At 37.6% G+C, this 115,343-nt stretch carries 89 protein-coding genes, 1 tRNA gene and 2 riboswitches (2 of these 92 cut by a window edge); of the genes, 31 read left to right on the plus strand and 59 right to left on the minus strand.

Features of this window, described 5'->3' with window-relative positions; all coding sequences use genetic code 11:
- Window positions 1-305: the 3' portion of a pantetheine-phosphate adenylyltransferase gene (gene coaD / locus Q0947_RS10725; RefSeq protein ID WP_299397021.1), read on the plus strand. 157 nt of this gene lie to the left of the window's left edge; the window shows 305 of its 462 coding nt (coding positions 158-462); its start codon lies off the left edge, out of view; its stop codon occupies window positions 303-305.
- Window positions 306-505: 200 nt separating this feature from the next.
- On the opposite strand, the gene Q0947_RS10730 is transcribed toward coaD, so the two are convergent.
- Window positions 506-1,462 carry a GSCFA domain-containing protein gene (locus Q0947_RS10730; RefSeq protein WP_299397024.1) on the minus strand — a complete coding sequence of 319 codons (957 nt, stop codon included), beginning with the start codon at window positions 1,460-1,462 and terminating at the stop codon, window positions 506-508.
- Window positions 1,463-1,781: 319 nt separating this feature from the next.
- The gene (alaS, locus tag Q0947_RS10735) at window positions 1,782-4,394 is read right to left on the minus strand and encodes an alanine--tRNA ligase (protein ID WP_299397026.1); all 2,613 of its coding nucleotides are present in this window, start codon (window positions 4,392-4,394) and stop codon (window positions 1,782-1,784) included.
- A 217-nt stretch (window positions 4,395-4,611) separates the two neighbouring features.
- Here alaS and Q0947_RS10740 point away from each other — a divergent pair, with 217 nt between their 5' ends.
- The 5 genes from Q0947_RS10740 (at window position 4,612) to Q0947_RS10760 (ending at window position 8,019) form a co-directional block, all read left to right on the plus strand.
- A complete protein-coding gene (locus Q0947_RS10740; RefSeq protein WP_299397029.1) occupies window positions 4,612-5,583 on the plus strand; it encodes a M23 family metallopeptidase in 972 nt (323 codons plus the stop codon).
- Between the two features lies 1 nt (window position 5,584).
- Window positions 5,585-5,914 carry a MerR family transcriptional regulator gene (locus Q0947_RS10745; RefSeq protein ID WP_299397032.1) on the plus strand — a complete coding sequence of 110 codons (330 nt, stop codon included), beginning with the start codon at window positions 5,585-5,587 and terminating at the stop codon, window positions 5,912-5,914.
- A gap of 12 nt (window positions 5,915-5,926) precedes the next feature.
- Window positions 5,927-6,526: a LemA family protein gene (locus Q0947_RS10750; RefSeq protein ID WP_299397034.1), complete on the plus strand. Its 600-nt coding sequence runs from the start codon at window positions 5,927-5,929 to the stop codon at window positions 6,524-6,526.
- Window positions 6,527-6,594: 68 nt separating this feature from the next.
- Entirely contained in the window at window positions 6,595-7,032 is a 438-nt protein-coding gene (locus Q0947_RS10755; RefSeq protein ID WP_299397037.1) for a TPM domain-containing protein, read from the plus strand.
- A gap of 165 nt (window positions 7,033-7,197) precedes the next feature.
- Window positions 7,198-8,019, plus strand: coding sequence for a YgcG family protein (locus Q0947_RS10760; RefSeq protein ID WP_299397649.1), 822 nt, complete (start codon window positions 7,198-7,200; stop codon window positions 8,017-8,019).
- Window positions 8,020-8,287: 268 nt separating this feature from the next.
- Here Q0947_RS10760 and Q0947_RS10765 read toward each other — a convergent pair whose 3' ends face one another.
- The 10 genes from Q0947_RS10765 to bshC all read right to left on the minus strand — a co-directional run bounded on the left by Q0947_RS10765 (window position 8,288) and on the right by bshC (window position 22,161).
- Window positions 8,288-11,062, minus strand: coding sequence for an outer membrane beta-barrel protein (locus Q0947_RS10765; protein WP_299397039.1), 2,775 nt, complete (start codon window positions 11,060-11,062; stop codon window positions 8,288-8,290).
- A 98-nt stretch (window positions 11,063-11,160) separates the two neighbouring features.
- Window positions 11,161-12,465 (minus strand): ribosome biogenesis GTPase Der, encoded by a 1,305-nt coding sequence (gene der, locus Q0947_RS10770; protein ID WP_299397041.1) that lies wholly within the window; start codon window positions 12,463-12,465, stop codon window positions 11,161-11,163.
- Window positions 12,466-12,774: 309 nt separating this feature from the next.
- Window positions 12,775-13,656 (minus strand): GTPase Era, encoded by an 882-nt coding sequence (era, locus tag Q0947_RS10775; protein ID WP_299397044.1) that lies wholly within the window; start codon window positions 13,654-13,656, stop codon window positions 12,775-12,777.
- A 45-nt stretch (window positions 13,657-13,701) separates the two neighbouring features.
- Window positions 13,702-14,634, minus strand: a complete 933-nt coding sequence (locus Q0947_RS10780) for a YihY/virulence factor BrkB family protein (RefSeq protein ID WP_299397047.1) — start codon at window positions 14,632-14,634, stop codon at window positions 13,702-13,704.
- Between the two features lie 32 nt (window positions 14,635-14,666).
- A complete protein-coding gene (locus Q0947_RS10785) occupies window positions 14,667-14,897 on the minus strand; it encodes a DUF3820 family protein (protein WP_299397050.1) in 231 nt (76 codons plus the stop codon).
- A gap of 135 nt (window positions 14,898-15,032) precedes the next feature.
- Window positions 15,033-15,434, minus strand: coding sequence for an OsmC family protein (locus Q0947_RS10790; protein WP_299397052.1), 402 nt, complete (start codon window positions 15,432-15,434; stop codon window positions 15,033-15,035).
- Window positions 15,431-17,338, minus strand: coding sequence for a LysM peptidoglycan-binding domain-containing protein (locus tag Q0947_RS10795; protein WP_299397055.1), 1,908 nt, complete (start codon window positions 17,336-17,338; stop codon window positions 15,431-15,433). The genes Q0947_RS10790 and Q0947_RS10795 overlap by 4 nt, the downstream gene beginning before the upstream one ends.
- A gap of 61 nt (window positions 17,339-17,399) precedes the next feature.
- The gene (gene guaA, locus Q0947_RS10800; RefSeq protein WP_299397058.1) at window positions 17,400-18,935 is read right to left on the minus strand and encodes a glutamine-hydrolyzing GMP synthase; all 1,536 of its coding nucleotides are present in this window, start codon (window positions 18,933-18,935) and stop codon (window positions 17,400-17,402) included.
- A 220-nt stretch (window positions 18,936-19,155) separates the two neighbouring features.
- Window positions 19,156-20,526, minus strand: coding sequence for an aminotransferase class V-fold PLP-dependent enzyme (locus Q0947_RS10805; RefSeq protein WP_299397061.1), 1,371 nt, complete (start codon window positions 20,524-20,526; stop codon window positions 19,156-19,158).
- Window positions 20,527-20,559: 33 nt separating this feature from the next.
- A complete protein-coding gene (bshC, locus tag Q0947_RS10810; protein WP_299397064.1) occupies window positions 20,560-22,161 on the minus strand; it encodes a bacillithiol biosynthesis cysteine-adding enzyme BshC in 1,602 nt (533 codons plus the stop codon).
- Between the two features lie 120 nt (window positions 22,162-22,281).
- On the opposite strand from bshC, the gene Q0947_RS10815 reads away from it, so the two are divergent.
- From Q0947_RS10815 to mgtE, 3 genes are all read left to right on the plus strand, one after another.
- A complete protein-coding gene (locus tag Q0947_RS10815; protein ID WP_299397067.1) occupies window positions 22,282-24,771 on the plus strand; it encodes a M14 family metallopeptidase in 2,490 nt (829 codons plus the stop codon).
- 75 nt (window positions 24,772-24,846) lie between these two features.
- Complete coding sequence (locus Q0947_RS10820; RefSeq protein WP_299397070.1) at window positions 24,847-26,157, plus strand: carboxypeptidase-like regulatory domain-containing protein; 1,311 nt, start codon at window positions 24,847-24,849, stop codon at window positions 26,155-26,157.
- A gap of 202 nt (window positions 26,158-26,359) precedes the next feature.
- Window positions 26,360-27,700, plus strand: coding sequence for a magnesium transporter (gene mgtE / locus Q0947_RS10825; protein ID WP_299397071.1), 1,341 nt, complete (start codon window positions 26,360-26,362; stop codon window positions 27,698-27,700).
- Between the two features lie 83 nt (window positions 27,701-27,783).
- Here the strand turns inward: mgtE and rimO are convergent, their stop codons facing one another.
- From rimO to recR, 12 genes are all read right to left on the minus strand, one after another.
- Window positions 27,784-29,091 (minus strand): 30S ribosomal protein S12 methylthiotransferase RimO, encoded by a 1,308-nt coding sequence (rimO, locus tag Q0947_RS10830; RefSeq protein WP_299397074.1) that lies wholly within the window; start codon window positions 29,089-29,091, stop codon window positions 27,784-27,786.
- Between the two features lie 257 nt (window positions 29,092-29,348).
- The gene (gene ftsY / locus Q0947_RS10835) at window positions 29,349-30,302 is read right to left on the minus strand and encodes a signal recognition particle-docking protein FtsY (RefSeq protein WP_299397078.1); all 954 of its coding nucleotides are present in this window, start codon (window positions 30,300-30,302) and stop codon (window positions 29,349-29,351) included.
- A gap of 215 nt (window positions 30,303-30,517) precedes the next feature.
- Entirely contained in the window at window positions 30,518-30,670 is a 153-nt protein-coding gene (locus Q0947_RS10840; protein WP_299397081.1) for a DUF4295 domain-containing protein, read from the minus strand.
- A gap of 7 nt (window positions 30,671-30,677) precedes the next feature.
- Window positions 30,678-30,860, minus strand: coding sequence for a 50S ribosomal protein L33 (rpmG, locus tag Q0947_RS10845; protein WP_007648529.1), 183 nt, complete (start codon window positions 30,858-30,860; stop codon window positions 30,678-30,680).
- A 26-nt stretch (window positions 30,861-30,886) separates the two neighbouring features.
- Window positions 30,887-31,123, minus strand: coding sequence for a 50S ribosomal protein L28 (rpmB, locus tag Q0947_RS10850; protein ID WP_146888311.1), 237 nt, complete (start codon window positions 31,121-31,123; stop codon window positions 30,887-30,889).
- A 78-nt stretch (window positions 31,124-31,201) separates the two neighbouring features.
- Window positions 31,202-32,449, minus strand: coding sequence for a CinA family nicotinamide mononucleotide deamidase-related protein (locus tag Q0947_RS10855; protein ID WP_299397086.1), 1,248 nt, complete (start codon window positions 32,447-32,449; stop codon window positions 31,202-31,204).
- Complete coding sequence (locus tag Q0947_RS10860) at window positions 32,449-32,790, minus strand: Hpt domain-containing protein (protein ID WP_299397089.1); 342 nt, start codon at window positions 32,788-32,790, stop codon at window positions 32,449-32,451. Before Q0947_RS10860 ends, Q0947_RS10855 begins: the two co-directional genes overlap by 1 nt.
- A 2-nt stretch (window positions 32,791-32,792) precedes the next feature.
- A complete protein-coding gene (locus tag Q0947_RS10865; protein WP_299397092.1) occupies window positions 32,793-33,404 on the minus strand; it encodes a fumarylacetoacetate hydrolase family protein in 612 nt (203 codons plus the stop codon).
- 109 nt (window positions 33,405-33,513) lie between these two features.
- A complete protein-coding gene (locus Q0947_RS10870; protein ID WP_299397095.1) occupies window positions 33,514-34,290 on the minus strand; it encodes a 3'-5' exonuclease in 777 nt (258 codons plus the stop codon).
- A gap of 152 nt (window positions 34,291-34,442) precedes the next feature.
- Complete coding sequence (locus tag Q0947_RS10875; protein ID WP_299397097.1) at window positions 34,443-35,816, minus strand: dihydrolipoamide acetyltransferase family protein; 1,374 nt, start codon at window positions 35,814-35,816, stop codon at window positions 34,443-34,445.
- A 116-nt stretch (window positions 35,817-35,932) separates the two neighbouring features.
- On the minus strand, window positions 35,933-37,027 hold the full coding sequence (locus tag Q0947_RS10880) for a glycosyltransferase family 2 protein (protein ID WP_299397100.1): 1,095 nt from the start codon (window positions 37,025-37,027) through the stop codon (window positions 35,933-35,935).
- 7 nt (window positions 37,028-37,034) lie between these two features.
- Window positions 37,035-37,652, minus strand: coding sequence for a recombination mediator RecR (recR, locus tag Q0947_RS10885; RefSeq protein ID WP_299397103.1), 618 nt, complete (start codon window positions 37,650-37,652; stop codon window positions 37,035-37,037).
- A gap of 121 nt (window positions 37,653-37,773) precedes the next feature.
- Between recR and Q0947_RS10890 the strand changes: the two genes are divergently transcribed.
- Window positions 37,774-39,216 (plus strand): sodium:solute symporter, encoded by a 1,443-nt coding sequence (locus Q0947_RS10890; RefSeq protein ID WP_299397106.1) that lies wholly within the window; start codon window positions 37,774-37,776, stop codon window positions 39,214-39,216.
- Here the strand turns inward: Q0947_RS10890 and Q0947_RS10895 are convergent.
- The gene (locus Q0947_RS10895) at window positions 39,187-39,555 is read right to left on the minus strand and encodes a CoA-binding protein (RefSeq protein WP_299397108.1); all 369 of its coding nucleotides are present in this window, start codon (window positions 39,553-39,555) and stop codon (window positions 39,187-39,189) included. The two genes, Q0947_RS10890 and Q0947_RS10895, sit on opposite strands and share 30 nt — an antisense overlap.
- A 114-nt stretch (window positions 39,556-39,669) precedes the next feature.
- On the opposite strand from Q0947_RS10895, the gene Q0947_RS10900 reads away from it, so the two are divergent.
- The gene (locus Q0947_RS10900) at window positions 39,670-42,129 is read left to right on the plus strand and encodes an outer membrane beta-barrel family protein (protein ID WP_299397110.1); all 2,460 of its coding nucleotides are present in this window, start codon (window positions 39,670-39,672) and stop codon (window positions 42,127-42,129) included.
- A gap of 345 nt (window positions 42,130-42,474) precedes the next feature.
- Here Q0947_RS10900 and Q0947_RS10905 read toward each other — a convergent pair whose 3' ends face one another.
- Entirely contained in the window at window positions 42,475-43,485 is a 1,011-nt protein-coding gene (locus tag Q0947_RS10905) for a beta-ketoacyl-ACP synthase III (protein ID WP_299397112.1), read from the minus strand.
- Between the two features lie 174 nt (window positions 43,486-43,659).
- On the opposite strand from Q0947_RS10905, the gene Q0947_RS10910 reads away from it, so the two are divergent.
- The 6 genes from Q0947_RS10910 (at window position 43,660) to Q0947_RS10935 (ending at window position 55,695) form a co-directional block, all read left to right on the plus strand.
- On the plus strand, window positions 43,660-46,110 hold the full coding sequence (locus Q0947_RS10910) for a prolyl oligopeptidase family serine peptidase (RefSeq protein ID WP_299397115.1): 2,451 nt from the start codon (window positions 43,660-43,662) through the stop codon (window positions 46,108-46,110).
- A 170-nt stretch (window positions 46,111-46,280) separates the two neighbouring features.
- Window positions 46,281-48,191: a molecular chaperone HtpG gene (gene htpG, locus Q0947_RS10915; protein ID WP_299397118.1), complete on the plus strand. Its 1,911-nt coding sequence runs from the start codon at window positions 46,281-46,283 to the stop codon at window positions 48,189-48,191.
- A gap of 180 nt (window positions 48,192-48,371) precedes the next feature.
- The gene (locus Q0947_RS10920) at window positions 48,372-48,995 is read left to right on the plus strand and encodes a protein-tyrosine-phosphatase (RefSeq protein WP_299397121.1); all 624 of its coding nucleotides are present in this window, start codon (window positions 48,372-48,374) and stop codon (window positions 48,993-48,995) included.
- A gap of 208 nt (window positions 48,996-49,203) precedes the next feature.
- Window positions 49,204-52,656 carry a pyruvate carboxylase gene (locus Q0947_RS10925; protein ID WP_299397123.1) on the plus strand — a complete coding sequence of 1,151 codons (3,453 nt, stop codon included), beginning with the start codon at window positions 49,204-49,206 and terminating at the stop codon, window positions 52,654-52,656.
- 61 nt (window positions 52,657-52,717) lie between these two features.
- The gene (locus Q0947_RS10930; RefSeq protein ID WP_299397125.1) at window positions 52,718-53,284 is read left to right on the plus strand and encodes a hypothetical protein; all 567 of its coding nucleotides are present in this window, start codon (window positions 52,718-52,720) and stop codon (window positions 53,282-53,284) included.
- A gap of 170 nt (window positions 53,285-53,454) precedes the next feature.
- Window positions 53,455-55,695 carry an FUSC family membrane protein gene (locus Q0947_RS10935; protein WP_299397127.1) on the plus strand — a complete coding sequence of 747 codons (2,241 nt, stop codon included), beginning with the start codon at window positions 53,455-53,457 and terminating at the stop codon, window positions 55,693-55,695.
- 76 nt (window positions 55,696-55,771) lie between these two features.
- On the opposite strand, the gene Q0947_RS10940 is transcribed toward Q0947_RS10935, so the two are convergent.
- From Q0947_RS10940 to Q0947_RS10985, 10 genes are all read right to left on the minus strand, one after another.
- Window positions 55,772-57,796, minus strand: coding sequence for a cytochrome c biogenesis protein CcdA (locus Q0947_RS10940; protein WP_299397130.1), 2,025 nt, complete (start codon window positions 57,794-57,796; stop codon window positions 55,772-55,774).
- A gap of 248 nt (window positions 57,797-58,044) precedes the next feature.
- Window positions 58,045-59,364, minus strand: a complete 1,320-nt coding sequence (locus tag Q0947_RS10945) for a TolC family protein (RefSeq protein WP_299397133.1) — start codon at window positions 59,362-59,364, stop codon at window positions 58,045-58,047.
- Window positions 59,351-62,440: an efflux RND transporter permease subunit gene (locus Q0947_RS10950; protein ID WP_299397135.1), complete on the minus strand. Its 3,090-nt coding sequence runs from the start codon at window positions 62,438-62,440 to the stop codon at window positions 59,351-59,353. The genes Q0947_RS10945 and Q0947_RS10950 overlap by 14 nt, the downstream gene beginning before the upstream one ends.
- 8 nt (window positions 62,441-62,448) lie before the next feature.
- Window positions 62,449-63,507, minus strand: coding sequence for an efflux RND transporter periplasmic adaptor subunit (locus Q0947_RS10955; protein WP_299397138.1), 1,059 nt, complete (start codon window positions 63,505-63,507; stop codon window positions 62,449-62,451).
- A 357-nt stretch (window positions 63,508-63,864) separates the two neighbouring features.
- The gene (locus Q0947_RS10960) at window positions 63,865-64,221 is read right to left on the minus strand and encodes a plastocyanin/azurin family copper-binding protein (protein WP_299397140.1); all 357 of its coding nucleotides are present in this window, start codon (window positions 64,219-64,221) and stop codon (window positions 63,865-63,867) included.
- Window positions 64,221-64,427, minus strand: coding sequence for a DUF4142 domain-containing protein (locus Q0947_RS10965; RefSeq protein ID WP_299397143.1), 207 nt, complete (start codon window positions 64,425-64,427; stop codon window positions 64,221-64,223). The genes Q0947_RS10960 and Q0947_RS10965 overlap by 1 nt, the downstream gene beginning before the upstream one ends.
- 13 nt (window positions 64,428-64,440) lie before the next feature.
- Window positions 64,441-64,752: a DUF4142 domain-containing protein gene (locus Q0947_RS10970; RefSeq protein ID WP_299397145.1), complete on the minus strand. Its 312-nt coding sequence runs from the start codon at window positions 64,750-64,752 to the stop codon at window positions 64,441-64,443.
- Between the two features lie 280 nt (window positions 64,753-65,032).
- Window positions 65,033-68,167 carry a glycoside hydrolase family 2 TIM barrel-domain containing protein gene (locus tag Q0947_RS10975; RefSeq protein WP_299397147.1) on the minus strand — a complete coding sequence of 1,045 codons (3,135 nt, stop codon included), beginning with the start codon at window positions 68,165-68,167 and terminating at the stop codon, window positions 65,033-65,035.
- 68 nt (window positions 68,168-68,235) lie between these two features.
- Window positions 68,236-71,262 carry an aminotransferase class III-fold pyridoxal phosphate-dependent enzyme gene (locus tag Q0947_RS10980; protein ID WP_299397149.1) on the minus strand — a complete coding sequence of 1,009 codons (3,027 nt, stop codon included), beginning with the start codon at window positions 71,260-71,262 and terminating at the stop codon, window positions 68,236-68,238.
- The gene (locus Q0947_RS10985; RefSeq protein WP_299397151.1) at window positions 71,263-73,293 is read right to left on the minus strand and encodes a trehalase family glycosidase; all 2,031 of its coding nucleotides are present in this window, start codon (window positions 73,291-73,293) and stop codon (window positions 71,263-71,265) included. It lies immediately after the preceding gene.
- Between the two features lie 197 nt (window positions 73,294-73,490).
- Between Q0947_RS10985 and Q0947_RS10990 the strand changes: the two genes are divergently transcribed.
- From Q0947_RS10990 to Q0947_RS11000, 3 genes are all read left to right on the plus strand, one after another.
- Window positions 73,491-75,185 (plus strand): transcriptional regulator, encoded by a 1,695-nt coding sequence (locus tag Q0947_RS10990; protein WP_299397153.1) that lies wholly within the window; start codon window positions 73,491-73,493, stop codon window positions 75,183-75,185.
- 264 nt (window positions 75,186-75,449) lie between these two features.
- Complete coding sequence (locus Q0947_RS10995; protein WP_299397156.1) at window positions 75,450-78,545, plus strand: TonB-dependent receptor; 3,096 nt, start codon at window positions 75,450-75,452, stop codon at window positions 78,543-78,545.
- A gap of 20 nt (window positions 78,546-78,565) precedes the next feature.
- On the plus strand, window positions 78,566-80,110 hold the full coding sequence (locus Q0947_RS11000) for a RagB/SusD family nutrient uptake outer membrane protein (RefSeq protein ID WP_299397158.1): 1,545 nt from the start codon (window positions 78,566-78,568) through the stop codon (window positions 80,108-80,110).
- Between the two features lie 148 nt (window positions 80,111-80,258).
- On the opposite strand, the gene Q0947_RS11005 is transcribed toward Q0947_RS11000, so the two are convergent.
- From Q0947_RS11005 to Q0947_RS11065, 13 genes are all read right to left on the minus strand, one after another.
- Window positions 80,259-80,870, minus strand: coding sequence for a hypothetical protein (locus tag Q0947_RS11005; protein ID WP_299397161.1), 612 nt, complete (start codon window positions 80,868-80,870; stop codon window positions 80,259-80,261).
- 508 nt (window positions 80,871-81,378) lie between these two features.
- Window positions 81,379-81,810 carry a hypothetical protein gene (locus Q0947_RS11010; RefSeq protein ID WP_299397164.1) on the minus strand — a complete coding sequence of 144 codons (432 nt, stop codon included), beginning with the start codon at window positions 81,808-81,810 and terminating at the stop codon, window positions 81,379-81,381.
- A 56-nt stretch (window positions 81,811-81,866) separates the two neighbouring features.
- A riboswitch (SAM-I-IV-variant riboswitch) is annotated at window positions 81,867-81,964 on the minus strand.
- A gap of 360 nt (window positions 81,965-82,324) precedes the next feature.
- A complete protein-coding gene (locus Q0947_RS11015; RefSeq protein WP_299397166.1) occupies window positions 82,325-83,389 on the minus strand; it encodes a HesA/MoeB/ThiF family protein in 1,065 nt (354 codons plus the stop codon).
- A gap of 12 nt (window positions 83,390-83,401) precedes the next feature.
- Window positions 83,402-84,514 (minus strand): 2-iminoacetate synthase ThiH, encoded by a 1,113-nt coding sequence (gene thiH, locus Q0947_RS11020; protein ID WP_299397169.1) that lies wholly within the window; start codon window positions 84,512-84,514, stop codon window positions 83,402-83,404.
- Window positions 84,507-85,280, minus strand: coding sequence for a thiazole synthase (locus Q0947_RS11025; protein WP_299397172.1), 774 nt, complete (start codon window positions 85,278-85,280; stop codon window positions 84,507-84,509). Before Q0947_RS11025 ends, thiH begins: the two co-directional genes overlap by 8 nt.
- Window positions 85,277-85,933: a thiamine phosphate synthase gene (thiE, locus tag Q0947_RS11030; RefSeq protein ID WP_299397174.1), complete on the minus strand. Its 657-nt coding sequence runs from the start codon at window positions 85,931-85,933 to the stop codon at window positions 85,277-85,279. The genes Q0947_RS11025 and thiE overlap by 4 nt, the downstream gene beginning before the upstream one ends.
- The gene (locus tag Q0947_RS11035; RefSeq protein WP_299397177.1) at window positions 85,930-86,694 is read right to left on the minus strand and encodes a hydroxymethylpyrimidine/phosphomethylpyrimidine kinase; all 765 of its coding nucleotides are present in this window, start codon (window positions 86,692-86,694) and stop codon (window positions 85,930-85,932) included. The genes thiE and Q0947_RS11035 overlap by 4 nt, the downstream gene beginning before the upstream one ends.
- Window positions 86,681-87,274: a thiamine phosphate synthase gene (locus Q0947_RS11040; RefSeq protein WP_299397179.1), complete on the minus strand. Its 594-nt coding sequence runs from the start codon at window positions 87,272-87,274 to the stop codon at window positions 86,681-86,683. The genes Q0947_RS11035 and Q0947_RS11040 overlap by 14 nt, the downstream gene beginning before the upstream one ends.
- Before the next feature lie 3 nt (window positions 87,275-87,277).
- Window positions 87,278-89,137 (minus strand): phosphomethylpyrimidine synthase ThiC, encoded by a 1,860-nt coding sequence (thiC, locus tag Q0947_RS11045; protein ID WP_299397182.1) that lies wholly within the window; start codon window positions 89,135-89,137, stop codon window positions 87,278-87,280.
- Window positions 89,138-89,184: 47 nt separating this feature from the next.
- Window positions 89,185-89,391: a sulfur carrier protein ThiS gene (gene thiS, locus Q0947_RS11050; protein ID WP_299397184.1), complete on the minus strand. Its 207-nt coding sequence runs from the start codon at window positions 89,389-89,391 to the stop codon at window positions 89,185-89,187.
- 111 nt (window positions 89,392-89,502) lie between these two features.
- A riboswitch (TPP riboswitch) is annotated at window positions 89,503-89,599 on the minus strand.
- 154 nt (window positions 89,600-89,753) lie between these two features.
- On the minus strand, window positions 89,754-90,212 hold the full coding sequence (locus tag Q0947_RS11055) for a hypothetical protein (RefSeq protein WP_366915502.1): 459 nt from the start codon (window positions 90,210-90,212) through the stop codon (window positions 89,754-89,756).
- 97 nt (window positions 90,213-90,309) lie between these two features.
- Window positions 90,310-90,747, minus strand: coding sequence for a protein-disulfide reductase DsbD domain-containing protein (locus Q0947_RS11060; protein WP_299397187.1), 438 nt, complete (start codon window positions 90,745-90,747; stop codon window positions 90,310-90,312).
- Window positions 90,748-90,857: 110 nt separating this feature from the next.
- Window positions 90,858-91,907 (minus strand): TlpA disulfide reductase family protein, encoded by a 1,050-nt coding sequence (locus Q0947_RS11065; RefSeq protein WP_299397189.1) that lies wholly within the window; start codon window positions 91,905-91,907, stop codon window positions 90,858-90,860.
- A gap of 404 nt (window positions 91,908-92,311) precedes the next feature.
- Between Q0947_RS11065 and Q0947_RS11070 the strand changes: the two genes are divergently transcribed.
- Entirely contained in the window at window positions 92,312-92,497 is a 186-nt protein-coding gene (locus tag Q0947_RS11070; RefSeq protein WP_299397192.1) for a hypothetical protein, read from the plus strand.
- Window positions 92,498-92,625: 128 nt separating this feature from the next.
- Here the strand turns inward: Q0947_RS11070 and Q0947_RS11075 are convergent.
- A tRNA-Arg gene (locus Q0947_RS11075) sits at window positions 92,626-92,699 on the minus strand.
- Between the two features lie 84 nt (window positions 92,700-92,783).
- On the opposite strand from Q0947_RS11075, the gene Q0947_RS11080 reads away from it, so the two are divergent.
- The 5 genes from Q0947_RS11080 (at window position 92,784) to Q0947_RS11100 (ending at window position 96,886) form a co-directional block, all read left to right on the plus strand.
- On the plus strand, window positions 92,784-93,419 hold the full coding sequence (locus tag Q0947_RS11080) for a Crp/Fnr family transcriptional regulator (RefSeq protein ID WP_299397194.1): 636 nt from the start codon (window positions 92,784-92,786) through the stop codon (window positions 93,417-93,419).
- Window positions 93,420-93,479: 60 nt separating this feature from the next.
- A complete protein-coding gene (locus Q0947_RS11085; RefSeq protein ID WP_299397197.1) occupies window positions 93,480-94,040 on the plus strand; it encodes a YeeE/YedE thiosulfate transporter family protein in 561 nt (186 codons plus the stop codon).
- Window positions 94,041-94,126: 86 nt separating this feature from the next.
- Window positions 94,127-94,540 carry a DUF6691 family protein gene (locus Q0947_RS11090; protein WP_299397200.1) on the plus strand — a complete coding sequence of 138 codons (414 nt, stop codon included), beginning with the start codon at window positions 94,127-94,129 and terminating at the stop codon, window positions 94,538-94,540.
- A 2-nt stretch (window positions 94,541-94,542) separates the two neighbouring features.
- Complete coding sequence (locus Q0947_RS11095) at window positions 94,543-95,334, plus strand: sulfite exporter TauE/SafE family protein (RefSeq protein WP_299397202.1); 792 nt, start codon at window positions 94,543-94,545, stop codon at window positions 95,332-95,334.
- A gap of 145 nt (window positions 95,335-95,479) precedes the next feature.
- Window positions 95,480-96,886, plus strand: a complete 1,407-nt coding sequence (locus tag Q0947_RS11100) for an MBL fold metallo-hydrolase (RefSeq protein WP_299397205.1) — start codon at window positions 95,480-95,482, stop codon at window positions 96,884-96,886.
- A 96-nt stretch (window positions 96,887-96,982) separates the two neighbouring features.
- Here Q0947_RS11100 and Q0947_RS11105 read toward each other — a convergent pair whose 3' ends face one another.
- The 5 genes from Q0947_RS11105 to Q0947_RS11125 form a co-directional block, all read right to left on the minus strand.
- Window positions 96,983-97,258 carry an ATP-dependent Clp protease adaptor ClpS gene (locus Q0947_RS11105; RefSeq protein WP_299397208.1) on the minus strand — a complete coding sequence of 92 codons (276 nt, stop codon included), beginning with the start codon at window positions 97,256-97,258 and terminating at the stop codon, window positions 96,983-96,985.
- 58 nt (window positions 97,259-97,316) lie between these two features.
- Entirely contained in the window at window positions 97,317-98,153 is an 837-nt protein-coding gene (prmA, locus tag Q0947_RS11110) for a 50S ribosomal protein L11 methyltransferase (RefSeq protein ID WP_299397210.1), read from the minus strand.
- A gap of 73 nt (window positions 98,154-98,226) precedes the next feature.
- Window positions 98,227-98,976, minus strand: coding sequence for a triose-phosphate isomerase (gene tpiA / locus Q0947_RS11115; protein ID WP_299397213.1), 750 nt, complete (start codon window positions 98,974-98,976; stop codon window positions 98,227-98,229).
- Window positions 98,977-99,027: 51 nt separating this feature from the next.
- On the minus strand, window positions 99,028-100,122 hold the full coding sequence (locus Q0947_RS11120; RefSeq protein ID WP_299397215.1) for a BT_3928 family protein: 1,095 nt from the start codon (window positions 100,120-100,122) through the stop codon (window positions 99,028-99,030).
- A gap of 50 nt (window positions 100,123-100,172) precedes the next feature.
- Window positions 100,173-100,715, minus strand: a complete 543-nt coding sequence (locus tag Q0947_RS11125) for a DUF1599 domain-containing protein (RefSeq protein ID WP_299397218.1) — start codon at window positions 100,713-100,715, stop codon at window positions 100,173-100,175.
- Window positions 100,716-100,878: 163 nt separating this feature from the next.
- Here Q0947_RS11125 and folP point away from each other — a divergent pair, with 163 nt between their 5' ends.
- The 3 genes from folP to Q0947_RS11140 are packed head-to-tail and all read left to right on the plus strand — an operon-like array spanning window position 100,879 to window position 103,205.
- Window positions 100,879-101,703, plus strand: coding sequence for a dihydropteroate synthase (gene folP, locus Q0947_RS11130; RefSeq protein WP_299397220.1), 825 nt, complete (start codon window positions 100,879-100,881; stop codon window positions 101,701-101,703).
- 3 nt (window positions 101,704-101,706) lie between these two features.
- Window positions 101,707-102,387, plus strand: a complete 681-nt coding sequence (locus Q0947_RS11135; RefSeq protein WP_299397221.1) for a hypothetical protein — start codon at window positions 101,707-101,709, stop codon at window positions 102,385-102,387.
- A gap of 35 nt (window positions 102,388-102,422) precedes the next feature.
- A complete protein-coding gene (locus tag Q0947_RS11140; RefSeq protein ID WP_299397224.1) occupies window positions 102,423-103,205 on the plus strand; it encodes a diadenylate cyclase in 783 nt (260 codons plus the stop codon).
- 75 nt (window positions 103,206-103,280) lie between these two features.
- On the opposite strand, the gene Q0947_RS11145 is transcribed toward Q0947_RS11140, so the two are convergent.
- Window positions 103,281-105,050 carry an ABC transporter ATP-binding protein gene (locus Q0947_RS11145; protein ID WP_299397226.1) on the minus strand — a complete coding sequence of 590 codons (1,770 nt, stop codon included), beginning with the start codon at window positions 105,048-105,050 and terminating at the stop codon, window positions 103,281-103,283.
- A 1-nt stretch (window position 105,051) separates the two neighbouring features.
- Entirely contained in the window at window positions 105,052-105,801 is a 750-nt protein-coding gene (gene truA, locus Q0947_RS11150; protein WP_299397229.1) for a tRNA pseudouridine(38-40) synthase TruA, read from the minus strand.
- Between the two features lie 224 nt (window positions 105,802-106,025).
- Here truA and Q0947_RS11155 point away from each other — a divergent pair, with 224 nt between their 5' ends.
- Window positions 106,026-106,517, plus strand: a complete 492-nt coding sequence (locus Q0947_RS11155; RefSeq protein WP_299397232.1) for a metallophosphoesterase family protein — start codon at window positions 106,026-106,028, stop codon at window positions 106,515-106,517.
- 452 nt (window positions 106,518-106,969) lie between these two features.
- Here Q0947_RS11155 and Q0947_RS11160 read toward each other — a convergent pair whose 3' ends face one another.
- Window positions 106,970-107,380: a DUF4293 domain-containing protein gene (locus Q0947_RS11160; protein WP_299397235.1), complete on the minus strand. Its 411-nt coding sequence runs from the start codon at window positions 107,378-107,380 to the stop codon at window positions 106,970-106,972.
- Between the two features lie 219 nt (window positions 107,381-107,599).
- Here Q0947_RS11160 and rho point away from each other — a divergent pair, with 219 nt between their 5' ends.
- The gene (gene rho, locus Q0947_RS11165) at window positions 107,600-109,339 is read left to right on the plus strand and encodes a transcription termination factor Rho (protein ID WP_299397238.1); all 1,740 of its coding nucleotides are present in this window, start codon (window positions 107,600-107,602) and stop codon (window positions 109,337-109,339) included.
- A 163-nt stretch (window positions 109,340-109,502) separates the two neighbouring features.
- Here rho and Q0947_RS11170 read toward each other — a convergent pair whose 3' ends face one another.
- Window positions 109,503-115,343, minus strand: the 3' end of a protein-coding gene (locus tag Q0947_RS11170) for a putative Ig domain-containing protein (protein WP_299397240.1). It continues 6,384 nt past the right edge of the window; 5,841 of the gene's 12,225 nt are visible here — the last part of the coding sequence; its start codon lies off the right edge, out of view; the stop codon is at window positions 109,503-109,505.

Here is a 115,343-nt window from a genome sequence, read left to right on the forward strand (position 1 = left end):
TTATTAAGGAAGCGTTTAAAGATGAACCGAAAGTAAAGGTTGCGACCTATAAAGGCTTGACAATTGATTTTTGTAAAGAAATTGATGCGCAATTTATTTTAAGAGGCTTACGAAATCCTGCAGACTTCGAATTCGAAAAAGCCATTGCGCATACGAACAGAAAACTTTCCCGCATTGAAACTGTGTTTTTGTTGACAGCAGCCAGTACGTCCTACATCTCCTCGTCTATCGTAAGGGATGTGATTAGAAATAATGGTGATTATACTGTTTTGGTACCGGATAGTGTTAGAGTGACATCAGAATAAAACGTCCATTTATTAGTTGACTTCATCCAACAAAAAAGCATCAGACATTTAGAAAACTTTTAGGTTTTGCAGATAACTGATGCTTTTTCCAATGATTAATAGCTGAACTAATATAACCACAAACATATAAACATCAATATTTTATCGTTTAAAAACCATAAAAAAAGTTAAAGTGCTTAGGAAATTCCTGTGACTAATTCTTAGAATGACATGTGCTCAAATTTCGCTTTGAGTTTGTCTTTTTTGAGCTCGAGTTGCTGTAAAAATTTAAGATGACTCTCAGAATTTGGGTTAAAAGGACGATGGGACAATCCCTTTTGAATGCTGTCAACTTCTGACATCGTTTCTAAAGTATCATCAGACATCCAAACCTGCTGAAATTTCTCCCAAATATAATTGATGGCGGTCGCATTTGGATGCAACATATCCTCCGCATAAAACCGATAATCCCGAAGCTCATCCATCATTATCTCATACGATGGAAAATAATGGCACCCTGAACAATCTTCATTAGATACCAAGGCATGAACTGCCGCAATTAAATGCGATTTACTCCTTGTATTTTCAACAAAACCATCTTTAATGTGGCGTATGGGCGATACTGTTAAAACAACTTTAGCTGTCGGATTTATGGATTTTATTGCGTGAATGATAGTCTGCAGTGACTCTGTAATTTCGGCGACGGATAATAATTCCTTTTTAAAATTCAGTTGCGGCACTTTATGACAGTTTGCAACGGTCTCATCAGTGGACTTCTGCTTGTAAACCCACGCTGTCCCCAAAGTAATAACAACATGACTTGCTTTCAGAAGCCACTGTTTTGTAGCTTCAAGTTGTGTGTTTAAATTAGTAAGAATTTCATTTTTAGAACTGTTGCTCATTTGAGAATGGACCTCATAACAATGCCATTGTTCGTTATGAAAAAAGACACTTGATTCCTCATAACTCTTCTCTTGAACAGCCCTCGTAATAAGTGTTTCTATCGCTTTTGGATGAAACAAAACACCAAACGGATTCTGAAGGCTTTGGAATTTAAAATAGGCTAATTTTTCTCCTATATTTTCCACAAAACAAGAGCCCAACAATACCACTTTAGACTGATAATCCATCAGATTTTCAGTACGCTTTTGAAGTGGTATTTGCGTTTGTAGTTTCATTTTTTTATGGTAAAAGCGCGAAGCTGCTATGAGTTACATTTAACTACTGTGTGCTGTTAGAGACAAGGATTATGGGATTCCGGTGTTTTTAATGAACACAATGTTATGTGATTCCTCGTGCCTCGGAATGACAACTATACCTCCTGTCTCGGAATGATAACTATTAGTAATTCGCTTTAAAGGTTGTTTGGTAATCTTAAAATTCTGATTTCCTTTTGAAGTAGATTATTATGTGATTCCTCGTGCCTCGGAATGACAATTAGATTTCGTGTTTCGGAATGACAATTGGTGCTGTCATTCCGAAACACAGAAAATATATCTATTTCAAATACTCCTGAGCTGCCGCCAATGCTTGGTCGATTCCTCCAGGGTTTTTACCTCCAGCAGTTGCAAAAAACGGTTGTCCGCCTCCACCACCTTGGATAAACTTTCCTAATTCGCGCACAATAGTTCCGGCATTCAAACCTTTACTTGCGACCAATTCTTTAGAGATATAACACGAAAGAAGTGCTTTCCCGTCGTTTTCAGCAGCAAACAACAAGAATAAATTATCGTGTTGTTGGCCAAGTTCAAAAGATAAATCCTTTATTCCAGAAGCATCTAAATCGACCTTTTTAGCCAAAAACTGAACACCGTTAATATCTGTCAATTCATTTTTAAGATCCCCCTTTAAATTTTGCGCTTTGTCTTTCAGGAAGCCTTCAATTTGCTTCTTAAGCTCAGCATTTTCAGATAATAAATTTTGAATCGCTTTTATCGGCTCTTGAGCATTGTTCAATAATCCTTTTATCTCAAAATACGCTTGGTTATGATCTTGATAATAATCTTTAACGGCATCATTGGTAATAGCTTCTATACGGCGGATACCAGATGCTACTGCGCCTTCTGAAATAATTTTAAAATACCAGATATCCGCTGTGTTTTTCACATGCGTTCCGCCACACAACTCATAAGATTTACCATAACGAACAGTACGTACTGTATCGCCATATTTTTCACCAAAAAGCGCTATTGCACCTTCGTCAATGGCCATTTGCATTGGAATGTTGCGTTGTTCTTCAAGTGGTAACTTACCATCGATTCTCGCGTTCACGAAATCTTCAACATCACTTAATTCTTCCGCAGTCATTTTTGAAAAATGCGAGAAGTCAAAGCGTAAATATTTAGAGTGCACCGCACTTCCTTTTTGCTCTACATGTTCTCCCAGCACCTCGCGCAAGGCTTGATGTAGCAAATGTGTTGCGGAATGATTTGCTTCCGTTCTTCTACGTTGTTTCTCATCTACGGACGCTTTAAAAGTAGCAGTAAGATCTTTTGGCAAGTTTTTAGTGAAGTGAATACTTACGTTGTTCTCTTTTTTGGTATCTAAAATATAGATCACATCACCATGGCTATCCTCCAAATACCCCTTGTCTCCTACTTGTCCACCACCTTCAGCATAAAAAGGCGTCAGGTTGAAAACCAATTGGTACATCTCACCATCCTTTTTAGAAACTACTTTTCTATAACGGGTGATTTTTACGTTGGTTTCTAAAATATCATATCCAATAAATTCCTGATCTGCATCTTCCACTAAAATTGTCCAATCTTCAGTAGACATTTCACCAGCGGCACGAGAACGGTCTTTTTGTTTTTTCATTTCGGCTTTAAAACCGGTTTCATCCAATTCTAATCCTTTTTCGCGCAAAATTAATGCTGTTAAATCGATTGGAAATCCGAAAGTGTCATAAAGTTCAAACGCCTTCTCACCTGAAATCACTTTAGAAGTCGATTCTTCAACAATTCTGTTCAACAAAACCAAACCTTGATCTAACGTTCTTAAGAAGGATTGTTCTTCTTCCTTAATCACGTTTTCAATCAATTGTTTTTGAGATTTCAATTCTGGGAAAGCATCGCCCATTTTCTTGCTCAACACATCAATCAATCGGAAAATGAAAGGCTCTTTCTGATCTAAAAAGGTAAAACTGTAACGGATGGCTCTTCTTAAAATTCGGCGGATGACATAACCAGCGCCTGTATTACTTGGCAGCTGTCCATCAGCGATAGAAAATGCTACGGCACGAACGTGATCAGAAATCACACGAATAGCAACATCTACTTCTTCATCCTTTCCATAAGTTTTATTGGCGATGGTTTCGATTTCACGGATAATTGGCGTGAACACATCAGTATCATAATTAGACTGCACCCCTTGTAAAACCATACATAAACGCTCAAAGCCCATACCTGTATCGATATGTTTTTGAGGTAGATTTTCTAAGGAACCATTCGCTTTTCTGTTGTATTGCATGAATACAAGATTCCAGATTTCCACAACTTGCGGATGGTCCATATTCACCAAGGTTTTACCGTCAACCTTTGCTTTTTCTTCTGCAGATCGAATATCAACATGGATTTCACTACATGGACCACACGGACCTTGATCGCCCATTTCCCAGAAGTTATCCTTTTTATTGCCCATCAAAATGCGGTCTTCAGAAATAAATGATTTCCACAAATCATAAGCTTCCTGATCCATTGGCAAGTTATCTTCTTCACTACCTTCAAATACGGTCACATAAAGAATGTCCTTATCAATGCCATATTCTTCAGTCAACAATTCCCAAGCCCAAGCAATCGCTTCTTTCTTAAAATAATCGCCAAAACTCCAGTTCCCCAACATCTCGAATAAAGTATGGTGATAGGTGTCATACCCTACTTCTTCCAAGTCATTATGCTTTCCGGAAACACGCAAACATTTTTGGCTATCGGCAATTCTCGAATTTTTAGGCTGTGCATTTCCTAAAAAATATTCCTTAAACGGGGCCATTCCTGAATTGACAAACATCAAGGTAGGATCGTCCTTCAAAACCATAGGTGCTGACGGCACAATATCATGCTGTTTATTCTTAAAAAAAGTTAAATATTTGGAACGAATGTCTTGAGATTTCATGGTTTTAGTGTTGTCTTATTAGTCTCTAAAATGGCCAAAGGGCTTATTTTATCACAAATTTATTTTAAAGTTTGCATATCGCACGGTTACATTCCTCAATTATCGTTTTAGATTTACTAAATTTACAATTGAAATATTTTGTAATTTTGTCCGTTTGGTTAATGTTTATTGACTTTTTATGTCATTTTAACTGTGCAAAAATAGTATAAATTAGGTAATGAGTAAGGTAAAATATTATTACGATTCTGAAACCCTCTCTTATAAGAAAATAGAGCGAAAAAAAAGGAACACCCTCAAGTATGCGTCAATTTTCATTTTGGCTTCAGCACTTTTTGCTTTCCTGTTTGTGTCTATAGCAAGCCAATTCGTAAAATCACCAAGAGAACGTGCTTTAGTTAGAGAGCTTCAGCATATGGAGTTACAATATCGACTACTTAATAAAAAGATGGATGAGGCTCAAGCTGTCCTATCTAATGTAGAAGAACGTGATAACGCGATTTACAGACTTTATTTTGAAGCGAATCCTATCCCTGAAGAACAGCGTAAAGCGGGTTTTGGAGGTATTAATCGTTATAAAAGTTTAGAGGGTTTTGACAATTCAAAAATCATTATTGAAACCAATAAACGTATGGACATTTTGCAAAAGCAGATTGTTGTACAGTCAAAATCTTTAGATGAAATTGCTGTATTGGCGGCTGATAAAGAGAAATTCTTAGCCTCTATTCCTGCAATTCAACCCGTAAATAATGAAGATTTAACCAGAATGGCTTCTGGCTATGGGTATAGAACAGATCCATTTACGAAAGTTAGAAAATTCCATTATGGCATGGATTTTACCGCACCTCGTGGCAGTCCTATTTATGCCTCCGGAGATGGTGTTGTAACACGCGCTGACAATACGGCAACAGGTTACGGTAACCACATCAGAATTGACCATGGGTATGGTTATGAATCTTTATATGCCCATCTTTATAAATATAATGTTCGCGCTAACCAAAAAGTAAAGCGTGGCGATTTGATAGGTTTTGTAGGAAGTACAGGCCGTTCAGAAGCACCACATTTGCATTATGAAGTATGGAAGGACAATGAACGCATCAACCCGATCAATTTCTATTATGGCAATTTATCTGCTGAAGAATATAGTAATTTATTGGAACGCGCAGCTTTAGAAAATCAATCTCTAGATTAATATGCACATCGACCTACCTGAAAAAAGATATTATGGCATTGGCGAAGTGGCTAAAGCGTTTAATGTAAACACCTCATTAATTCGTTTTTGGGAGAAGGAGTTTGATATTCTCAAACCTAAAAAGAATGCTAAGGGCAATAGAAAATTCACACCTGAAGACATCCAAAATCTTAAGTTCATTTATCATTTGGTAAAAGAACGAGGTTTTACATTAGAAGGCGCGAAAACGCATCTTAAAGAAGGACGTCAAGAAGCACTCAATAATTTTGAAATCATCAGCAAACTGAATGCTGTAAAAGCTCAACTTATAAAAATTAAAAATCAACTTTAAAACCAACTTATTATGAAAAAATGGCTTATTCCTGTAATAATCATCGGCTTAATTGCTATAGCACTTTACTCTTGGGGAAAAAACTTTAACAATACTGCGGTAGAACTTAGAGAAACAGCAACCAGAAGTTGGGGTAACGTAGAAAGTAGCTACCAACGTCGTAATGACCTTATCGGTAATCTTGTAAAAACAGTGCAAGGTGCAGCCGATTTTGAACGTGGTACTTTAACTGACGTTATTGAAGCGAGAGCAAAAGCAACTTCTACTACAATTGATGCCAGCAATCTTAATGAAGCAAACATGGCACAATTTCAAGAAGCTCAAAATGGGTTAAGTGGTGCGTTATCTAGATTATTGGTATCTGTGGAGCGTTATCCTGAATTGAAAGCCAATCAAAACTTCTTAGAATTACAATCTCAATTGGAAGGCACTGAAAACAGAATTAATGTGGCTAGAGATCGTTTTAATGAATCTGTTGAACCTTACAACAAACACATTAAAACCTTCCCAAACAGCATATTGGCTGGTCTTTTCAATTTTGATGACCTTAGCTACTACAAAGCGGATGCAGGTGCAGAAAAAGCTCCAGACGTAGATTTCGATTTTAAATAATAAATAAAATTACTTCTCTCGTTAGAATTGTTTTTAACGAGAGAAGTTTATAATAAAGAATACAAGGCATGTCTAAAACAGAAGATTTTCTAACGGCAGATGAAGAGCAACAAGTAATTGCTGCCATCAGAACTGCAGAAAAGAATACCTCGGGAGAAATTCGTGTACATCTTGAAAAATCCTCTAAAATTGACGTTTACGAGCGTGCTTTGGAGGTCTTTCATATGCTGAAAATGGACAACACAAAACTTCAAAATGGAGTTTTGATCTATGTTGCCGTTGAGGATAAAACCTTCGTTATCTTTGGTGATGAAGGCATTAATAATGTGGTACCAGATGATTTTTGGGAAAGCACCAAAAACATTATGCAGGGCCATTTTAAACGAGGTCATTTTAAACAAGGTCTGGTTGATGGTATTTTAAAAGCCGGCAAACAATTAGAAGAACACTTCCCGTGGGAAACGGATGATGTGAATGAACTTCCTGATGAGATTTCTCGAGGATAGCTCCACGATTCTTCCAGTGTATTTGTTCAAACGCACTAATTTGGAAGAAATTTCTTCCTATATTTCATCTCCCCTTACGGGATACTAACACCAATTAAAAAGAAGCAATCAAGTATGCAATCAGTAATCAGCAGACAACTTTTATTAAATATTAAGAAAGGCGTTATGCAACGCGTTCTTTTTAGTGTACTGATGATTTTATGTGGCATACAAGCTGGGTTTTCTCAATTCACTATTCCTGAAAAACCTACAAGCATTACGAAACAAACGAGTGTTTATCAATTTACACCTCTTTTATCTGAAAGCGAAAAAAATAGCTTAGAGCAAAAACTAATCAAATATTCCGATACCACGTCCTCGCAAATTGTAGTGGCTATTATCAGTTCCACAAATGGCGAAAACATCAATTATTTAGGTGCGCAATGGGGTCAAAAATGGGGAATTGGTCAAGCTAAAGAAGACAACGGAATTTTGATATTATTAGCCAAGGACGATCGAAAGATTGCCATTAACACTGGCTATGGTGTTGAGCATCTCTTAACGGATGCCATGTCTAAGCGAATTATTGAGCAGGATATCATCCCTTACTTTAAACAGAATGATTATAATGGCGGTCTTAACCGAGGTGTTGACGCTATTTTTGAGGTCATGATGGGCGAATATCAAGGCACTCGACAAGTTAATACTACTTCTGAAGGCATTCCTGCCGGATTTGTATTTATGCTCTTTATCGTGTTCTTCATTATCATGATGTCCATTTCCAAAAACAAAAGAGGCGGTGGCGGCAACGGCCCAGGCAACAATCGTGGGAACGATTTTAGCATTTGGGATGCCATTATTTTAAGCAGTCTCGGACGCGGTGGTCTTGGCGGTGGCGGTGGATCTTCTGGAGGAGGATTTGGTGGCGGCTTCGGCGGAGGCGGTGGTTTCGGCGGCGGCTTTGGTGGTGGTGGCTTTGGAGGCGGAGGCGCTTCTGGAGGATGGTAAAGGGGTTTTGTCAGTAGGCAGTCTTCAGTAGGCAGTCTTCAGTATGCAGTTTTCAGTCTTCAGATGGAACTACTCTTGTTTAAAGTTTCCTATACAAAACAATTAATAAACCTGTCATGCGTTTCTCTGTGGAACTTTGTGCTCCTCTGTGAAACTCTGTGTAATAACTTTTTCAGTTGGCAGTCTTCAGTGAGCAGTTGGCAGTAAGCGATCTGCAGTTAAGACTCGAATTCAATACTAAGCTTATTAAAAAGTAAGATGCGCTTTATTACATCATAAAATGCATATCACCGCCTCTGCTCTCACCTTTAGGTCCTAAACTATTGAATTTCCAACTAAAACTCAGCATAAAATACTGTTCTAAAACCGTACTTTGAGAATCCTGAATAAAGTTGTCGGTAGTAGTACGTTGCGCATTCGTATTTTGATTGAGTAAATCATACACCTTTAATGTGATGGTACCATTATCCTTCAAGACCGAATATGCTACAGTAGCATTCCAAAACCATGCACTTTTTTGAAAACCAGGGGCAACATTAGGATTGTACCTGAAATTAATATCATTGCGCCATTCCAACTTCTCCGGGAAAAACGTTGCAGTTCTAATCCCTAAATTATGACTCACAAAATTACGATCGTCAAAAGAGTCTAAATCGTAGCGTGTGTTAGTAAAAGATATTCTGTAATTTGGTTGAATTTCAAAAAGCTTCTTCCAAGTGTATGTCAAACCTAAACTAGGATTCAAACGTGTGCTTGTTGCAGCATATTCAACGCCGTTATTAAAATTAACCTGCTTGTCCAAATTGGTCGACAAGCCCAAACGTACTTTAATCGTTTGTAAAGAGTCCATTTTGAAATCTTTACTATAACTAGATCCCAAATAAGCTCTATAATTACCATTCACGTTGGTATAAGTCGTATTTCTAACAAAATTCTCATCCACTGTAGTTTTTGATACTACTTTGTCCTTTTCAAAACTGGCATCACCATAGAAATAGAAGCCTGTTCTCTTTTGAAAATCAAAATTGTTATAGCCAAAGCCCAATCGGTGTTGCTTTGATGGCCTTAAATCTGGATTTCCTGTAACAGTATTTAAAGGATCAGAAACATCCTGAAAAGGCTGTAATTGATAAACAGATGGCGCATCATTATCAAAATCATAATTAAAACTAAGAGATGACTTTGGACTGAAACGGTAATTCATATTCGCATCCAAATCCAAGAAATCAAAAGACTTCTCCAAGCTCAATTCTGGCCTTAGTCTGTCAGAATTCTCTATAGTTCTGTTAGAATAACCAGACCCTACTCTAAACGACAATTTATCATCGTTATAAGCCAATCTGATATTTGGACTATGACGTAAGTTTTTATTCGTAAAATCGGAGCTCAATTCAAAGTTAAAATCCTCGTAGGCTTGTGAATTATCATCAAAATCGAAGGTGCTTCTAACATTTTTTCGAGTGTTTGATCTAAAGTTATACTTGAAATCCAAGAACCACTTTTTAGCTACTAACGGTAATCGATATGTAATGCCCGCATTGAGGTTGTTTGATTTGGTATCGCCGTCAGTGAATTGTTTCCGACTTGAATCCTTTGGATTATCACCATAGATTTGAGTCTCAGAGTTTAAAAAATCATCTGAACTCGCATCGTTAATATCCACATTTGCATGCATTCTTACAAAAGCGCCTTTAGTTCCAAAACGTTTAGTAAGGTTAAGATTATTACCAAAGTTCTTGCCAATAGTTTCAACAAAAGAAGCCGTTTCCGACTGATTGGTCAACACATCATCTTCGTCTCGGGAAGATTCATGCCTGTCGTACGTAGTGCTAGCAGTAGACAAACGGAAAGAAGGCCTAACATTAATCATTAATGTTGAATCTATTTTAATATCAAAAGCCATATTCGCACTATGGCTATCTGTAGTGTTTCGTGAATTAGATTCCGAATTTGTAAAATAGCGTGAGGTTGGTAAAATATTTTCACGCTGTACTTTTGTAGCATTAGTAGATTCGCTGCCTGAATAGAAATAATCGCCTGAAAAATCATTGCCCTTTCCTAATTCATCGGCATAATTTGCACCTGCAGTTCTTGACGTTGTAATCCCTTGTCCGCCGCCAAAGGAACGGCCATCAATAGTAAATCCGCCGTTACTCATCGACATATTTCTTGCACCACCAAACATTTTGCGAATTTCGCCAAAACTAAATCCAGAAGAATTGATGTTATTACCGCCAGCCAGCACACTAATACGCTGTTCATTATCAAAAATATTGACCAATCCGGCGTACTCATAGCGCTTATCAGTTCCTGCACCTGCAGAAACGCGACCAAATACACCTTTATTATTTTCCTCTTTGATGGTAAGGTTTATGGTTTTCGTATCCCCATCCCCTCGTTCGCCACTAAATGCCTCAGCCTTCGATTTGGTGTCCGTTATCTGAACCTTCTCAATCAATTCTTTGGTTAGATTTCTAGTCGTAATAGTAGGATCATTTCCAAAAAAGGGTTTGCCATTAACGAAGATTTGATTTACAGATTTCCCATTCACCTTAATGCTACCATCCTCCTCAACTTCAACGCCAGGAAGTTCTTTCAATAAATCTTCCACATTGGCGTCCTTCTTGGTTTTAAAAGAAGCAACATTAAATTCTAAAGTATCCTTTTTTACGGTGATTGGAGCCCGTGACCTGATGATCACTTCCTCCAACAAGTTGGCAGATTTAAGCACTATATTTTTAAGCTGGATAGGCTCTTTGCTCAATTTAATTACTTGCGAATGAGATTCAAATCCAATGTAAGAAATAGTCAGATTCAACGACTCTTCATAGGTAGAATTCTCTAAAACGAAATTACCGTTCTTATCTGAAATGGTATAGGTAACCAGTGTAGAATCCTTAAGGGTTTCTAGGTATATGGTTGCAGATTCTAAAGGAGATTGATCTTCTTCGGCGATAAGTTTTCCTGAAATCTTAAACGGATTACCTTGAGAAAACGTCATTGTAGTGCATATACACGCAAGAATGCATAGAAATTTCTTCATGCTGTTATTTAAAAATTAAATGACCGCCAAAGAAACAGAAAAATTGCAGGAAATCCTCACATTTCCAATACAAAAACTATACAATTATGGGTATTCCCCTACTTTTTACGCATGTAGATGCTAATAGGCACACCATGGAAATTAAATTCCTCACGTAACTTATTCTCTAAGAAACGTTTGTATGGTTCTTTAACGTATTGTGGTAAATTACAGAAAAATGCAAACTGTGGTTGCGGCGTTGGCAACTGCATGATATACTTAATCTTAACGAACTTCCCTTTAAGTGCCGGTGGAGGATAATTCTCAATTATTGGCAACATGATTTCGTTAAGCTTGCTCGTTTTTATTTTCTTGGTTCGGTTATTATACACCTCAACGGCGGTTTCGATAGCCTTAAAAATACGTTGTTTATTAAGAACTGAAATGAAGACAATTGGAACATCAGTAAAAGGTTCCATTTCCTTACGGATTTGTTTTTCATAGTCTCTGGCTGAATTGGTTTCTTTATCAACCAAATCCCACTTATTAACTAAAACAACAATCCCTTTTCTGTTGCGTTCAGCTAACCAGAAAATATTTTGTACTTGTCCATCAAAACCACGTGTAGCATCATGTATCAAAATACATACGTCACAATGTTCAATGGCTCTAACACTACGCATAACCGAGTAAAACTCCAGATCTTCCTTCACTTTTGATTTACGACGGATTCCCGCAGTATCAACCAAATTAAATTCAAATCCGAATTGGTTATATTTCGTATCAATAGCATCTCTAGTAGTTCCCGCAATATCAGTTACGATATAACGATCTTTCCCAATAAGAGCATTTATAAATGATGATTTTCCTGCATTAGGTCTTCCTACGACAGCAAATCTCGGCAAATCACTTTCTTCAACTTCAACATGTTCTGGCAATGCATTCACCACAGCATCCAACAAATCTCCTGTTCCACTACCATTAATACTAGCAATGGTAAAATATTCGCCTAAACCTAAAGCATAAAACTCAACAGCATCTTGTGCACGTTTGTTGTTATCTACTTTGTTTACGGCCAAAAACACAGGTTTGTTGACTCTTCTTAGTAATTCAGCAACATCTTCGTCCATCGCAGTAACACCTGTTTCCACGTCAACCAAGAACACGATCACATCAGCTTCATCAATAGCAAGTTCTACTTGTTTATCAATTTCCGCTTCAAAAATATCATCACTTCCAATGACATAACCTCCTGTATCAATTACAGAAAATTCACGACCGTTCCATTCTGATTTCCCATAATGTCTATCTCTGGTTACACCGCTTACGGCATCAACAATGGCTTCCCTGCGTTGAATTAAACGATTAAATAAGGTTGATTTCCCTACATTAGGACGACCTACTATGGCTACTATATTACTCATGTCTATTAAATTGTTTGCAAAGGTAGTGTTTCCTTTCTAAAAAAAAAGAGTATTTTACTGCGCATTAAATTAAAACTACGCCGATTACGAACGAAACCGATAGTTTTATACGCTTTTGAAGATTGAAAAGGCGAGAATAAAGGGTTAATTGATGCTATGCTATAACACAGAGATTCACTGAGCAACGCGGAGTTACACAGAGCGAATTAAAAAAGGTATGGTGTAATAGTTCAATCTAGCAAAACATCAATAACCAACAACTGCCTACTGAATACTGCGTACTGCCAACTAAAAACAGCCAACTAAACCCTACTTCTGATTATACCCAAAACGTTTCAATTGTCGTTGGTCGCTTCTCCAGTTTTTATTCACTTTCACATAAAGTTCCAAATGGACTTGCTTGCCAAAAAATAGCTCCAAATCCTTTCTAGCCTCTACACCTACTCTTTTTAGAGCTGCGCCTTTATGGCCAATAATAATACCTTTTTGAGTTTCACGCTCTACCATAATAACGGCGCGCATTCTGATGATGGTTTCTTCTTCAAAAAACTCTTCTGTATCGATTTCAACTGCGTATGGAATCTCTTTTTTGTAGTGAATTAAGATTTTCTCGCGAATGGTTTCGTTAACGAAGAAACGTTCCGGTTTGTCCGTTAATTGATCTTTAGGATAAAATGCAGGCGATTCTGGTAATAATTCAATAATTCTATTGAAAATCTCTCTAACATTAAAACCTTCTAAAGCTGATACTGGATAGATTTCAGCATTTGGTACTTTTTCTGACCATAACTGAACTTGCTCTTCCAATTGTTGTTGATCAGATTTATCAATCTTATTCAATAATAACAACACTGGAATTTTTGAATTGGTAATTTTTCTAAAAAATGCTTCATCCTTTAGTTCCTGTTCACCAATTTCAACCATATAAAGCAAGACATCAGCATCATCAAATGCCGACTTTACGAAATCCATCATAGATTCCTGAAGTTCATAAGCAGGTTTGATAATTCCTGGAGTATCCGATAAAATCATCTGAAAATCTTCCCCATTGACAATTCCAAGGATACGGTGCCTTGTTGTTTGTGCTTTTGAAGTAATGATCGATAATTTTTCGCCCACAAAGGCATTCATTAATGTCGATTTACCAACATTTGGATTTCCAATGATATTTACAAAACCAGCTTTATGCATATTCTAATAATTTCTACAAAGATAAGTTTAAAAATTTTAAACGGATTAATTATTCGGTAGCCCTTTTTCTTGACGGATGTCTGCCAACACATCAGATAAATCATGAGAATCATGACCATATCTCAAGGAGAAGACTCTCGTAAATTCCGCACCGAAAAAGAAAATGAGACACGAATAGGAAACCCACAGCAAAATCAATACAATAGTTCCTGCAGCTCCGTAGGTCGATCCCGGATTAGCAGTTCCAAAATACAACCCCAACAAATACTTGCCAAGCGTAAAAAGAATAGCCGTTACAAACGCACCAATCCATACGGTTTTCCATCTGATTTTGGTGTCTGGCATATACTTGAACATTAAGGCGAATAAGGTGGTGACCACACTGAGAGACACAATAAAATCTAGAAAATACGCTACGTAGAGGACTATATCAGGGAACACTTGTTTGATATACCCATTAAACGCACCAAGCGCTGCCGTAACAATAAAACTGATAAGGAGTAAAAACCCGATAACCAAAATAAATGCGAAGCTGCGGGCACGATCCGTCAGCAATCTTAGAAAACTAAATTTCCCGGAATCTTCAATCTTCCAAATTTTATTCAGTGATATTTGTAATTGGTAGAACACACCCGTCGCACCAAAAATAATACTGGCAATACCAATCAGGGTCGAAATGATATTTTTTTCAGTATCCAGCGTTTCCTTTATCATCACTTGAACTGTTTCGGCAGCTTCCTTACCTAACACTAAAGTGATCTCATTGGTTAAGTGTCCTTGAACAATTTCTGTCCCCCAAATACTTCCTACAACATTGATTAAAATAACGATAAGTCCCGGAAGTGATAGCACAGCATAATAGGCCACCACTGCACTTAGTCGCCATGGATCGTCAGCATTCCATGCCTTAAATGCACTTACGAATAAAGAAGGAAGATGTTTGAGCTTGAATTTTTTTTCGAGATGCTGTTCTGCCATGAAGTAATCAATTTAATTTTAAATTTATAAAATTACTTTGGATACCTCACTTTTATATTCCTGATTAGTTCTTCCAAACCGTTTAACTTTAACTCATAAACTGTTTCCAACATGAGTCCCAATTGACCTTTAGGAAAGCCTTTGTTGTGATACCACACCACGTAATATTCTGGCAAATCTATAAGAAACTTACCTTCGTATTTGCCAAATGGCATTTTCGTATGTGCAAGTTTGATGAGGAAATTTTTATCTGGTTGAAGCACAGTTTATGGTAATGTTTTTATGAAGATACTATTATTAATGTGCTATCAATTGAAGTTCAACCGAATTAATATTTGAAAAGCTGATGCTATGTCTCAAAAATAAACTGAACTACAAACAGAAGCTGTCCCGATAATTTAAGCCCAGTTAAAAGTGATTACCTTTTCAATATCTGGATGGAGACTGCTATGAACAGGACACGTATTAGCAGTGTTTTCCAGGATTTTCTTTGTTTTATCGTCTGCTTCAAATGGCAGATTCAATACAACTTCAATTTTAGAAATTCTTCTAGGATTGCTTGCCATTGTTTTAGTAACCTCAGCTGTCGTGCCTGTCATATCTACATCCATATCTCTGGCTTTGATGCCCATAACGGTTATCATACAACTCGCCAAACCTGTAGCAACCGTATCTGTTGGCGAAAATGCCAAACCTTTACCGTTATTGTCGAGTGGTGCATCAGTAATAAAGGCGTTACCCGATTGCTGATGGGTGCATTCCGTTCTTAAATCGCCAAGGTAAACTACTTTTGAGGTCATAATTTTGCTTCTTGTATAGAAAGATCACTTGCATATTTCACAATATAGACAGCTTCATTATAGTAACCACCTGAGATCTTCTTTAAATATCTAAACTTATTTTCAGTGTATTGTGTTTCAACACCATTCGTAGACGCCTTATATAAATCTTCATCAGATGCCAATCTTAAAAGAACATCTAAAGTCAAATCAAAACCTCTCACTGCAAATTTATTAGGTTCAATCCCATATTTCTGTTTGTAAGCTCTTACAAAGCTATCAGGTTGATCTGGATTTAAACTTCTATTAATTGAAGGATAATGGAATTTCAAATTCGCTAAATGAAAATTAGAAACATTAGGGCCTTCAAAAGCATCCGTTAATTTAGTAGTCACGATAATAATTTCCTGATTTCTATTGGTCATTCCATTAAGCATACTTGTTACAGTAGACACTAAAGCCTCATTTGCTGTTTCCAAGAACACATAATTTCTACCACTTACAAAAGCACCACTTAAATCTGATGCCATGATATAGTAAGCATCGTTACCACTTTTATTCTTTCTTGAAAACACTTGTCTTGCATCAACAAATTCAGACTTTAAACGATTGCTGAGCGCTGTATGTGAGTGATCAGCAATGATGATAACGTTTCGTTTTAATGAATCTGATTTTATAAATTTGATGAGCGCATTTTCCAAAGTTTCAGAATCTGCAACAGTTTGGAACACATTTTCAAACAGATGGTCCGGTTTGGTAATTGGAGAAATAACTGGCACGCCATCCTTTTGTACAGCTTTCGCTACACGGTCTAAATTGGAAGTCATTAACGGCCCAATAATAGCATCGTATTTAGAAAAATCATTTGAATCTAATATCTTAGAAATTTCAGACGCCTGATCTGGCGTATCAAATACTTTAAGTTTTGTAGAAATTCCTAAGCGTTTAGCAGAATCTACGGCCATTAAAACACCAGAATGGAAATCTAATGAAACTGACAAACGTCTGTCGGTTCTAATAAGATGTTTCGCTTCTTGAACTGAATCCGTATCGACTCTATTCAAGCGGAACGGCAACATCACCGCAATCTGCTTTGTTTTTAAATTCTTTAATTTATTAGTAAGATTAGTTTTATCCACAGTTCCTACAACTTCCCCAACACTTGTAGATTGAGGCACTTTTAATACCATGCCTTCTTTCAAGCCATCAACTTTCAATTCAGGATTAAGTTTCTCCAATTGTTCTTGCGTCAATCCTAATTTTACTTTTAAGCGGTAGAAACCTTCACTTTTTTGAACCGTATAATAACTAAAATTATCATCAACAACCTTTTCGTCAGAACCACTTGGAACGTTGACAACCTCTCCGGGCTGTAAAACCTCACTCATTCCAGGGTTTAGCGCTTCCAATTCAGCAACCGTAATTCCAAATTTATAAGCCACACGCCACTTGCCCTCTTTAGGCTGAACAGTATACGTTTTAACATTATTGGACGGTGTTACTTTTGAAGTGACCTTTTTATAACGGGGAATCCTGATTTGGTCGCCTTTTTTCAAGTTTTCGGCATAGAGTCTCTTATTGTGTTTTTTAATATCTTCAATCTCGACATTATATTCCTTTGAAAGGCTATAAAGTGTTTCCTTACGTTTCACTTTATGCTCTTCGTATCCAATAAGTTCTTTAGTAACTTCTGCAGTACCAGATTGAACGCTTGGAGTTGATGGAATAATCAAAACCGCATCAGGGTTCAATTTTCTTTTAGCATCCGGATTTAAAGCATAAATATCTGAAACAGAAACCTGATATTTTTTTGCAATGGATTCAATTGTTTCCCCTTGCTTAACGGTATGCGTCTTGAACTTTTGAGCATGCGAAAACACACTGAAAGACAAGGTAATGATGCAAATTAATATAAGTTTTTTCATGTTTTATTTTAGATGTAATTGATCGTTGACTGATGACAGATAACTGAAAACTGCCTACTTTCTATTCCCATTCAATAGTTGCAGGCGGTTTTGAACTAATGTCATATACTACTCTATTAACGCCTTTTACTTTATTTATTATTTCATTTGAGGTCTTTTGCAAAAATTCATATGGCAAATTCACCCAATCAGCGGTCATACCGTCTGTACTTTCTACAGCTCTTAATGCCACACATTTTTCATACGTACGCTCATCACCCATCACTCCAACACTATTCACCGGCAAAAGAATTGCTCCTGCTTGCCACACTTTATCATAGAGGTTCCATGATTTTAAGTTGTCGATAAATACGGCATCAACTTCTTGTAAGATACGTACTTTTTCAGCAGTGATATCACCCAAAATACGAATGGCCAATCCTGGACCTGGAAAAGGATGACGCCCTAAAATGGCTTCGTCCATACGCATTGATGCACCAACGCGACGTACTTCATCTTTAAATAATGCTTTTAATGGCTCTACTACTTTCAATTTCATAAAATCAGGCAATCCACCAACATTATGATGACTCTTAATTGTTGCACTTGGGCCTCCAGTTGCAGAAACACTTTCTATCACATCTGGATAAATGGTGCCTTGTGCCAACCATTTCACATCTTTAATTTGATGTGCTTCATCATCAAAAACCTCAATGAACACGCGGCCTATCGCTTTACGTTTCATTTCCGGATCACTCAATCCTGCTAGTGCATCCAAAAAACGTGCCGAAGCATCAACGCCTTTTACATTAAGTCCCATGCCTTCATATTGCGCAAGGACACTTTCAAATTCATTTTTACGAAGCAAACCGTTATTTACAAAAATGCAATACAGATTTGTTCCGATGGCTTTATGTAATAAAATTGCAGCAACAGAAGAATCTACACCTCCTGAAAGACCTAAAACAACCTTATCATCGCCAATTTGCTCTTGAAGCGCAGCTACTGTTTCTTCCACAAACGATTGTGGCGTCCAGTCTTGCTCAACTTTTGCGATATGTACTAAAAAGTTTTCCAATAACTGTTTTCCATCGGTAGAGTGATACACTTCAGGATGGAATTGAATACCATAAGTTTGCTCACCTTCTATCACAAAAGCTGCATTTTCAACATCTCCTGTACTAGCAATCAGCGTTCCGTTGGTTGGTAATTGTTTAATGGTATCACTATGGCTCATCCAAACCTGACTTCCTATATTTATTTGATCAAATAAAGGTTGATTATCCATCACAAAAGTCAGATTAGCTCTACCATATTCACGTGTATTTGACGGCTCTACAAGTCCACCAGAAAAGTGGGACAAGTATTGTGCACCGTAACATACCGCAAGCAATGGCACGTGGCCTCTGATTTCTGACAAATCCGGGTGAGGCGCATTCTCTGCTCTTACAGAAGATGGGCTACCAGATAAAATGACCGCTTTAAAACTGTCAAGGTCGGTTGGAATTTTGTTGAATGGATGGATCTCACAGTAAATGTTGAGTTCTCTAACGCGTCTCGCAATCAGCTGTGTGTATTGCGATCCGAAATCTAAAATAAGTACTTTGTTGTGTTGCATGCGCAAAAATAAGGATTGATTTTTAGATTTACCATTTAGGACCGATGAAAATTGTAAAAAATGAGTCGATTTTATGAGTTCTAATGTCTACCGTTTTAGAATGCAATTTTTTCTGGAATTGCGTCAGATTAAACATTCAAAAACCTCCAGAATTCCTAATCCATTTCTACCGAATCACCAATCAATTAACAGCAAACTATATGTTTAAAAAATTAAAATTTTAGACCATGGTCTCTAAGATCATTTCAATATCTTTTTCTGTAGTATCAGGATTTATAAAACAAAAACGTGAAACGGTTTCAAAGGTGTCGCCATTCTTCCATTTAGTTGGCGTCACCAAAGCGAACCCTTTGCGATGGTTTTCATAAGTCCAATGTGTGTAATCTTCAGGCTCCCACCCTTTTCTTCTGTATAATACACAAGACAAACTTGGTTCTCGCACCAATTCTAAATCAGGGTGCGCTTCAATCATTTTACCAGCAATTTGTGCCAGCTCAATGCCACGTTCTACGGCTTCTTTATAACGATCAGTACCATGAGTTGCCAATGAAAACCACAATGGCAAACCACGTACACGTCGTGTTAATTGTATTTGATAATCGGTTGGATTAAATCCGTGCGCACCTTCATCTTTAAAAATATCCAAATAAGACCCTTGTTGAGAATGGGCATTTTTAGCCAATTCCGGATCTTTATAAATCACCGCGCCACAATCATAAGGTGAGAACATCCATTTGTGTGGATCAATTGTAATGCTGTCTGCTTTTTCAATACCATTGAATAAATGTCGCACAGAATCTGCCACTAAAGCACCGCCACCGTAAGCAGCATCCACATGAAACCACAAATTTTCTTCTTCACAAACTTGAGCGACGCTTACCAAATCATCAATAATTCCGGCATTAGTGGTGCCACCTGTAGCAACCACCGCAAAGAGTCGTTTACGCTGGTGTTCGGTTAGGTTGTTAATGGTTTCAATTAAATCTTCCCCAGTTAAGCGTTCTTCTGAATTGACCAATAAAATATCAACATCGGCAACTTTCGCCATTGCTTTTATGGACGAATGCGCACCAATTGAAGTAATAATCAATCCTTTTTCACGCTGAAATTCCGGGTTTTCACGCCAATGTTCTCTTGCGGTTACAATAGCAGATAAATTTGCTGCTGTGCCGCCACTTGTAAAAACACCAAAAGCTCCTTCAGGTAATCCCGTTAAGGACACCATCCACTTCATGGCTTCATTTTCACAAAAAATACCGCCAGCACCTTCCATCCAATACGCTCCATGAATACTAGAAGCTGAAGTTACCAAATCGAACATAATAGCTGCCTTGGTTGGCGACGCCGGTACGAATGCCAAATTCCGAGGGTGATCAACCGGCACATTAGCCTTTGCTAAATGCTCCTTCCATAAATTAAATGCATACTCCCCACCCACTCCTTTTGGCGTAATGGTTTCGCCTACCAATGCTTTGAGTTCCGCTTCCTTTTTGGGCTTTCCAATGGGATGCTCAGTTGCCGAGATACGCCCAATGGCATATTTCATGACATCTAAAGTCATCTCAATTAAGTCCATGTCAATTTTATGCATACTCGTCATAGATTCACTATATTTTGTAGGATTTTAAACTTCTAAGATTAGAAATTCAGAATGTAAAGGATCAAGATTTTGAACCAACGTTTGAATGATGTCTTCGCCATATTCCAAATAGAATTCGGAAATATTCATGTTGCGTTCCTGCAGACTTTGTCCTGGAAACAATTCGTCTTGAAGTACTTTAACGCGTATCAAAACATCTTCCAGTTTTCTTTTTTGAGCTTTCAATAATCGTTTTTCCAGATTTTCAAGTCCTTTAATTTGCTTTACTTCTTGAGCAGCAACGGCGCCTTTGAAAGATTTATCGGTCTGTTCTGCCAATTGGTATAAATGTTCAAATTGTTTTTGAAGTTGTTCTTTTTGCGGACTGAAATCAATATTGATATCTGAAATGGCTTTGGTAACCTTAGTCATTAAATCGTCCTGTTTCAAAAACAAATCGGCCACCGAAACATTCAACTTATCAAGTTTTTCCTTTTGTTTTTCGGTAATAAGCAAAACGGAATTGCGCAACAAAAGCATCGGAAAAGTGACGTTTTGAGCTTCAAAATTAGATTTCAATTGTAACCAATATGCCAATTCGCCACCACCACCTATATAACAGAGATTAGGCAAAATTACTTCCTGATAGAGCGGACGTAAAATAACATTCGGACTAAAATATTCTGGGTGCTCTTTTACCTCTGCGAGCAACTCTTCTTTTGTCCACCTGATATCTGTATCCAAAACGCCATAGACACCATCGGTTTCTAAAATTCGCTCTCTAATATTGTTATTGATGTAGAAGAGATTGATTTCTCTAGGATTGACTTGAATTTTATAATTTGATGGCAACGCGTTGATCTCGTCATTGGTTTTCGACACCTTTTTGAACGATGATTGTTCAACTAATTCATCTTCAATATAAGGAATGTAGAGTTTTTTCAATATCGGATCATTGCCATCCAAAATGACCAACCCGTAAACAGAAAACAATTTATTGACCAAAAACCGTGTAGCGGTGGTTAAATTATCATGCTCTAAATAAGCTTGATGGAATAATTTCTTTAAGGATTTTGCATTAATACTCGAATCCAATTGTGCAGCAAACACTTCATATACCTGATCTAAACCTTCCAAATCAAATTCTCCAACGGGACCAGAAGCATCTCTATTCCACTGTACTTTCTTTCCTTTAAAATTGAAAAAGTTGATTTCCTCAAAGTCATGATCTTCAGTGGCCATCCAATAAATAGGCACATAATTGTAGTGTGGATACTTTTCTTTAAGCGTTTTACATAAATTAATGGTTGAGATAATCTTATAGAAAAAATACAGTGGCCCAGTAAACAAATTCAGTTGATGACCTGTAGTTACCGTAAAAGTAGTGCCATGTTTTAAAAGATCAATATTGGTGAGCGTCATGGAAGAAATGCTCAAATCTTCATATTGCAGCATCAAAGCCTTCACCAAATCTGAGCGATGATCCTTATTAAATGAACGTTGCTTTTCTTCTATTTGCGCTTCAAAATTTTCAAGCGATGGAAAGCGATTATAAAATGGTTTTAAGTCCTCTTTTTCATCCAAATAATCAGTGATCAACGACGAAAAATAATTAGTGTCTTTAAATGGGATACAATCGGTTGGCATATTCGAATTTAAAAATTGAATGTAAAGATAGCGCTCTTAACTTTTTTTGAGTACTAAATTTTAGTTAATTCACTCTGACTACCTATCTTTACTTGACTAATTATACCACACATCTTCATCATGCAAAAAATTTTCGTTATTATTTTCCTTGTACTAGGCCACATTTCTGTCTCTAAAGCACAAAACATCCAATCACCATCAGATTTCCTTGGCTACACCTTAGGAACTGAATTCACAAGACACCATCAAGTTGTCGATTACTTTAAAATGGTAGCGTCGCAGATGCCAAATCAGGTAAAACTTGAGAAATATGGCGAGACTTATGAAAGACGTCCACTTTACACCGCTATAATATCATCTGAAGAAAACATAAAAAATCTTGAAAACATCAGACAAAATCATCTGAAAAATGCTGGAATTGGCGATGGAAATTCGTCTACAAATGACATTGCCATTGTTTGGTTGAGTTATAATGTGCATGGCAATGAAGCTTCCAGTACAGAAGCTTCTATGAAAACCATTCACGCCTTGCTGACAGAAAAACAGGAGTGGCTAAAGAATACCGTTATTATCATTGATCCATGTCTCAATCCTGATGGTCGTGATCGTTACGTGAATTGGTACAATCAAACTAAAAGCTCTCCGTATGATATTGATCAGCAAGCAAGTGAGCAAAATGAACCTTGGCCAAGAGGAAGGGCCAACCATTATTTATTTGATTTAAATAGAGATTGGGTGTGGGCAAGCCAAATAGAAACTCAGGCGCGTTTAAAAGTTTATAACAAATGGTTACCACAAATCCACGTTGATTTCCATGAGCAAGGCATCAATGAACCGTATTATTTCGCACCTGCAGCGGAGCCTTTTCACGAGATTATTACCGATTGGCAACGCGACTTCCAAACGCAAATAGGTGAAAATCACGCTAAGTATTTTGATGCCAACGGCTGGTTGTATTTTACACGAGAACGTTTTGACTTATTGTATCCAAGTTACGGCGACACATATCCGACTTATTTGGGCGCCATTGGAATGACTTACGAGCAAGGTGGACAATCAGGATTAGAGATTTTGAATGATGAAGGTGACGTGTTAACGCTTGTAGACCGGGTAGAACACCATCACACTACCGGATTATCTACCGTGGAAATCGCTTCTAAGAATGCCCAAAAGTTAAACACAGAGTTCAAAAAATACTTCGACAATAGGAATTTCAAATTTAAAAGTTATGTATTGGGTGGCTCTTCTGATAAAATTGAAGGATTAAAATCGTTATTGGACAAACACGATATTCGCTACGGCGCTGCTGCTTCTGGCAAAGTATCAGGGTACACATATCAGAATAGTAAAAACGGTAATTTCACCGCAACTTCTGAAGATTTGGTGGTAAGCACCAATCAACCAAAAGGGCAAATGGTGCAGGTTTTATTTGAACCTAACACCACATTAGCAGATTCCATTACTTATGATATTACAGCGTGGAGCTTACCCTATGCGTATGGATTAGATGCCGTGGCGAGTACTAGTTTGGCTGCAACTACTACAGCAACGACGACCTTTGTTCCGAATTCTAAAAATACAAGTGCTACTGGTTATATCTTTAAATGGAATCATATTAAAGACGCTGAGTTTTTAGCCGAATTATTAAAGCAGCATATCAAAGTCCGTTTTACTGAAAAACCATTAGTGACCAAAAATCCAGAACACACCTTTGGCAGAGGCGCTTTGATTATTGTTAGAGGTGACAATAAAAAAGTTGAAAATTTTGATGATGTGATCATTGCGGCTGCAGATAAATTTAAAAGAAAAGCAGTTGCAGTGTCAAGTGGCTTCTCAAAATCAGGACCAGATTTTGGATCGCCAGATGTCAAATTGGTCAACAAGCAGAAGATTGCATTACTTGCAGGAAATTACACGTCCTCATTAGGATATGGAGAGGTGTGGCACTTTTTTGAACAGCAATTACAATACCCTGTAACCTCCATTAACACAGACCACTTTGCGCGAACCAATTTGGATGAATATTCCGTTTTGATAATCCCGAATGGCTATTATGGACGATTTTTTACAGATTCAAATTTGGAAAAACTTCAAAACTGGATCAAAAAGGGCGGTAAGCTTATCGCTATTGATGGTGCTCTAAATATTTTTGCTGATCACAAAGATTTTGGACTGAAACGCAACGTATCCAAAGATACCACAGCAACAAAAAAGAATCTTACACCATATGCAGAGCGCGAACGTGAAAGCACCAATGATATGATTACGGGCGCAATTTTCAAATCGGAAGTTGACAACACGCACCCGATGGGCTTTGGGTATGACAAAAACTACTTTACCTTAAAATCAGGTTCTAGTGCTTACAGTCTTTTGGAGGATGGGTATAATGTAGCATATTTGGGCGAACAGCCTAAAAATGTGTCTGGTTATGCAGGAAAAAATACTCTGAAAAATCTAGAAAACTCCTTGGTTTTTGGAGAAGAACGATTGGGTAACGGCAGTATTATATATATGGCCGACAACACCTTATTCAGGAATTTTTGGGAGAACGGGAAATTGTTTTTTGTGAATGCAATCTTCTTCGTCAACAACAATTCTTTCGAGCTATAACTCCTAAGATTATCAGTAAAAACCATTCGTTGCGTGCTTATTTTTAGTAATTTAAACACTAAAATATAGCACGCGATGAAAACTACAATAGAATCAATCCAGCCATTTCATAAAACACATTGGTTATTCGTTGCTATTTTTGTGTTTTCAACACTCCAATTATTTGCCAATAGTTACGCTCAACAATCTGATATTAATCAAGATTTCAAGGAATATAGAGGGACTATAATCGATAGCAATACGAAAAACGTATTGGCCTTTGCGACTATTAATGTACAAGAAACCAATATCAGTACGATTACTAATTCCGACGGCGAATTTCTTTTAAAAGTTCCAAGTAACTATATCAATAACAACATCCGGATTTCATTTTTGGGCTATCAGACAAAAACAATCCCACTTTCAAGTTTGAATGGTGAGGATATTAAAATCTTGTTGGAAGAATCAGCCATGCAACTAACAGAAGTTCGTATAAACGCTCCCAAAGACGCGAGTTCCTTAGTGAAGGCGGCGCTTGATAAAAAAGGAGAACACAACTTCAGTGAAGAAACGGTTATGACAGCTTTTTACAGAGAAACGATAAAGAAAAGACGACGCGATGCCTCTTTATCTGAAGCAATCGTAGAAATATACAGACAACCTTCCACTTCGCCAAAAGCGGATAAAATTAAATTGATAAAGGCTCGTAAAAGTACAGATTATGACAGATTGGACACAATAGCAATGAAATTGCAAGGTGGGCCGTATAGTGCCATATACGCTGACATTATAAAATATCCTCAATTTATATTTAATGAAAATACATTTTCGGAATTTGAATTTTCATTCGATAAACCTACGGAAATTAATAACCGTTCAGTATATGTGGTCAAATTCAAACAACGCCCAAATATCACTGAGCCTATGCATTATGGCAAACTTTATATTGATGCGGAAACCTTTTCGCTCATTAGTGCCATTTATAATTTAAATGTTGAAAATAGAAAAAGAGCTGCCGAGCTATTTGTCAAAAAGAAACCTAATAGAGTCACAGTTTACCCTACAGAAGCAGCTTATCGGGTCGATTATCGACTTAAAGGTGACAAATGGTATTACGGTTATAGCAATATTCAATTGACTTTTAAAGTCATCTGGAAGGGGCGCTTGTTTAATAGTGTTTACACTTTGAGCAGTGAAATGGCAGTAACAGATTGGGCAAAAACATTGGATGACGACCCCACACAACGGGAAACCTTACGTCCTACAGTCATCCTAAGTGATGAAGCTTCTGGATTTTCGGATCCGAGATTTTGGGGAGAATATAATATTATAGAACCTGAAAAATCAATAGAATCTGCTATTGAAAAGATCAATAAACACTTGGAAAAACAAAAAGACAAAAACTAATTTTAGTAATGAAATTCCATAGAATACATAACACTTCGTTACCCAAACGTTTCACTCAATTACCAATATAAAGCTTAAAATCGTCTTCCTTTTTCGAGACTTCCCATTAGTTATATCATACCTATTTAAGAGTTATATTTATACTTAGAAGCCCTAAAAAGATTTAAGTAATGAAATTATCAACGTATAACACTTCATATTTATGCGCACTACACTACCTGATGTTCAAACTTTAATTTCCAATAATGAATGGCGTAAGCTCAAACTATTCTTGGATACTATTGATGCTTTAGATATTGCACTTCTGATAAAGCATGCTTCAAAAGATGATAAAATCACCCTGATCCGATTATTGCCTAGAATCCGCGCGAAAAAGGTTTTCAAAATGTTATCGCGTGCGGATCAGCAGGAAGTAATTGAAGGTTTATCTAAAAATCATCAGAAACTGTCACGCTTACTCAACGATATTGAGCCCGATGATAGAACTGCCTTCTTTGAGGATTTATCTGAAGACATTGTAACGCAGCTCATACAGGTTTTATCACCTGAAGAACGTGAGATAACCGTCACCTTGTTGAGCTATCCAAAAGATAGTATCGGACGATTAATGACGCCTGAGTTTGTAGCCATTAAAGAGGATTTTACGGTAGCCCAAGCATTCGAACATATTAGACAATATGGACAACATTCTGAAACCTTGAATATTATCTATGTCATTGATGAGCAAGGAAAATTAATTGACGATTTATCCATTAAAAATTTGATTTTAGCCAATCCAGAACAGCGTATAGGCGACCTCCTCGACAATCGGTTTGTGTTTTTAAATGCTAAAGATGATCAGGAAACAGCGATTCAGGTTTTTAAAGATTATGATTTGGAAGTTATGCCTGTGCTGAATGAAGAAGGTGTACTTATAGGAATTGTCACTTTTGATGACATGCTGGATGTCATCGAAGAAGAGTCTACCGAGGATTTCCATAAATTTGGATCCATCCAAAATAGAAGTAAAAACCCTCTAAAGGAGCGCATTCTTATCTTATATAAAAACAGAATCGTTTGGCTTGTCCTGTTGGTTTTTATGAATGTATTTTCGGGCGCTGCTTTAGCAAATTTTGAAGATGTTATTCAGCAAGTTGTCGCTTTAGTTTTCTTTTTGCCTTTATTAATTGATAGCGGCGGAAACGCCGGATCACAATCTGCAACCCTAATGATTCGTTATTTGGCATTAGGCCAAATTCAGGTATCAGATTGGTACAAATTAATTGGACGGGAACTTCTCATATCATTGCTACTGGGTATCACAATGGCGGCGAGTGTTGCAGCTGTTGCCAGTTTTAGAGCACCAGAAGTCATTGCAGTGGTTTGTATGGCAATGGTTCTGAACGTTATGTTAGGAAGTTTAATAGGAATGCTATTACCCTTTATTTTTACCAAATTAAAAATTGATCCCGCCACAGCCAGTGCGCCTTTGGTAACGTCTTTGGCAGATATTTGTGGCGTGCTTATCTATTTTTCTATTGCATCAACATATTTCGGATTCTGATATCCACGCATAAAAAAACCAAATCGGAGTCTTGCTTGACTCTGATTTGGTTTTTTATATTTTAGAATGCTTTGCGGTGTTTTTTATGATGGTACTACCTCTGCATATAAATCAAAATCTTCAGCTTCTGTCACTCTTACTGTCGTGAATTCTCCTGTTTTTAAATAGCATTTTGAAGCATCAATAAGGACTTCATTATCTACGTCTGGAGAATCAAATTCTGTACGACCTACAAAGTAATTCCCTTCCTTACGGTCAATAACAACTTTAAACTCTTGTCCGATTTTAGCTTGGTTCAATTCCCAAGAAATTTGGGACTGGATTTCCATAATCTCATTCGCACGTTGCATTTTAACTTCTTGAGGAACATCATCCACTAAATTAAAAGCGTGTGTATTTTCTTCATGTGAATAGGTAAAACAACCCAATCGCTCAAAGCGCATGTCTGACACCCATTGTTTCAATTCTTGGAAGTCTTCTTCTGTTTCACCTGGATATCCAACAATTAGTGTTGTTCTAATGGTCATTCCTGGAACCGTTTGTCTGAACTCATTAAGCAGTTTCGTAGTTTTTTCTTTAGTCGTACCACGTCGCATACTTTTAAGAATAGAATCGGAAATATGTTGTAATGGAATATCTAAATAATTACAAATTTTAGGCTCTCGGTTCATCACGTCCAACACATCCATAGGGAAACCGGTTGGGAACGCATAATGTAAACGAATCCATTCGATACCTTCAACTTTTACCAACGCTTCCAACAATTCCGCCAGGTTACGTTTTTTATAAAGATCAAGGCCGTAATAGGTTAAATCTTGAGCAATTAAAATCAACTCTTTTACACCATTAGCGGCTAACTTTTCAGCTTCAACCACTAAGTTTTCAATTGGTGTACTTTTATGTTTCCCACGCATTAACGGGATTGCACAAAAACTACATGGTCTATCACAACCTTCAGCAATTTTTAGATAAGCGTAATTTTTTGGAGTCGTTGTAAGGCGCTCACCAATAAGTTCATGTCGGTAATCAGCACCTAATGCTTTTAATAAACCAGGTAATTCCGTAGTTCCAAAATACTGGTCCACATTAGGAATTTCCTTTTGTAAATCCGGCTTATAACGTTCACTTAAACATCCAGTTACAAAAACTTTATCAACTTCACCATCTTCCTTTTTCTGCATGAATTCGAGAATGGTATTGATGCTTTCCTCCTTTGCATTATTGATAAAGCCACATGTATTGATAACTACAATGTTACCTTCTTCTTCATGCACCACATCTTTTCCGCTCGCTTTAAGTTGCCCCATTAGGACTTCACTGTCGTATACGTTTTTGCTACAACCAAGTGTGACCACGTTTATGCGATTCTTTTTAAGCGATTTCGTTCTCATATTCAAAAAAATTAAGTGTGCAAAGATACGTAATGATTTACGAAATATGGAGTAGGATTTACATTTCTATTCTTGCAATAAAAACCTTTATACTTTCACATCAGTATTCGGGTTTGAATTGTAAAAATTGAAACATCATAATGATTACCAAGATGTTACTAATCCTGGAAATAAATCACAAGTATGCCTATCGAAACCTATAGAATTTAGTATTCAATTTTCGACGAGGTAAAATGTATGTTTTAAGAAGTATTTATTTATTTGAAGAAAGAATCTACAAACTCAAATTTATTGAACACTTGCAAATCGTCAATACCTTCTCCGACACCAATATATTTAACAGGGATTTGAAATTGGTCAGAAATACCAATAACAACACCACCTTTGGCAGTCCCATCAAGTTTGGTAACGGCTAAGGACGTCACTTCAGTAGCTGCAGTAAATTGTTTCGCTTGTTCAAAAGCATTTTGACCTGTAGAACCATCGAGCACTAAAAGCACATCGTGAGGTGCATCGCCAATAACTTTTTGCATGACACGTTTGATTTTAGTCAACTCATTCATCAAGTTGATTTTATTATGCAAACGTCCGGCAGTGTCAATAATAATGACATCAGCATTTTGGTTGACCCCACTTTTTAACGTATCAAAAGCCACAGAGGCTGGATCACTACCAAAATTTTGACGCACCATTGGCACATCTACACGGTCAGCCCAAATTTGAAGTTGGTCAATTGCAGCAGCTCTAAAGGTATCTGCCGCACCAAGAACAACATTTAAACCTTGTTTTTTGAATTGTGCTGCCAGTTTACCAATAGTCGTTGTTTTACCAACACCATTAACACCAACAACCATAATCACATAAGGTTTCTTGTCTTTTGGGACTGTGAATTCTGTAGCGTTACCACTATCAATTTCAGAGAGTAATCCAGCGATTTCCTCCCTTAATATTTTATTAAGTTCCGCAGTACCAAGATATTTATCCTGAGCCACGCGCTCCTCAATACGTTTAATGATTTTTAAAGTCGTATCGACACCCACGTCACTTGACACGAGAATTTCTTCAAGATTATCAAGAACATCATCATCTACTTTTGATTTTCCGGCGACCGCCTTATTGAGCTTGGTAAAAAAAGAAGTTTTTGATTTTTCTAGTCCTTTATCTAAGGTTTCTTTTTTTTCTGAAGAGAATATTTTTTTAAAAAAGCTCATTTTATTTAAGTTATTTGTAGTTGGTTGTGACGTCCCATGTTCTGTTGACGACAAAATTGTGATCCTCCGTCTATCATCAGAAAGTCACACAAAAAACTGATAACAAATTTCTTGCCTTAAAACTCAAACTGCTAATTTGTCATATGTAGCTCAAATATAGACATAAAAAAACTGCTTTCAAATGAAAGCAGTTTTAAAAAATATATGTTATATATTTATTTTTTCTTTAAAAACTCGTCTACGAACTCAGGCGCCATAACTGATTCAACGAACTGGTAAGCTCCTGTTTTTGGAGATTTAACCATCTTGATAGCTTTGGTTAATCTCTTAGATCCTGTTTGTAACGATGCTACTGATTTCTTTGCCATGACTTACTTATTTTATCTCTTTATGAACTGTCATACGCTTAAGGATAGGATTAAATTTCTTAATCTCCATTCTGTCTGGCGTATTCTTTTTGTTTTTCGTAGTAATGTAACGAGAAGTTCCTGGTTGCCCAGATTCTTTGTGCTCAGTACACTCTAATATAACTTGAATTCTATTACCTTTTTTTGCCATTATCTTAACTTTTTAGCTTGTGGCTATTATTTTAAAAATCCTTTAGATTTTGCTTCTTTAATCGCAGCAGAAATTCCAATTTTATTGATGGTTTTCAATGCAGATGTAGCAACCTTTAAAGTTACCCATTTATCCTCTTCAGGAATATAGAAACGCTTTTTAATAAGATTTGCATCAAATTTACGTTTCGTTTTATTCATCGCATGAGATACGTTGTTTCCAACCATCGCTTTTTTTCCAGTAAGTTCACAAACTCTTGACATTCTTTCTAACTTTAATGATGTTATTTAAAACAGTTTGCAAATTTAGTAAAACTTTACAATATCAACAAACTAAAATTGTTACTTTTTTAAAATTTCTTTTTGAAGCATTTCAAATGCCTTATTTGCCGCTCGGTTTATCACTTTATAACGGTGATTTCCAAACTTAAAATGTTCCGAAAACACCTTCTCTCGAGTAGCAATTGCAATAAACACCATCCCTACTTCTGTATCGGCATCGCCTTTGTCAGGTCCCGCATTCCCTGTGGTAGCAATAGCATAATCTACATCAAAAAGTGTTATGATGGACTGCGCCATAGCTTCTGCTACTTGCGCACTGACCACAGAAAACTCTTCAATGAGCTTGGCGTCAATCTTAAGCACATCTATTTTGGCTTGCGTAGCGTAACTGACCACACTGCCTTTAAAATAGTGCGAGGCACCTGCATTAGCGGTAAACAATTCGGCAATTTTGCCGCCCGTACAACTTTCTGCAGTTGCAACGGTTTTACCTAAAGCAGTTAATTGTTGCCCAATAATGGCCTCAATTGACTCATCGCGTTCAAAGCCCACAAAAATATCTTGAATTTGTGGCAACACCAACCCAATTTGACGTTTTATTTCATTTTGGATTAATTCTTTGTCCATGGACTTGCCAGAAAGCCGTAGTCGCACACGTCCTAAACTTGGCAAATATGCCAATTTTATGTAGGGAGGCAATTGATCTTCCCAAGCTTCTATACGCTCTGCAAGGGCGCTCTCCCCCAAACCATACGTTAAAATGGTTTCGTGTTGTATATAAGGGAATTTAAATTGCTTTCTAAGCTTCGGAATCACTTCGTCCTCAATTAAGCCTTTCATTTCATAAGGCACACCAGGAAGCGAAATAAATACTTTGCCATTTTTTTCTAGCCACATGCCAGGAGCACTTCCATGTAAATTCATCAGAACTTCTGCTTTTGAAGGCACCAATGCCTGATCTAAATTGACTTGTGTGGGAGTATTATTTTGGTAATCTGCCCAAATGCGGTAAATATTTTGAGTAACCGCTTCGTTTCTTACAAGCGTATCGTCAAAATATTCTGCAATGGTATTTTTTGTAATGTCATCTTTGGTTGGGCCTAGCCCGCCTGTAAGAATTATAATATCGGCGTTCTCTTCAGCCTCTTTTAAAGATTTGACGATGTGTTCTTTATCATCCTGAACAGAAGTCATCTGATAAACAGACACTCCAATTTTATTAAGTTGTTGAGCGATAAATCCCGAATTGGTATCAACCACTTGACCAATTAGAATTTCATCTCCAATGGTTATAATTTCTGCTAACATTAGAGGTTGAAATCTGTTTTAATTTCTTCAACCGTCTTTCCTATGGCGTCCAAAACAGTTTTCAGCTGAACTGAAACATCCTCATCCTTTTTCTCCAATTTACCCCAGTCCTGCACAACGATCAAATCTTCCAAAACCCCAAGTTCAAACAGATCAATGGTAGGTTTCATTTTATGGGCAGCCTGATAAGCAGTATAATAATCAGCCTCAGCAACCGCTTTTTTCAGTCGCTCGGCATCTTCTGGAACTTCTTCCAAAAACGCAGCAGCTATCGCCATCACAAAATCATCATCACCATCGGCGAGTTCGCGGACACGAAAAAGCTTATAATTATTCTCCATTTTTATTTGACTGTTATTTTAAACATTTCATCATTTTCGATCAGTCCCCTTAGCTCATCATTAGCTTCGACTTTTGCAACTCCGGCAGGGGTTCCCGTAAAGATAATGTCTCCTATCTTCAAAGTAAAATATTTTGACACATATTCTATGAGTTCATCAATTTTCCAGAGCATATGGCTAGTATTGCCTTGCTGTACGACCGTTCCATTTTTTTCCAATGAAAAATTAATGGCATCAACAGACTCAAATTTAGATTTTGACACCCAATTCCCGATTACCGCAGCTCCATCAAAAGCTTTAGCTTTCTCCCATGGCAGTCCTTTTTCTTTTAATTGCTGCTGCAAATCGCGCGCTGTAAAATCGATGCCAAGACCAATTTCTTCATAATATTTATGAGCAAATTTTCTATCGATGTATTTTCCAACCTTATTTATTTTTACCAAGATTTCGACTTCATGATGCACATCATTAGAGAAATCAGGAATAAAAAACGGTTGTTTCTTTAACAAAATAGCCGTGTCAGGTTTTAAAAACACTACAGGATCCGTTGGTTTTTCATTGGCCAACTCTTTAATATGTTCTGTATAATTACGGCCTATGCAAATGATTTTCATTGCTCTTTTATATTGATTTTTTTGATTGAATTATAATTTAGGACCTCAGCCTTAAAGTCGCAAAATTAGCATCTTTAACATTTAAAAGACACCGGTCTTTACAGAAATTTTAAGCCAACTTATTATTAAAAGCGCGCAACTTAATTGCTGTCAACACTTTTTTGGTATACAGAGGGAAGTCTGCATTAAGCAACCATCCAAAATAGCCAGGCTCTTCATTTAAGACATCTTCTACCCTTCTCGTTTTATGTTTTCCGAATGAGAAACATTCTTCATTGTATTTGTTATAAACGATAAATCCTGCGAAATCTGCAAACTTTTTTCGGGAGCTGAATTCGGCCAAGAATTTGGTATCATTTTCCAACTCGTCGTATTTAGCTATTTGGGCTTTTAGCACTTCATAGGTTGCCTCAGCATCTGCAGCAGCGCTATGGGCATCGTCTAAATTTTTATCACAATAGAATTTATAGGCAGCCGAAAGTGTGCGTTGTTCCATTTTATGGAAGATAGTCTGCACATCTACAGCAACGCGTCCTTTCATGTCAAAATCAACATCAGCGCGCAGCATTTCCTCTGCCAATAATGGAATATCAAAACGGTTGGAATTGAACCCTGCCAAATCAGAATCTTTTACCATCGCGTTGATTTCTTTAGCCAATTCTTTAAAAGTAGGCTTGTCAGCTACATCGGCATCAGAAATTCCGTGGATTGCCGTAACCTCAGCCGGAATAGGCATTCCCGGATTGACCAACCAAGTTTTTCGCTCCTCTTTACCGTCAGGAAAGACCTTTAAAATGGCGATTTCCACAATCCGATCTGTGGTGATATTTACACCTGTGGTTTCAAGGTCGAAAAAGCAGATGGATTTGGTAAGATTAAGCGTCATAATAGTATTGTGTTAACTGTTTGTGTTGATCTGAATTATATTCAGCGTAAAAATAAAAAAACCCAACTAGTTTAAGGTTGGGTTTATGATTTGTTTAGGTTTTGAATGCTTCGTTATCGAAGGATTTGAATCCTAAGAACTTTAGTGGTTTACTAAATTTCTCTATTCATATCCCAAGACTCCAAGTAATCTTTGACAGCTTTTACAAATTGTCCGCCAAGTGCACCATTAACCACACGGTGATCATAAGAGTGCGACAAGAACATTCTGTAACGGATGCCAATAAAATCGCCTTGAGGGGTTTCTACAACCGCTGGGACTTTTCTGATAGCACCCAATGCTAAAATTCCAACTTGTGGTTGATTGATAATTGGTGTTCCCATAATGCTTCCAAACGTACCCACGTTAGTAACCGTATAGGTTCCACCTTGAATATCATCTGGTTTCAATTGATTTAAACGTGCTCTGTTTGCCAAATCGTTAACACGTTTGGTCATCCCTAGTAAATTCAATTGGTCAGCATCTTTAATTACTGGAACAATTAAGTTTCCGTCAGGAAGTGCCGCAGCCATTCCTAAATTGATATGTTTCTTTTTAATGATTTTATCGTCTTTAACCGAAATATTCATCATTGGGAAATCGCGAAGTGCTTTTGCAACAGCTTCCATAAATATTGGAGTGAAGGTTAAAGCTTCGCCTTCGCGTTTTGCGAAATCGTTTTTAACTTTATTACGCCAATTCCAGATATTGGTCACATCAGCCTCGATGAAACTTTGAACGTGTGCCGATGTTTGAACTGACTCCACCATATGATGCGCAATGATTTTGCCCATTCTGGTCATTTCAATAACTTCATCACCATTACTTAACACTTCAGATGCACCTTTTGGTTTCTCTGATGCTGCTTTTGCTACAGGAGCTGGTTGTTTTTCAGCTTGAGCAGGTGCTTGCTGTGTTTCTTGCGATGTATTTGCCGAAGCTTGTACTGGTGCTGCCGGAGCAGATTTTCTGGTTTCTATGTATTCAAGAATATCACTTTTAGTAACGCGACCTTCTTTACCTGTACCTGAAATTTGATCTAATTCTGATTGGGAGATCCCTTCCTGTTTGGCGATATTTTTTACCAAAGGAGAGTAAAAGCGATCTTCAGTAGATGTTACAGGTGCTGCAACAGCTGTTTTAGCTGCCTCAACGGTTTGTATTACTTCAGCTACTTCAGGAGTTTCCGCTACTGGCGCCTCAACTGGCGCTGCTTGTGCTGAAGCAGGTGCTTGCACTGCATCAGCCTCCGTTTCAATTATAGCAATGGTTTGGCCTACTTTTACGACATCATCCACATTAAAAAGGATCTCGGTTAGGACCCCATCCACTTCACTCGGCACTTCACTATCTACTTTATCTGTTGCTATTTCTAACACTGCTTCATCAGCTTCTATAGTGTCGCCAACATTTTTCAACCAAGAGGTAATCGTTGCTTCTGCTACACTTTCTCCCATTTTAGGAAGTTTCAGTTCAAACTTTGCCATATTATTATTCTAATGCTAAAATTTTTATTTGCTCTTGCAAAATTAGTTAAAAATGCCATACTTCATTACATAATCCTCTATAATTTCCGAATTCACCGCGCATATATTCATTTGTTTTATTTCAACAAAAGCACTTCGCCACGCTGCTGTGAGCTGTCGCTACCAATAATAAACTCGGCAGCGGCTGGCAAAATTCTGAAGGTTATAGACTTCTCCTTATCTGAAGCAGCCAAATTATTAATTATGTCTTTATAATTTATAGAATTCCCATCAAATATAAGCTGGGAATTTGTCGAAACATTATTTATATGCTTTACCACCTCAAATTGGAATGGAAGTTTTACCTTAAAATCCAAATAATCAGACAATAACGCGTAATCACTTATTTTATAATCTATTTGTTTAGGTGATTTATGAATAAAACGGGAAAACTGAATCCCCATCCAAACTATCAGATCAAAAACCGGATTGGATTTGAAGTGTTTGTTATAGAAAAGCTGCATCGCTCCATAAAAGCGTTTCGCATAGATTTCATCTTTTAACGTACTCTCTCCTTTATAATGCAAGATGGTAGTTGCTCCAAAATACACATTCTGATAGCCAGCTTTTAAAACCTTATAGGAAAGATCGATATCCTCGCCATACATAAAGTAATCCTCATCAAACCCATCTACTGCATCATACACTTCCTTCTTCAAAAGCATGAAAGCGCCTACAAGCACATCTACTTTTCCAGTGTCCGAAGGCCTTAAATGATTCGCATAATACGTATTTGAAATGCCGAGGATTTTTTTAATCGACACTAATGGTGTTGGAATATTGCGCTTACTTTCTGGAAGAAAATGTCCGCGACCATCAATAAGCTGACAGCCTAAAATTCCCAAATCCGGAATGTCTTCGGCATAATCCAAACACTTTTTGAAAGTATCTTCAGCAACTACGGTATCAGGGTTCAAAATGCACACATAGTTACCTTTAGCCTGTGCAACACCTATATTATTGCCTTTGGAAAATCCGACGTTTTGCTTGTTTTGAATTAAGGTTACCTGTGGAAAAAGTTGTTTTACCATTTGGCAACTATCGTCAGAAGAATGGTTATCGACCACAATTATTTCAGCATCCAAATCAGCGATTGCTGCTTGCACACTTTTAATGCACAACTCCAAAAAGTAACGCACATTGTAGTTTAATATGACGACGGACAACTTCAAACAGCCATCACGATTTTAATGAAGCTTCAAAAGGGATTCTGTTCAAAATACTTCGTCCTAAAGTTACCTCATCAGTATATTCCAACTCATTGCCTACTGAAATTCCTCGTGCAATCGTAGACATCACGATGTCGCAATCTTGAATTTGCTTAAAAATATAGAAATTAGTCGTATCGCCTTCCATAGTTGAACTCAATGCGAAAATCAACTCCTTTACGTGTCCTTCTTTCACCTTATTCACCAAGGTTGTAATATTAAGATCGTTGGGACCAACACCATCCATAGGAGAAATTTTTCCGCCTAATACATGATACAAGCCTTTAAAAGAGCTTGTATTTTCGATTGCCATGACGTCTCTAATATCTTCTACCACACAAATAATCTCTTCAGTTCTTCGCGGATTGGCACAAATCTCACAAAGTTCAGTATCGCTAATGTTATGGCAACTTTTACAGAATTTAATATCATTTCGCATAAGTTGCAATGCTGAAGCCAAATGCAATGTTTGTTCTTTAGGCTGTCTTAGTAAATGTAAGACCAAGCGCAACGCCGTGCGTTTCCCGATTCCTGGGAGCTGCGACATTTCATAGACTGCTTTTTCGAGTAGTTTTGAAGAAAATTCCATGGTTACAAAATTACAATTTTAGTCCACATTTGAATGTTTTACTACATACTTATTTACATTGATTCTTATAATTTTGGATTTTGATTTTTTTAATAAGTTCTTTGCGCCATATCTATAAAGCATGAATTCTACAGCCATTATCCTGCTTATACTCTCTTATTTTGGAGTACTCGTTTTAATATCATTCCTCACAGGACAAAAATCGGATAACAACACGTTTTTTAAAGCCAACAAACAGGCCCCGTGGTATGTGGTGGCTTTCGGAATGATTGGCGCGTCGCTGTCAGGAGTAACATTTATTTCCGTTCCTGGTTGGATAGAGTCCTCACAATTCAGCTATATGCAAATGGTGTTAGGCTATATTGTAGGTTATTTGGTTATCGGAACGGTGCTGCTGCCCGTTTATTACAAACTCAACCTGACCTCCATTTACACTTACTTGGAGCAACGCTTTGGAAACGCTTCTTATAAAACTGGAGCTTCATTCTTTCTAATCTCGCGATTGGTAGGCTCAAGCTTCAGGCTATATTTAGTGGCCAACGTTCTACAAGTACTCCTTTTTGATGATTTAGGCATTAGTTTTTGGCAAACGGTAACCATTACTGTGTTTTTGATATGGCTATATACGTTCAAATCTGGGATTAAAACCATTATTTGGACCGACACCCTACAGACCTTATTTATGTTGATTGCCATTGGGGTAACCATTTATTTTGTTAGTGATGATCTCGGCATTAGTGGTGGTAACATTTTAGGATTTGTATTAGATAGTGATCTCTCTAAAATGTTCTTTTTCGAGGACTTTAAATCAGGCGATTATTTCTGGAACCAGTTTATTTCTGGAGCATTCATAGCCATTGTAATGACAGGTTTGGATCAGGACATGATGCAAAAGAACCTGACTTGCAAAACCTTAAAAGATGCACAGAAAAACATGTTTTGGTTTACAATTATTTTGACGATTGTCAACTTTGTGATTTTAAGTTTAGGTCTTCTATTAACTGTTTACGCACAAAAGAATGGTATTGACGCACATAAAGACGAGCTCTTCCCTATTTTGGCAAAGAACCATTTAAGTATTGGCGTATTTGTATTCTTTTTATTAGGCTTGATTGCCGCTGCTTATAGTAGCGCTGACAGTACCTTAACTTCGTTAACCACGTCTTTTAGCATTGATATTTTAGACATTGAAAAGAAGTACAATGAGGCAAAGCAAATTGCGGTTAGAAAACGCATTCACATCTTGATTTCGATTATCTTAATCTTGGTGATTATTGCTTTTAAATATGCTATTAAAGATGAAAGCGTTATAGCGAAACTCTTGCTTTTTGCTGGTTATACGTATGGACCACTACTCGGACTTTATAGTTTTGGGCTATTTACAAAATGGCAAATTAAGGATAAATTTGTGCCTATAATTGCCATCCTGTCGCCAATTCTATCCTACTTTATCAGTGTTAACAGCTTAAAATGGTTAGGGTTTGAATTCGGATATTTCATCCTTATCTTAAACGGATTACTCACGTTTTTCGGATTAGTATTGATTCGTACCAAGCATCACTAACGTACAGGCCATTTCAAATTCAATTTGAGCTTCTCTCAACAATTTGAATAACTCAGGATTCTCTGTCCCCGGATTAAATACAACGCGATTCGGTTTTAAACCAATCAGGTAGTCGTAAAAAGGCGCTTGTCTGGCAGCATTCATGTATAAAGTTACCGTATCAACATGTGTATAAGGCTTCAGTTCTGTATCAATTTGAACGCCTGCCACTTCCCCTTCCCGCATTCCGAAAGCCACAACTTCATGTCCGTGAGCCACCAACTTATTCATTGCCAAATAGGAGTATCGGCTTGGATTTAACGAAGCGCCGAACACCAAGGTTTTTTTATTTATCTGCATAGTTTCAAAAATATTTTTAAAATAAGTTTAATAGAGCGTAACAATAATCAAAAATACTCGTCTCTTTTATAACATTCAAATCAAAATTCATCAATCAAAAAAAATCACTTACCAATGAAATCATTATTTATTTTTTGCGTGCTATTGTGTTCAACACTATATGCGCAGCCATCAGCCACAAATGCCCCCAAAGAAGGCTCCATTTCCGGAACTGTATTAGATGCCACCCTCAACTCGCCCTTACCCTACGTGACTATTGTGATTAAAGATAATAGTAACGCTACTATTACAGGTGCTATTACACAAGATAATGGCAGTTTTAAGATAGAAAGAATTCCTGAAGGTCAATTTTCTGTGCTTATTCAATATATGGGCTACAAAACGATCACACAACCCTTCCTAATTGGGAAAGGAAATTATGATATTAATTTAGGCAACATCCTATTAGAAGAAAATATCGCTGCTTTAGATGAAGTAACTGTGGTTGCTGAAGTATCAACCATTCAACAAAAAGTAGATCGAAAAGTGATTACTGTCGGGAAAGATTTGACCACTGCGGGCGCAACCGCATCGGACATTATGAACAATATTCCGTCCGTAAGTATCGACCAGCAAACTGGGAACTTAAGCTTACGTGGCAACGAAAATGTTCGCGTTATGGTAGACGGTAAATTATCTAATGTTCCGGTAGATCAATTATTAAAACAGATTCCGTCAACTTCTATCAAACAAATTGAATTGATCACAAATCCGTCCGCCAAATACAACCCTGAAGGCATGAGCGGTATTATCAATATCATTCTGCACAAAAACACCAATATTGGATTTAATGGAAATCTTAATGTTGGATTAACGAAGGAAATCAATGCGCGTTTCAACAGTTCCATCGATATGAATTACAGAAATGGAAAATTCAATTTGTATGGGAATTATGGAAACAACATCGGTAACAGCATCAATTACGGCAAAATAGATCGCCCTGATGACAATTCGCAACAGACTTTTGAATTCTCAAACAACAATAAATCGCACCTTTATAAATTCGGCGTCGACTTTTATGCGGATGACAATAACACCATTTCTGTATTCACAAATCAAAACACTTATGATGGTAAAGGATTTGGTGCCACCGGAATTTTATCGCCAAACACTGAACCGCAAAGACAAATTTTCGATAACGTTTCCGATAATATCTCCTCGCAATACAACTTGGTTTACAAACATAATTTTGCCAAAGAAGGTGAAAAAATTGAGTTGGAAGCAGATTATAACACTTATACGGAAGATGAAGTTTCAGATTTCAATTACTTCAACATAGCGTTTCCTTCAGATTACACAGATTTTGTAGATACAAATCGGGATCAAACGACCATCAATTTAGATTATGTCAATCCGCTAAGCGAGAAAGCAAAATTAGAATTGGGCCTTGAAGCGCGTTTATTTAATACAGATGTCAATTACAAATCAACCGGGCAATCTTTTGATGAGACAGGAAATGTAATCCATACGCCAAGCACAGATTTCAATTACAAAAGGGATATTTATTCAGCTTACGTTACTTACGGTAAATCATTCGACAAATGGAGTTATCAATTAGGGGCACGCGCTGAAGCGGTTACTGATGATGCTAAAGCGATTAGTGTTTCTGAAAATTCGAGCAAAACAACACCTTTTAAAAATGATTATTTCCAAGTGTATCCTTCTGCGTTTCTAACCTACACGCCAAGCGATAAAAATTCTTATCAGGCAAGTGTGAGCAGACGTGTAGACCGCCCGGGGCTGCAGCAAGTCAACCCTATTAGAGAATGGAGTTCACCATTGATATCATCTTACGGAAACACGGAATTACAGCCTCAGTTTACCAATTCTGTTGAAGTTAATTACACCAGAAAACTTGAAAACGGCTCTATTACTGGAGGTGTTTTTTATAGAATTATTGAAGATGAAATCAATCGTGCTATTTTTATAGACCGTTTAGATTTGAATAAAGCCATTCTTACTTATGACAATTTTGATAATACCTCAGCTTATGGTGTTGAATTGTCGAGCAACTACAAACCTACAAAATGGTGGAATTTCAATGCAAGTTTTGATCTTTTCGCCCAAACCCAAAAAGGGATTTCTGAAGTTCTAAACACACCTATCGGGCGAGAGCCAAATGTTGATGACATTTCGCTTTCTGAAATTAAAGTAGACAATATTGCCTATAACTTTAGAATGAACAATACGTTTAAAGCGACTAAAAACTTAACGCTCTCCGTATTTGGAATGTATAGATCAGAACGCGAAGGTTTGCAGTTTACGGGCGATCATATGTATTTTGTAAATACAGGCTTACGCTACACTTTTTTGGATGATGCTGCCACATTTAGTTTTAATTTCAATGATGTGTTCAATACGATGAAAGCAGGATTTGAAAGCGATAGACCATACAGACAAGTGGGTCAATTCAATTGGGAAAGCAATACTTGGAATGTAGGATTATCTTACCGATTTGGAGGTGGAAAATACCGCGCTTTACAACGAAAAAATAGAGATACCAACGAAAAGTCCGGCGGCGGTGGATTTATGTAATTCTGCCAATAAACCTACCTTATTAATGGATGCTTATTTGTACAGATTGCATAGCCCAAAACACATTTATTGTTAATATTGAAAGGTTTCACTTTCAAATACTTACATGAATGTTAAAGTGATAGTTAAAATTACATTGTAACGAAATAAAACTGAATTTTCTACGTCTAATATAATGTGATAAGTTTTATAAGTTAGGTTAAAGCATTTAGTTAATGTTAATGTAATTTAATCAAAGTGTTAGTTAATGTTGATTAATAGCAGAAAAACCCGAGACATTATGTTTCGGGTTTTTTGTTTCTATTTGAGTAAGTTTTAATTAAAATTCTGAATTCTCAGGAATTGTTACCATCTTATAACAGCACTTCCCCAAGTAAATCCACTACCAAAAGCAGCTAAAACCACCACATCACCTTCTTTTATTTTACCTTTTTCCCAAGCCTCAGTAAGAGCGATTGGAATGGATGCCGCTGTAGTATTTCCGTATTTCTGGATGTTGTTAAACACCTGATCATCATTTAAACCGAATTTTTTCTGGATAAACTGTGCGATCCTTAAATTGGCCTGATGCGGAATAAGCATATCTATGGACTCTTTCTGTAAATTATTCTTAGTTAAGCCTTCCATAATGACTTCACTGAATCTGACCACAGCGTTTTTAAACACAAATTGGCCATTCATATGCGGGAAGTAACTTTCATCATTTGGGTCGTTATCCTTAAGAATATCATTCACCCAACGTTTTCCCATTCCTGGAGCAACAAGCACCAATTCTTCAGCATGTTCTCCTTCAGAGTGTAAATGTGTAGATAAAATTCCTTTGGACGTATCTTCTTCTCTTGTCAATATTGCAGCGCCTGCGCCATCACCAAAAATAACGGTAACGCCGCGTCCACGTGTTGTTTTATCCAATCCATGAGAATGCAATTCGCTACCAATCACCAAAATATTCTTATACATTCCGGTTTTAATAAATTGATCAGCAACTGACAATGCGTAAATAAAACCAGAACATTGATTACGAACATCCAACGCTCCTACGGTTTTAATTCCTAACGCATGTTGTACCTGCACGCCTGGGCCAGGAAAATACATGTCCGGACTTAAGGTCGCAAATATTATAAAATCGATATCATCTTTATCAATTCCTGCGCGTTCAATGGCAACTTTAGCAGCTTTTACACCCATTGCAGATGTTGTATCCCCTGAATTTTCAACTGCCCAACGACGTTCTTTTATACCTGTTCGTTCTTGAATCCATTCATCATTTGTATCCATCATTTTAGACAAATCGTCATTTGTCACCACATTATCAGGAACGTAATGCCCTAATCCAATTATTTTGGAATTATACATAAGTCAATTTTTTAGAATTAAATAGTCTTGCAATTTAAACAATATTCATAGTTTTCATAAAATTACCTGTTTTAAATGCATGATTAAGAAAAACACGCGGCATTTTAACATTTACTTAATGACTACCTTCTATTCTTTGGAGTATTTTTAGCGGTTTAACTAAAACTATCTACAATGAAAGCATTACTACTGAGTTTTCTTTTGACGTGGTCCGTTATAAGTATCGGGCAAGTCAATTTAACTTACCAAAAACCCGATCAAAGCATCCTAACCCTTGCGGATGCACCATTAGCACCGCGAATTAGCATGGATAATAACGGTGAAAACATTCTATTTCTTTACAGAAGCAATTACAAAACCATTGATGAACTTTCTGAAACTGAGATGCGTCTTGGCGGATTAAGAATCAATCCCGTAACAAATATTGGAAGTAGAACCACTTACTATACAGATATTAAAGTGAGAAAAGGCAGAGAAGGAAATCCACAAAACATTAAGGGATTACCAGAAAATGGCCGTTTTGCCTACCTTTCTTGGTCGCCTAACCAAAATTATGCAGCTTTTACAAATACAACTTCTAAAGGCGTAGAATTATGGATAGTCGATATCAATTCTGCGGAAGCTAAAAAACTGACAGAAGACAACCTTAATGCCAATATGGGAAGACCATTTACATGGTTCAAAAACAGCTCCTCATTATTGGTTAAAACTTTACCTGCATCAAAAAAACCATTAATTAACCCAGAAATTTCTGTTCCTGATGGTCCAACAGTTTCTGTAAGTGAAGCTGGTGTTAAGGCTCAAAACAGAACCTATCAAGATTTGCTTAAAAACCCGAATGACGAATATAATTTTGAGCAATTAGCCCTGTCTGACATTCAAAAAGTCAATATCGATGGAACATCATCTAATTGGAAATCTACGGACATCTACCAAAGTTTTAACTTTTCACCAGACGGAAACTATATCTTGGTTACGACCATCAACAAACCATTTTCCTATTTAGTTCCTTACAGCCGATTCCCTTCTACCACTACTATTTATGACGCTGCTGGTACCTTAGTAAAAAAAGTATTGGAAGTGCCTCTTATTGAAGATTTACCACAAGGCTTTATGGCAGAACGTACAGGTATGCGCGACTTGACATGGCGTAATGACCATCCTGCAACTTTAGTTTGGACGGAAGCTTTAGATGGCGGCGATCCTGCCAATGAAGTTCCTTTTAGAGATGAAGTTTTTCAACAAAAAGCGCCTTTCACTGCTCAAAAACAATCTATTTTAAAAACGAAAGATCGTTTTGCTGGCATCCGTTGGGGAAATGAAACTACTGCCATTGCGTATGACAGATGGTGGAATAGCAGAAATACAAGAACGTATCTATTTGACCCTTCCAATGCGAACAAAGCACCAAAAGTACTTTCAGACAGAAATTACCAAGATGTATACAGCGATCCTGGAAGTTTTGTAACCACTTTAAATGCTTATGACGAATCCGTGTTAGCGCTTAATAAAGGTAAAGCATACCTTATTGGCGACGGCTATAGCGAAAAAGGACAATTTCCGTTTATTGACGAAATGAATCTAAATTCTCAAAAAACACAGCGTTTGTACCAATCGGCTTACACTGATAAAGTTGAAAATATTGCTTTTGCCTTAGATGCTAAAGCTGGTGAGTTTGTAGTTCAAATTGAATCTAAAAATGAATATCCAAACTATTATATCAGAAACATCACAAAGCGCATCGCACTTCAGCCTCTAACGCAATTTGAAAACCCATTCAAGAGTATTCAAGATGTACATAAAGAGGTGATTACTTATAAGCGTGACGACGGTTTACCACTTACAGGAACACTTTATTTACCTACGGATTATAAGAAAGGTGAAAAATATCCTATGATTATGTGGGCGTATCCTCGTGAATATAAAGACAAAAACAGCGCAAGTCAAAACACATCAAATTCAAATGAATTCACCTATCCTTCTTATGGGTCGCCATTATACTGGGTAACGAGAGGTTATGTGGTTTTAGATGATGCTGCATTCCCGATTGTTGGTGAAGGTGACGAACAACCAAACGATACGTTTGTTGCGCAATTGGTAGGCAACGCTAAAGCAGCCATTGATGCTGTTGACGCAATGGGCTATATTGACCGCGATCGTGTTGCAGTTGGTGGACATTCTTATGGCGCCTTTATGACGGCAAACTTATTGTCGCATTCTAACTTATTTGCTGCTGGTATTGCACGTAGTGGCGCTTATAACAGAACGTTGACTCCGTTCGGATTCCAAAGTGAGGAACGTAACTATTGGGAAGCTCCAGATGTTTACAATACCATGTCGCCTTTTATGAATGCTGACAAAATGAAAACACCGTTATTGTTAATCCACGGTGAAGCTGATAATAATTCAGGGACTTACCCAATGCAAAGTGAGCGTTATTTTAATGCTTTAAAAGGACTGGGCGCTCCGGTAAGATTGGTAATGTTGCCTAAAGAAAGTCATGGTTATAGTGCCAAAGAGTCTGTAATGCACATGCTTTGGGAACAAGACCAATGGTTGGAAACTTATGTAAAGAACAAAAAGAAAGACGCTTCTGTTTCAACAACAGAGACGAGTAAAGAGTAAGGATTTTATCCTATTAAATGAAAGCCATCCTGAATTCGGATGGCTTTTTTTATGTCATATTGTCACAAATGTTGAATTGGCATTTTTGTTGACTACTGCATGATAGTAAATTTAGTTTAACAGCACACATTCTCTCATTTGAGGGAATAAATTATAAAAACAATTCAATTATGACAAAAGGAAATATTAATGTTTCGGTGGAGAATATCTTTCCATTAATCAAGAAATTCTTATACAGCGATCACGAAATATTTTTACGTGAGTTGGTTAGTAACGCAACAGATGCTACTTTAAAGCTGAAGCACCTTACGAGTATTGGGGAAGCCAAAGTAGAATATGGCAACCCGAAAATCGAAGTAAAAATCGATAAGGAAGGCAAAAAACTTCACATCATTGACCAAGGTATTGGGATGACGGCTGAAGAAATTGAGAAGTACATTAACCAAATTGCTTTCTCAGGAGCTGAAGAGTTTTTGGATAAATATAAAGATGCAGGAAAAGATTCAGGCATCATCGGACATTTCGGTTTAGGGTTCTACTCCGCTTTTATGGTGGCTGAGAAAGTTGAAATCATTTCCAAATCTTTCAAAGAAGGTACAGAAGCTGCACGTTGGACCTGTGATGGTTCTCCAGAATTCACTTTAGAGCCAGCTGATAAAACAGACCGTGGTACAGAAATCATCCTTCACATTGCGGAAGATTCTACTGAGTTTTTAGAAGAGTCTAAAATCCGTGAGCTATTGACCAAGTACAATAAGTTCATGCCTATTCCAATTAAATTTGGAACTAAAGAAGTGAATGATCCTGATCATAAGCCTGAAACTAAAAAAGATAAAGACGGTAAGGAAACTACTGAGCCTCAAAAGAAAATCACTGTTGACAACATTATCAACAACCCTAATCCGGCGTGGACAAAACAGCCAACCGAATTAGAAGATAATGATTACAAGGCTTTTTACAGAGAAATGTATCCAATGCAATTTGAGGAGCCGTTATTCCATATTCATTTAAATGTGGATTATCCGTTCAACTTGACTGGTATTCTATATTTCCCAAAAATGACGGCCGATTTAAATATCCAAAAGGATAAAATTCAGCTATACCAAAACCAAGTGTTTGTTACGGATAATGTAGAAGGAATTGTTCCTGAATTCTTAACCATGTTGCGTGGTGTGATCGATTCTCCAGACATTCCGTTAAACGTATCTCGTAGTTATTTACAAGCGGATGGTAACGTGAAGAAAATCTCATCTTACATTACTCGTAAAGTAGCAGATAAATTAAAATCGTTATTCAATGAAAACCGTGAGGATTTCGAGAAAAAATGGAATGACATTAAGATTGTGATTGAATACGGTATGCTTTCAGAAGATAAATTCTTTGACAAAGCAGATGCATTTGCACTTTACCCAACGGTAGATGGCAAGTACTATACCTACCAAGAGTTATTCGATAAAATTAAGGATAACCAAACTGATAAAGACGGTAAATTGGTCATCTTATATGCGTCTAATGAAGATGCACAACACAGTTATACTGAAGCTGCAAAAGCGAAAGGTTATGAAGTGTTGTTATTAGATTCTCCAATTGTGAGTCACCTAATGCAAAAAATGGAATCTACAAAAGAGAACATTACGTTTGCACGTGTAGATGCTGATCATATTGATAATTTGATCAAGAAAGACGATACCAAAATTTCAAAATTGACTGAGGAACAACAAAAAGAGTTGGATGAAATCTTAAAAGAGGCCATTCCATCTGAAAAGTTCATGGTACAATTAGAAGCGATGGATAGTGATGCGTCACCTTTCATCATCACACAACCAGAGTTTATGCGTCGTATGAAAGAGATGCAAGCAACTGGCGGTGGGATGTTTGGAATGGGCAACATGCCAGAAATGTATAACTTGGTAGTGAACACCAACTCTGAATTGGTAGGTGAGATTTTAAATACCAAAACGAAGAAGAAACAAGAGCGATTAATTTCTCAAAGTTTAGATTTAGCACGTCTGTCTCAAGGCTTGTTAAAAGGAAAAGAATTGAGCGATTTTATCAAACGTTCTTATGAAATGATAAAGTAAACCTTACTAATACGGGGTATTGCGTTCAGTCTTTTTAGGCGACGAAGCAATCTCCTATTCAAATTCTAAAAACCACTCCGTAAATTCGGAGTGGTTTTTTTTATGATTACATCTAAATCATAACAATAAATATTTTGAGAGTTGATTCGTCAATCGTAATATTGCAATGAAGAGAATATTATGAAAGCACAATTATTTACACGAATTGAAAAGATCATCAACATTTTAGACCCAAGCAGCATTCCTGATGCGCGTAAAGTTATTTTACAACCGCTTATAGAATTCATCCAGTCTAAAGTATCAGCACATCAAGACATTCGTTTAAATTTTATTTGTACTCACAATTCACGACGAAGCCATCTGTCTCAAGTTTGGGCGCAGACTTTAGCCTACCACTTCAATATTAAAAATGTAGCGTGTTATTCTGGTGGCACAGAAAGTACCGCAGTGTTTCTAATGATTGTAGAAACTTTGGAAAATTCAGGATTTGAAATCGAGATGCTTTCCAAAGGTGACAATCCTATTTATAGTATCAAATTCGCTGAAAATGAACTTCCAATAATTGGATTTTCAAAAAAAATGGATGCGACTTTTAATCCGACATCTCATTTTGCGGCCATCATGACCTGCTCACAAGCCGATGGTGACTGCCCTATTGTAGCAGGTGCTGAAGCGCGATTCCCAATTCCTTTTGAAGACCCAAAAGCATTTGACAACACACCACAACAAGCTGAAAAATATACAGAACGAAGTTTACAAATTGCAACAGAACTCTACTATGTCTTCTCTAAAATCAAGTCTTGATTAAATCATTTTTCTGACAACCTTTTGTTTTTGAATAATTTAAAAATTATCTTCGAGCGAACTCTATATATCCTGTGGACAAAAAGCTCGTTTTCAAGAGAAAGTCATCGCTTCTAAAAATCGGTTTTTTGGAAAGACTATCTGACCGCTTCGGCCTGATATTTCATAGTGCAATCCATCCACAGCATCACCAAAAACTGAAAATAACATGAAGATAAAAAAGGTACTTATTGCCAATCGAGGAGAAATTGCTATCCGCGTCATGCGCGCCTGTACAGAGCTGAACATCGCTACAGTCGCACTTTACACCTATGAAGATCGCTATTCCCAACATCGCAATAAAGCAGATGAATCCTATCAAATTGGCGAGGATAATCAACCTCTAAAACCGTATTTAGACATGGACGAGATCATCGCCTTGGCGAAGTCCAAAAATGTTGATGCTATCCACCCTGGCTATGGTTTCTTGTCTGAAAACTCAGAATTTGCGCGAAAATGTGCTGCAAACGGTATCATCTTTATCGGTCCGAACCCTGAAGTGATGGATGCTTTGGGAGACAAGATTACGGCTAAGAAAATTGCCACGAAATGCAATGTCCCAATTATTGAAAGCAATAAGAAGGACCTCACTTCGCTAAAAATTGCCTTATCAGAAGCGAAGAGTATTGGTTATCCATTAATGCTGAAAGCTGCTTCAGGCGGTGGCGGACGCGGGATGCGAATTATCAGAAAGGATGAAGATCTCGAACAGAATTTCGATTCCGCTAAAAATGAAGCGCTTAATTCTTTTGGTGATGACACCATGTTTCTCGAAAGATATGTGGAAGACCCGAAGCATATAGAGGTTCAAATTGTAGCCGATAACCACGGCAATATTCGTCATTTATTTGAACGGGATTGCTCGGTACAACGCCGTCATCAAAAGGTAGTGGAGATTGCGCCTTCCTATAATGTTTCAGATAAAGTAAAACAAGAACTCTATAAATACGCGGTAGATATTGCCACGGAAGTTAATTATAACAATATTGGAACTGTGGAATTTTTGGTCGATAAAGATGATAATGTCTTTTTTATCGAAGTAAATCCGAGGATTCAGGTGGAACATACGGTTACTGAAATGGTCACCGGAATCGATTTGGTAAAAACCCAAATTTTCGTGGCTGGTGGCTACAAATTATCTGATCAACAAATAAAGATTTACGAACAAGACTCTCTAAAAACATACGGTTTTGCACTTCAATGCCGATTGACTACAGAAGATCCCAGCAATAATTTCACACCAGATTATGGTACAATAACCACCTACCGAAGTGCTTCAGGAATGGGAATCCGTTTGGATGCCGGAAGTATCTATCAGGGTTATAGTGTGAGTCCGTTTTTCGATTCGATGCTTGTAAAAGTCTCTGCTCAGGGTCGAACTTTAGATGGCGCTATACGAAAAATGGTACGTGCTTTAAAGGAATTCCGAATTAGAGGCGTCAATACCAACATTCATTTTTTACGGAATGTCATTCTTCATGATACGTTTAAGGAAGGAAAAGTGACGGTGAATTTCATTCAAAACACGCCTTCCCTATTTAAAATAAAATTACCGTTAGACCGCACCACCAAAGTCACTCAGTTTTTAGCCGAAGTGATTGTTAATGGCAATCCGGATGTTAAAAATAAGGAGGAACATAAAATTTTTAGAAATCCGAAAGTACCCAAGTTCAATTTAAATGAGCCACACCCAAAGGGAACCAAGGATATGTTGACGGAAATGGGCCCGGAAAAATTCTGCCAATGGCTTAAAAACGACAACAAAATCCACTATACGGATACAACGATGCGTGATGCACACCAATCGTTACTAGCCACACGTATGCGGACTTATGACATGATGCGTGTTGCTGAAAGTTTTGCGAAGAACCATCCCAACACCTTTAGTATGGAAGTTTGGGGAGGCGCAACTTTTGATGTGTGCTTACGCTTTTTACATGAAAGTCCGTGGACACGCTTACGCGAATTGCGAAAAGCAGTACCGAACATCTTGTTTCAAATGTTGCTAAGAGGCAGTAATGGCGTTGGTTATAAAGCGTACCCAGACAACTTGATTGAAAAATTCGTTGAAAAATCATGGGAAAATGGGGTCGATATTTTTAGGATTTTCGATTCGCTCAACTGGGTTAAAGCTATGGAACCAAGCATCAATTATGTGAGAAATAAAACTGGAGGCATTGCGCAAGCTGCTATCAGTTACTCAGGAAACATAATGGATGTCAATGAAACCAAGTACAACCTAAAGTATTACACGCAATTAGCTAAAGATCTCGAAAATGCTGGAGCGCATATGATTGCCATTAAGGATATGGCGGGATTATTAAAACCGTACGCTGCCACAGAGTTGGTTGGCGCTTTAAAGGACACCGTCAAACTCCCAATTCATTTGCATACACATGACACCTCATCCTTACAAACTGCCACATATTTAAAAGCTATTGAAGCTGGTGTTGATGTTGTTGATGTCGCATTAGGTGGTTTATCAGGTTTGACTTCACAACCTAACTTCAATTCTGTTGTGGAAATGATGAAAGGCCAACCACGAGCACATGAATTTGATATTGATACCTTAAACCAATTCTCAAATTACTGGGAAGATACCCGCGAGTTGTACTATCCTTTTGAATCTGGACTAAAAGCAGGAACCGCTGAAGTGTTTCAACATGAAATTCCTGGTGGGCAATACTCCAATTTACGCCCGCAAGCCATTGCTTTAGGAATTGGCGATCGTTTTGATGAAGTCAAAAAAATGTACGCTCAGGTAAACACCATGTTTGGCAACCTGATAAAAGTAACGCCGAGCTCTAAAGTGGTTGGAGATATGGCAATTTTTATGGTGACCAATAATTTGACGCCAGAAGATATCATGGAACGAGGGGAAGAAATTTCGTTTCCAGAATCCGTTATCAATTTCTTTAAAGGCGATTTAGGTCAACCTGTTGGTGGTTTCCCTAAAAAATTACAGAAGATTATTCTGAAAAACCACAAAGCGTATACGGATAGACCTAATGCGCATATGGAACCTATCGATTTTGACGTGGAGTATGAAGCGTTCAAAAAGAAATTCCAAAAAGGGTTTACGCGAGCTATCGAAATTGAAGATTTCTTGTCCTATACCTTATATCCAAAGGTATTCGAACAAGCTCACGAAAACTACAAGCTTTATGGAAACCTAAGTTTAGTGCCTACCAAGAATTTCTTCTACGGCATGAAGCAACGTGAAGAAACGCTGATTGAATTAGAACCAGGAAAGACAATTATTGTAAGACTTTTATCTGTGGGAATCCCTAATGAAAATGGCGTCAGAATTGTGTTTTTTAGCGTGAATGGTGAAAATCGATTTGTGGAAGTGTTGGACAAATCGCTCAACATCAAAAAAGAAACTAACGAGAAAATAGATCCGTCAAATTCCAGTCATATAGGCGCACCATTACAAGGCTCCTTATATAAAGTATTGGTAAAACGCGGACAAGTCGTCAAGGAAAATGATCCTTTGTTCATCATTGAAGCCATGAAAATGGAAACGACCGTTACAGCTTTTAAAGCTGGAAAGGTAAAATCTGTATCACTAAAAGAAGGAACGATGGTCATGCAAGATGATTTGGTGGTGACCATAGAATAACTAAACATTTTGACACATTAATTGCATTGCGAACTAAAGATTAATTACATATCTTGGAACTATGAAAAAACTCTTATTTATTTTATTGGTCTTACCGCTACAGTTGTTAGCGCAGGAGGCCCCTGGATCCGTTCAATTTTGGGATACCCTTAAAAATCATTGTGGAAAAGCTTATGAAGGCGAAATCATTGCTGGAGGGAAAGAAGGCGATGGCTTTACTGGCGAGAAGTTAGTAATGCATGTGCGGTCTTGTGAAGATAGTGAGATTAGAATTCCATTTTTTGTAGGCGAAGACAAATCTAGAACATGGGTACTGACTAAGGGAGCAGATAATTTAATCCTATTAAAACACGACCATAGAAAACCGGATGGTTCTGATGATGAAGTCACGCAATACGGCGGATTAAGTCCAAACACAGGAAGAGCCGATATTCAGTTTTTCCCTGCAGATCAATTTACCGCTGATTTATTGGCGCATGCCGCAAATAATGTGTGGTGGATCACTGTGGACGACACATCATTCACTTACAATCTGCGCAGAATAGGTTCAGAACGTCTTTTTTCTGTAAAATTTGACTTGACAAAGGAAGTTGCAACACCTAGTGCTCCTTGGGGAAGTGAAGATTAATTTATACTAAAACTGACATTTAACGTTAATATTACTAATCAAACAAAACCACTTCCTAACTAGAAGTGGTTTTTCAATTCACACAAATTCAAATGCCATAACATTAAAATAATCTTACCTTATGATAGAGCGTATCAATTAACATACCTTTGTAACACTAAAAGATCACATTGAAAGCACACCTAAAAACCATAGAAATATTTTTAAAAAGCTCTCACTTTTACAGAGGAGTCCGCTTGACATTTGCTGTGGTTACACCATTGATTCTGTTTTATTTTATTGGGGATTTTGAATTCGCACTTCCCATTGTTATGGGTGCTTTTTTAAATGCCCCTGGAGATATTCCGGGCAGTTTAAAAAGAAAAGTCAACGCCATATTAATCAGTACGGCGTTGACGATGCTTATTTTTACCATCATTCTTTTTTGCAAGCCCTACCTCCCACTTTTAGTCATCGTCATGGCGGCCATTTCATTCTTCGTGTCGTTGCTGTCCGTTTACGGATTTAGAGCATCGTTGGTGTCGTTTTCGGGTTTGTTAGCGATGGTACTGGCGTTTGCTGTTGAAAAAGAAACCGCGGCGGAAATTTTTCCTCATGTGTTATTAATGGGTTGCGGCGGACTTTGGTACTTGATGGTGTCATTTCTGTTCAGGAAATTAGCCCCTAAAAAAGATGAAGTCCAATTTTTATCAGAAACCCTGACCCTAATTGGTGAATATCTCCAATTACGTGCACGATTACTGACCAAGAAGACCAAGCGTCAAGAATTGATGCAAGAAGCCTTCGTCCTACAAAGTCAAATCAATGAAAAGCACGAAACACTTAGGGAATTACTGCTGTTAGAACGAAAACGTTCCGGGCGCTCCCATTATGATGAAAAGCATATGCTGATCTTTATTTCATCAGTCAATATTTTTGAGCTTGTTGAGGCGAAGCATTTAGATTATAATGATATGGACCGACTTTTTAAGGATCGGAAATATCTGAAAGCGTCTAAAAAGCTCAATAAAGTCATGGGCAATCAATTGAAGACCTTATCTGATTTGTTGATTAAAAATGACAAAGTTTCTGACTCCGATATTTTATTGGATAGTTTATCACAGGTAAAAAAGAATATTGCGCAATATATTGAAGATGTACAATTGCCAAAAGCACGTGAAGGCGCTTTGGTATTGCGTAATTTATACGATTATCAAGAACACATCGCTCAAGAAATTAGAGCGATACGCCGTGTGATGGCAAACGTTAAGGATTCTTCAAAAGTCTCCTTAAAACGTCAGGATACCAGTAAGTTCTTAACGCTTCAAGAATACCGGTTCAATGTCATCATTCAAAATTTCAGCTTAAATTCCACTTTATTCAGACATGCTCTTCGGTTTACCGTCGCAATGGTTTTTGCCTTTATTTTAGGGACGCTATTAGATATCCGAAATACATATTGGATTCTCCTTACCATCATCGTTATTATGCGCCCTAATTATGGCTTGACCAAAGAGCGTTCTAAAGATCGTATTGTTGGAACACTCATTGGCGCTGCATTCGCGATTGGCATCGTTTTACTCACGCAGAATGTTATCATTTATGCGGTGTTGGCCATTATTTCACTCACTTTAGCTTTCTCTTTAGTGCAGCAGAATTATAAATCGTCAGCAGCTTTTGTAACGATTAATATTGTGTTTGTGTACTCTCTTATTAATCCGGATGCGTTTCAGGTGATTCAGTACAGGGTAATTGATACAATATTAGGCGCGAGTATTGCGGTAATTGCCAATTACGTGTTATGGCCAAGTTGGGAAGCATTGAATCTAAAGAATGTACTAGTGGATGCTTTGAATAAAAATCAAAAATATCTGCTCGCAACTCAAGATTTATATCATGATAAAACGGAGAATGAGTTGGCCTATAAAATTGCGAGAAAGGAAGCCTTTTTAGCTATTAGTAATTTGAATTCGGCGTTTCAGAGAATGACGCAAGACCCGAAATCAAAACAGAAAGAGTTTCAACTTATTTATGGTATGGTCACTTTAAATCAGACCATGGTTTCTGCAATTGCCTCCATTGGAAGTTTTATTATCAACCACCAAACCACGCCTGCATCTAAGGAGTTCGACGCTCTAATTTTAAGGATTGCCAACACCCTACAATCGTCATGCTCAATTTTGAGCGATACGCCTGTAGATTGCGAAACGACTTCAATAGATATTGAAAAAGCTCAGGACAAACTCATGGAGTCCTATCACAGGCTATCAAGAGCTCGTGATGAAAACATATTAAAAGGAGAGACGGAATTGGATACCGAATCGCTTCACCATCTTCAAGAAGCGTATTTAATTTCGAATCAATTAATATGGTTGAAAACGCTTTCGGAAAATCTAAAAAAAGCAACGATTAAATTTCATGACGTTATATAAGCACGTCCAAGTACGGCATAAAAAAACCACCTCGTTTTGCGAAGTGGTTTTTTTTTGCTTATCAAGATGCCAGCGCTTACTTTTTAAATGCTTTTACACCTTCTTCCATCCAACCATAGTATTCGTCCACATTTGGTGTATAACCAACAGGATCATTAAGATTTTCTTCATCATGTCCTATCAGCACATAAAAAGGCTGCGTATTGGTTTTATAGCGTATCGTTTGGAATTCACTCCACTTTTGACCAATATATTTCAGTTTCTTTCCTGGTCGTAATTTAGATTCAATAACCTCATCACCTTCAAGTTTACGTTTGTCGTCCACATATAAGGAAATCAACACCACCTCATTCTTAAGCATATTCAGCACCTGATCATTTGGCCAAACGTTCTGTTCCATCTTTCTACAGTTGACACACGCCCAACCCGTAAAATCTAACATAATTGGCTTGCCAACTTCTTTGGCATACGCCACGCCTTTGTCATAATCATTAAACGCTAAGATTTGATGTGGTGCTAAAAGATGTGCGCCATCAGGAATTTCTTGCGATTCGCCAGCAATAACATTTCCGCCGGTTTTAGAATTACCAACACCATAAGGCGATTCTGCATAATCTAATGGTGGTGGGAAGGCGCTAATCAAGTTAAGCGGCGCACCCCATAACCCTGGAATCATATATATTGTAAAACTCAAGGCTATCAATCCAAGGCTCAAACGTCCTACTGAAATATGTGTTAACGGCGAATCGTGTGGCAATTTGATTTTTCCGAAAAGGTAAAACGACAATGCTCCAAAAATAGCAATCCAGATAGCTATGAATACTTCACGCTCTAGGAAATGTAATTGTAACACTAAATCTGCTTGTGAAAGGAACTTGAATGCAAAAGCCAATTCCAAGAATCCTAATACCACTTTTACCGTGTTTAACCATCCTCCAGATTTTGGAAGAGAGTTTAACCAACCTGGGAATGCAGCAAACAAACCAAATGGCAATGCCAATGCCAATGAAAAGCCTAACATTCCGATCATTGGTGCAAGTCCGCCTTTAGTAGCAGAAAGCACGATAATATTTCCTACAAACGGCCCTGTACATGAAAAGGATACAATAGCAAGGGCGAGTGCCATAAAGAAAATTCCTGTATAGCCACCTTTATCCGCTTTGCTATCAATTTTATTGGCCCATGATTGTGGCAACATAATTTCAAATGCACCTAAAAAGGACACCGCAAAAATGACGAGAATCACAAAGAAAAGCAGGTTAAAAGTCACACTTGTAGAGAACTCATTAATAGCGCTCGCTCCAAAAATGGCAACAACACCTGTACCTAATATCACATAAATCACGATGATACATAGTCCATATATGAAGGCGTTTTTAATACCCTGCGCTTTGTTTTTGCTTTGCTTGGTAAAGAAACTTACGGTCATCGGGATTAAAGGAAATACACATGGCGTGAATAACGCGATAAACCCTGCACCGATTCCTAAAATGAAAATCGTCCAAAGTCCTGTGTTATCAGCTTCTTTATCTTGGGTTTCTGTTACTAGAACTTCCTCGTTAGTGTCAATGCTTATCGGATTCTGAAAATCAATAATACCATTACTTTCTGAAGCTTCAGAATCTTCTTTACTGGACAGGTTTTTAGCGGTATTTAAATCAAAATTCAAATCGACGTATGATGGTGGTAAACAACGCATATCATCACACACCATAAATTCAACTTCGCCTTTAACTATAGAAAGTTCATTGTTGATCACCTTAATACGCTGTCTAAACTCAGCTACATCATCAAAATACTTGATGCGCATATTAAAAATAGGATCATCAACAGTGCGTCCTTCTTCTTCGCTCGTTTTGCCAACAAGCTCAGCGTTTTTAGCTAATTCATAAGTAAACGTGGTTGCTTTTGGTCCGTTTTCAGGAACACTTTGAGAGTAGAGGTGCCAACCTCTGTCAATTTTTGCTTTAGCGATAAGATCATATTCAGTGTCTGAAATCTTCTCTACAGAAGTGGACCATTTTACAGGTTCCAATACTTGGGCTTTTGCGGTAGAATAAAATAAGGTGATGAAGAAAAAGTATAGAAATATATTTTTCATTACAATAGGTTAACTAGGGGTTATTACTATTTAAAATAAAATACTGTTTAAAAGGTTATTTTCTATAGGACGCTGTGGTTATAAAAAGCCCTTGCTTTTAAATGTTAAAACTAACGTTTTTATATAAAAATCAAGGTGCAAAGGTAATTAAAAGAAATTGTAAGCCCTCCTAGTTATGGAGTTCTCCTCACGCTTTTAATAAGAAATTAACATCCTTTCGGCCTTAAAATTTTGACAGAATTCGATTACTAGCGCAATGATAAATTACCAGCTAATTGTTTGAGTGTGATTTCTGAAAGTTTTGCTTGATAAATGGCATTACTCAATCGCATACTGGCGTTGATATAATTGAGTTGTGCCGTTCTGAACTCGATAGTCGGAATCGTACCGATTTTATATTTTGCCAAGGTAATCTCAAGATTTTCTTTAGCGATATCTTCATTACTCGTTTCCAAATCAATCAAACTTAAATTGGTTAAATACGTTTGGTACGCGGTATGCAATTGCGATTTTATGGTTTCCGTTTGCTGCTTGATTTGAATATCCGAATTTTCAATTTGAAGCTTCGCTATTTTTTTATTCCGATTTTGATTGGAACCGTTAAAAATATCAATACTTGCAGATAAACCGTAGTTCCAACCTTTTGCATTGTTTTTTGTGGTGAATCCTAAACTCGATTCTGAATCGCTGAAATTATAACCTGTATTCGCAGAAATCCTTGGAAATCGATTGCCTTTAATCTGTTTTAATTCCAATTCAGATATGCGCTTGTTGATCAGTTGTGCCTGCAACTCTGGATTTTGAGTAGTTGCCAAGTGTTCCAATTCGGCCAATTGCAAATCTGTAGCAATCAACACCTCATCCTTTACCTTAAAATCAATATGGGTATCGCGCCCAAGAATTTCATTAAGTCTAATTTTTGTGTTTTTATACTGCTCGCGTTGTCTAATTTGAAGCGTTTTATCCGTATTAAGATCTACCTGGGCATTGAGCACTTCCAATTTAGAGGACTTTCCGATGCTGAATCGATTATCAGCCAATTCGACACGCTGTTCTGAAATGACCAAAGTACTATCTAAAGCCATCAATTGCTGCTGCTGATTCACCAAATCGTAATACGTGACCATCACGTCACTCACCCGATTCAACACTGTAGCTTGCAATTCTGCTTTCCCCAATTTTTCAAGTTCTTTCAATTGATCGTAGCGGGCAAACATCCCTAAACCATCAAAAATGGTCCAATCTAAACCGACACCATAACTGAGGTTATTATTTTTGGCGTTATCCAATTCAATGACATTGCCATCAGAACGCGTTTGCGAAATATTTTGGGTACTATTATTGGTGCTAGCCTGAGCAAAAACTCTTGGCAACATTCCGGCAAAACCTGGACTTACGCCTAAAGAATCCACTTTCGAATTATTTTTAGCCAGACGAATGTCATAGTTGTTTTCAAGCGCAATTTCTACCGCTTCCTCAAGCGTCAACACTTCTTGGGCATAGGTTTGAAGTGCGAATACCCCAAAACAGATACTAAGACCTAATGTCCAAAGTTTATTCGGTTTCATAACTATCAATTTTATCAAATTCTGGACGGTGTTTCTTCTGTCTCGACCACATCATATAAATAGACGGAATCACAAATAAGGTCAAAATAAGCGAAAACAAAGTCCCTCCAATAATAACAACCCCCATCCCTATTCTACTTGTCGAGGCTGCGCCAATAGACAGTGCAATTGGTAATGCACCTAAAGCAATGGTTAAACTGGTCATTAGAATAGGACGTAATCGTGATTCTGAAGCTTTCATGATGGCTTCATATTTGTCCATACCTTCTTCCCGAAGCTGATTGGCAAATTCCACTATTAAGATTCCGTTTTTGGTAACAAGACCAATCAACATAATGGTTCCAATTTGGCTGAAAATATTCCAAGTTTGACCGAATAACCACAATGAAAATAAGGCTCCAGCTACCGCCATAGGAACCGTTAGAATAATCACAAACGGATCTATAAAGCTTTCAAATTGCGCTGCTAAAATCAGGAAAATTAACAGTAGGGCCAATCCGAATGCGAACATGGTATTGGAACTACTCTCCACGAAATCTCGAGACTCACCACCTAAATCTGTGGTAAAAGAATCATCTAAAACTTGCGCTCTAATACTTTCCATGGCCTCGATACCATCATTAATACTCATTCCTGGCGCCAAACTCGCGGACACCGTTGCAGACATGTAGCGGTTGTTGTGATACAATTGTGGCGGACTACTGTGCTCTTTTGTAGTTACCAAATTATCCATTTGTATCAGTTGTCCCTTATTATTTTTAACGAACATGGATTTCAAATCCATTGGTGCAGCACGATCTTTTTTATCAAACTGACCAATCACTTGGTACTGCTTACCATTCATCATAAAATACCCAAAACGCTGGCCACTTAACGATAATTGCAAGGTTTGCGCGACATCTAATACCGAAACGCCTAAACTTTTTGCCTTATCACGATCAATAGTCACATAAATTTCAGGTTTGTTGAATTTTAAATCGACATCAGTATTTGCAAACACCGGATTGCTTTCCGCAGCTTCCATAAACTCAGGAATCTTCTCCTTTAATTTCTCAAAATTAGGCGCTTGAATGATGTATTGAATTGGCATACCACCTCTCCTATTTACGGCGATGGTAGGCGTTTCTGAAACACTGGATCGTGCATTTTCAAAAGTTCTGGTCCAACGCGTCAAATCTTCGGCAATTTCCTTTTGCGAACGATCACGTTCACTCGGATCTACCAATGAAATAATCGCGCGACCACTATTCACAGAAGCCGATCCAAAACCTGGTGAGGTGATGATTAAACTCACTTTCTTTTCAGGAATGGAATCGTTAATTAAATCGGTCATTTCATTCATAAACCGATCCATATAATCGAAGGACGCACCTTCTGGAGCCGTGACACTTACTCGTAAATAACTTCGGTCATCATAAGGAGCGGTTTCCTTTTGAAGTAAATTATAAAACAGCCCAATCATGACAAAACAGATCACCAAAATTGGAAAACTCCACCATTTATTTTGCATGAATTTCCCAAGAGAACTTGCATAGGCAGTGTTCATTTTTACAAAATACCGCTCTGTAAAATTGTAAAATTTAGAACGCTTTTGCTTCCCTGGTTTTATCAGATAGGCATTCAACATTGGGGTTAATGATAAAGACACAAATGCCGAAATCAGTACGGCGGCACCTATCACAACACCAAATTCCCTAAAGAGTCGTCCCACAAAACCTTCTAAGAAAATTACAGGAAGGAATACTGCTGCTAAGGTTACAGAAATCGAAATTACGGCAAAGAAAATCTCATTAGACCCTTTTATTGCGGCTTCAATAGGCGACATGCCTTCTTCGACCTTCTTGTAGATATTCTCCGTGACCACAATACCATCATCCACCACCAATCCCGTAGCCAAAACAATAGCCAAAAGGGTGAGGACATTAATCGAGAATCCAAACATCCACATGATAAAGAAGGTGGCAATTAACGACACCGGAATATCAATAAGCGGACGCAAGGCCATGGACCAGTTTCTAAAAAAGAAATAGATGACCAAAATCACCAATATCACAGTAACGGCAAGGGTTTCTACCACTTCAATAATGGAGCGTTTTACAAAGATGGTATCGTCTATAACAACATTTAATTTGAAATCTTCAGGCAAATCTTTTTTAAGCCTTTCAAATTCTTCATAAAAGCCATCAGCAATAGAAATGTAATTAGCACCAGGCTGCGGCACAATGGCTAAGGCGACCATAGGTTGCCCGGAATCACTCAGTTTGGTTTCCATGTTTTCGGCTTCCAAAGTGGCGTTCCCAACATCACTAAAACGAACTACTTTTCCGCCTTCTGAAGATATTATAATGTCATTGAATTCTTCTTCAGTGGTAAGATTTCCAATCGTTTTTACGGTCAACTCGGTATTCGCTCCCGTCAGTTTTCCAGATGGCAACTCGACATTTTGCGATAATAAAGCTTGTCTGACTTCGGCAACTGTCACGCCATAAGAAGCTAACTTGATAGGATCAATCCACATGCGCATGGCATACCTGCGTTGCCCCCAAATTTGCACACTACTTACGCCCGGAATGGTTTGCAAACGCTGCGCAAGGACGTTATCGGCATAATCAGTAAGTTCTAAAATATTTTTGTTATCACTTTGAACCGTCATGGAAATAATCGCACGAGAATCGGCATCAGCTTTTGATACGACTGGAGGTGCATCAATATCCTGAGGTAGACTTCTTACCGCCTGAGATACTTTATCACGCACATCATTTGCCGCTTCTTCAAGATCTTTATCTAAATTAAATTCGATACTAATTCGACTGGAACCTTGGTTACTGGAAGAAGTAATATTTCTGATGCCATCAATTCCGTTAATGGATTTTTCAAGCGGTTCTGTAATCTGCGATTCAATAATATCAGCATTAGCACCAGAATAACTCGTACTTACGGAGATTTGTGCTGGATCAATAGATGGAAATTCCCTGACACCAAGATAGGTATAGCCAATGATCCCGAAGAGCATGATGGCCAAATTCATCACAATGGCAAGTACAGGACGTTTAATACTTAAGGTAGATAAACTCATCAGCGCAATTAATTCTTAAGGTTCACTTTTACGGGCGTTCCATTTTTGAGAGACATCACACCTGAAGTTAAGATGGTATCGCCAACTTTAATTCCTGAAAGCACACGCACCATACTGTCTGTTCTGGCGCCTGTTTCCACAACCACTTCCTTAGCTTTTCCGCCATCTACAACAAATATTTTCTTTCCATTTTGGATGGGAATTAACGCTTCTGTAGGTACTAATAATGCATCCTCAACAGTTTCAAGTGGCAAAGTGACATTTGCAAACGTTCCCGGATATAGTTTACCTTCCTTATTATCGGCAATTGCACGCATCTTTAAAGTCCGCGTGGCAATATCCACCTGAGGTTCTATAGCATAAATTTTAGCAGTGTGTTCTTCGTTTGAATTAGAAGTAGTAAAGGTCAATGCACTGCCTACCTTCATAAGGGAAACGTATTTTTCCGGAATGGCGAAGGTAAGTTTCAACTGACTTGTATTAACCAATTTCGCAATTGGAGTGGCTGGCGTTACATAAGTCCCTTTAGAAATGGAACGTAGACCAATAGTCCCAGAAAATGGAGCGCGAACGGTTGCTTTAGATAATTGTGCTCCTATGAGTTGTGTTTGCGCTTTGGCAGATTCAAAATCGGCATTTGCCATGTCATATTCCTCAACACTGATGGCTTGTTTTTCTAATAACAACTTCGCTCTTCGTTGGTTTTCAGACGCTAGTTGTTGAGCCGTTTTTACTTTTGATAATTGTGCGCGAAGTTCAATATCATTCACTCTAAACAGCACTTGACCTTTGGAAACTTTAGTGCCTTCTTCAAAATTGATGCTTTCTACAACGCCGGAAATTTCACTGCGCAATTCAATTTCTTCATTGGCTTCCAATGTTCCGGATAGGGAAAGATTATCAGCAAACTTTTCAGCTTTCAGTACTTTACCTTGGACACCCATTTCGGAAACTGCCCTTTGCGCATTTTTAGGAGTATTTATTTTAGAATTCGCACTTATTCTATAGGCAATGAGTGCTATTAACCCGCAGATGAAAAGCGTGAGAAGAATGTATCTTTTTTTCATTTAAATTGATGATTATTGCCTCTTAAAATAGAGTTATAAACGAATATAAACAAAGCTAAATTTAAAATTTAATAAATTTTCTACGTTAATCTTTATTTAACAAAATTATGCAAATAGATATTTAAATAAGATAAAAGTGCGCCAAAGCCTACCTAAACAAACGAAGCCATTGAAAAACTTCCGATGAAACAAAAGAACTTCACGCAAAAAACCCAAGCAACATTTCACTTTCTCAAGTCAAATGTTCTTGGGTTCTAACACACACCAACCAGGAAACAATTAATGTGACACTATTAATCCAGATATTACTATTTAGAAAATCATTTGATATTACCTAAACTAATTCTTAAGCATACCTTATTTAGTTATAGTAATAGTGCCCTTCATCACCTTATGTAGATCGCAAAAATAGTTCACATCTTCATTAATCACTTTTGACCACGTGGCTCCTTGATTCATAGGTTTAGATGACCATTTTCTTGATACTTCAGTAACATCATGTTGAAAGAAATCCTTATTAACCCAAACAACCGTATCTCCTTTTTTGATTGTTAGATTTGCTGGTTCGAACTTCATTTTAATTATGGTTACCATATGTCGTTTGGGTTGGCAAACTTCCTCAGCATGCTGACCATTCATAAAAAACACTGCAAAACACGTCAACATGGTGAAAATCATCACGTATTTCGAGAAATATTGTTTATGCGTTTTCATTATTTTGATATTTTAGCTTGAGCCATTTTCGCATGTCCGAGATGAGTTTCTAAAGCTGGAAGTACTGTTTCGAGCAACGCTTTCAATTCTTTATTCTTTGCTTGCGGAATTAATATGTTTTTGATGGCTCCAATGACTGCTTCATGATAAGCGACTTCATTATCTATATATATTTTATCAAAATCTCCTTTTCTCGCACCTTTCAATTTTTTAAGTGTTTCAGAAGATTGAGTTAAAAGTGATTGGCTTACCTCGTTGTCTAAAGGCGTGACCTAACTTAGTTACTAAATCTACGGCTTGATTAATCACCGCTGTATGGTCTTCAATCATTCGATTTGCAAAATCAATAATTTCTTTATTGCTTGAACGTTTGAGGGCCACTTTTCCATAGTCAATATCAATTTGATTGGCCACAACGGCAACGGAAGCAATTTCAGGATCAGTTAATTGAGGCGTGCTTTGAGAAAACATTAAGGTTGTGAAAAAGAATACACAAATTAGAGTCATCCCGTAATTCATTGTTGTTTTCATGATATTATAGATTTTAAACTGTTTATATCAGTTGGATAAGAAAAAGGAATAAAGGTTACAAGATTTTAAGCATTTGTTCCAATCGTGCTTAAAAAGCTATTTTTAATCTTGCTCTTAAGGAACTTTTTGTAAAAAAATTGAGTTTTTAGTATTTCACATAAATGATGTCCAATTTCCACCATCAGTCTTTCTTGATTGAATAGACATAAAAAAAAAGGTTACAATCATATGTAACCTTTTTTTTTATTGATTTGAATCTCAACTAAATTGTCTGCTCAGACTAATTATATGGCTGAATAGTAAAGCTGTAGTGATAGTTCCTATCAGCAGGAATAGTATATTCTGGATGCACCAATCTTCCCCATGAGGTATCACCACCCACTCCCATTTGTAGATAATCGATGTTCCATTGCACCGTTTCCCCAATCTTAATATCTGCACCGTGCTTTTTTGTCACCGGCACTAAACCTGAAGCAGATGCGCTGGCATCGTCGCTATTAAAATCGATTTCAGTCATGGCAAAAGGCCATACACTTGTGTTGAGCCACACGTTACCCGCTGCTTTTAAAGTTACATGAGGCGATGACACTTCGACCCAACGTATATCCGTTTTATTTCCGGTTTCCTGTGGACGAAGGTATCGTTCAAACTGATCTACAATTTTCCCTGAATAGACATCCGTTTTAACGCCAGTTTTTCGGTCCCAGTAACTTTCTGTTTCTCCTTTTCCATACCACGCGACGTCTGCAAAATCTTTAGACAAAGTCATATACATACCAATACGAGAGATGTTTGGAAGGTCCTTTTGATTGGGTGAAAAACTATACGCCACATTCAGACTTCCATCAGACTTTAAAGTGTATTGCACTTGCACATTAGCCTCATTATTCGGTAAAACATAATCCACTTTATACGTAACGTCCCCTTTTGAATCCATAGGATTTCCAACTAATTTGGGACTATTATTAAAAGTAGCATTCTGCCAAACTTTAGCCCATTGGTGCATGTTGTTTCCTAAATCGTTGTCCGTTGGGGCTCTCCAAAAATTCGGGCGGATTGGGTCTTTCGTTATGCGTTTTCCTTTGTAGGTCCATGACTGGACTTCTCCCGATTTGGCATTAATTTGAAAATCTACAAGGTCATTTTTAATTGTAAACACATCGTTGCTTTCACTGATTTCGAGCGCTATTCCCTCCTTTGATTCTGTATTTTTAAGGTTTCCTTTTTGAAGTAAAAATTCATCCCAAGCCACTTCATGACCTTTCGGAATTAAATCTTTAGCCTCTTTTTGGATTAAACTCACTTGAAGTAGGTATTCGTTTTCTGCATTCAAAGCAGTTGGGAATTTTTCAAGCTTGATTTTAGCAGACTCCTGCGGATTCACATGCACCACTATGGCCTGATCTTGAACAATCTCTATTCCATCTTTTAAAATTTTCCAAGCGATGGTTTTATCTGATAAATCTATAAAGAAATTCTTGTTGACAATCTCTATCACGCCATTACCCAGATAATTAAACTGCACAGGTTCGTATACTTTCTTGACTTCAGTTAAATGTGGATGTGGCTTACGGAGCGGATCTACCAAACCATTATTTAAAAAGTTCCCGTCTGTTGGCAAATCTGTATGATAATCGTGGCCATAGGCAAAATACGGGTTGCCTTGTTCATCTTTATATTCTAATGCCTGATCTACCCAATCCCAAATATAGCCGCCTTGAAGATTAGGATAGGTTTCAATAATATCCCAATAATCCTGAAGATTTCCAACCGAATTCCCCATAGCATGCGCATATTCAATCATTATTGACGGTTTATCAGAATTCGATTTTCCGTGAGCAATTAAGTATTCAGGCTTTGGATACATTGGGCAATACAAATCGGTATAATCATCTTTGCCTGCCGGTTCGTATTGCACGATTCGATTATCGTCTTGTGACTTTAACCATTTGTAAGTGGTTCTGAATATGTCGCCTGTTCCCGCTTCGTTACCAAGCGACCATGAATAAATGGACACATGATTTCTATCGCGATAGTACATGCGTTGTGTACGCGCTTCATGTGCTGCCAACCAACTCATTTCACTCCCGATTTGTGTCTGTTCATCAATGGCCAATGGGTGACTTTCAATATTTGCTTCGTCTACCACATACAAACCATATTGATCACACAACTCCAACCAATAGGGATCGTTCGGGTAATGCGAAGACCTAACGGCATTAATGTTATTCTGCTTCATCAGCTGAATATCCCTTTCCATCGATTCCCGCGACACCACATGCCCCGTTAACGGATCAGTTTCATGTCTGTTAACACCTCTGATGTAAATGGCTTTACCATTAATCAGCACTTGAGAATTCTTAATTTCGACGCTTTTAAAACCTATTTTTCTTGTAATATATTGGTTGTTTTTAGCATTGGATTCGTCTTCTAAACTTATTTTAAGCGTGTATAAGTTTGGTTGTTCAGCCGACCATTTTTTTACAACTTCAAAAATGCCTTCTGAAATAAACTCAACACTTTCATTCGCCGGAATTTCTAAAATTTTCGAGTCGGTAAATTTTGAAGTTTCGCCCTCCAACACCGCAACAGACACCTTTCTTTGAACTGCATATTTCGATGGATTAACTATTGAAACGGTGTTTTTTAAAACGCCATTGGTATAGTTGTCTTGTAAATTGGTGTAAGCGTAATAATCAGAAACGGCCACTTTAGGTTGCGTATATAAATAGACGTCGCGCTCTATGCCGCTCATGCGTAAAAAGTCCTGACTCTCCAAGTAACTGGCGTCGCTCCATCTGAACATTTGCAGGGCCAATATATTTTTACCTGCTTTTAGATACTTGGTAATATTAAATTCTGCCGGCAATTTACTGCCTTGAGAATACCCAACATAATCGCCATTAACATAGACATACATTGCCGATTTAGCACCTGCAAAATGTAAGATGACTTCTTCAGATAAGAATGCTTCGTCTAAAGTGATTTCTTTTCTATAGGTTCCTACAGGATTATAATCGGTGGGTGCGTTAGGCCAAGTTGTGGTGAATGGATAGCGTTCATCCAAATAAATAGGATGGTCATAACCTTCCACCTCCCAATTGGCGGGCACCGGAATGGTATTCCATTGAGAATCATCAAAATCGATATTTTGAAAGGTTGTTGGTCTTGTTTTTGGGTCTGTAACAAAATTAAATTTCCATTGCCCATTTAAACTTAAAAACCGTTTTGAGTTTTCCTTCTTATGTATGTCTGCCGATTCAAACCCAAAATAAGTTGCTCGTGGTGCCAATTTATGGTCTTCGAAAATTTCATGATTGAAGTGAGACGTTTGTGTAGGCACTTCTAAAAGGGTTGCAGTTTTGCATCCCACTAGCACACACAAAATGAGGGCACTTAAAAATTTTAATTTCATGTTTAGTATGTTTTGATGGTCCCCAGAATTTTGGGACTTATGATATATTCTTTTTTAATGGATGGAAATCATAATCTCATAAAATCTTCCGCAAGCACTTTTCTTAAGTAAAAAAGCAGCTCTTCAGCGTTTGCTTTCGTAAAAACAATGGGCGGTTTAATTTTTAAGACATTGTGATCGGGACCGTCCGTACTCATTAAAATACCGTGATCTTTCATTCGGTCCGCTATATAATCTGTTTGTGCCGCTAAAGGGTTTTTATCAGCATCAACCAATTCAATTCCAAGAAACAAACCTTGCCCACGAACATCTCCAATAATTGGAAAGTCTTGCGACAGATTTTGAAGTTCCGCTTTTAAAAATTCGCCCACGTTTAAAGCATTTTCTTGTAGTTTATCACGTTTTACGGTACGAATTACTTCAGCACCAATAGCACAAGACACGGGATTACCACCAAACGTGTTGAAATATTCCATCCCATTGGCAAATTTATCTGCAACATCGCGCGTACAAGCAACGACTGCAAGCGGATGTCCATTGCCTAAAGGTTTTCCAATAGTCACAATATCTGGAACAACATCGTGCAACTGAAAACCCCAAAATGTTTTTCCCATTCGGCCACAACCGGTTTGTACTTCATCAGAAATACAAAGTCCGCCAGCGGCTCTCACTTTTTCATAGGCTTTGGCTAAAAAGCCTTTTGGCAATTCCACTTGTCCACCGCAACTAATGATTGGTTCTATAATCAATGCCCCAACGCCGCGACCTTTTTCATGAATACTATCGATTTGCTTTTGCACTTCCTCGGCATACAATTCGCCCGTAAGTTCTCCTGTATATTTCCCTCTAAAAGCATCAGGCAATGGAAAAATATGCGTGTGTTCTGGCGCGCCGCTTCCACCCTTTCCATCAAACTTATACGAACTGATATCAATACACATATTACTATTGCCATGATAGCCAACCTCACTTGCAATAATATCGCGCTCGTCTGTGGCTGCTTTTACCATTCTAATGGCCAATTCATTGGCTTCACTTCCTGAATTCACAAAATGCAAGACGCTTAATTCTGGCGGTAAGGTCTCCAAAAGCTCTTCAGCCAAGGCATTGATATTGTCATGCAGATAGCGCGAATTGGTATTGATAAGCGCCATTTGCTCTTGACCTGCTTTTACAACATTATAATTTTCATGTCCAACATGCGCAACGTTATTGACGGTATCTAAATATTTATGCCCGAATTGATCAATTAAATATTGGCCCGCACCTCGCACCATTTTTATAGGCACTTTATATTGTAGGCTTAAACTTTTGCCTAAATGTTGTTTTCTATAAGCGATTAATTCCTCATTTGAATTTTCATGAATGTCGCGGAGTGCTTCTGATTTAAACAATAGATTAGGGTCAGGACAGATACTTTTCCAAACCTCTATTTGATTGTAATAGGCGACCCCTGGAAAATCATTGGTGTATCCTAATAGTGACAATATCACTTGAAAATGAAGATGAGGCACCCAATTCCCATTTTCTTCTGAAGTGCCCAATGCTCCTATTTGCTCACCTTTTTTAATAAGGTCACCAACTTTATGTGCCGTAGCACTCGTTACCGATAGATGGCCATAAAGTGTATAGAATTCAAATTGGTCAGTTTGATGTTTTAAAATGACCAATCCGCCATATTCTTTATAGCCTGCATCGTTGACGGCAATGACCACTTCTCCATCTAACAAAGCGTGAACAGGTGTTCCGCTTGGAAGCCAAAAGTCGACACCCAAATGAATGGTTCTACTTTCGGTACCCGAATTCCCAACTTTATCAAAGGCATCGGACGTGTATAAAGCACGTGGCTCTAAATAGCCGCCAGCGATAATTTTATTTGGATGTTCCTTTTGAAGTCGGTTGATTTTAAATTCGAAAAGGTCCAAATCATTAAAATCTTCTTGATGACCGATCCATTTGCTCGATACACTTAAATCGAGATGAAGTGTTTTATTAGTGGCGATTGATGGAAATAATTCTGAAAGCTGAAAGTGCTGTGCTGAAGCCCAGTTTTTAAATTCATTCACGTTAGGATGCGCTTCAAATCCGCAAGCCTTTCTAAAACTGAAATAAGCAAAATCTGAACTTATCTTTCTCCATTTCTTCAGGACTTCCCATGCTGGCTTTTCGCTAATGAGTAAGTATGTATTATCCGGTTCTTCTATTTTATTGATGGCCGATTTAGTAACGGAAATCACCAAACGCATAGCAATGGCATTATATAAATGTATCAACTCATTTTCCTCTAACGGAAATGCTGTGTGATATCCTGCAACAATTGGCAAAGCAGCTTCCAACGGATCATTATGATTCATAATGGCATACGCACACGCCACCGCAAGATCATTGATGATTTGGGTATGGACGGCATCACCATAATCGATGGACGCTTGAACTTTTGGGCTTATCAAGTCTGATGAAACAATCACATTATTGTCGTTGGCATCATTATGAACAACTGCGGTTCTTAATTTTACATAGCTCTCTTGCGAAGTTTCAAATTGATTTTGAAAATGAGCGATGATTTCTCGGTCTTCATTCTGGAACAAATCCAGGTGCGGTTTGGTCCAAAGTGCTTGCGCTACATCCCAAGCAAATTCGCGATGTGCTTCTGGGTGATCAAAGCCTTGCAATGCTTGTGTTAATAGGCCACATTGCTCCCCTAAACTAAAGCGTAAATCGTCTAATTGCGGATTTACAGTACTCCACACACGGCCAGAAACCCAAGTTAATACCCGTACAAAGCGTTCCTTACCAAAAGCGTCAGTAATTTTAGAAATCGGATTTCCGTCAACATCCGGAATTACTTTGGGTGCAATAAGATGTTGCCCATTGCCTTCAACATGTTGTAATAGTTTTTGTTGAAAATCCAAATAGCCTTCATCTTCATTGGGGCGGGAAATCTTCAGAATATAACCGTCCGAATCAGCGACTTTAATCCTAAAATTAAAATCGATTTCTCCAGGAAGCGGCGATGCAGTCCCTATAATATTGAAGCGTTTCAGGAGAATATCCTCCGCTTGCTGATTCGATATTTTTAAGTTCTCGTAGTTCATTTAGTCATTTTGTAAGAGCATGATAAGGTGCGCCGCACTCCAGCTGAAATTTTGTGCATTTAAACCTTCGCCAGTGATGGGATGATAATTTTCACGTATGGATTTTCCTTTGCCTAAAATTCCGTCAGCACCTTCAATAATTTGAATGGTGGCTTGATTGGCTTCTTCATGAAACCCATAATTGCGTAAGCCTTGCACCGCAAAATATGCTTGGTCTAACCAGTTTGGACCTCTCCAATAGCCTTTTAGTGGGTCAAATCTGTCATGATCAGCACTCATGGTTTGAAAAGGGATTTTTGTATAGAATTTTTTAGGTTCCATTAATTTGATTTTGACAGCATCAGCTTGTTCTTGACTGGCTGCATTTGCCCAAAGCGCCGTCCAACCTTCGCTTCCTTCACCTTTGATAAATGTTTTACCATCAATAGAGGTGTCATAAAACCAACCATCTTCAGGGTCAAAGAATTGTTGTTGAATTTTTTCTTTCAAAACACCAGCTTCTGCCTTGTAGGTTTCCGAATCTTCTGTGTGATCTAAAATGGCCGCCAATTGACTTAAAAACAACTTTTCTGCATATAAATAGGCATTCAAATCCACACTTTCCTGATCTAGAGAATAGGCGTCTTCCGAATTTTTTAAAATTTTAGAGTCGTCAAAACGAATGGCATTATCCATCCCACTCTCCCATTTGGCAGCAATTAAAGTACCGTCTGTAGAACCGTATTCGCATAATCCATCTTGGTCGTGATCTCGGTTTTCATACCACCATTCATGATACTTTTTAAGTTTTGGGTAAAACTCTTTCACGAAATCAATGTCTTTGTCCTTTTCATATATATTGACAATTGCCCATGCCGAAAGTGGTGGCTTGGTATCGCGATAATTATGGGCTTCAATAGTGGTGTCTCTAAACACACAATCAACGATAAATCCGTTATCACTCTGAAAATCGAACATGGCGCGCATTTGATCTTTAGCCAAACTAACGTCATAATAGGATAAGCCAACGGCATGCTTCCAAGAATCCCAAGACCAAAATCCGTGAAACCATTCATAATGATAACTAGGAAATAAGCCTTCATGCTTGAGTTCTCCAGCAGGAATACGCCAATTATTCTGTAAGGTCAAATGTGCTTTGGCCAATACTTCAGCGTATTTATCATCTATATATTCCGGTTTACGATTTTCAATTATAGATTGTAATTGACGGTTCTTTTCTCCTTTACGCTCTTTTAAGACCGTTTCAAAATTTACGTTTTCAATAGCCTTTCGCTCCTCTCCCCAAGAATATTCTGGAAATATAAAAGTTTGTGCCACGACAAATGCTTTGCTTTCACCAGGTTTAAGAGATATTTTATTAGTTGCTGTAAATTGTAAACTATCAGCCATGGCGACAGTTGTAGTCTTCGGAAACGTAATATATCCGCTTGCGTCGGACTTGGAAGATGTAATTTTGATGACATGATCCACTTGTGAAAACGAAATACCATCTATCAAAACAGGAGCGTTGTTCCAAAGCACTTCTACAGCTATAGCTTTATCGCTCATGTTTTTAATTTGAGTCTCCACTAAAGCGGTATGTCCGTTTTTAAAAACGAGTGTTTCGTCAACAGCTAATTTATCGCTGGTGTAACTCATTTCTAAATGACTCGCATAACTCGTCGCACTTTCTTGTTTTAATACTTCACTTGTAGTATTCACTTTAAATGACGGATTCAAAAGCGACTGAGTTAACCACACCCCGTTTTGCTGTGTCATTAAAAAAGGTCCTGAAAAACCGATAGTTTCAGTTGTATCATCACTCAATCCATAAGCAAACCAAGCGCCTTGATCAGAAAACATTAAACCAGATCGGTCTGAAGAATTTTCTGGAGTGATTTGATAATCCAAACTGTTCTTACTGTAATCTAAAAAAGTAAAAGAATCGGCATTACTTGTCGATTGCTTTTGCGTGTTACAACCAAAACTAATTAACAGCAGAATCACCAGAGTCAATTTCATCACTTTTTTAAAATATAGTTTTACACCCATTTCAGATTATTTAAATAGTATCAATATCATGGTAACAAATTTCTAATTTTTATTAATATTACGTCAAAATTCACCTTTACATGACCTTACAAACACACTTTTTTAAAGAATTTCAATATAAATTCGAATCCTCTTTGTGAACGTGCATATGTAACTGTAGATAACTGTATTTTTAGATGGCCTTAAATTTCCGACTGATGAACCAATTGAAAACTTTTATTCTAATCACCTTTATATGTATTGGTTTAACATCGCAATCCCAAACAAATATTTGGGATGAAAACCCAGCCGACTCACAAATTGAACTGGACAGTTTATTAATCCTATTACCCACTTCAGAGCGTGCACAAAAGATACCTTTATTAAATAGAATTGCCGAAATTTATTGGTCCATAGATCCTGATAAAACCATTCAATATGCTTCCGAAGCACTGCAATTGTCAAAACAATATGGCACCAAGGAACAAGAAGGTTTAGCACTTATTAATCTTTGTCAAGGGTACTTATTTAATGATATTTTTGATAAAGCACTTCAATATGGACTACAATCCTTAGAAATCCGAAAGGCTTTAGGAAATGATTATGACTTGGCTTTTACTTTACGTACACTCGGATGGCTCTATTATGACATTGGTTATTTAGACAAGGCTTTAGAATACCATACAGAAACCTTAAAAATACACGAAAAAATAGGCGACAAACCTCGGATTGCCTACAGTTACAATAGTATTGGACTGATTTATGAGCGTCAGGACAACTGCACTTTAGCTTTGTCTTTCTTTAAAAGATCTTTAGAACTCATTGAAAACCTCAACAATAAAGACAGGATTGCCGAAGCCAAAAAGAACATGGGTATTTGCTACCGCAAGATCAATGATCTCGATTTGGCCAAAGAATATTTAGAGTCCGCCTTAGAAATCACCAATCAAATAAAATATGACCAAAACAAGGTTTATATTCTACATGAGCTCTCCATTGTCTACCTAAAACTAGGCGATTTTGAAAAATCATATGCCTTACTAAAGGAGTCCAGGAGCATCATTGAAACCTTGAGCAACAACAAAGAAATTGATTTAGAGAATAACAGAATACTCTCAGAGTACTACTTAGCAAAAAACAATTACAAAGAAGCTTACAACTATTATATGAAGTATGCTGAAGGGACTTCTGATATTTTTTCGAGCAATAAAAGCGAGAAGTTGGCTGAAATGAGGATTTTATACGAGGCAGAACGACGCGAAAATGAAATTAAATTTTTAGAACAACAACGGAATTTAGAGGCTCAAAAAAGGAACTACATTCTCATTGGTTCTTTGTTATTGGTAATAATCGCCATACTCATCATTGGCAGTTTGTGGAATAACATTAAAAAGAAAAAAGCCCTTTATTTACAAAGTCAAAAATTGTCAAAAGAGAAATTAAAAACACAAAGCTTAGAACGGGAGAATCTGGAACACAAATTAGAATTTAGAACCAAAGAGCTTACCAATCTCGCGTTATTTATATCCCAAAGGACTTCCATCTACAAGGATTTGACCAAATCGTTAAAAGGTTTAAAATTCACCGATTTAAAAGAGGTCAAAAAGAATATTGACGCCCTCATCAAAGATTACTCATTCAAATTTGACTTGAATGAAGATATACAACGCTTTCACACCAACATAGAAAATCTCCAAAGTGATTTCTTATTTAAACTCAAGGAAAAGTTTCCGAATCTGACAGATAAGGATGTTCAGCTTGCAGTTCAGGTAAAACTCAAATTAAGCTCCAAAGAGATTGCGAACATCAATAATATTTCAGTCAATTCTGTGGAAATTGGGCGACATCGCCTAAGAAAAAAGCTAGGCTTAGACACCAAAGATAATCTTGTGACGTTTTTAGAAGAACTGTAATTCTGAAAATAGGTTTAAAAGCTATAAAATTTCCATTTTCCCCAAAAAAACTCCCTAAATTATAATATAAACACCGCATTTACAAAACATTACCCTTAAAAGATTGAAATTCCCATTAGTTTTCAAAAGTTAAATTTTAAGGCTTTGTAAAGGTTATGTAAAGGTGATTTGTGATGTTTTATCTCAAAATAAATTCATATTTGGTCATCTTAAACCCTGGTTTAAAAACGGGTAGAAGTCTGAACCAACAAATAATTTATTACAATGAGAAAAAATCATTCGCGATTTAAAAATCACTCGGTACACATTCTGTTTTTAGTGTTTTTTGCTTTTGTATCTTTTGGATTTATGTCTAATTCATATGCCCAAGGTATTTTAGTAAAAGGAATCATTATAGACAACACTGGTATGCCCGTTGCTGGTGCAACAATAATGCTTAAAAGTAATTCCACCGTAGGTACACAGTCTGACTTTGATGGGAATTACACTCTAGAAGTTCCAAACGAACAATCCGTCTTAGTCTACAGTTATTTAGGGTTTACCACTCAAGAAATTACAGTAGGCAGTCAAAGGACCATCAACATTACCTTTGCGGAAAATGCAGAAGGTTTAGATGAAATAGTGCTTGTGGGATATGGCACCCAAAAGAAAAGTGATGTTACGGGCGCTATCAGTTCCGTAAAAAGCGAGGATCTCAACAAAGTTGTCACCACCAATCCGGTAGACGCCTTACAAGGTAGAGTATCTGGTGTTACAGTGACATCTTCCTCAGGTAGTCCTGGCGCGGCTGCAGATATTACCATTAGAGGTATTGGAAGTTTTGGAAATAACCAACCGCTGTATATTGTAGATGGCGTTCAAGCGGACCCTTACTTTATCAACGGAAACGATATTGAGTCGATTGAAGTTTTAAAAGACGCGGCTTCTGGTGCAATTTACGGTACAAGAGCGGCCAACGGTGTGATCATCATCACCACTAAAAAAGGAAAATTAGGGAAGACCAAAATTGAGATTGAAAGTTCTTTAAGCTCCAATTCCGCAAGAGAGGACATGAAGTTACTGGATGCTGACGGCTACCTTTCAGTACACAGACAAATGTATGAAAACGCAGGTGCGGCCTTACCGCAGTACATCCAAAATCCATCTAATATCAACACCAATTGGATTGATGAAACACACAGAAATGGTCAATTGAACTTATTGAATGTTCGCGTTAGTGGCGCTTCAGAAAATGTAAATTATAGCGTTGCCGGAAGTTATGCAGACGAAAAAGGAATATTAATTGGTTCAGGGTTTTACAAAAAAGGCATCAATGCCAATATGGGAATCAAAAAGGGAAAATTAAAAATTAATACGGCTTTAAATTATAGCGAAACCAATCGTGAGGATTATAAATTTTCACTGAGAGAAACCTATTTTATATCGCCATTAATCCCCGTTTTAGATCCGACAAAACCTTCTGGTTACGGATTTAGAAGCGGAGATCTTCCTGATCATCGAAATCCTGTGGGTGAAGATGCCCTTATTGACGGGTACACCAAACAGAAGTATTTCTTAGGAAATGTGAGTTTTAATTACGAAATCATTGAAGGCTTGTTCGCCAATGCCAATTTCGCATTATCCAATAGAGACAGTTATACATACGCGTTTCACCCAGCATTTAGAGTAAGGGATATTGATGATAATCCTCAAAACGAATTTGCCTTTGTTTCTGAATACAACAGTGAATTTAGAAGATTAAATCAAGATTACACCTTGAATTATATGTTCGAAATTGATAAACATTCCTTCAATTTATTAGCGGGTTATCAGAGAATCTCAGAGCCATTTAAAGAAACTTACATCCAGGGCGAAGGTTATAAATTTGATGAAAATGACGACAAAGTACCAGCAACCATCCTCGATCCTAGTTTTAACACTTTAAATGCCTTTGGAGATGGGACGTTTTCTGGTGAAGGTACCAATGCACAATACGCTTTGGTATCGCAGTTTGGAAGATTGAATTATGCCTATAACGATCGTTATTTACTTCAGGCAAGTATCCGTCGCGATGGCAGTTCAAAATTTGGAAAGAACAATAAATATGGAACCTTCCCTTCTTTTGCGCTAGGCTGGAAGATTACAGACGAGGAATTCATGAAAAACCAAGAGTTCTTCAACTTTCTAAAACTGAGATACAGCTGGGGACAAGCCGGTAATGATAGTGCTTTAGGCTATTATGATTATATCGCGTTGATTTCTCAAGGAAAAGATCAGGATACTGGTGGCTATGTATTTGGAAATCCTCAAAACTCTTATTTAGGAAGTATTGCCCGCGATTTGCAAAATGACGATCTGCAATGGGAAACGAATACCTCTTCAAACTTTGGAATTGATTTCGCATCCTTAGGCAACAAATTAAAAGGATCTATCAACTACTATAAAACAACAACAGAAGATCTTTTAATCACCAAAGAAGTTTCTCCATCAAGCGGTGTCAACAATCCTGTAGTTAATGTGGGAGAATTTGAGAACAACGGATTGGAGTTTGAATTGGGCTACGTCAATAAAGACAATGCTTTAAATTACTCGGCTTTTGCAACGTTTACCACTGTGAATAGTGAGGTGACAAAACTTAGTAATGCCAATCAAAAATTATATGGTATCGGATTACTATTCGGATCGGACCATTTCGTAAACCAAACCCAAGTTGGCTATGAGCCGGGCGCTTATTTTTTACCGGTTGCCAATGGCATTTTCCAAAGTCAAGCGGAAATTGATGCCCACGGTGCGCAACCAGAAGCAGCACCAGGAGATATCAGATTTGTGGATCAAAATGGCGATGGTCAAATTGATGCTGCTGATGAAACCTACCAAGGCACTGCAATTCCTAAATATGAATACAGCTTAAGTTTGTCCGCCGATTACAAAGGCTTCGACTTGAACGTATTCTTCCAAGGCGTTGGAGGTAACAAGATTTATAACGGTAACGACTTCAGATTACTCAGTTTAGATACAGGAAGAAACTTTAGGGCAGAAGCTGCAAATGCTTGGACACCTTCTAATACCAATACCAACATTCCGAGAGCGATATTGGGAGATCCTAATAGAAATAACAGAGCTTCTACCCGATTTTTAGAGGATGGCGATTATTTACGAATTAAAACCATTCAGCTAGGATACTCTTTACCAACCAATGTTCTTGAAACTTTAGAGCTCGATAAATTTAGAATTTATGTAACCGGTCAGGACTTATTTACGTTCACCAAGTACAGTGGTTTAGATCCTGAAGTTGGAGGAAGCGTATTATCTAGAGGTATTGATAATAATTTATATCCAAAATATAAATCTGTAATTGTTGGTGTACAACTGGCATTTTAAGAACAACAAAACATAACACCATGAAAAATTTATATAAAATAATTGTCGTTACGCTTATAGTAACCTTCTCAACATCCTGTAGTGATGATGAGTTTTTAGAGCAAACATCACCAGACCAACTTACCTCCGATAGTTTTTGGAGAAACGCTGAAGATGCACAATCCGGATTGGTAGCCGCCTATTCAGAATTAGAATCTCGAAGTAACTTTTGGGATGGGTGGCAAGAAGGAAGACCTGTGGTTGAGTATTTCAGATCTGACTACGCTTTACCAGGACCAGATGCGAGTAATTATTCGCATTGGATGTCCATATTCAATTTTAATTATACCAACGGCCACACCTTTATTGATGTGATATGGTCCACGAATTATAAAGGATTGAATTTCTCAAATCAAGTTATTACCAAGGTAGGTCAAATGACTTCGGATCAAATATCTGATGCAGAAAAAAAACAGATCATAGGAGAAGCCACCTTTTTAAGAGGCTATTACCACTTCAAATTATTGACGCTTTATGAGCAAATTATTTTAAGAACAGAGTTGATTTCCAATGAAACTTTAGACAAACCTTTAGCATCCCGTCCAGAATCTTGGGAAGCCATCATAAAAGATTTCAAACAGGCTGCTGAGATGCTTAAAAATGTAGAAAGCACTGAGCCTGGAAGAGCTACCAAAGGTGCCGCATTAGCGTATTTAGGCAAGGCTTACATGTATAAGGCAGGCGACCCAACATCAGCTGAAGCTACCGATTTTGCAAATGCAGCGAATGCATTCAAGCCTATTGTTGAAGGTGCTGCTGGAACGTATGCTTTAGAATCTGATTTCTCTAGCCTATTTAATGGTGAGAATGAAAATAACTCAGAATCCGTTTTTGAATTACAATTTAAAAGTGGTGATGCTAGCTCGTGGAATGCGACCCGACTCCATGCTTTTGTTGGCGATTGGTCCATTGGAGGCTGGGGTGGTATTGCAGCCACTATGAACGTTGTGAACGCTATGAAGAGCGAAGGAAAGATTGCCAGCAATGGCCTCTATGATTACAGACTTTATGGTTCACTATATTTCAAAGATCCATATTACAATGACCCAAGCACTAATGCCATGCAAGGGAGTACATGGGATAAACTTATGAACGACACCTACGGAAACACTAATGATAATGCAGCTTACTTTAGAAAATGGTTACCAAATTATGTCTCCAACAATAGTTATGTTGGGGTGAATGTGGTGCTGATGCGTTACGCTGATGTGTTACTGATGTATGCAGAAGCCTTAAATGAAACAGGCGCTACGCCACAAGCGATCACTATTATTAATGAAGTAAGACGAGTGCATGGCAATATGCCTCCAATAACTGCGGTTTCTCAGGCAGACGTTAAAAAACAAATCATTCATGAACGTACGATGGAGTTTACATTGGAGTCTGTTCGATTCTTTGACTTACGACGATGGAATATGTTAGACGAGGCGATGCAGGCCGCAGGAAGAACGAATTTTAACGCAGCTTCTCATGCGTATTTGCCAATTCCGCTATCAGAAATCAATTCAAATTCTAAAATAAACTAAAAAGGAGATCTTTTTGAATTAGCCTAAAAGAGCTGCCATTGTAAAATGGCAGCTCTTTTGCTTTTAACTACTTCATATGAGTGTTTGATGCGTCTCCTTTTATAAATAATTTTTCACCTTAAGATCAATCACTAACTCTGTGAATATCTTATTTTTCATGTAACCAACTTTCGAGTTCGGCTATCCCACCCTTTCGACGGCAATAACCACAACCCCATTCATCGCTTTTGGTGCTTACCATAATAGAATGTCCTCTTCCTGAAGGACATTGAGCGTTCCAATTAGTGGGTGAATACCCTGAAGGAACGGGGTTCAGGTTGTTCTCTTTGAGATAAGTGATGAGAGGCGTAATATTTTCTAAGGATTTTTTTGAAATAGCATCTTTTTCATCCTTAATGGATTGAACTATGCCATCAAATTCCTGTTCCGTAAACACCGAACTATTTTCGAATTTTGGATAGCCGCTAAATGGGGCGCTTGCTTCAATTGAGTTTTTTACAATAAAAGTAATGTTCTCCTTAAGATTCTTGAACCTCATTCTATATTGGGCCATAATCTGCAGTTCACTTTTACCATAAGAATAGGCCAATTGGATAAAATTATCATCAGTAACTCTGTAGTAGTAATTGAATTCCTCATCAAACATTGTTTCTAAAGTATCCATAAGATATTGAAATTGTTCATGGATCTCCTTAGTGCTTCCGAAATCTAATTCGGAGTTCATTTTAACTCCTTCTTGTGTTGTAAAAACGGTTTTCATAATGCATCGTTATACACGAAAAATAATTTAAAATTTTTACTAATATCTAATCGTTTACATCCATTCCTGTGATCACCCAAATAATCAATAAGCTATTGCTTATAAAGAACACTATCCGGTGCAGCGGTCCAAGCAATTGAACTGTTCGTCAATTTTGTAAATGTATATGTTACTGACTGACCTGGAGGATATTTTAAAGTTACCGAATAGTAGTCGCTTCTAATTTGATCAGTAGCAGAAACTGATTGCCCTGAATTTGAACCTAAAAGAAGCAGCTCTCGTTGACTTTGTTGAACTCCACCTGGTAATATCACTATTAAATCATTACTCGTAAACTTGAAACCAGCCGACTGCCCCTCTTCCATCCATGCTCCCTGAATCCAGGAGGGAGGACTTATTGCTATATTAGAATTTGTTTCATTGTCCGAAGAACAGGACGTTAAGGTGATTAAGAATACCAAAGCGGCAAAAAAGGTAATTTTCTTAATACTCCTGTTAATGTTGATATTTATTTCCAAAAATTATAATGCTGTAATGTGCCCATTTCTACAACTGACATTCCACTACTCAGATTGCACATAAATATGTCCTCAATTTCGTTATCTTTCTCATGTATAATATATGCAAATGCGGGTGTTAAGGAATTTGTATAAAATTGATAAACTTTATCTCCACAATGACAACCATTACAATGGCCTTCAATCATAGTGGTTTCTGTAAACCCTTTCGCTTTCCACGAGTCAAACTCTTCTTTTAAAGATTGTAAAAAGCGGTATTTATCCAAATCTTGAAAATACTGATCCTCCTCAATTAAAGGCTCAAATATAGATGAGTCCAAGGATACACAAGCATCAATAAATGTGGTTTTAATTTTTAAAGCTTTACTTCCTCGTGAAGAATTTCCCTTAACTTTTAGTTTAATCAACTCTGTTTGTAACATATCGAACGTTTATAATTATTAAATACTAACTCAATTTAAAATATTACAAAGGGAAGGTAAACACATTTTTTTCCATTTGTACTGGCTCATTGTAAAAGCACCTTCGCTTGTTATTGCAGGTTGCTACCTCCAATGGAGGTTCTTAATGATGTTACTAATATTGTTAAATAAAATTAGATTTCATAATAATTTTTAACTTTTTTTGTCTGTATCACAACTTACAATAGCGAAATACAATTACCTACTTTAATCAATTACTTAAGACACCTCTAAGCATAGTGGGGACTTTTGATGGTTTTTGTCATATTGTATACTTCAAAAAAGTGATTGTTTCTTTTAAGAATAATTAAAAAGTTCTAATTCAAGTTTTATAAAAATAGAAGGAGTCACTAAAGATCGGATGGCGTCGGTAGAAGATAAAAGCCTATTACATGGTAGCAGATAACGCATTTCCACTCCATTATCTAAAGCACAAAGGAATACAATTAGCATGTATAAAATCTAACGTGGGGACTTAAGCCATCCCAGATACGCCACCCTTCAAATTAAACAGCTTTTTCTTAAACTGTTTTTGCTTCAGAATTTCAATAGCTAATTTACTACGCGATCCGGATTTACAGTATATCACCAAATCTTTAGTAGCAGGTATTTCATCATATCTGTCGCCTAATTCATCCAATGGGATATGAAAACTGTCAAGATGAAATTCGTCTCGTTCCGCTTGAGTCCTGACATCAAGCAGATTGAATTGTGCCTGTTTTTCGTTATATTCTTTAACTGTAATTTCAACAATAGCTTTATCCAAACCACAAAAAGTTTCATATGAATCCGCTAATGATTCTATTTGAAGTTTATGATTTTTCTCAAATGTCAGTACCGATTGTTCCATCGTTAGCGCATCAAATATCAACAACTTTCCTGCAAGCACATTTCCTATACCTAAAACCATTTTTAAAACCTCATTGGCTTGTAAACTACCAATTATACCCGGCAATACGCCTAGCACACCTGTTTCAGAACAATTTAACATCGCACCGTTTTTTGGTGGTGTAGGATACAGACATCTGTAAGTCGGGCCATTGTTATAATTAAACACGGTAACCTGCCCATTATACTTAAATATAGATCCAGAAACTACAGGCTTATTCATGATTACCGCAGCATCATTAATTAAATATCTCGTGCTAAAATTATCTGTACCATCGATGATCATATCATACCCTTCAAATAATGAAATGGCATTAACCACCGACAACTTCACAGCATAAACATCAAATTGCACATTTGGATTCAATAATTTTAAACGATCAGCCGCAGTTTCAGCCTTGTTCTTCCCGATATCCATCTGAGTGAATAAAATCTGACGCTGTAAATTTGAAACCGTTACGGTATCGTTATCTACAATTCCGATTTTTCCAATTCCTCCTGCTGTGAGATATTGAAGTATAGGACAACCCAATCCGCCAGCTCCTATTACTAAAACTTTTGAGCGCTTTAATTTTAATTGGCCATCTTTTCCCACTTCGTCAAGAAGTAGGTGTCTGCTATACTGTTCAATTTCAGTCGCTGTTAATTCCATATCCATATTAAATCAAGACCCCATTTTTTCCCAATCTTTCCAAATCGCTTCATAGCCTTGTGAACGTATCATGGCTATGATAGCATCAGTATTACGTTCATCAGATATCTCAAATTGTTCTAATGACTGTTTATCTACTGTATAGCCTCCGGGATTCGTTTTAGAAGCAGCACTCATGGAGGTAATTCCCAATTTTATAATGTGATCTCTGAATTTTTCACTTTCGCGGGTTGACATAGACAATTCTACATCTTCATCCAATAAACGATATGCGCAAATAAGCTGAACAAGATCAGCATCGGTCATTTCGACTTTTGGTTGCACATTGCCTTCATGTGGGCGCAACCTTGGGAAGGAAATAGAATATTTTGTCCGCCAATAGGTTTTCTGAAGGTATTTTAAATGTAAGGCGGTATAAAAACTATCGACTCGCCAATCTTCCAAACCGAATAAGGGACCTATGCCAATCTTATGAATCCCAGCTTTCCCCAATCGATCCGGTGTCTCCAATCTATAGTAAAAATTTGATTTTTTCCCTTTAGGGTGATGTGTTTTATAAGTTTCTCTGTGATAGGTTTCTTGATACACCAAAACCGCATACAGCCCTTCATTAATCAGAGTTTCATAATCTTCTTGATCTAAAGGTTGTACTTCGATACTGATGTTAGAAAAATGTTCTCTGATTAAACTGATGGCATTTTTTAAATAAGAAACACCAACGGTGCTATTTGCTTCACCAGTGACTAAAAGAATATGATCATATCCTAAACTTTTAATGTGGGCTACTTCCTTAAGAATTTCATCATCTGAAAGTGTGCGCCTCCTGATTTTATTTGTCATGCTGAAACCACAGTAGGTACAAATATTTTGACATTCATTGGATAGGTACATGGGAAGATACATTTGGATGGTATTTCCAAAACGTTTTTTGGTAAGCTCATGACTTCGTTGTGCCATGTGTTCAATAAACGGCTTTGCGGCAGGGGAAATCAATACTTTGAAGTCTTCCAGTGTCAACTTATCCTTTGCCAACACATTTTGAACATCCTGTGATGAGAAAGAATAAATTTCCTTTTCTATGGTGCTCCACTCATAGGTATCGAATACGGTTCTAAAACTACTCATTTAAAAAGGATGTTAGAGGACTACTCGCTTCTGCATAATTTTTTATTGAAGCCAATTTCGACTGATATGCCATTCGGCCGGCCTGAACGGCCAATTTGAATGCCATACCCATTTGCACTGGATTTTGACTGACGGCAATAGCAGTATTGACCAAAACGGCATCGGCTCCCATTTCCATAGCGTAAGCCGCATGAGATGGTGCTCCAATACCTGCATCTACGATCACAGGGACATTGCTTTGCGCTATAATAATTTCTAAAAAATCCTTGGTCATGATCCCTTTATTGCTGCCTATTGGGGCTCCCAAAGGCATCACACATTGCACGCCCACATCCTCCAGACGCTTACACAACACAGGATCTGCATGCACATAAGGCATGACCACAAAACCTAATTTCACTAGCTCTTCAGCTGCCTTTAACGTTTCGATTGGGTCCGGAAGTAAATATTTCGGATCCGGATGAATCTCAAGTTTTATCCAGTGTGTGCCTAAGGCTTCTCTGGCCAACTGAGCAGCAAAAACGGCTTCTTCAGCAGTTCTTACACCCGATGTATTTGGCAACAAGTTAATGTGCTTTGCGTTGAGATGGACCAGAATATCATCAGACTTATTATCGAGTTCTACTCTTTTTAAGGCGACGGTTACCAATTCGCTTTCTGAGGCAAGGATTGCCTCTTGCATTTTTTGAGAACTGCTGAATTTACCTGTTCCTGTGAATAATCTAGAATTAAACGTTTTATCGGCTATGGTTAGTAAATCTGTCATTTTATATTGTTTGATGTCATTTCAAAGCTTTTTGCTTCAAAACTTGAGGTTCCTAAAAGCTTTTGGAATGAATAAATTTGATTGAAATCTTTTGTGATTGCCCCAGACACCGCAATACCGTACAGCCCTGTTTTTAAAATTTCAAGAACATCAGTTAATGTGATGCCGCCAATGGAGATAATGGGTGTTTCAGTTTTAAGATTCCGCAATAGTTTTTCGTAGCCCTCCACCCCTAAAATTGGACTTAAATTAGATTTGGTTTGGGTAAATCTAAAGGGTCCTAAGCCTATATAATCCACCTTTTTTTCTATCAATTCCTTACAGTCTTCAATGCTGTTTGCCGTCCCTCCAATAATTTGCCAGCTGTATAAATGCTTTTTAGCTTCCGTTGGGCATGCATCTGTTTTTCCCAGATGAACACCGTCCGATTTTACCGCTTTAGCTATTTTATAATGATCATTTATTATCAATCGGGTGTGATAATAATGGGTGATTTCTCTAGCTTTTTCTGCTGTTTTCAGAAGGATAGCTTCATCTCTGTTTTTAAGGCGCAGCTGTACCCAATCTGCTCCCGCCTTACAAGCATTCTCTATATGCTCCAAATGCTTTTCAGGACTATCACCTTGTGATATATAGTGTAATTTCGATATCATGCGATTAAATTTTTAGGGTGTGTTCCCAATAAGGATGGATGGGAAATCAAAAATTGTCCTGTATAATTCTTAGCATATCTACACGCATCTTCCACGGCGATACCTAAGCAGATATTGCTTGCCAAAGCAGCTGATAACACACATCCGCTTCCATGTTTTTCAGAAACTTTAACGAGATGGGGAAGCATAGTAATCTTCATAATTTCATTGTAGTATAATTCATCCACTCCTTTCTTATCTGCTCTATGCCCGCCTTTTAAATAGATATTGGTAAACCTACAGATGTGTTCAATAGTGTCTTCAATATTCTTTTCGGGATACAACCTTTGAATTTCATTGTAATTAGGAGTAACGAGATAGCACTGTTTCCATATGTTATCCAATAAAGTCTGCTCCTCATTTGAGTGAAAATCAAAACCGGCACTGGCTTTTAAAATGGGATCTAAAACGATCTTTATGCTAGGGTTTAATTCAACCAGTTTTTCTAAAATCATTAGCACGATGCCCCAAGATTCGACAATTCCAATTTTCACAATGCCGATTTCAAAACGATCAAACAAGATTTCAATTTGCGCCAAAATAGTCTCCACATTTATCCACGTGCAAGCTTTAAATGTGCTATCGTTTTGAATGGTGATTGCTGTGCATACCGATAGTCCGTACAGTCCATGAGCTTCAAATGTTTTTATATCTGAAGTGATTCCTGCCCCTCCACTCGGGTCATGGCCAGCAATTGTTAGTATGTATTTACGCTGACTCAAAATTGCTCTTTATTTTTCCAAAATCCTCAACAGGATTCGTGCTGTTCCAAACCCCACCTAACACGCCCACGCCTTTATAACCTAAAGTTTTAAAAGCCTTACAATTGTCGGCAGTGACCCCACCCATTCCAATTATGGTTTTATCAATCGAATTTACATCAAAACCACGCCCTTCATATCCGCTTTTCGATAGCGATGTAAACACAGGACTTAGTAAATGATAATCAAATTCAAAATCGCAGTGCAACACAGCTTCAGGCTCATGAAATGAAGAGCTGATTGTTTTCCCGTACATCTCCAAATTTTTGAAATATCTTCCTGGAATTTCCAGTTTATCCTTTCTTTCCTGTTCTTGAAAGTGAATCCCTTTTAGGTTATATTCATTGACGAGTTCGTGATAGGAATGCACTACAATTCTGTTGTGATAGATGGAATCGATTTTTTCCAAATAGGCACGATGCATTTCATAATTTTTTTTTGGTTTACGAAGATGATAGTATTCCAATCCAGCTTCAAAAAGCTGGGTTAGAATAGCTATTTCATCTTCAATATCCTTTTCGGGAGCGATAACTATAACCATAATTTACAAGTAAACTTCTGAACCTTTATCCTTAAATTCTTTTGATTTTTCCGCCATTCCAATTTGAATGACCTCATTGTCCACAATATCATTTTTAGCTGCAAAGTCACGCACTTCCTGCGATATTTTCATAGAACAGAATTTTGGTCCACACATAGAACAGAAGTGGGCCAATTTTGCGCCATCTGCCGGTAATGTTTCATCGTGATACTCGCGTGCACGCTCAGGATCCAATCCTAGGTTAAATTGATCTTCCCAACGGAATTCGAAGCGAGCTGAACTCAACGCGTTGTCCCTGTGCTGGGCTCCAGGATGACCTTTTGCCAAATCGGCAGCATGCGCCGCTATTTTATAAGTGATGACCCCTACACGTACATCTTCTTTATTAGGCAATCCTAAATGCTCTTTTGGTGTCACATAACACAACATGGCACATCCAAACCAACCAATCATGGCCGCCCCTATACCGGAAGTAATATGGTCGTATCCTGGTGCAATATCAGTGGTCAATGGTCCTAAAGTATAGAAAGGAGCCTCGTCACAAACTTCAATTTGCTTTTCCATATTTTCCTTGATCATATGCATTGGCACATGACCTGGGCCTTCAATAAAACATTGAACCTCATGTTTACGGGCAATTTTTGTTAGCTCGCCTAAAGTTTCCAACTCAGCAAATTGAGCTTCATCATTAGCATCTGCAATAGAGCCGGGACGCAACCCATCTCCAAGTGATATTGCCACATCGTACTGTTTCAGAATCTCACAAATATCCTCGAAATGAGTGTATAAAAAACTTTCTTTATGATGCGCCAGACACCATTTTGCCATAATAGACCCTCCCCTTGAAACTATTCCGGTTACACGATTGGCAGTCATAGGTACATAACGCAATAATACGCCCGCATGAATCGTAAAATAATCAACGCCCTGTTCTGCTTGCTCTATCAAGGTATCTCTAAAAATCTCCCAAGTTAAATCTTCAGCAACACCATTTACTTTCTCCAATGCTTGATAAATTGGTACAGTTCCCACCGGTACTGGAGAATTGCGAATGATCCACTCTCGGGTTTCGTGGATATTTTGACCCGTGGACAAGTCCATAATATTATCTGCGCCCCAACGACAGGCCCAAACAGCTTTTTCTACTTCCTCTTCAATGGAAGATGTTGTAGCGGAATTTCCAATATTCGCGTTTATTTTCACCAAGAAATTTCTACCCAATATCATTGGCTCAGCTTCTGGATGATTAATATTAGACGGAATAACGGCGCGCCCTCTTGCTACTTCGTCACGAACGAATTCGGCCGTAATCTTAGCAGGAATAGAGGCTCCAAAATGCTCGCCTTTATGTTGCTTTCTAATTTCGGTAATCTCATCGATGCGTTGATTCTCACGAATGGCGATATACTCCATTTCTGGAGTAATAATTCCTTTTTTGGCATAATGCAGTTGCGTTACATTTTCTCCGTTTTTGGCACGTAGAGGTTTTTTTATGGATGAAAAACGCATGTGGTCTAAACTTTTATCAGCCAAACGTTGGTTACAGTATTCTGAAGAAAAATGCTCCAATCGCTCGACATTATTTCTTTCTAAAATCCATGGCTCACGGATCCTTTCTATTCCTTTGTGCACATTAATTTCCACATTAGGATCTGTATATGGTCCGGAAGTGTCATATACGGTAATTGGTTCGTTGGGTACTTTCTTCCCAGTGAGGGTATCCTTGGTGTCACTAAGTGCTATCTCGCGCATAGCCACCCTAATTTGGGGATGTATTTGACCTTTAATGTAAATCTTTTTGGAGTTTGGAAAGGGTTGCCTTGTAACGCCCCCTTCTTTCGGTGCTGTGTCCTTGTTTTTCATGGTAGTATATGGTCTATTATTAAGATCTATTTGAAGGTGTAAAGAATTTATCCACCTTGAGTAGCTTGAATTATTAAAACTTTATCATCAGACGCTAACAGTCGAGTACCCCATAACTCCTTTAGAATAATAGAATTATTCACAGCAACAGCAATTCCGTCTTGAGGCGAGTTTAATTGATTAAGCAGTTGTAGAATATTGAAACCGCTATTGATTTTTAATGATTTCCCATTAACGCTAATTGTAATCATCATACAGTATATTTTTTAATATGCTGTAAAAATGGGAATGTAGAGAAAAACAAATGAAATGAAACTAAGCCCAAAATAGGCTTACATCATGGAAAGTATAAATACATATTTTATAAATATGCCTCAACTTTTCCCTTCGCTGGTACTAACCAGATCAGGTTCAAAGGGTTTTTCTCAGTTCTAAAGTTTTAGAACACCCCTAAAGTTTACAGTACTGTACAAACATATAAAAATATTTGAACTTCCACTGTATAGTTTTAATATTCTAGTGTGAAACTTGTGTTCGCAATAAATTGCAGGATGATTGTAGAACTTGGCAATTCTATATTAATAAACCTTAGGACCTCAAAGGTCTTCTTTTATTGCTAATCGACTAATTGTGTTTCGGTCTTGATTCTAAAACACTGTTCTTCACCAAGAAATGATGGGTCACCGTGTTTTTCTGACCAAAAGCCGTCCAATACATCCTTTGTTAGGCAACGGTATACGGCAACGCCTTTATATATCTCCAGATTTTCACCGTGATAGTTAAAATTAATCACCAAAATATTGTCTTTAAAAAATCCTGTTCCCTGTTGTACTTGGACATCGTTTATGAGCCATTTTGCGCGGATTCTATTGTGCTCGTTTAAGGATAAAGATAGAATGCCTTTGTAGGTAATTTCAGTGTCTTCTTGATTTTTACCTATTATGGAGTAGTCCCCTACTAATTCTTGTAATGTCATTGATGCTTTGTATTTTTCAATAATGATGTTATGGGTTTTCATAATAATTTTCAGCTGTGCAATGCCCGAATGCGGTTGCAAACAACTAAAATAGTTCATTGACCGAGCCTGTAGAAAATCCGCAGGATTTTACAAGTGAGCACAGACCAGGCTATAGCTTGTGCAATGTGTTGTGTATAGTATTTTTCTTCTACTTTTAAATCTTAAATTCAATATCTGTATAACCAAGAACACAATTTAAATCATTACAAGTCATATATTCTATTTCCCCAATTATTTGGAAGTTATTTTTATTTTTTACTTTAATTCTCTGTTTAAAAGTAACTTTTGTGTCAAAATATTTAACGTTCATTTTAAATATCGGGTCGTAAACGGTATGACCTTTTCCTTCGGTTGTATTTCCAATTAATTCATAATTACTGTTTTTTTCGAAAATAAATATTGTCGGACGTGGTCCATTGTCTGGAACTTTTTGTGAATATAAATGGTAATTTGTTTGAATGTTTGCGTTTATTATTAAATCGTATTCAAAATCCGAAATTTTCTTTATGTCTGTTGTCCATTTTACAGGTTCAAGGATTTGAGAGTAACTCGCAGTTGTTATTAAGAGTAGTAAATAAATTATTTTTTTCATATTATTCGTTAAATATAATTATTACTTAAATGTTATAATTTGGCAATACACGGTTATATTACACAACGTTTGTTGTACATCTTGAGCCGTGGCATGTTTCGCCACAGACCTTACATGCTGGCTTTTTCACTTACTATTCTTTCAATTTCTATAATCGATAAGTTAACTCCTAAAACAATTCCATTCTCGTCTATCAAATAATTAAATGGAATTGCTGGAATTCCGAGTTCATCATTTACTTTCTTGTCTATATCAATTAAGTTAGTCCAATTAAGATTATCCTTTTCAATGGCTTGAATCCAACTCTTTTTATTATCGTCAATAGAAACACTAACAATATCAAAATTTGTATCTTCAAATTTCTTTTTGAGTTTTATCAAATCTGGATGTTTTATTCTGCAAGGTCCACACCAAGAAGCCCAAAAGTCAACCAATATTATTTTTCCTAAAAACGATGTTATGTTAATATCATTATCTTTAGTATTTGGTAAAGAAAATTTCAAGAACGGTTTATTTACTCCGTAGTTATCTAGGTTTTTAATTCCCATTTCAAACATTTCCAAATAATCTTTATCTTGTTGAGTTGTGTCAATTTTTGCATAAAGTTCTAAAAGTTCGTTTTTTGTTAAAACAGGATTAATTGCCGCAATTTCTCCTAAAACTACTCCGCTAAATGGATGATTTTTATTTTCTTCAATAAATGTTTTAAGCTTATCGTAAAGCAAAGAATTAAAATTTTCCTTATTCTGATTAGTTTGATAAAATTCCGCATATTCCTTTTGAATTTTAGCGTAGTATGAACCTTTAACATCATTTATTTTAAGTGTATTATGATCTATTTCGTTCAGAATTTTCTTTTCAAAATCAGCTTGAATTGAAATGTTGCTGTTTTCAAGATATACCACATGTGAATATGCGGGTGGTTTTAAGTTTAACGCCCCTTGAACAGGTTTCTCGACAACGCCTCTAAATTCAAAACTATTATTTATGACTTTTACGCTATCTATTATAGTTCCATAATTCAAATATATATAGTCTGAATAATCACCATTTATTGTTCCTGTAAGAGTAAATGACTGTTTTTCTGTTGTTTCGTTTTTCGGATTTACTTTGCAACTAATAAAGGAGCAGATAATTAGAATTGTAAAAATGTTTTTCATAAGTTTTTTTTTAGCTTGCAGGCAACTATTATATAATCAACATAATGTTCATTATACTGCCAATTTAGCATTTATATAAACACATGTTCCATATTTACTTTATATTTTACTGAAAACCAGACAGATTCTCTGTTTTATTTAAATGCGTGGATATTCAATGCAAATGCGAAACTTGATTACCATCGAATTAATTCATGTTCTCTTATCCTTACTAGCCGCATCAAAACTCACCAAATTATAAAGCTCTCTCATTCTCGAGCTTACACTCTCCATAACGCTCTATGATTTTTGCTGCGTTGAGGTTTGTGGTGCAATGGGTCTTTACTCTTTTCTCTTTGAAAAGATCATATCAAGAAATTAGAATTTCGCCAAGGACATCATCAAAACAATAATCCTTGTTATTGATGAAATTTTCAATCAGTATATATCCGATGGCATTGAAGCCAAACACAATTTACGGGCAGGAATGTTATGATATTTCCTTTTATGTGGCACCAAATGTGGAAGCAACATCATCATGGTTGTGTTTGCACGGCCTATTGACGCTGAAAGAAGTAATCCTTTATTTGTCTGCTGAGCAGACACTTTGAACTCGAGGTAACCGAATAGCAGACACTTTGAATGATTTAATATCAATTTAAATGTATGCCTAAAAACAGGAAAACCATGCGAAACATAGTGTTTGCATGGTTTTGGTGCTTTTTCTTAAAGCGTCTTGTGACCTCGACTGGATTCAAACCAGTAACCTCTTGAGCCGTAATCAAGTGCGCTATTCAGTTGCGCCACGAGGCCGTTTTAAGTGGGTGCAAATATAGTAATTTTATTAAATTAGTACCAAATAATTTTTAGAAAATTCTAATTGTTTATTTTTGGACTATGATAAACCAAGAGTTTTTAGCACCATTCAAGTATCAATTTGATGAATCCATCATCAAAAGCATATCACAATACGGCATTATTAAGCATTTTAGAAAAGACGATATCATTATGGATATCGGTCAAGACCTTACGCACGTGCCGCTTTTACTAAAGGGCAACATCAAAGTATTGCGTGAGGACCTTAACGGAAGCGAGCTCCTGCTTTATGTGTTAGAATCTGGAGACACCTGCTCCATGTCCTTAACCTGCTGCATGGCTAAATCGAGCAGTAAAATTAGAGCCGTTGCCGATAAAGATTCTAGTGTTATTATGATTCCGAATGCGCAAATGACCGAATGGTTTCATACCAATGAAAGTTGGCGCAATTTCATCTTGCAGAGTTATCAGATTCGCTTTAATGAAATGCTCGAAACCATTGACACGCTAGCCTTCATGAAAATGGATGAGCGTCTTTTTAAATATCTAAATGACCACGTCAAATTGAACGCTTCTGAAACAATATCTAAAACCCATCAGGAGATTGCGGAAGATTTAAATACCTCAAGAGTGGTCATTTCGAGACTATTAAAACAACTCGAAAATGAGGGCAAAATTATTTTAAGTCGCAACAAAATTGAGGTTATCGCCTTTTAAGTAACAATTATTACAAACCAACTCGTTTGCTACCTTTACATTTGCTTAAAATAAATTAATATGGACTACATTTTACAACCTTGGCCTTGGTATGTTGCAGGCCCGATGATGGCACTTATTATGTTTACCCTTATTTACTTTGGGAAAACCTTTGGAATGTCTTCAAACCTAAGAACCTTCTGTACCATTGCTGGTGCTGGAAAAAAAGCAAAATTCTTTGATTTCGATTGGAAAGCGCAACGCTGGAATCTAACAGTGGTATTGGGTGCCGTTATTGGCGGATTTATCGCTCATTTTTTGCTTTCTGTACCAACAGATATGGATTTGAACCCTGTAACTGTTGAAAGTCTTTCGCAATACGGATTCGAAAATGTTGGAAAATCTTTGTTGCCAGCAGAACTTTATAGCTGGGATGCTGTCTTAAGTTTAAAAGGATTGTCAATATTAATTATTGGAGGATTCTTGGTTGGTTTCGGAACACGTTACGCTGGTGGCTGTACTTCTGGTCACGCCATTACTGGTTTGAGCAACTTACAAGTACCTTCATTAATTGCCGTAATTGGATTTTTCCTTGGCGGATTGATTATGATCCATTTACTATTCCCTTTAATTTTCGGTTAACATAAATTGCCCATTTTGCTCATCTCAAATTAACTGAAACCGTTATTGCAGATAGCATTGGCATTAAATCACATAAAAATACACAGATGAAATTTATAAAATTTTTATTCGTTGGAGTTGTCTTCGGAATTGTACTCGTAAAATCAGAAGCCGTTTCATGGTACCGCATCTATGAAATGTTCCGCTTCGAATCGTTTCACATGTATGGCATTATCGGATCTGCAGTAATCACTGGAGTTCTGTTGATGTTAATCACAAAAAAATTCAAGTTTAAAAATATTGAAGGTGGCTTCATGAGTGTACCTGATAAAGAAAAAGGCTTGGTACGTTATATTGTTGGAGGCACCCTTTTCGGATTGGGTTGGGCGCTATCTGGGGCTTGTCCTGGACCAATGTACATCCTCGTTGGAACCGGCGTTTTCTCAATAATCATCGTCATTTTAGCTGCTATTTTAGGTACTTACGTATACGGTGTGTTAAGAGATAAATTACCTCATTAATTATGGATACACTATACATCATTGGTTTTATAGGAGCATTATTTGTTGGCTTTGTTTTAGGGCTTATTGGTGGTGGTGGTTCTATTTTAACCGTACCGATTTTAGTATACCTGATGGGATTTAATCCTATTATCGCTACAGCGTATTCTTTATTTATCGTTGGGTCGTCCTCCTTGGTAGGAACCCTCCAAAAGCACAAGAAGAAACTTGTCGATTTTAAAACAGGTTTAATATTTTCATTCCCTTCATTTATTGCCGTCTATTTAACGAGACGCTATTTGGTGCCTGCCCTACCCGATTTGTTTTTCGAATGGAATAATTTCTCCTTGACAAAAGAGGTGGCCATCATGTTGTTTTTTGCAATCATCATGTTGTTATCATCAATTTCGATGATCAGAACACGAAAAGAAGTGGAAGGCCCTCATCAATCACAACCTTATTACAGAACCTTTATTCAAGGTCTTGTTATTGGAACCGTTACGGGATTGATAGGTGCTGGAGGTGGATTTTTATATGTTCCGGCATTGGTACTTTGGGCGAATCTTCCAATGAAGAAGGCCGTCGGCACATCATTGGTTATCATCACTTTAAATTCGCTTATAGGGTTTACAGGCGACATTCAAAATATAGACGTTGATTGGTTATTCCTACTTATGTTTTCAGGGTTAACCATTATCGGGATTATCATTGGAGGTTATGCTTCCAAATATGTTTCCAATAAGAGTTTAAAACGTGGTTTCGGATTTTTCACCTTAATCATGGCATGTTACATCATGTATATGGAATTGACCTAAGCTATGGTAACTAAGGTTACATTGCCTCTGCTTCGGATTTTGTATCTTTGAAGTATTATAAAAGCTTAAAAATAATTCCCCTATAACGGAATTTGAAATAGTAATGATGCCTATAATTTTTGAAGCGATACAAAACATTAAATTTATGAAAATAGAACAAATATATACAGGCTGTTTGGCACAAGGTGCATATTATATTGAATCTGAAGGTGAAGTGGCAATCATTGATCCATTACGTGAAATTCAACCTTATATTGATAAAGCAAACGCTGAAAATGCAAAAATTAAATATGTTTTTGAAACGCATTTTCACGCTGATTTTGTCTCTGGCCATGTGGATTTAGCGAACAAAACGGGCGCCACCATTATTTATGGCCCAGGAGCTGAAACCTCGTATGATATTCATTCTGCTACCGACGGTGAAACATTCAAAATTGGAAAAATCACTATTAAAGCGTTGCATACACCAGGACACACATTAGAATCGACAACATTTTTGTTGATTGATGAAAATGGAAACAATCATGCCATTTTCTCTGGAGACACGTTGTTTTTAGGTGATGTTGGCCGACCAGATTTAGCTATTAAATCTGATTTGACGAAAGAAGATTTAGCAGGAATGCTTTACGATTCCCTTCGCACAAAAATAATGACCTTGGCGGATGACGTTATTGTCTATCCAGCTCATGGAGCAGGTTCTGCGTGCGGAAAAAACTTGAGCAAGGAAACAGTGGGCACTATTGGCGATCAAAAGAAAACCAATTATGCGCTTCGTGCTGATATGACTAAAGAGGAATTCATTAAAGAAGTTTTGGATGGCATGCCACCTCCGCCTCAGTATTTTGCAAAAAATGCAATGATGAACAAAACGGGCTACGATGCTTTTGAACAGGTGTTAGAAACAGGAAATGTACCGTTAAGTCCAGAGGATTTTGAAGCGATGGCAAATCATGAAGATGCTTTAGTTTTGGATGTGAGAACACAACAGGATTTTATTGCAGGCCATGTTCCTAATTCTATTTTTATCGGCTTGAACGGACAATTTGCACCTTGGGTTGGTGCTTTAATAACCGATTTGAAGCAACCGTTAATTTTGGTAGTTCCTGAAGGTAAAAGCGAAGAGGCAGTTACACGTTTGTCCCGTGTAGGATATGATAACACGCTTGGGTATTTAGAAGGCGGGATTGACGCTTGGAAAGCTGCCGGTAAAGACGTTGGCACTCTAGAATCCATTTCGGCGGATGAATTTGCCAATAAAGCAAAGTCAGAAAACCTGAACATTCTTGATGTTAGAAAAGATGGCGAATATAAATCATCCCATTTAGAGGACTCGCAACATTTTTCTCTCGATCTTATCAACGAGAACATGAGTCAAATTGATCCAAAGAAAACTTACCATGTGCATTGTGCTGGCGGATACCGTTCTGTAATTGCGGCATCCATTTTAAAAGCTCGTGGATTTGATAAATTGGTAGATATCGCAGGTGGATTTGCAGCAATAAAAAACACAGATTTACCGACCACGGAATTTGTTTGCCCATCAACCTTATAAAACACTTGGTTTTAGAACTGAAGTAACATCTTAAAATAAAAAAAGACCTCACATGTTTAAAACGTGTGAGGTCTTTTATTTTATAATACTATTTTTCTAAACAATCTCTGCGCTCAATCCAGCTTGCAAAAGTTTTGAACAGCGTGGCTCAAGTTCTTCATAAGAACCTGTTTTTACAGTACATTTTCCTTTGTAATGCACTAATATTGAACATTGCTCTGCTTGCTCTGGCGTATGATCACACGCATAGATTAACGTATCAATAACGTAGTCAAACGTATTGACATCATCATTGTACAACACAATCTCGTTCAATTTTTGCTCTAGGGTATCAACGAGAAGGTCCTCTTGAATTTTCTCTTTAGTACTCATATTTTTCTTCATTGTACAGAAATCAATCTGTAGTTCATAATTAAAGTATTAAGCCTTACTAATTTACAAATTTTAGCGCAACCCATTTATTTTTTTCCAATCTTTCAACGTAGGTCAACCCTTGTTTATTGCATTCTTCTTCAATGGCAGGAATATCATCATCGTAAAATCCGCTTAAGAAAATGGTCCCATTCGGATTCAGACACTTGGCATACGCACCCAAATCGTTTAAAAGAATATTTCGGTTGATATTCGCGATAATCACATCATACTTTTGATCTTTCAATAAACTTGCATCACCTTCCAATACGGTAATATGCTCGCAATTATTGCGCTCCACATTCTCCAAACTGTTCAAATAACACCAGTTGTCATAATCTATGGCATCAATAGGTTTTGCGCCTTTCATTTCAGCAAGAATAGCCAAAACACCAGTACCACAGCCCATATCTAAAACTGATTTATCCTTAAAATCATTCTTTAGGATATGCTGAATCATCATATGTGTAGTTTCATGATGCCCTGTTCCAAAACTCATCTTCGGTTCAATGATGATATCATATTCCGTGTCTGGTTTTTCGTGAAAAGGTGCGCGTACTGAACACACATCATCAACTATAATTGGGTTGAAATTCTTCTCCCACTCCTCATTCCAATTGGTTTGCTCAATATCTTCAAAGGTATAGGTGATTTCAAATTCGTCAGAATCCAAAATCTGAATATCCTCAAGAATAGCGTCATTCCATTCGTCCTTTTGAATATACGCCGTAACGCCTTCTTCAGTTTCCACAAAACTCTCAAAGCCTGCATAGCCCAATTCTGCAATTAGAATCTCTGTTCCCGGTTGCAAAGGGTTCACTTTAAACTGATAACCTATATAGATTGTATTTGACATTTATGATATACAATTAGTTATTTTAATTGACGGACTGAACGTCTCAGCACCTCAAAACGTAATATTATTAAATTTAGAATGCGTTGGCGATAGCAAAAAAGTCGTCAGCATTTAACGCTGCACCACCAATCAATCCGCCGTCCACATCTGGTTTAGAGAAAATCTCTTTGGCATTGCTTGGTTTTACACTACCACCGTATAAAATAGAAACTTCATTGGCAAAATCAGCACCGTATTTAGCAGCTAATGTTTTTCTGATAAAAGCGTGCATATCCTGAGCTTGTTCAGGACTTGCTGTTTCTCCAGTACCAATAGCCCATACAGGCTCATAAGCCAAAACGATATTATTTAATGCCGATGCATCTAAATGAAATAATGCATTTTTGATTTGATTGCCAACCACTGTTTCGTGGTTATCAGCTTTTCTATCTTTTAATTCTTCACCAAAACAGAAAATAACACGCAAATCGTTCTTCAACGCCGCATCTACTTTTTTCGCTAGAATTTCATCAGTTTCGTTAAAATATGCACGACGTTCACTATGTCCTAAAATAACCGTTTTAACGCCAATACTTTTAAGCATCGCCGCACTAACTTCACCTGTATAAGCACCAGACTCAGCAAAGTGCATATTTTGCGCAATAACTTCAATAGGATGGTCTTTTAAAGTATTGAACGCTTGCCAAAGATTTGTGAATGCGGGTGCAATCATCACTTCAACATCTGATGGGCTATTTTGCATTTTAAGTGCTGTGATCAATGTTTCGGTTTCCGCCAAATCATTGTTCATTTTCCAATTTCCTGCTACTATATTTTTTCTCATATCCGATTCTAAATCCAGTTCAAACGAAAGGATTTCTGTTTTTAGTTACTATTATAATTTTAATTCTTCGATGTCGTTCCAATGCTTTTTCTGCATCACCGTGCCTTTGTTTAAGATCACCACACCAGGATTTGCACGTACAATGGTTTTCAGTACTTTTTCATCGCACAGATAAAACTCAAAGTCCAATTTGTATTCTGCCTTAATGTTTTGTTTAGTCGCTTCATCTGAAGTGGTCATCCCAATTACAGTATATCCTTTCTTAATAGCTTCGTCTGAAAAAGCTTTCAATTTTGCCATACCTTCTTTCTCTGAAGATTTCAAATTGTAAGCTACAATCATCACCAATTTATCCATTTCAAGGAAGTGCATCGTTAAATCCTCATCCGCAGTTTCAATAGAAAAGTCTTGGATTCTAGGAAGATCCGCTGCTTGAATTTCTTTGGTTTCCACGTTGATAATCTCATCGTATTTTGCTGGCCCTTGCCCGCGGTCTGTCAATACTTTTTCTTCCCCATCTAAGGTATACGTCCACTGATAATCAATGATGGCACGTTTCGCATCAGGTCCCAGTTGCATGTTTTCTTGAATGTTATCGCCAATTTTATAGGCTCTAAAATCAATTGCAGGTAAATGCATAAGCACATAATACGCAAAAGAAAGTGACGCTAAAAAGCTTAAGAGTGCCACAACAGTTGTACCAAGTTTATTGAATATTGGTTTGATATGTCTTACACCGATAAAAAGGATGATGATAAAGAATAACAAGATGACATCCTTGGTAAAACTTTCCCATGGTGTGAGCGGCATGGCGTCTCCGAAGCAGCCACAGTCTTTAACTTTATCAAAATATGCCGAATAAAATGTAAGGAATGTGAAGAAGATAATCATCAGCAATAAGCTCCAAACCGTAAACTTCGGTTTATAACCCATGAGCAGGAAAATACCTAAAACGACTTCAAACACGACTACAATTATTGCAATGCCGAGCGCATAAGGTTCCAAAAACGGAATGTTTAATACTTGCTCACTGAAATATTCTTGAAGTTTATAAGCAAATCCTAAAGGATCATTCAGCTTAATAAAGCCAGAGATTACAAAAAGGAGACCAACAATTATTCTACTAATCCAAACTAAAATCTTCATACTATACTTTTATTTTTTTTTGCTCAAAAAGCGCAACTTTCAATTATTATTTATTTTGATTCGTTTAAATGAATCATGGCAAAAACGGCGTAATTGATCATGTCCTGATAATTAGCGTCAATGCCTTCACTAACCAATGTTTTGCCAGCGTTATTCTCAATTTGTTTTACCCTGAGTAATTTCTGCAAAATAAGATCAGTCAAACTACTCACTCTCATATCGCGCCAAGCTTCTCCATAATCATGATTTTTATTCATCATAAGCTCCTTAGAAACCGCTATTTTTTCGTCATAAAGTTTTGTAGCTTCCTCCACAGAAAGATCTGGCTTTTCAACCACACCTTTTTCTAATTGAATAAGTGCCATCGTGCAATAATTTATGATACCGATAAATTCGCTTTCTTCGCCTTCATCTACTTTTCGCTCAGCGTTTTGCTGCAGCCCTCTGATGCGTTGTGCTTTAATGAATATTTGATCGGTTAATGATGGCAGCCTTAAAATGCGCCAAGCACTTCCATAATCGGACATTTTATTTACAAAAAGATTTTTGCATTTTTCAATAACAGCATCGTATTGTTTTGAGGTATCTTGCATAGAAACTGGTAATTTTGCGTAAATTTCGCCTAAATTGTTCAGAGTTCAAAGTTCAGGGTTCAAAGTTTTGTGGATAAAGAACTAAATTTTAGGTAATCGCAATAAATTTGAATTTTAAACACTGCCAACATCAAATTTAACCAATAAAATCGGAGATAATTTAATGACCATTAACTGCAACGGAGCGCTTATTGATTTGACCATTCCAAAAGTCATGGGTATTTTAAATCTTACCCCGGACTCTTTTTATGATGGCGGTGTCCATAAAAATGAAACCGATATTTTAAAACAGGTTGAAAAAATGCTGGATGACGGGGCTACTTTTATAGACATTGGCGCTTATAGTTCAAGACCCAATGCAGTCCACATCAATGAAGCTGAGGAATTACAACGACTCCTTCCTATTTTAAAAGTGCTGACCACCACATTTCCTGATATTCTTATATCCATCGACACGTTTAGAAGCGAAGTTGCGAGACAATCCGTTGAGGCAGGCGCTTGTATTATCAATGATATTTCTGCCGGAAAAATGGATGACAAGATGTTGGAAACCGTCGAAAAACTTGGAGTTCCGTATGTGATGATGCATATGAAAGGTACGCCGCAGGACATGCAACAACATGTGACTTATGACCACATGGTAAAGGATATTCTGTTTTATTTCTCTGAGCGCATTGCAGCCGCAAGGGCCTTAGGAATTGCAGATGTGATTGTAGATCCTGGGTTTGGATTTTCTAAAACCACGGCTCAAAATTATGAATTGTTGAAGCATTTGAATACTTTTAAGATGTTAGAGAAACCTGTTTTGGTAGGTTTTTCAAGAAAATCGATGATTTATAAGCCGTTAAAGACGTCCCCATCAGAGGCGCTTAACGGCACCACCGTTTTGAACACTATTGGCCTTCAGCAAGGCGCCTCAATTTTGCGTGTCCATGATGTTAAAGAAGCCATGGAATGTATTCAACTTACACAACAACTAACTGCATAAGTCATGAAAAACATACTGCTACTTTTAATTGTGTTGACCTTTTCCTGTTCCAAAGAAAAATCAGTTTTATTACCTGAAATAACCAGTGCAAAAATTACAGAAGTCAATGATGTTTCTCCCGCCTATCTTTTTTATGATGAAACCAAAACAGATAGCATTGAACTGAACAGAGGCAACTTAATCAGCACGACCAATTGGCTGGTAAATGTTGACAAACGGCTCACTTTAGGACAGGTAATTCCGAAGATTATCCAGTTGCAGAATAAGAAGCGAAACGCAGAAGTCCATAAAAATGAAAATGCCAGGAATTATTACACATGTAATGATACGGGTATAAAAAATCTTGGGTTTATAGATTTTACAGATGTCATTTACAAAACTGATCATGTCTCTCCAAATGTAGGTTCAGACTATCAAAATCCGCGAGAAAATAAAATTATTATGGATTTTAGAAATGCGAATGACATTAAATTAGTAACGATTTTAAAAGATTCTATTCTCAAAAAATCTACATTGCAATCGCTAAAATCAGATATCGAAAATTTACCAAAAGATGGGCCTTATGAGATCATTTTAAACATCAACAATAAGTTGTCGTTTCAGGACTATATTTCATTTAAATCGATTTTGTCTCAGATAGATTCATCTAAAATTACGCTCAACGATAACGAGTTTATTTATTAGTCATAATTTTTTAATTTTACAAAAACACTTCAGTATTGGACCAACTTAAATTTTGGGATTTCGGCATCATAGATTTTATAGATGTATTCCTCGTTGCCATACTTTTATATTACGTCTACAAACTCATAAAGGGTACCGTTGCCATTAATATTTTTATTGGTATCATCATTATCTACTTTGTTTGGAAATTAACCACATTCTTAAAAATGGGACTTTTGAGTACTATTTTTAGTGGTTTTATGGATGTGGGAATTATCGCCTTGATTGTCGTTTTCCAACCAGAAATTCGGAAGTTTTTATTGATGGTAGGTTCTACGAATTTCGGTAATAAACGTAAATTTTTGAAGCATCTTAATTTCTTAAGAACCGAAGAACAAGTTCAAACGGATGTAGATGTTCTTATTTCCGCATGTCAGAAAATGGGATCTACCAGAACGGGTGCATTAATTGTTTTGGAGCGCAGTAACAACCTCGATTTTTTAACAAGTTCAGGTGATGAAATGAGTATTGCGGTTACCCAACCTATTATTGAAAGTATATTTTTTAAAAATAGCCCGTTGCATGATGGCGCCATCGTGATTGCCAATAATACCGTAAAAGCCACCCGTGTCATTCTTCCGGTAAGTAATGAGCGAAATATTCCGCTTCGTTTTGGATTACGCCATAGAGCGGCCGTGGGAATCACAGAAAAAACAGATGCCTTAGCTATTGTTGTAAGTGAAGAAACTGGTCAAGTTTCCTATATAAAAAATGGCGAATTTGTAATGTTTATAGACAATACAGAACTTATAGATATGATTAAAAAAGACTTGGCTTAACCCGTTCATACGGTCGCGAATTTCTTAAATCAGTCGCTGTCATTTATGAATCCTCAGAAAAAAGGACGTCGTAACTTAGACGTTTTCTGTCTTTAAAAACTGCACCTCATAAAGATTTTTATAATAGCCATCTTTATTTTGAAGTAATTCGTGATGGGTGCCTTGTTCCACAATTCGACCAGCGTCCATTACAATGATACGATCTGCTTTTTGAATGGTCGCCAATCGGTGTGCAATAACGATAGACGTTCTTCCTTTGGTAATTTTTTCTGTGGCAATTTGCATCAATTGTTCCGAATAGGAATCTACAGAAGAAGTCGCTTCATCCAGAATTAATATACTCGGATTGGTCACATAGGCTCTTAAAAATGAAATCAACTGGCGCTGACCGGACGAAAGCATCACGCCACGTTCTTTAACGTTATAATCATAGCCATTTGGCAAACTCATAATAAATTCGTCAATACCAATATCTTTAGCGGCCTGCTTTACACGTTCCTCAGTGATATCAGGATTATTCAGCGTGATATTGTTCATGATAGTATCCGCAAAAAGAAACACATCTTGAAGAACAACTGCAATTTGAGCTCTTAATGACGTCAATGTCATCTCCTTTATATTAATATCATCGATATAAATTTTCCCTTTTTGAATGTCATAAAATCGGTTGAGCAAATTGATTATAGTCGATTTCCCCGCTCCTGTAGCGCCAACAATGGCAATGGTCTGTCCGGATTTTACATCAAAGGAAATCCCTTTTAAAACTTCTTCGTCATCGATATATGAAAAATGTACATTTTCAAATTTGATATTCCCTTTGAAATGTGCTGCTTCAATTTTTCCTAAGTCGTCAATTTGGGAGGTCGTATCCAACACGTCAAACACGCGGTTGGCAGCAACAATCCCCATTTGTAAGGTGTTAAACCTATTAGCGATTTGGTTCAACGGTCTGAACAACATTGGAATCATCATTATAAATGCAAACAAATCTCCCTGTGAAGCTAAATCGTCAGACAAAATATTAATTCCGCCATACCAAACCACAAGTCCCAAAGTTAGCGACGATAAAAATTCGGCAATTGGAAAGAATACCGAATTATACCAAACTGTTTTTAACCATCCTTTTTTATGGCGCGCATTAATTTCCTTAAACTTTCTATATTCAGTTTCTTCTCTTGTAAACAGTTGCAATATTTTCATTCCCGTAACGCGTTCCTGCACGAAGGAGTTAAGGTTAGACACCTCATTACGCACATCTTCAAAAGCAATCTTCATATATTTTTGGAAGATTTTCGTAGCGAAAAGTACAAGTGGCAACGTGGTAAACACCATTAAAGCAAGCTTCCAATTCATAAATAACATGACGCCGCCCACAACCATCATTTTAAGAATATCACTAAAGATCATAAAAAGTCCTTCGCCAAAAATATCTGAGATACGCTCCATGTCCGTCACCGTTCTGGTAATCAAAACACCCACAGAAGAGTTATCAAAATATTTCATTTTAAAACTCATAATGTGCTTAAAAAGCTTCACTCTCACATCTCTAACTACAGACTGACCGAGCCAACTGGAATTGTAAATGAATAACAATTGACATACCACTTCAAGTATCAAGAGGACAATCATTAAGATGATGTAGTACATAAACCCATCATACTTTTGAAGCTCAATATGATTATCAATGGCTTGTTGTAATACGTAAGGCCTTAACGCTCCAAAAACAGCCAAGCCCGTCACAAACAGTAACGTCATTGCAAACACAAGCTTATAAGGCTTGATATATTGCATCAAGCGCTTGAAAAGACTCACGTCATAGACTTTGGTTTTCTTTTTGGCACTCATATTATTCTGCGTTATAAATGGTATCTGGATATTGAATATCGGTTAAATACAGTCCATGGGCAGGAACCGAAAAACCAGCTTCACCCCTACTTTTAGATTTAATAATGTCATGCAATTGCTGAACTTCAATCTTTCCTAACCCAATATTGACCATAGTTCCTACAATGGCGCGAACCATATTTCTCAAGAAACGATCGGCAGTGATGGTAAACGTCAATTCCGTATCATTCAATTTCCAATAGGCTTCTTTAATATCACAATAATACGTTTTTACGTCAGTATTACTTTTAGAAAAGCATTGAAAATCTTTATACTGCAATAATATTTCGCAAGCCTCATTCATTTTTTCAACATCTAAAGGCAAATGGATTTTATAGGCAAAATCATGCGTAAATACATTTTTTGTATTAGAAATTCGGTAATTATAAGTTCTGCTGACGGCGTGAAACCTCGCATGCGCTTTATCTCTAACCCTAAAAATCCTGTGGATGGCGATATCATGCGGCAAAAACCAATTGATCTTAAAAATCAACGTGTCAATATCAAAGTCTTCCTCCATATCAAAATGGGCATACATTTGAGAAGCATGAACACCAGCATCAGTACGGCCTGCGCCCATAATTTTAATAGGAGCCCGCAATAAAGTGGTCAATGCATGTTCTAAAACTTGTTGCACAGAAATTGCGTTTGGCTGATTCTGCCATCCATGATAGGCTTTTCCGTTATATGACAATTCGATAAAATATCTCAATGTGACTTGGGTAGATTTGAATATTTGAAATCAGACATACCTCTAACTGGCTTCCCATTGAAAGAAACAAGTTCTGACACGGGATATTGCGCCACTTAAAGATAGATTAATGACTTAATGACTATTTTTGTGATTTGCAAAGATAACGAGAAATCCGTTTTAAACACTTACAGGTCACATAAACCTATACGGATTCATATTAAATTTATAGAACACACCAGAACTTGAAAAAAATACTGCTCCTTTCAGATACCCATAGCTATATTGATGATGCGATTATTAAACATATAAAGCAAGCTGATGAAGTATGGCATGCTGGCGATATTGGCGACTTAACCGTTACGGATACCATAAAAAAACTAAAGCCCCTTAAAGCTGTTTACGGAAATATTGACGACACAAAAGCACGGATGGAATTTCCGGAAAATAACCGATTTATGTGTGAAGATGTGGACGTCTTTATAACCCATATTGGTGGATATCCTGGAAAGTATAATCAAAGAGTTAGGGAGTTACTCTATCAACATCCACCAAAGCTTTTTATTTGTGGACATTCCCACATTTTGAAGGTTATGCCTGACAAAAAATTAAATCTGCTGCACATGAACCCTGGAGCAGTAGGCAAACATGGATTTCATAATGTAAGGACGATGCTTCGTTTTACAATTGATGGGAGCAAGATTGATAATTTGGAGGTGATTGAGTTTAAGAAGTAGGAGGTGTTTCCTTATGTTTCATGATGTTGTGAGTTATTTAAAAATAGTTAAGCCTTAATGAGATTCCGCTTTTCAGCCGGGTAGCCTGCCTATCGGCAGATAGGTTTAAACAGCAAAACCAATGCGCCTTCGGCTTTTAGTTTCAGTTGAAATTTAATCAGATCCCGCTTTACAGCGGGATAGTTCAACCAGCAACACCCAATGCGCCTTCGGCTTTTATCAACAACTAAATTTTAAGAGATCCCGCTTTTCAGCGGAATAGTTCAACCAACAACACCCAATGCGCCTTCGGCTTTTGGAATCATGAGACTACTGATGAGATCCCGCTTTACAGCGGGATAGTTCAACCAACAACACCCAATGCGCCTTCGGCTTTTGGGTGTTGGGTTTCACTAAAAAAACCCGAGATCTTCACCTCGGGTTTACGCACTAACAAAATTAAGATATAGGGTTTATCGCAATCTATCGACAGATTTTACAAGATCTTCATCCTTTTTTATGGCCTTATTGGCTAACACCAAAAACACGATAGTTAAAATAGGAATAAAAATCCCAACGCCTTTCTCTGAAATTTGACTTTCTCCAGGCGCCATTAGCAATTGATATACAAATAATCCTAATAAAATAAAGTTTAATATGATATTCAGTCGTCCCAAAACAAATTGAAACTTCCTGTTTTTATAATTAAAAATAGAAATCAAAGATAATGCAGCAGATCCAAAAAACATAGCTAAATACAACATTTCATCTTTTGCATACAAAGCAACATCGTCAGCATTGGTCCACAAATGGAACACAAATATCAAGCCAGCAGAAAATATGGCTGCTATAAGTAAATATACGGTTTGAATGCGTTGTAACATGAGTTATCCTAAAAATTTAATGCTCAAAATTAACAGTTTCTTTTTAAATCATACCCCAATTTTTAAAATAAAATTGTATTATTGCAGTAACATTCTGTTACTCGCAGAGTCATAGGGTGTTAAATCTTCAAAAATTACATTCGATTTTTCCTCTTCTTAATTCTATAATAAGCATCGGAATAAATCCTATTTCAATTTATAACAATATTCATAACATACATGTTTGAAATTTCGCAATTAAAAGAAAAGAAGCTTTCTGATTTACAAGAGATAGCTCAAAAGCTTAATGTACCCAAATACCGTACGCTCAAAAAACTAGATTTAGTATATCAAATTTTAGATGTACAAGCTGCCAATCCGGATGTAGTGAAATCAGAAATCGCAACACCTACAGAGGTTAAGGACGAAACTCCAAAGCCATCAAAACCACCTCTTAAGAAAAAAAGAGAGCGTGTTGAGAAAAAACCAGCATCAGAACAAGCACAACAAAAAATGGAGCTTGCTGAGGTTAAGTCTGAAGATAAAAAGCCAGAAGCTAAACCAACAGAACAAAATAAACCTGAACGTAAAGCTCCAATAGCAGCGTCTAATGACGCAACTAAAAAAGATGCTCCTGCCCCTAAAAAGGTTGAGCACCGAGAGAAAAAACAACATACCCCAAAAGAAAAGGACACTAATAAACCTCAGCCTAAAGACAACAGGCAACAGCGTTCTAGTGACACTAATGGGAATAAATCCAGTGCAAGAGATAATAATAATCGTGACAACAGTAGTCATGCACATTCAAAAGTAAATAACGGAAATAAGGATACCCGAAACCGTTACAGAGAGCCAGATTTCGAATTCGATGCCATCATTGAAAGTGAAGGTGTATTAGACATCATGCAAGATGGCTATGGATTTTTACGCTCTTCAGATTACAACTACCTTTCCTCCCCTGACGATATTTACGTATCGCAATCACAAATCAGATTGTTTGGTTTAAAAACCGGAGATACCGTTCTAGGTCATGTGAGACCTCCAAAAGAAGGTGAGAAATATTTCCCTTTAATTAAAGTGAGTAGAATTAACGGTCAAAAACCGGAAGTTGTTAGAGATCGCGTATCATTTGAACATTTAACACCATTATTCCCTCAAGAAAAATTTAATCTTGCGGAAAGACAAAGTACTATTTCTACCAGAATTATGGATTTGTTCTCTCCTATTGGAAAAGGACAACGTGGTATGATCGTATCACAACCAAAAACAGGTAAAACAATGCTTTTAAAGGATGTTGCGAATGCAATTGCAGCCAACCATCCTGAAGTTTATCAAATGATTTTATTGATTGATGAACGTCCTGAAGAGGTAACAGACATGCAACGTAATGTACGTGGCGAAGTGATTGCTTCTACATTTGATAAAGAAGCACATGAGCACGTTAAAATTGCCAATATCGTCTTAGAAAAAGCAAAACGTTTGGTAGAATGTGGACATGATGTGGTGATCCTATTGGATTCAATCACTCGTTTGGCAAGAGCCTACAATACGGTTCAACCTGCGTCTGGAAAAATATTAAGTGGTGGTGTTGATGCTAACGCGTTACACAAACCAAAACGTTTCTTTGGTGCCGCACGTAATATCGAAAATGGTGGATCATTGACGATTATTGCAACTGCATTAACTGAAACAGGTTCTAAAATGGACGAAGTGATCTTTGAGGAATTTAAAGGAACTGGTAACATGGAATTACAATTGGATAGAAAAATATCTAACCGTCGTATTTTCCCTGCTATCGACTTAACATCTTCAAGCACTCGTAGAGATGACTTATTGTTGGATGAGAACACGATTCAAAGAATGTGGGTGATGCGTAAGTACCTTGCAGACATGAACCCTGTAGAAGCTATGGAATTCATCAACGACAGATTCAAAAAGACAAGAAACAATGAAGAGTTCTTATTATCTATGAACGGATAGGTAACACTTTATCCTAGTTATATAAAAGCCCCATATCCGATGATTAGGGCTTTTTTTTTATACCAATTCTTTTAATTTTAGAAAACACGTATTATTACCAATAGCAAAAGGGAGCGGCAATTAAATTGCTGCTCCCTTTTTATTTTAGAAATTAGTAGAGGTGTTAATTCTTAACGACCATCCCCACAGTAATGACTTGACTGTTTTCCATGTACAAGGTCAGATAATATACACCTTCCTGTAAATTGCCAATAGGAACTGCATAGTAGCCATCAACAATTTGCGGATTTTGAATATTTCCGATAAATCTTCCCGCAGCATCATGAAGGTTAATTTCATTTACAACATCCTTACTCGTAGCATTTAGCACATATACTTTAGCAGTGCCCTTAGCTGGGTTTGGAGAGATTAGCGTCTTGATTTTCTTTCCTTTTTCGTTTACAGTAATTATAATAAATGCTGTATTCGTAAGTGTACCATCGGAAACGGTAAGTTCTACTTTATAAATTCCTGGTGTCGTGAACACATGTTTTGGATTCATGTTCGTACTCGTAGCCCCATCTTTAAAGTCCCAGAAATAACTCACAATTCCCTTATCATCAGTAGAATTACTTCCTGTAAAATTCACTTTAAATGGTGCAGTTCCCAAGATTTCGTCAGCTGAAATGACAGCGACTGGCGCCTGATTGACTGCAGCTGGACTTATGTTCCAGGTAAACGTAACTGAAGTAGATTCAGAAGGCGTACCATTATCCGTTACTTTAATAACTGTCGCATAAGGACTGTTGGCTGAAGCGCCCGTAGCAATCGTACCACTGATAAGTCCAGTAGCCGTATTTATGGATAGACCACCCGGAAGTCCCGAAGCGGAATAATTAATATCATCTCCATCAGGATCCGTAGCAGTGATCTGTAATGTAATCACGTCGCCGTCCTTACCATTCTGAACTCCTGGATTGGTAACAACAGGGGCCCCATTGACCGCAGCAACTGATACATTCCAAGTAAAGGTGATTGTCGCAGATTCAGAAGGTGTGCCGTCATCTGTTACCGTAACCTCAACTGTATATGGACTGTTTGTAGAAGCGCTCGTTGAAATTATGCCACTGATGATTCCAGTAGCAGAATCTATGGACAATCCGTTTGGAAGTCCCGAAGCGGAATATGTAAGTCCATCACCATCAGGATCCGTTGCAGTTATCTGCAATGTAACCACATCGCCCTCTGTACTATTCTGTACGCCTGGATTAGTCAGTACAGGTGCAACATTTACCGCAGTAGCTGACACGTTCCAAGTAAAGGTGATTGTAGCAGACTCAGAAGGTGTACCATTATCTGTTACCGTAACCTCAACAGTAAATGGACTGTTGGTTGAACTGCCAGAAGCAATCGTTCCACTGATAAGCCCTGTAGGCGTATCTATGGACAATCCGTTGGGAAGTCCCGAAGCGGAATAAGTAATGTCATCTCCATCAGGATCCGTAGCACTGATTTGCAAACTGATCACATTTCCTTCAGCACTATTCTGCACTCCCGGATTAGTAACCACAGGTGCTCCGTTGACCGCAGTAGCTGATACGTTCCAAGTAAATGTAATTGTGGCAGACTCAGAAGGTGTGCCGTCATCCGTTACCGTAACCTCAACAGTATAAGGACTGTTTGTAGAAGCGCCCGTTGAAATCGTGCCACTGATAATTCCAGTAGAAGTATCTATCGACAATCCGTTTGGAAGTCCAGAAGCGGAATATGTTAGTCCGTCCTCGTCAGGATCAGTAGCAGTGATCTGTAATGTAACCACATCGCCTTCAGCACTATTCTGTACTCCTGGATTGGTAACAACAGGGGCCCCATTGACCGCAGCAGCTGATACATTCCAAGTAAAGGTGATTGTGGCAGACTCAGAAGGTGTGCCGTCATCTGTTACCGTAACCTCAACAGTATAAGGACTGTTTGTAGAAGCGCCCGTTGAAATCGTGCCACTGATAAGTCCAGTAGTCGTATCTATCGACAATCCGTTTGGAAGTCCAGAAGCGGAATATGTCAATCCATCACCATCTGGGTCGGTAGCACTGATCTGCAAACTGATCACATCGCCTTCAGTACCATTCTGTACCCCTGGATTGGTTACTACAGGTGCACTATTAACCGCTGTAGCTGATACGTTCCAAGTAAAGGTGATTGTGGCAGACTCAGAAGGCGTGCCGTCATCCGCTACCGTAACCTCAACGGTATATGGACTGTTGGTTGAACTGCCAGAAGCAATCGTTCCACTGATAAGTCCAGTAGTCGTATCTATGGACAATCCGTTTGGAAGTCCAGAAGCGGAATATGTTAGTCCGTCCTCGTCAGGATCAGTAGCAGTGATCTGTAATGTAACCACATCGCCTTCAGCACTATTCTGCACGCCTGGATGGGTAACCACAGGTACCCCGTTGACCGCAGCAGCTGATACGTTCCAAGTAAAGGTGATTGTAGCAGATTCAGAAGGTGTGCCGTCATCCGTTACCGTAACCTCAACAGTATAAGGACTGTTTGTAGCAGCGCCCGTTGAAATCGTGCCACTGATAAGTCCAGTAGCAGAATCTATCGATAGTCCGTTTGGAAGTCCAGAAGCGGAATATGCTAATCCATCACCATCTGGGTCCGTAGCAGTGATCTGCAAACTGATCATATCGTCTTCAGCACTATTCTGCACGCCTGGATTGGTAACCACAGGTGCACCATTTACCGCGGTAGCTGATACGTTCCATGTAAAGGTAATTGTGGCAGACTCAGAAGGCGTGCCATCATCTGTAACCGTAACCTCAACGGTATATGGACTGTTTGTAGAAGCGCCCGTTGAAATCGTGCCACTGATAAGCCCTGTAGTCGTATCCATCGACAATCCGTTTGGAAGTCCAGAAGCGGAATATTTAAGTCCGTCTCCATCAGGATCCGTAGCAGTGATCTGCAAACTGATCACATCGTCTTCAGCACTATTCTGCACGCCTGGATTGGTAACCACAGGTGCACCATTTACCGCGGTAGCTGATACGTTCCATGTAAAGGTAATTGTGGCAGACTCAGAAGGCGTGCCATCATCTGTAACCGTAACCTCAACGGTATATGGACTGTTTGTAGAAGCGCCCGTTGAAATCGTGCCACTGATAAGCCCTGTAGTCGTATCCATCGACAATCCGTTTGGAAGTCCAGAAGCGGAATATTTAAGTCCATCACCATCTGGGTCGGTAGCACTGATCTGCAAACTGATCACATCGCCTTCAGCACTATTCTGCACGCCTGGATTAGTAACCACAGGTGCACCATTAACAGCCGTAGCCGATATGTTCCAAGTAAAGGTGATTGTAGCATATTCAGAAGGTGTGCCGTCATCCATTACCGTAACCTCAACAGTATAAGGACTGTCGGTTGAACTGCCAGAAGCAATCGTTCCACTGATAAGCCCTGTAGTCGTATCTATGGACAATCCGTTTGGAAGTCCAGTAGCGGAATATATAATATCATCTCCATCAGGATCCGTAGCAGTGATCTGCAAACTGATCACATCGTCTTCAGCACTATTCTGCACGCCTGGATTGGTAACCACAGGTGCCCCGTTGACCGCAGTAGCTGATACGTTCCATGTAAAGGTAATTGTGGTAGACTCAGAAGGTGTGCCGTCATCCGTTACCGTAATCTCAATGGTATATGGACTGTTGGCTGAAGCGCCAGCAGCGATCGTGCCACTGATAAGCCCTGTAGTCGTATCTATGGACAATCCGTTTGGAAGTCCAGAAGCGGCATAAGTTATATCATCTCCATCAGGATCCGTAGCACTGATTTGCAAACTGATCACATTTCCTTCAGCACTATTCTGCAATCCCGGATTAGTAACCACAGGTGCTCCGTTGACCGCAGTAGCTGATACGTTCCAAGTAAAGGTGATTGTGGCAGACTCAGAAGGTGTGCCGTCATCTGTTACCGTAATCTCAACTGTATATGGACTGTTTGTAGAAGCACCCGTAGCAATCGTACCACTGATAAGTCCAGAAGTCGTATCTATCGACAATCCTATTGGAAGTCCAGAAGCGGAATAAGTAATATTATCTCCATCAGGGTCATTAGCAGTGATCTGTAAGCTGATCACATCATCTTCAGCACTATTCTGCACTCCCGGATTAGTAACCACAGGTGCACCATTTACCGCTGTAGCTGATACGTTCCAAGTAAAGGTGATTGTGGCAGACTCAGAAGGTGTGCCGTCATCTGTTACCGTAATCTCAACTGTATATGGACTGTTGGCTGAAGCGCCAGCAGCGATCGTGCCACTGATGATTCCTGTAGCAGAATCTATCGACAATCCGTTTGGAAGTCCAGAAGCGGAATAAGTTATATCATCTCCATCAGGATCCGTAGCTGTAATCTGCAAACTGATCACATCATCTTCAGCACTATTCTGCACTCCCGGATTTGTAACTGCCGGAGGCATATTATTAGGATTTGGAACTACGATAATTGTAACTTCATCTGAACTAGAATCATTTTCATCATCGGTTACCGTAAGATTAAACACATAAGTACCTGGGATTAAATCGTTGGCCGTTAAATTTGGAGTATCAGCTCCAACCAAAGTGGCTGTACTTGGACCACTAATTTGAGTCCATAAGAACGTCACCTCGCCACCATCCGGATCACTTCCCTCTCCATTTAGAGTTATCGAATTTTCAGGTGAGGTTATGCTTTGATCTACTCCTGCATTAACAATTGGTGGCCGTGATTGCACAATTTCCAAACCAGAAATTTTAGGATATTCTTTCACTGGAATCAAAGTTACCGTAAGAGCCCCATCAGTCACCGCTATGTTTTTGAATGTTTCCACCACAGCCGTAGCCGCACCACCTGCTGCAATAACAATATCATAATTTTCGATGCGCTTGGTTCCGTTTTCTATATCAATGGTAAACACCCTAGACCCCACACCTCCAGCTGACGCTGGTTCAGCAACATTATAGAATATTTCCGCAAAGTGTAAGCTGAGATTATGTAAACCATTTTCTACTGGAATTTCATAGGTAAGACCTGTTGGATCAGTAGTAAATCGTTCCGTTTGATACAACGCATCATTTTCCGTATTCGCTATAGGTGTTATATTCTCATATTCGGCACCACCAGAGTAATATTGATCAGCATCCCATTGCACCCCATTAAAATTCAAAGCAGGGCCTCCGGAATTTATTCGAACTGCTAACACATCGCTAGTAACCGTAAGAACCATCTCATCATAAGCGGAATCATTATCGTCATCAGTAGCCGTTAATCTGAATATATAGGTACCTTCGACCAAATCAGAAACAGACAGATTATCTGTTGTCTCATTATTTAATACTGCGGTGTTTGGACCACTAATTTGAGTCCACAGATAGCTACTTATAAATCCACCATCAGGATCATAAGCTGATCCGTCCAATACCATTGAATTGTTAGGCAATGAAATAGTTCTATTGCCTCCAGCATCAACAATTGGAGGTAAAGAATTACTTCCAGTGAGTAAAACTTCTATGCCTGAAACTTTTGGAAAATTCACGACTCCTGTGAATGTTATTGTCAAATCTCCGTCATCTACTATAATACCCGTAAAATGTTCAATTACTGCAGTTGCACTTCCTCCAGCCGCAACAACTATATCATAATTAGTCAGTTGCTTTTGACCATCTTCTATGGACACATTAAATACACGCGAACCTTCTCCCCCAGAGGAACCAGCACCTAATACGCCAAAATAAATCTCAGCAAAATGGAGATTAAGATCATATGTTCCTGATTCAACAGGAATATTATAAACCATCGTTCCTGAGGTTGAATATCGTTCTGTTTGGTATAATTCATCATTGGCAGTGTTCGCGATTTTAATGACATTGGTTGATGAATCTCCTTCACTGAAAAACTGATCTTCTGACCATTCGAGATCTCTAAATATAAATTCAGGACCTCCAGAATTAATCCTTATAGCCAACACCTCTGCTAG

Source organism: uncultured Gelidibacter sp. (assembly GCF_947500795.1).
Taxonomy (GTDB): domain Bacteria; phylum Bacteroidota; class Bacteroidia; order Flavobacteriales; family Flavobacteriaceae; genus Gelidibacter.

Bases quoted from the DNA above. Each gene is read 5' to 3' on its own strand.
- bshC (WP_299397064.1), bottom strand. From the start codon at position 22,161: ATGCCAACCGATTGTATCCCATTTAAAGACACTAATTATTTTTCGTCG.
- der (WP_299397041.1), bottom strand. From the start codon at position 12,465: ATGAGTAATATAGTAGCCATAGTAGGTCGTCCTAATGTAGGGAAATCA.
- Q0947_RS10740 (WP_299397029.1), top strand. From the start codon at position 4,612: ATGAGTAAGGTAAAATATTATTACGATTCTGAAACCCTCTCTTATAAG.
- Q0947_RS10895 (WP_299397108.1), bottom strand. From the start codon at position 39,555: ATGCAGATAAATAAAAAAACCTTGGTGTTCGGCGCTTCGTTAAATCCA.
- Q0947_RS10950 (WP_299397135.1), bottom strand. From the start codon at position 62,440: ATGAGTTTATCTACCTTAAGTATTAAACGTCCTGTACTTGCCATTGTG.
- Q0947_RS11120 (WP_299397215.1), bottom strand. From the start codon at position 100,122: ATGAAGATTTTAGTTTGGATTAGTAGAATAATTGTTGGTCTCCTTTTT.
- Q0947_RS10840 (WP_299397081.1), bottom strand. From the start codon at position 30,670: ATGGCAAAGAAATCAGTAGCATCGTTACAAACAGGATCTAAGAGATTA.
- folP (WP_299397220.1), top strand. From the start codon at position 100,879: ATGACCATTAACTGCAACGGAGCGCTTATTGATTTGACCATTCCAAAA.
- rimO (WP_299397074.1), bottom strand. From the start codon at position 29,091: ATGAGAACGAAATCGCTTAAAAAGAATCGCATAAACGTGGTCACACTT.
- Q0947_RS11010 (WP_299397164.1), bottom strand. From the start codon at position 81,810: ATGTTACAAACAGAGTTGATTAAACTAAAAGTTAAGGGAAATTCTTCA.
- Q0947_RS10930 (WP_299397125.1), top strand. From the start codon at position 52,718: ATGAAAAAACTCTTATTTATTTTATTGGTCTTACCGCTACAGTTGTTA.
- Q0947_RS11005 (WP_299397161.1), bottom strand. From the start codon at position 80,870: ATGAAAACCGTTTTTACAACACAAGAAGGAGTTAAAATGAACTCCGAA.
- Q0947_RS10940 (WP_299397130.1), bottom strand. From the start codon at position 57,796: ATGAAAAATATATTTCTATACTTTTTCTTCATCACCTTATTTTATTCT.
- Q0947_RS10875 (WP_299397097.1), bottom strand. From the start codon at position 35,816: ATGGCAAAGTTTGAACTGAAACTTCCTAAAATGGGAGAAAGTGTAGCA.
- rho (WP_299397238.1), top strand. From the start codon at position 107,600: ATGTTTGAAATTTCGCAATTAAAAGAAAAGAAGCTTTCTGATTTACAA.
- Q0947_RS11000 (WP_299397158.1), top strand. From the start codon at position 78,566: ATGAAAAATTTATATAAAATAATTGTCGTTACGCTTATAGTAACCTTC.
- Q0947_RS11070 (WP_299397192.1), top strand. From the start codon at position 92,312: ATGAAATTTTCAATCAGTATATATCCGATGGCATTGAAGCCAAACACA.
- Q0947_RS11145 (WP_299397226.1), bottom strand. From the start codon at position 105,050: ATGAGTGCCAAAAAGAAAACCAAAGTCTATGACGTGAGTCTTTTCAAG.
- Q0947_RS10865 (WP_299397092.1), bottom strand. From the start codon at position 33,404: ATGAAAATCATTTGCATAGGCCGTAATTATACAGAACATATTAAAGAG.
- Q0947_RS10920 (WP_299397121.1), top strand. From the start codon at position 48,372: ATGAAAGCACAATTATTTACACGAATTGAAAAGATCATCAACATTTTA.
- Q0947_RS10905 (WP_299397112.1), bottom strand. From the start codon at position 43,485: ATGTATAATTCCAAAATAATTGGATTAGGGCATTACGTTCCTGATAAT.
- Q0947_RS10980 (WP_299397149.1), bottom strand. From the start codon at position 71,262: ATGAACTACGAGAACTTAAAAATATCGAATCAGCAAGCGGAGGATATT.
- Q0947_RS11085 (WP_299397197.1), top strand. From the start codon at position 93,480: ATGGACTACATTTTACAACCTTGGCCTTGGTATGTTGCAGGCCCGATG.
- Q0947_RS11125 (WP_299397218.1), bottom strand. From the start codon at position 100,715: ATGCAAGATACCTCAAAACAATACGATGCTGTTATTGAAAAATGCAAA.
- era (WP_299397044.1), bottom strand. From the start codon at position 13,656: ATGCATAAAGCTGGTTTTGTAAATATCATTGGAAATCCAAATGTTGGT.
- Q0947_RS10805 (WP_299397061.1), bottom strand. From the start codon at position 20,526: ATGCATAAAATTGACATGGACTTAATTGAGATGACTTTAGATGTCATG.
- Q0947_RS11160 (WP_299397235.1), bottom strand. From the start codon at position 107,380: ATGTTACAACGCATTCAAACCGTATATTTACTTATAGCAGCCATATTT.
- Q0947_RS11095 (WP_299397202.1), top strand. From the start codon at position 94,543: ATGGATACACTATACATCATTGGTTTTATAGGAGCATTATTTGTTGGC.
- thiE (WP_299397174.1), bottom strand. From the start codon at position 85,933: ATGATATCGAAATTACACTATATATCACAAGGTGATAGTCCTGAAAAG.
- Q0947_RS11080 (WP_299397194.1), top strand. From the start codon at position 92,784: ATGATAAACCAAGAGTTTTTAGCACCATTCAAGTATCAATTTGATGAA.
- Q0947_RS10870 (WP_299397095.1), bottom strand. From the start codon at position 34,290: ATGACGCTTAATCTTACCAAATCCATCTGCTTTTTCGACCTTGAAACC.
- recR (WP_299397103.1), bottom strand. From the start codon at position 37,652: ATGGAATTTTCTTCAAAACTACTCGAAAAAGCAGTCTATGAAATGTCG.
- prmA (WP_299397210.1), bottom strand. From the start codon at position 98,153: ATGTCAAATACAATCTATATAGGTTATCAGTTTAAAGTGAACCCTTTG.
- thiC (WP_299397182.1), bottom strand. From the start codon at position 89,137: ATGAAAAACAAGGACACAGCACCGAAAGAAGGGGGCGTTACAAGGCAA.
- Q0947_RS10795 (WP_299397055.1), bottom strand. From the start codon at position 17,338: ATGAAAAAACTTATATTAATTTGCATCATTACCTTGTCTTTCAGTGTG.
- Q0947_RS10970 (WP_299397145.1), bottom strand. From the start codon at position 64,752: ATGAAAACAACAATGAATTACGGGATGACTCTAATTTGTGTATTCTTT.
- Q0947_RS11065 (WP_299397189.1), bottom strand. From the start codon at position 91,907: ATGAAAAACATTTTTACAATTCTAATTATCTGCTCCTTTATTAGTTGC.
- rpmB (WP_146888311.1), bottom strand. From the start codon at position 31,123: ATGTCAAGAGTTTGTGAACTTACTGGAAAAAAAGCGATGGTTGGAAAC.
- Q0947_RS10890 (WP_299397106.1), top strand. From the start codon at position 37,774: ATGAATTCTACAGCCATTATCCTGCTTATACTCTCTTATTTTGGAGTA.
- Q0947_RS11025 (WP_299397172.1), bottom strand. From the start codon at position 85,280: ATGACAGATTTACTAACCATAGCCGATAAAACGTTTAATTCTAGATTA.
- Q0947_RS10945 (WP_299397133.1), bottom strand. From the start codon at position 59,364: ATGAAACCGAATAAACTTTGGACATTAGGTCTTAGTATCTGTTTTGGG.
- Q0947_RS10790 (WP_299397052.1), bottom strand. From the start codon at position 15,434: ATGACCTCAAAAGTAGTTTACCTTGGCGATTTAAGAACGGAATGCACC.
- Q0947_RS10815 (WP_299397067.1), top strand. From the start codon at position 22,282: ATGCAAAAAATTTTCGTTATTATTTTCCTTGTACTAGGCCACATTTCT.
- thiS (WP_299397184.1), bottom strand. From the start codon at position 89,391: ATGATGATTACAATTAGCGTTAATGGGAAATCATTAAAAATCAATAGC.
- Q0947_RS10860 (WP_299397089.1), bottom strand. From the start codon at position 32,790: ATGGAGAATAATTATAAGCTTTTTCGTGTCCGCGAACTCGCCGATGGT.
- Q0947_RS10755 (WP_299397037.1), top strand. From the start codon at position 6,595: ATGTCTAAAACAGAAGATTTTCTAACGGCAGATGAAGAGCAACAAGTA.
- Q0947_RS10820 (WP_299397070.1), top strand. From the start codon at position 24,847: ATGAAAACTACAATAGAATCAATCCAGCCATTTCATAAAACACATTGG.
- Q0947_RS10900 (WP_299397110.1), top strand. From the start codon at position 39,670: ATGAAATCATTATTTATTTTTTGCGTGCTATTGTGTTCAACACTATAT.
- Q0947_RS11055 (WP_366915502.1), bottom strand. From the start codon at position 90,212: ATGAACTATTTTAGTTGTTTGCAACCGCATTCGGGCATTGCACAGCTG.
- Q0947_RS11100 (WP_299397205.1), top strand. From the start codon at position 95,480: ATGAAAATAGAACAAATATATACAGGCTGTTTGGCACAAGGTGCATAT.
- Q0947_RS10925 (WP_299397123.1), top strand. From the start codon at position 49,204: ATGAAGATAAAAAAGGTACTTATTGCCAATCGAGGAGAAATTGCTATC.
- Q0947_RS10760 (WP_299397649.1), top strand. From the start codon at position 7,198: ATGCAACGCGTTCTTTTTAGTGTACTGATGATTTTATGTGGCATACAA.
- Q0947_RS10990 (WP_299397153.1), top strand. From the start codon at position 73,491: ATGAACCAATTGAAAACTTTTATTCTAATCACCTTTATATGTATTGGT.
- Q0947_RS10855 (WP_299397086.1), bottom strand. From the start codon at position 32,449: ATGTTAGCAGAAATTATAACCATTGGAGATGAAATTCTAATTGGTCAA.
- Q0947_RS11105 (WP_299397208.1), bottom strand. From the start codon at position 97,258: ATGAGTACTAAAGAGAAAATTCAAGAGGACCTTCTCGTTGATACCCTA.
- Q0947_RS10960 (WP_299397140.1), bottom strand. From the start codon at position 64,221: ATGAAAACGCATAAACAATATTTCTCGAAATACGTGATGATTTTCACC.
- mgtE (WP_299397071.1), top strand. From the start codon at position 26,360: ATGCGCACTACACTACCTGATGTTCAAACTTTAATTTCCAATAATGAA.
- Q0947_RS10995 (WP_299397156.1), top strand. From the start codon at position 75,450: ATGAGAAAAAATCATTCGCGATTTAAAAATCACTCGGTACACATTCTG.
- ftsY (WP_299397078.1), bottom strand. From the start codon at position 30,302: ATGAGCTTTTTTAAAAAAATATTCTCTTCAGAAAAAAAAGAAACCTTA.
- rpmG (WP_007648529.1), bottom strand. From the start codon at position 30,860: ATGGCAAAAAAAGGTAATAGAATTCAAGTTATATTAGAGTGTACTGAG.
- Q0947_RS11090 (WP_299397200.1), top strand. From the start codon at position 94,127: ATGAAATTTATAAAATTTTTATTCGTTGGAGTTGTCTTCGGAATTGTA.
- htpG (WP_299397118.1), top strand. From the start codon at position 46,281: ATGACAAAAGGAAATATTAATGTTTCGGTGGAGAATATCTTTCCATTA.
- thiH (WP_299397169.1), bottom strand. From the start codon at position 84,514: ATGAGTAGTTTTAGAACCGTATTCGATACCTATGAGTGGAGCACCATA.
- Q0947_RS10975 (WP_299397147.1), bottom strand. From the start codon at position 68,167: ATGAAATTAAAATTTTTAAGTGCCCTCATTTTGTGTGTGCTAGTGGGA.
- alaS (WP_299397026.1), bottom strand. From the start codon at position 4,394: ATGAAATCTCAAGACATTCGTTCCAAATATTTAACTTTTTTTAAGAAT.
- Q0947_RS10780 (WP_299397047.1), bottom strand. From the start codon at position 14,634: ATGGCAGAACAGCATCTCGAAAAAAAATTCAAGCTCAAACATCTTCCT.
- Q0947_RS10750 (WP_299397034.1), top strand. From the start codon at position 5,927: ATGAAAAAATGGCTTATTCCTGTAATAATCATCGGCTTAATTGCTATA.
- Q0947_RS10765 (WP_299397039.1), bottom strand. From the start codon at position 11,062: ATGAAGAAATTTCTATGCATTCTTGCGTGTATATGCACTACAATGACG.
- Q0947_RS11015 (WP_299397166.1), bottom strand. From the start codon at position 83,389: ATGGAATTAACAGCGACTGAAATTGAACAGTATAGCAGACACCTACTT.
- Q0947_RS11040 (WP_299397179.1), bottom strand. From the start codon at position 87,274: ATGGTTATAGTTATCGCTCCCGAAAAGGATATTGAAGATGAAATAGCT.
- Q0947_RS10985 (WP_299397151.1), bottom strand. From the start codon at position 73,293: ATGGGTGTAAAACTATATTTTAAAAAAGTGATGAAATTGACTCTGGTG.
- Q0947_RS10955 (WP_299397138.1), bottom strand. From the start codon at position 63,507: ATGAAAAAAAGATACATTCTTCTCACGCTTTTCATCTGCGGGTTAATA.
- tpiA (WP_299397213.1), bottom strand. From the start codon at position 98,976: ATGAGAAAAAATATAGTAGCAGGAAATTGGAAAATGAACAATGATTTG.
- guaA (WP_299397058.1), bottom strand. From the start codon at position 18,935: ATGCAACACAACAAAGTACTTATTTTAGATTTCGGATCGCAATACACA.
- Q0947_RS11135 (WP_299397221.1), top strand. From the start codon at position 101,707: ATGAAAAACATACTGCTACTTTTAATTGTGTTGACCTTTTCCTGTTCC.
- Q0947_RS10910 (WP_299397115.1), top strand. From the start codon at position 43,660: ATGAAAGCATTACTACTGAGTTTTCTTTTGACGTGGTCCGTTATAAGT.
- Q0947_RS10745 (WP_299397032.1), top strand. From the start codon at position 5,585: ATGCACATCGACCTACCTGAAAAAAGATATTATGGCATTGGCGAAGTG.
- Q0947_RS10730 (WP_299397024.1), bottom strand. From the start codon at position 1,462: ATGAAACTACAAACGCAAATACCACTTCAAAAGCGTACTGAAAATCTG.
- Q0947_RS11060 (WP_299397187.1), bottom strand. From the start codon at position 90,747: ATGAAAAAAATAATTTATTTACTACTCTTAATAACAACTGCGAGTTAC.